This window comes from Vibrio sp. (assembly GCF_984391705.1).
Window position 1 is genome coordinate 1 of the sequence record NZ_CFHWOM010000006.1, and the last position, 115,343, is coordinate 115,343.

The 115,343-nt window shown below is 43.9% G+C and carries 108 protein-coding genes and 1 tRNA gene (1 of these 109 running past the window's edge); 40 read left to right on the forward strand and 69 right to left on the reverse strand.

Annotated features, from left to right (window positions below; genetic code table 11):
- Positions 1–98 precede the first annotated feature (98 nt).
- The 11 genes from AC4MRV_RS06460 to AC4MRV_RS06510 all read right to left on the reverse strand — a co-directional run bounded on the left by AC4MRV_RS06460 (position 99) and on the right by AC4MRV_RS06510 (position 11,268).
- Positions 99–172 (reverse strand) — tRNA-Cys (locus tag AC4MRV_RS06460).
- Between the two features lie 146 nt (positions 173–318).
- Complete coding sequence (locus AC4MRV_RS06465) at positions 319–693, reverse strand: MmcQ/YjbR family DNA-binding protein (RefSeq protein ID WP_491186610.1); 375 nt, start codon at positions 691–693, stop codon at positions 319–321.
- A 30-nt stretch (positions 694–723) separates the two neighbouring features.
- Complete coding sequence (locus AC4MRV_RS06470) at positions 724–1,068, reverse strand: HopJ type III effector protein (RefSeq protein ID WP_491186611.1); 345 nt, start codon at positions 1,066–1,068, stop codon at positions 724–726.
- Between the two features lie 182 nt (positions 1,069–1,250).
- Positions 1,251–3,563 carry a methyl-accepting chemotaxis protein gene (locus tag AC4MRV_RS06475; protein WP_491186612.1) on the reverse strand — a complete coding sequence of 771 codons (2,313 nt, stop codon included), beginning with the start codon at positions 3,561–3,563 and terminating at the stop codon, positions 1,251–1,253.
- 179 nt (positions 3,564–3,742) lie between these two features.
- Positions 3,743–4,501 carry an SDR family oxidoreductase gene (locus AC4MRV_RS06480; RefSeq protein ID WP_491186613.1) on the reverse strand — a complete coding sequence of 253 codons (759 nt, stop codon included), beginning with the start codon at positions 4,499–4,501 and terminating at the stop codon, positions 3,743–3,745.
- Positions 4,502–4,509: 8 nt separating this feature from the next.
- Positions 4,510–5,415, reverse strand: a complete 906-nt coding sequence (mmsB, locus tag AC4MRV_RS06485) for a 3-hydroxyisobutyrate dehydrogenase (protein WP_491186614.1) — start codon at positions 5,413–5,415, stop codon at positions 4,510–4,512.
- Positions 5,416–5,452: 37 nt separating this feature from the next.
- Positions 5,453–6,583 carry an enoyl-CoA hydratase/isomerase family protein gene (locus AC4MRV_RS06490; protein ID WP_491186615.1) on the reverse strand — a complete coding sequence of 377 codons (1,131 nt, stop codon included), beginning with the start codon at positions 6,581–6,583 and terminating at the stop codon, positions 5,453–5,455.
- Between the two features lie 9 nt (positions 6,584–6,592).
- Positions 6,593–7,369, reverse strand: coding sequence for an enoyl-CoA hydratase (locus AC4MRV_RS06495; RefSeq protein ID WP_491186616.1), 777 nt, complete (start codon positions 7,367–7,369; stop codon positions 6,593–6,595).
- 12 nt (positions 7,370–7,381) lie between these two features.
- A complete protein-coding gene (locus AC4MRV_RS06500) occupies positions 7,382–8,536 on the reverse strand; it encodes an acyl-CoA dehydrogenase family protein (RefSeq protein WP_491186617.1) in 1,155 nt (384 codons plus the stop codon).
- Positions 8,537–8,545: 9 nt separating this feature from the next.
- On the reverse strand, positions 8,546–10,039 hold the full coding sequence (locus AC4MRV_RS06505; protein ID WP_491186618.1) for a CoA-acylating methylmalonate-semialdehyde dehydrogenase: 1,494 nt from the start codon (positions 10,037–10,039) through the stop codon (positions 8,546–8,548).
- 14 nt (positions 10,040–10,053) lie between these two features.
- The gene (locus AC4MRV_RS06510; RefSeq protein WP_491186619.1) at positions 10,054–11,268 is read right to left on the reverse strand and encodes a thiolase family protein; all 1,215 of its coding nucleotides are present in this window, start codon (positions 11,266–11,268) and stop codon (positions 10,054–10,056) included.
- 119 nt (positions 11,269–11,387) lie between these two features.
- On the opposite strand from AC4MRV_RS06510, the gene AC4MRV_RS06515 reads away from it, so the two are divergent.
- The 7 genes from AC4MRV_RS06515 to AC4MRV_RS06545 all read left to right on the forward strand — a co-directional run bounded on the left by AC4MRV_RS06515 (position 11,388) and on the right by AC4MRV_RS06545 (position 18,452).
- Complete coding sequence (locus AC4MRV_RS06515) at positions 11,388–11,756, forward strand: MerR family transcriptional regulator (RefSeq protein ID WP_491186620.1); 369 nt, start codon at positions 11,388–11,390, stop codon at positions 11,754–11,756.
- Between the two features lie 68 nt (positions 11,757–11,824).
- The gene (locus tag AC4MRV_RS06520) at positions 11,825–12,994 is read left to right on the forward strand and encodes an isovaleryl-CoA dehydrogenase (protein ID WP_491186621.1); all 1,170 of its coding nucleotides are present in this window, start codon (positions 11,825–11,827) and stop codon (positions 12,992–12,994) included.
- 9 nt (positions 12,995–13,003) lie between these two features.
- Positions 13,004–14,608: a carboxyl transferase domain-containing protein gene (locus AC4MRV_RS06525; protein WP_491186622.1), complete on the forward strand. Its 1,605-nt coding sequence runs from the start codon at positions 13,004–13,006 to the stop codon at positions 14,606–14,608.
- Between the two features lie 17 nt (positions 14,609–14,625).
- On the forward strand, positions 14,626–15,429 hold the full coding sequence (locus AC4MRV_RS06530; protein WP_491186623.1) for an enoyl-CoA hydratase-related protein: 804 nt from the start codon (positions 14,626–14,628) through the stop codon (positions 15,427–15,429).
- 4 nt (positions 15,430–15,433) lie between these two features.
- A complete protein-coding gene (locus tag AC4MRV_RS06535; RefSeq protein ID WP_491186624.1) occupies positions 15,434–16,348 on the forward strand; it encodes a hydroxymethylglutaryl-CoA lyase in 915 nt (304 codons plus the stop codon).
- A gap of 170 nt (positions 16,349–16,518) precedes the next feature.
- Positions 16,519–17,490: a response regulator gene (locus AC4MRV_RS06540; RefSeq protein ID WP_491186625.1), complete on the forward strand. Its 972-nt coding sequence runs from the start codon at positions 16,519–16,521 to the stop codon at positions 17,488–17,490.
- Entirely contained in the window at positions 17,487–18,452 is a 966-nt protein-coding gene (locus AC4MRV_RS06545) for a sensor domain-containing diguanylate cyclase (protein ID WP_491186626.1), read from the forward strand. Before AC4MRV_RS06540 ends, AC4MRV_RS06545 begins: the two co-directional genes overlap by 4 nt.
- A 46-nt stretch (positions 18,453–18,498) precedes the next feature.
- On the opposite strand, the gene AC4MRV_RS06550 is transcribed toward AC4MRV_RS06545, so the two are convergent.
- Positions 18,499–19,389 (reverse strand): EamA family transporter, encoded by an 891-nt coding sequence (locus tag AC4MRV_RS06550; protein ID WP_491186627.1) that lies wholly within the window; start codon positions 19,387–19,389, stop codon positions 18,499–18,501.
- Positions 19,390–19,485: 96 nt separating this feature from the next.
- Here AC4MRV_RS06550 and AC4MRV_RS06555 point away from each other — a divergent pair, with 96 nt between their 5' ends.
- Entirely contained in the window at positions 19,486–20,868 is a 1,383-nt protein-coding gene (locus tag AC4MRV_RS06555) for an aminotransferase-like domain-containing protein (protein ID WP_491186735.1), read from the forward strand.
- A 55-nt stretch (positions 20,869–20,923) separates the two neighbouring features.
- On the opposite strand, the gene AC4MRV_RS06560 is transcribed toward AC4MRV_RS06555, so the two are convergent.
- The 6 genes from AC4MRV_RS06560 to AC4MRV_RS06585 form a co-directional block, all read right to left on the reverse strand.
- Complete coding sequence (locus AC4MRV_RS06560; RefSeq protein WP_491186628.1) at positions 20,924–22,132, reverse strand: acetyl-CoA C-acetyltransferase; 1,209 nt, start codon at positions 22,130–22,132, stop codon at positions 20,924–20,926.
- A gap of 1 nt (position 22,133) precedes the next feature.
- A complete protein-coding gene (locus tag AC4MRV_RS06565; RefSeq protein ID WP_491186629.1) occupies positions 22,134–22,868 on the reverse strand; it encodes a beta-ketoacyl-ACP reductase in 735 nt (244 codons plus the stop codon).
- 57 nt (positions 22,869–22,925) lie between these two features.
- Positions 22,926–24,512: an acyl CoA:acetate/3-ketoacid CoA transferase gene (locus tag AC4MRV_RS06570; protein ID WP_491186736.1), complete on the reverse strand. Its 1,587-nt coding sequence runs from the start codon at positions 24,510–24,512 to the stop codon at positions 22,926–22,928.
- Between the two features lie 170 nt (positions 24,513–24,682).
- Complete coding sequence (locus tag AC4MRV_RS06575) at positions 24,683–25,618, reverse strand: LysR family transcriptional regulator (protein ID WP_491186630.1); 936 nt, start codon at positions 25,616–25,618, stop codon at positions 24,683–24,685.
- Positions 25,618–26,247, reverse strand: a complete 630-nt coding sequence (locus tag AC4MRV_RS06580) for a response regulator (RefSeq protein WP_491186631.1) — start codon at positions 26,245–26,247, stop codon at positions 25,618–25,620. The genes AC4MRV_RS06575 and AC4MRV_RS06580 overlap by 1 nt, the downstream gene beginning before the upstream one ends.
- Positions 26,244–27,629 carry a cache domain-containing protein gene (locus AC4MRV_RS06585; RefSeq protein ID WP_491186632.1) on the reverse strand — a complete coding sequence of 462 codons (1,386 nt, stop codon included), beginning with the start codon at positions 27,627–27,629 and terminating at the stop codon, positions 26,244–26,246. The genes AC4MRV_RS06580 and AC4MRV_RS06585 overlap by 4 nt, the downstream gene beginning before the upstream one ends.
- A gap of 212 nt (positions 27,630–27,841) precedes the next feature.
- Between AC4MRV_RS06585 and AC4MRV_RS06590 the strand changes: the two genes are divergently transcribed.
- From AC4MRV_RS06590 to AC4MRV_RS06600, 3 genes are all read left to right on the forward strand, one after another.
- Positions 27,842–28,915, forward strand: a complete 1,074-nt coding sequence (locus AC4MRV_RS06590; protein ID WP_491186633.1) for a TRAP transporter substrate-binding protein — start codon at positions 27,842–27,844, stop codon at positions 28,913–28,915.
- Positions 28,916–28,977: 62 nt separating this feature from the next.
- Positions 28,978–29,535: a TRAP transporter small permease subunit gene (locus AC4MRV_RS06595; RefSeq protein WP_491186634.1), complete on the forward strand. Its 558-nt coding sequence runs from the start codon at positions 28,978–28,980 to the stop codon at positions 29,533–29,535.
- Positions 29,522–30,907 carry a TRAP transporter large permease gene (locus tag AC4MRV_RS06600; protein ID WP_491186635.1) on the forward strand — a complete coding sequence of 462 codons (1,386 nt, stop codon included), beginning with the start codon at positions 29,522–29,524 and terminating at the stop codon, positions 30,905–30,907. The genes AC4MRV_RS06595 and AC4MRV_RS06600 overlap by 14 nt, the downstream gene beginning before the upstream one ends.
- Positions 30,908–30,968: 61 nt before the next feature.
- Here AC4MRV_RS06600 and AC4MRV_RS06605 read toward each other — a convergent pair whose 3' ends face one another.
- The 22 genes from AC4MRV_RS06605 to AC4MRV_RS06710 form a co-directional block, all read right to left on the reverse strand.
- Entirely contained in the window at positions 30,969–31,706 is a 738-nt protein-coding gene (locus tag AC4MRV_RS06605; RefSeq protein ID WP_491186636.1) for an SDR family NAD(P)-dependent oxidoreductase, read from the reverse strand.
- 18 nt (positions 31,707–31,724) lie between these two features.
- On the reverse strand, positions 31,725–32,225 hold the full coding sequence (locus AC4MRV_RS06610) for a flavodoxin family protein (RefSeq protein ID WP_491186637.1): 501 nt from the start codon (positions 32,223–32,225) through the stop codon (positions 31,725–31,727).
- Positions 32,226–32,245: 20 nt separating this feature from the next.
- Positions 32,246–32,620 carry a nuclear transport factor 2 family protein gene (locus AC4MRV_RS06615; protein ID WP_491186638.1) on the reverse strand — a complete coding sequence of 125 codons (375 nt, stop codon included), beginning with the start codon at positions 32,618–32,620 and terminating at the stop codon, positions 32,246–32,248.
- A 168-nt stretch (positions 32,621–32,788) separates the two neighbouring features.
- Positions 32,789–34,075 carry an ATP-binding protein gene (locus AC4MRV_RS06620; protein ID WP_491186639.1) on the reverse strand — a complete coding sequence of 429 codons (1,287 nt, stop codon included), beginning with the start codon at positions 34,073–34,075 and terminating at the stop codon, positions 32,789–32,791.
- Positions 34,076–34,096: 21 nt separating this feature from the next.
- Positions 34,097–34,798: a response regulator gene (locus AC4MRV_RS06625; RefSeq protein ID WP_491186640.1), complete on the reverse strand. Its 702-nt coding sequence runs from the start codon at positions 34,796–34,798 to the stop codon at positions 34,097–34,099.
- A gap of 217 nt (positions 34,799–35,015) precedes the next feature.
- Complete coding sequence (locus tag AC4MRV_RS06630; protein WP_491186641.1) at positions 35,016–38,963, reverse strand: zinc-dependent metalloprotease; 3,948 nt, start codon at positions 38,961–38,963, stop codon at positions 35,016–35,018.
- Positions 38,964–38,986: 23 nt separating this feature from the next.
- Positions 38,987–39,826 (reverse strand): hypothetical protein, encoded by an 840-nt coding sequence (locus AC4MRV_RS06635; RefSeq protein ID WP_491186642.1) that lies wholly within the window; start codon positions 39,824–39,826, stop codon positions 38,987–38,989.
- 40 nt (positions 39,827–39,866) lie between these two features.
- On the reverse strand, positions 39,867–40,700 hold the full coding sequence (locus AC4MRV_RS06640) for an ABC transporter ATP-binding protein (RefSeq protein WP_491186643.1): 834 nt from the start codon (positions 40,698–40,700) through the stop codon (positions 39,867–39,869).
- Positions 40,701–41,570 carry an ABC transporter ATP-binding protein gene (locus AC4MRV_RS06645; RefSeq protein WP_491186737.1) on the reverse strand — a complete coding sequence of 290 codons (870 nt, stop codon included), beginning with the start codon at positions 41,568–41,570 and terminating at the stop codon, positions 40,701–40,703.
- A gap of 20 nt (positions 41,571–41,590) precedes the next feature.
- On the reverse strand, positions 41,591–43,414 hold the full coding sequence (locus AC4MRV_RS06650; RefSeq protein ID WP_491186644.1) for an extracellular solute-binding protein: 1,824 nt from the start codon (positions 43,412–43,414) through the stop codon (positions 41,591–41,593).
- Between the two features lie 16 nt (positions 43,415–43,430).
- Positions 43,431–44,471 carry an ABC transporter permease gene (locus AC4MRV_RS06655; protein ID WP_491186645.1) on the reverse strand — a complete coding sequence of 347 codons (1,041 nt, stop codon included), beginning with the start codon at positions 44,469–44,471 and terminating at the stop codon, positions 43,431–43,433.
- 4 nt (positions 44,472–44,475) lie between these two features.
- Positions 44,476–45,498: an ABC transporter permease subunit gene (locus AC4MRV_RS06660; protein ID WP_491186646.1), complete on the reverse strand. Its 1,023-nt coding sequence runs from the start codon at positions 45,496–45,498 to the stop codon at positions 44,476–44,478.
- Between the two features lie 344 nt (positions 45,499–45,842).
- The gene (locus AC4MRV_RS06665) at positions 45,843–47,675 is read right to left on the reverse strand and encodes a M48 family metallopeptidase (RefSeq protein ID WP_491186647.1); all 1,833 of its coding nucleotides are present in this window, start codon (positions 47,673–47,675) and stop codon (positions 45,843–45,845) included.
- Positions 47,675–48,265 (reverse strand): LemA family protein, encoded by a 591-nt coding sequence (locus AC4MRV_RS06670; protein ID WP_491186648.1) that lies wholly within the window; start codon positions 48,263–48,265, stop codon positions 47,675–47,677. Before AC4MRV_RS06670 ends, AC4MRV_RS06665 begins: the two co-directional genes overlap by 1 nt.
- Before the next feature lie 111 nt (positions 48,266–48,376).
- A complete protein-coding gene (locus AC4MRV_RS06675) occupies positions 48,377–49,156 on the reverse strand; it encodes a phosphotransferase (protein ID WP_491186649.1) in 780 nt (259 codons plus the stop codon).
- 78 nt (positions 49,157–49,234) lie between these two features.
- On the reverse strand, positions 49,235–50,041 hold the full coding sequence (locus AC4MRV_RS06680; RefSeq protein WP_491186650.1) for a PhzF family phenazine biosynthesis protein: 807 nt from the start codon (positions 50,039–50,041) through the stop codon (positions 49,235–49,237).
- Positions 50,042–50,141: 100 nt separating this feature from the next.
- Entirely contained in the window at positions 50,142–50,648 is a 507-nt protein-coding gene (locus AC4MRV_RS06685) for a P-loop nucleotide/nucleoside kinase family protein (protein WP_491186651.1), read from the reverse strand.
- Between the two features lie 88 nt (positions 50,649–50,736).
- Positions 50,737–51,102, reverse strand: a complete 366-nt coding sequence (locus AC4MRV_RS06690) for a hypothetical protein (RefSeq protein WP_491186652.1) — start codon at positions 51,100–51,102, stop codon at positions 50,737–50,739.
- 221 nt (positions 51,103–51,323) lie between these two features.
- Positions 51,324–52,124 carry a class I SAM-dependent methyltransferase gene (locus AC4MRV_RS06695; protein ID WP_491186653.1) on the reverse strand — a complete coding sequence of 267 codons (801 nt, stop codon included), beginning with the start codon at positions 52,122–52,124 and terminating at the stop codon, positions 51,324–51,326.
- Positions 52,125–52,208: 84 nt separating this feature from the next.
- On the reverse strand, positions 52,209–52,637 hold the full coding sequence (locus tag AC4MRV_RS06700; RefSeq protein ID WP_491186654.1) for a hypothetical protein: 429 nt from the start codon (positions 52,635–52,637) through the stop codon (positions 52,209–52,211).
- A gap of 115 nt (positions 52,638–52,752) precedes the next feature.
- Entirely contained in the window at positions 52,753–53,448 is a 696-nt protein-coding gene (locus tag AC4MRV_RS06705; RefSeq protein ID WP_491186655.1) for an SDR family NAD(P)-dependent oxidoreductase, read from the reverse strand.
- Between the two features lie 325 nt (positions 53,449–53,773).
- Positions 53,774–54,967 (reverse strand): acetate/propionate family kinase, encoded by a 1,194-nt coding sequence (locus tag AC4MRV_RS06710; RefSeq protein WP_491186656.1) that lies wholly within the window; start codon positions 54,965–54,967, stop codon positions 53,774–53,776.
- A gap of 284 nt (positions 54,968–55,251) precedes the next feature.
- On the opposite strand from AC4MRV_RS06710, the gene AC4MRV_RS06715 reads away from it, so the two are divergent.
- On the forward strand, positions 55,252–56,859 hold the full coding sequence (locus tag AC4MRV_RS06715; protein WP_491186657.1) for a putative bifunctional diguanylate cyclase/phosphodiesterase: 1,608 nt from the start codon (positions 55,252–55,254) through the stop codon (positions 56,857–56,859).
- On the opposite strand, the gene AC4MRV_RS06720 is transcribed toward AC4MRV_RS06715, so the two are convergent.
- Positions 56,856–57,137: a DUF2218 domain-containing protein gene (locus AC4MRV_RS06720; RefSeq protein WP_491186658.1), complete on the reverse strand. Its 282-nt coding sequence runs from the start codon at positions 57,135–57,137 to the stop codon at positions 56,856–56,858. The two genes, AC4MRV_RS06715 and AC4MRV_RS06720, sit on opposite strands and share 4 nt — an antisense overlap.
- Positions 57,138–57,237: 100 nt before the next feature.
- Positions 57,238–59,250: a TonB-dependent siderophore receptor gene (locus AC4MRV_RS06725; protein WP_491186659.1), complete on the reverse strand. Its 2,013-nt coding sequence runs from the start codon at positions 59,248–59,250 to the stop codon at positions 57,238–57,240.
- Between the two features lie 117 nt (positions 59,251–59,367).
- Between AC4MRV_RS06725 and AC4MRV_RS06730 the strand changes: the two genes are divergently transcribed.
- Together AC4MRV_RS06730 and cueR are read left to right on the forward strand one after the other, a co-directional pair.
- Positions 59,368–60,339 (forward strand): helix-turn-helix transcriptional regulator, encoded by a 972-nt coding sequence (locus AC4MRV_RS06730; RefSeq protein WP_491186660.1) that lies wholly within the window; start codon positions 59,368–59,370, stop codon positions 60,337–60,339.
- Between the two features lie 48 nt (positions 60,340–60,387).
- Positions 60,388–60,774 (forward strand): Cu(I)-responsive transcriptional regulator, encoded by a 387-nt coding sequence (cueR, locus tag AC4MRV_RS06735; RefSeq protein ID WP_491186661.1) that lies wholly within the window; start codon positions 60,388–60,390, stop codon positions 60,772–60,774.
- A 44-nt stretch (positions 60,775–60,818) separates the two neighbouring features.
- Here the strand turns inward: cueR and vctC are convergent, their stop codons facing one another.
- The 5 genes from vctC to AC4MRV_RS06760 form a co-directional block, all read right to left on the reverse strand.
- Complete coding sequence (gene vctC / locus AC4MRV_RS06740) at positions 60,819–61,574, reverse strand: iron chelate ABC transporter ATP-binding protein VctC (protein ID WP_491186662.1); 756 nt, start codon at positions 61,572–61,574, stop codon at positions 60,819–60,821.
- Positions 61,575–61,581: 7 nt separating this feature from the next.
- On the reverse strand, positions 61,582–62,532 hold the full coding sequence (vctG, locus tag AC4MRV_RS06745; protein ID WP_491186663.1) for an iron chelate uptake ABC transporter permease subunit VctG: 951 nt from the start codon (positions 62,530–62,532) through the stop codon (positions 61,582–61,584).
- Entirely contained in the window at positions 62,519–63,460 is a 942-nt protein-coding gene (vctD, locus tag AC4MRV_RS06750; RefSeq protein WP_491186664.1) for an iron chelate uptake ABC transporter permease subunit VctD, read from the reverse strand. The genes vctG and vctD overlap by 14 nt, the downstream gene beginning before the upstream one ends.
- 68 nt (positions 63,461–63,528) lie before the next feature.
- Positions 63,529–64,440 (reverse strand): siderophore ABC transporter substrate-binding protein, encoded by a 912-nt coding sequence (locus AC4MRV_RS06755; RefSeq protein WP_491186665.1) that lies wholly within the window; start codon positions 64,438–64,440, stop codon positions 63,529–63,531.
- Between the two features lie 190 nt (positions 64,441–64,630).
- A complete protein-coding gene (locus AC4MRV_RS06760) occupies positions 64,631–65,086 on the reverse strand; it encodes an RNA-binding S4 domain-containing protein (protein WP_491186666.1) in 456 nt (151 codons plus the stop codon).
- Positions 65,087–65,178: 92 nt separating this feature from the next.
- Here AC4MRV_RS06760 and AC4MRV_RS06765 point away from each other — a divergent pair, with 92 nt between their 5' ends.
- Positions 65,179–65,991 (forward strand): substrate-binding periplasmic protein, encoded by an 813-nt coding sequence (locus AC4MRV_RS06765; protein ID WP_491186667.1) that lies wholly within the window; start codon positions 65,179–65,181, stop codon positions 65,989–65,991.
- A 149-nt stretch (positions 65,992–66,140) separates the two neighbouring features.
- Positions 66,141–66,770 (forward strand): response regulator, encoded by a 630-nt coding sequence (locus AC4MRV_RS06770; protein ID WP_491186668.1) that lies wholly within the window; start codon positions 66,141–66,143, stop codon positions 66,768–66,770.
- Here AC4MRV_RS06770 and AC4MRV_RS06775 read toward each other — a convergent pair.
- Positions 66,751–67,641, reverse strand: a complete 891-nt coding sequence (locus tag AC4MRV_RS06775; RefSeq protein ID WP_491186669.1) for a LysR family transcriptional regulator — start codon at positions 67,639–67,641, stop codon at positions 66,751–66,753. The two genes, AC4MRV_RS06770 and AC4MRV_RS06775, sit on opposite strands and share 20 nt — an antisense overlap.
- Before the next feature lie 307 nt (positions 67,642–67,948).
- Here AC4MRV_RS06775 and AC4MRV_RS06780 point away from each other — a divergent pair, with 307 nt between their 5' ends.
- Positions 67,949–69,721: an EAL domain-containing protein gene (locus tag AC4MRV_RS06780; RefSeq protein WP_491186670.1), complete on the forward strand. Its 1,773-nt coding sequence runs from the start codon at positions 67,949–67,951 to the stop codon at positions 69,719–69,721.
- A gap of 231 nt (positions 69,722–69,952) precedes the next feature.
- Complete coding sequence (locus AC4MRV_RS06785) at positions 69,953–71,083, forward strand: insulinase family protein (RefSeq protein ID WP_491186671.1); 1,131 nt, start codon at positions 69,953–69,955, stop codon at positions 71,081–71,083.
- Positions 71,084–71,130: 47 nt separating this feature from the next.
- On the opposite strand, the gene AC4MRV_RS06790 is transcribed toward AC4MRV_RS06785, so the two are convergent.
- The 7 genes from AC4MRV_RS06790 to AC4MRV_RS06820 form a co-directional block, all read right to left on the reverse strand.
- Entirely contained in the window at positions 71,131–72,723 is a 1,593-nt protein-coding gene (locus AC4MRV_RS06790) for an ABC transporter ATP-binding protein (RefSeq protein WP_491186672.1), read from the reverse strand.
- A 2-nt stretch (positions 72,724–72,725) separates the two neighbouring features.
- The gene (locus AC4MRV_RS06795) at positions 72,726–73,763 is read right to left on the reverse strand and encodes an ABC transporter permease (RefSeq protein WP_491186673.1); all 1,038 of its coding nucleotides are present in this window, start codon (positions 73,761–73,763) and stop codon (positions 72,726–72,728) included.
- The gene (locus tag AC4MRV_RS06800) at positions 73,763–74,848 is read right to left on the reverse strand and encodes a microcin C ABC transporter permease YejB (protein ID WP_491186674.1); all 1,086 of its coding nucleotides are present in this window, start codon (positions 74,846–74,848) and stop codon (positions 73,763–73,765) included. Before AC4MRV_RS06800 ends, AC4MRV_RS06795 begins: the two co-directional genes overlap by 1 nt.
- 66 nt (positions 74,849–74,914) lie before the next feature.
- Entirely contained in the window at positions 74,915–76,723 is a 1,809-nt protein-coding gene (locus AC4MRV_RS06805; protein ID WP_491186738.1) for an extracellular solute-binding protein, read from the reverse strand.
- Positions 76,724–77,017: 294 nt separating this feature from the next.
- Entirely contained in the window at positions 77,018–77,536 is a 519-nt protein-coding gene (locus AC4MRV_RS06810) for an NUDIX hydrolase (protein ID WP_491186675.1), read from the reverse strand.
- Positions 77,537–77,593: 57 nt separating this feature from the next.
- Positions 77,594–79,231 carry a methyl-accepting chemotaxis protein gene (locus tag AC4MRV_RS06815; protein ID WP_491186676.1) on the reverse strand — a complete coding sequence of 546 codons (1,638 nt, stop codon included), beginning with the start codon at positions 79,229–79,231 and terminating at the stop codon, positions 77,594–77,596.
- A gap of 303 nt (positions 79,232–79,534) precedes the next feature.
- Positions 79,535–81,112: a BCCT family transporter gene (locus AC4MRV_RS06820; protein ID WP_491186677.1), complete on the reverse strand. Its 1,578-nt coding sequence runs from the start codon at positions 81,110–81,112 to the stop codon at positions 79,535–79,537.
- 389 nt (positions 81,113–81,501) lie between these two features.
- Between AC4MRV_RS06820 and AC4MRV_RS06825 the strand changes: the two genes are divergently transcribed.
- Positions 81,502–81,978 carry a MarR family winged helix-turn-helix transcriptional regulator gene (locus AC4MRV_RS06825; RefSeq protein ID WP_491186678.1) on the forward strand — a complete coding sequence of 159 codons (477 nt, stop codon included), beginning with the start codon at positions 81,502–81,504 and terminating at the stop codon, positions 81,976–81,978.
- A gap of 126 nt (positions 81,979–82,104) precedes the next feature.
- Entirely contained in the window at positions 82,105–83,169 is a 1,065-nt protein-coding gene (locus AC4MRV_RS06830) for a GGDEF domain-containing protein (protein WP_491186679.1), read from the forward strand.
- Here AC4MRV_RS06830 and AC4MRV_RS06835 read toward each other — a convergent pair.
- Positions 83,162–83,617 carry an Lrp/AsnC family transcriptional regulator gene (locus AC4MRV_RS06835; protein ID WP_491186680.1) on the reverse strand — a complete coding sequence of 152 codons (456 nt, stop codon included), beginning with the start codon at positions 83,615–83,617 and terminating at the stop codon, positions 83,162–83,164. The genes AC4MRV_RS06830 and AC4MRV_RS06835 overlap by 8 nt on opposite strands.
- Positions 83,618–83,764: 147 nt before the next feature.
- Here AC4MRV_RS06835 and AC4MRV_RS06840 point away from each other — a divergent pair, with 147 nt between their 5' ends.
- The gene (locus tag AC4MRV_RS06840) at positions 83,765–84,688 is read left to right on the forward strand and encodes a DMT family transporter (protein WP_491186681.1); all 924 of its coding nucleotides are present in this window, start codon (positions 83,765–83,767) and stop codon (positions 84,686–84,688) included.
- Here the strand turns inward: AC4MRV_RS06840 and AC4MRV_RS06845 are convergent.
- Entirely contained in the window at positions 84,667–84,927 is a 261-nt protein-coding gene (locus tag AC4MRV_RS06845) for a hypothetical protein (RefSeq protein ID WP_491186682.1), read from the reverse strand. The two genes, AC4MRV_RS06840 and AC4MRV_RS06845, sit on opposite strands and share 22 nt — an antisense overlap.
- A 157-nt stretch (positions 84,928–85,084) precedes the next feature.
- Here AC4MRV_RS06845 and AC4MRV_RS06850 point away from each other — a divergent pair, with 157 nt between their 5' ends.
- The 3 genes from AC4MRV_RS06850 (at position 85,085) to AC4MRV_RS06860 (ending at position 88,002) form a co-directional block, all read left to right on the forward strand.
- The gene (locus AC4MRV_RS06850; RefSeq protein ID WP_491186683.1) at positions 85,085–85,393 is read left to right on the forward strand and encodes a DUF1289 domain-containing protein; all 309 of its coding nucleotides are present in this window, start codon (positions 85,085–85,087) and stop codon (positions 85,391–85,393) included.
- Between the two features lie 212 nt (positions 85,394–85,605).
- Positions 85,606–86,814, forward strand: a complete 1,209-nt coding sequence (gene emrD / locus AC4MRV_RS06855; protein WP_491186684.1) for a multidrug efflux MFS transporter EmrD — start codon at positions 85,606–85,608, stop codon at positions 86,812–86,814.
- Positions 86,815–86,976: 162 nt separating this feature from the next.
- On the forward strand, positions 86,977–88,002 hold the full coding sequence (locus AC4MRV_RS06860; protein ID WP_491186685.1) for a DUF4382 domain-containing protein: 1,026 nt from the start codon (positions 86,977–86,979) through the stop codon (positions 88,000–88,002).
- A gap of 43 nt (positions 88,003–88,045) precedes the next feature.
- Here AC4MRV_RS06860 and viaA read toward each other — a convergent pair whose 3' ends face one another.
- On the reverse strand, positions 88,046–89,491 hold the full coding sequence (gene viaA / locus AC4MRV_RS06865; protein ID WP_491186686.1) for an ATPase RavA stimulator ViaA: 1,446 nt from the start codon (positions 89,489–89,491) through the stop codon (positions 88,046–88,048).
- A gap of 9 nt (positions 89,492–89,500) precedes the next feature.
- A complete protein-coding gene (locus tag AC4MRV_RS06870) occupies positions 89,501–91,165 on the reverse strand; it encodes an ATPase RavA domain-containing protein (RefSeq protein ID WP_491186687.1) in 1,665 nt (554 codons plus the stop codon).
- 259 nt (positions 91,166–91,424) lie between these two features.
- Between AC4MRV_RS06870 and AC4MRV_RS06875 the strand changes: the two genes are divergently transcribed.
- The 4 genes from AC4MRV_RS06875 to AC4MRV_RS06890 all read left to right on the forward strand — a co-directional run bounded on the left by AC4MRV_RS06875 (position 91,425) and on the right by AC4MRV_RS06890 (position 95,678).
- A complete protein-coding gene (locus AC4MRV_RS06875) occupies positions 91,425–91,955 on the forward strand; it encodes an NUDIX hydrolase (RefSeq protein ID WP_491186688.1) in 531 nt (176 codons plus the stop codon).
- An 11-nt stretch (positions 91,956–91,966) separates the two neighbouring features.
- Positions 91,967–92,974, forward strand: a complete 1,008-nt coding sequence (gene ltaE, locus AC4MRV_RS06880) for a low-specificity L-threonine aldolase (protein ID WP_491186689.1) — start codon at positions 91,967–91,969, stop codon at positions 92,972–92,974.
- An 84-nt stretch (positions 92,975–93,058) separates the two neighbouring features.
- Complete coding sequence (locus tag AC4MRV_RS06885; protein ID WP_491186690.1) at positions 93,059–93,373, forward strand: c-type cytochrome; 315 nt, start codon at positions 93,059–93,061, stop codon at positions 93,371–93,373.
- Positions 93,374–93,815: 442 nt separating this feature from the next.
- The gene (locus tag AC4MRV_RS06890; RefSeq protein ID WP_491186691.1) at positions 93,816–95,678 is read left to right on the forward strand and encodes a 5'-nucleotidase C-terminal domain-containing protein; all 1,863 of its coding nucleotides are present in this window, start codon (positions 93,816–93,818) and stop codon (positions 95,676–95,678) included.
- A 67-nt stretch (positions 95,679–95,745) separates the two neighbouring features.
- On the opposite strand, the gene ppiC is transcribed toward AC4MRV_RS06890, so the two are convergent.
- A complete protein-coding gene (gene ppiC / locus AC4MRV_RS06895; protein ID WP_005472248.1) occupies positions 95,746–96,024 on the reverse strand; it encodes a peptidylprolyl isomerase PpiC in 279 nt (92 codons plus the stop codon).
- Positions 96,025–96,223: 199 nt separating this feature from the next.
- Between ppiC and AC4MRV_RS06900 the strand changes: the two genes are divergently transcribed.
- Positions 96,224–97,162 (forward strand): chemotaxis protein, encoded by a 939-nt coding sequence (locus AC4MRV_RS06900; protein ID WP_491186692.1) that lies wholly within the window; start codon positions 96,224–96,226, stop codon positions 97,160–97,162.
- A 204-nt stretch (positions 97,163–97,366) separates the two neighbouring features.
- Positions 97,367–98,383 carry a GGDEF domain-containing protein gene (locus tag AC4MRV_RS06905; protein ID WP_491186693.1) on the forward strand — a complete coding sequence of 339 codons (1,017 nt, stop codon included), beginning with the start codon at positions 97,367–97,369 and terminating at the stop codon, positions 98,381–98,383.
- Positions 98,384–98,443: 60 nt separating this feature from the next.
- Here AC4MRV_RS06905 and AC4MRV_RS06910 read toward each other — a convergent pair whose 3' ends face one another.
- On the reverse strand, positions 98,444–99,376 hold the full coding sequence (locus tag AC4MRV_RS06910) for an exopolyphosphatase (protein ID WP_491186694.1): 933 nt from the start codon (positions 99,374–99,376) through the stop codon (positions 98,444–98,446).
- A 207-nt stretch (positions 99,377–99,583) separates the two neighbouring features.
- Here AC4MRV_RS06910 and AC4MRV_RS06915 point away from each other — a divergent pair, with 207 nt between their 5' ends.
- Positions 99,584–99,844, forward strand: a complete 261-nt coding sequence (locus AC4MRV_RS06915) for a putative hemolysin (protein ID WP_491186695.1) — start codon at positions 99,584–99,586, stop codon at positions 99,842–99,844.
- On the opposite strand, the gene AC4MRV_RS06920 is transcribed toward AC4MRV_RS06915, so the two are convergent.
- Positions 99,841–100,698, reverse strand: a complete 858-nt coding sequence (locus tag AC4MRV_RS06920; RefSeq protein ID WP_491186696.1) for a YdcF family protein — start codon at positions 100,696–100,698, stop codon at positions 99,841–99,843. The two genes, AC4MRV_RS06915 and AC4MRV_RS06920, sit on opposite strands and share 4 nt — an antisense overlap.
- Positions 100,699–100,837: 139 nt before the next feature.
- Between AC4MRV_RS06920 and AC4MRV_RS06925 the strand changes: the two genes are divergently transcribed.
- Entirely contained in the window at positions 100,838–102,208 is a 1,371-nt protein-coding gene (locus AC4MRV_RS06925) for an L-serine ammonia-lyase (RefSeq protein ID WP_491186697.1), read from the forward strand.
- A gap of 53 nt (positions 102,209–102,261) precedes the next feature.
- Here AC4MRV_RS06925 and AC4MRV_RS06930 read toward each other — a convergent pair whose 3' ends face one another.
- Positions 102,262–103,386 (reverse strand): M14 family metallopeptidase, encoded by a 1,125-nt coding sequence (locus AC4MRV_RS06930; protein ID WP_491186698.1) that lies wholly within the window; start codon positions 103,384–103,386, stop codon positions 102,262–102,264.
- Positions 103,387–103,665: 279 nt separating this feature from the next.
- On the opposite strand from AC4MRV_RS06930, the gene AC4MRV_RS06935 reads away from it, so the two are divergent.
- Positions 103,666–105,141: a peptide MFS transporter gene (locus tag AC4MRV_RS06935; protein WP_491186699.1), complete on the forward strand. Its 1,476-nt coding sequence runs from the start codon at positions 103,666–103,668 to the stop codon at positions 105,139–105,141.
- 67 nt (positions 105,142–105,208) lie between these two features.
- Here the strand turns inward: AC4MRV_RS06935 and phnR are convergent, their stop codons facing one another.
- The 3 genes from phnR to AC4MRV_RS06950 form a co-directional block, all read right to left on the reverse strand.
- The gene (gene phnR / locus AC4MRV_RS06940; protein ID WP_491186700.1) at positions 105,209–105,910 is read right to left on the reverse strand and encodes a phosphonate utilization transcriptional regulator PhnR; all 702 of its coding nucleotides are present in this window, start codon (positions 105,908–105,910) and stop codon (positions 105,209–105,211) included.
- Positions 105,911–105,977: 67 nt separating this feature from the next.
- Positions 105,978–106,406, reverse strand: a complete 429-nt coding sequence (locus tag AC4MRV_RS06945) for a GNAT family N-acetyltransferase (RefSeq protein WP_491186701.1) — start codon at positions 106,404–106,406, stop codon at positions 105,978–105,980.
- 133 nt (positions 106,407–106,539) lie between these two features.
- A complete protein-coding gene (locus AC4MRV_RS06950) occupies positions 106,540–107,145 on the reverse strand; it encodes a DUF1294 domain-containing protein (RefSeq protein ID WP_491186702.1) in 606 nt (201 codons plus the stop codon).
- A gap of 237 nt (positions 107,146–107,382) precedes the next feature.
- Here AC4MRV_RS06950 and AC4MRV_RS06955 point away from each other — a divergent pair, with 237 nt between their 5' ends.
- Both AC4MRV_RS06955 and AC4MRV_RS06960 read left to right on the forward strand, forming a co-directional pair.
- A complete protein-coding gene (locus AC4MRV_RS06955; RefSeq protein ID WP_491186703.1) occupies positions 107,383–107,703 on the forward strand; it encodes a hypothetical protein in 321 nt (106 codons plus the stop codon).
- Between the two features lie 55 nt (positions 107,704–107,758).
- Entirely contained in the window at positions 107,759–108,448 is a 690-nt protein-coding gene (locus tag AC4MRV_RS06960) for a helix-turn-helix transcriptional regulator (RefSeq protein WP_491186704.1), read from the forward strand.
- 309 nt (positions 108,449–108,757) lie between these two features.
- On the opposite strand, the gene yjjG is transcribed toward AC4MRV_RS06960, so the two are convergent.
- Positions 108,758–109,432 (reverse strand): pyrimidine 5'-nucleotidase, encoded by a 675-nt coding sequence (gene yjjG, locus AC4MRV_RS06965; RefSeq protein ID WP_491186705.1) that lies wholly within the window; start codon positions 109,430–109,432, stop codon positions 108,758–108,760.
- Positions 109,433–109,527: 95 nt separating this feature from the next.
- Between yjjG and AC4MRV_RS06970 the strand changes: the two genes are divergently transcribed.
- From AC4MRV_RS06970 to AC4MRV_RS06990, 5 genes are all read left to right on the forward strand, one after another.
- The gene (locus AC4MRV_RS06970) at positions 109,528–110,439 is read left to right on the forward strand and encodes a LysR family transcriptional regulator (protein WP_491186706.1); all 912 of its coding nucleotides are present in this window, start codon (positions 109,528–109,530) and stop codon (positions 110,437–110,439) included.
- 132 nt (positions 110,440–110,571) lie between these two features.
- Positions 110,572–110,712, forward strand: coding sequence for a hypothetical protein (locus AC4MRV_RS06975; RefSeq protein WP_491186707.1), 141 nt, complete (start codon positions 110,572–110,574; stop codon positions 110,710–110,712).
- A 104-nt stretch (positions 110,713–110,816) separates the two neighbouring features.
- Positions 110,817–111,467 (forward strand): isoprenoid biosynthesis glyoxalase ElbB, encoded by a 651-nt coding sequence (gene elbB, locus AC4MRV_RS06980; protein ID WP_491186708.1) that lies wholly within the window; start codon positions 110,817–110,819, stop codon positions 111,465–111,467.
- 300 nt (positions 111,468–111,767) lie between these two features.
- Positions 111,768–112,916, forward strand: coding sequence for an L-threonine dehydrogenase (gene yiaY / locus AC4MRV_RS06985; RefSeq protein WP_491186709.1), 1,149 nt, complete (start codon positions 111,768–111,770; stop codon positions 112,914–112,916).
- Between the two features lie 110 nt (positions 112,917–113,026).
- Complete coding sequence (locus AC4MRV_RS06990) at positions 113,027–113,758, forward strand: dienelactone hydrolase family protein (RefSeq protein ID WP_491186710.1); 732 nt, start codon at positions 113,027–113,029, stop codon at positions 113,756–113,758.
- A 64-nt stretch (positions 113,759–113,822) separates the two neighbouring features.
- On the opposite strand, the gene secF is transcribed toward AC4MRV_RS06990, so the two are convergent.
- Positions 113,823–114,725 carry a protein translocase subunit SecF gene (gene secF, locus AC4MRV_RS06995; RefSeq protein ID WP_491186711.1) on the reverse strand — a complete coding sequence of 301 codons (903 nt, stop codon included), beginning with the start codon at positions 114,723–114,725 and terminating at the stop codon, positions 113,823–113,825.
- Between the two features lie 2 nt (positions 114,726–114,727).
- Positions 114,728–115,343, reverse strand: partial view of a protein translocase subunit SecD gene (gene secD, locus AC4MRV_RS07000; RefSeq protein WP_491186712.1) — the 3' end only. 1,226 nt of this gene lie beyond the right edge of the window; 616 of the gene's 1,842 nt are visible here — the last part of the coding sequence; its start codon lies off the right edge, out of view — the gene reads right to left on this strand; it ends in the stop codon at positions 114,728–114,730.

Genomic DNA, 115,343 nt, shown 5'->3' on the forward strand with positions numbered 1-115,343 from the left:
ATCCCTTGTGTCTACCAATTCCACCACCAGGGCACACAAATTTCTTTGTGATGCCGTTTAGAACAATAAACACCATCTAAAATTTTAGCGAAAGAAAATGGAGGCGCCTCCCGGAATCGAACCGAGGTCCACGGATTTGCAATCCGCTGCATAGCCACTCTGCCAAGGCGCCCTTTTCTTTCAACGCTTTAGGTTACCCACCGCTGCGTTCGCTGCATACTTTACGGATTGAGCGATGAGAGTCAAACAAAAATCTAAAATTTATGTTTGTTTGCCGACAATTACATCAAATAGCTGATTGTTTGATCTAATGCGATATTATTTAGTCGCTGTCCCTTCAGCACCTAACAACAATTGACGTTGAGCTTTAGGTAACTTGCTCACTACCAACTCATAAGAGCGCTCACACAAATCGTGTATTAATCCATCTTCAACATCACCTGGATAATACACTGTCACCCAATGACGCTTATTGGTGTGATACCCAGGCGTGATATCAGAAAATTGGGACGTGAGCACTTCACCATCTTCTGGCTTCACTTTTAAAGTAACGTACTCTCGCCCCTCTCTCATCGACAGAATGGCAAACATTTTTCCCTTAACCTTAAACACCAGAGCATCTGGCCCAAAGGGATAACCCGACTCAGCGCACATAAAGGTGTCTAAATAATCTTCGAGTTCATGATTGGTCATTTCTATCTCCTTGAATTCACTTCAACGATCCTATTTTACCGTTAAAGCAACACCTTCAAAGTGAACGCCGTCCCAACCTGACTGCATAAAGTTTCGGATGTTAGCGTGATCATCCCCCTCAGGATTACCCAATACATCCTGATGATAAAAGCGGCCAAAACAAGCTAGCGTGCTCGGTACATCAAGAGCATTCAATTGACCAAACGCGAAGATCTTACATGAACCATTATTTTGACCCGCTTCATTGTGCGTATCACCGTTAGCAAATTCAGTCGGTGCAAAGTGGTAGTTTGCTTCGATAACTGCCATCGTGTCTTCAAATTCGATTAACTCAGGCTGGTTCGTTAGCTGTTCGAGAAAGGCTTTCAATTCCATTTGTTTCACTCATTAATTACTACAGAATGGAACAGTCTATGCGATTGAATAACAGATAAAAAGAGGGAATTACACGTTAGAAAGGAATCAAAACGAGGCTTATAAGAAAAAATCGCTCACTGTGTTTGGCTGCAAATAACAGCCAAACACAGTGAGCGATCCTTAGCGGAGAAATTAATAGGTTAATATTTAAATTGCGCGACTTCTTTATTTAGATCCTCTGCTTGAGTCGAAAGCCCTTGTAGAACATCATCAACATTGTTTACCTGGCCAGAAACTGCAGATGAAGCATCCGCAATCGATGTGATGCTTCCGCTTATCTCATCCGTCACTGCTCGCTGCTCTTCTGTTGCTGCGGCGATTTGAACATTCATCTCATTAAGTTCAGTGAGCATTGTGACGATTTGTTCCAGCATTCCGGTGTTTTCGTCACAAGCTTCAACCCCTTTCGAAACAGTGGCGTTAGCGTTCTCGATACTCTTCGACACATCATTAGTTTCACGTTGAAGAGACTCAATTTTTTCCCGAATTTCTTCCGTCGATGATTGTGTACGTCCAGCCAAGTTTCTTACTTCATCGGCTACAACTGCAAACCCTCGACCTTGTTCGCCAGCCCTTGCCGCCTCTATTGCAGCATTTAGTGCTAACAAGTTCGTCTGCTCAGCGATTCCTTGAATAACGTCTAGCACTTCCGCAATGGAGTTCGTTTCATTATGTAAGCGCCCTATCGCTTCCACCGCGGTTTGCATTTGATCATTAAGCTGGGAAATTTCAATACCCAAGTTTTTGCCTATGTTGACACCTTGGCTACCTGCATCGTTGGCATTTTTCACAAATTCAGCAGCTCTAGTCGCAAACTGCGCAACCTCCGCAATCGACGCGCTCATTTCATTTACCGCCGTTGCGACAGATTCAGAGCGATGGTTTTGATCATCAACGGACGCTCTCGTACTATTCATATTTCCAGCCATGCTATTGGTATTGCTGTTTAAATCTTCGGTCGCAAGTGCAAACTTTCCAATAACCTCCTGAAGGTGAGTAAAGAGCCCATTGAGCGACGTCGCAAGCTCCGTCATCTCGTCTTTACCCGCTACTTCTAAACGTTGGGTTAGGTCATTGTTTTTACTAATCTGCTGGATACGCTCACTCGCAAATTTGATTGGCCAAGCAATGCTGCGGCCCAAGAAATAGGAGATCACCATCGCAACTAACACGATTACCACAATGCTCGTCATAACGGTAAAGATCATTGCATTGATTAGCCCACCTACATCCTTAAGGGCTTCGTGCTTGTCGATTTCCGTCGCTATTCCCCAACTTAATCCCGCCGCGTTGACAGGTGCGTAGGCAGACAGCACGTCCTCGCCCCGATAATCTACAACAACGTCTGATCCACTTTGACCACGCAATGCGAGTTTAGACGTCGAGGTATCCACTGGTTGACGACCTATCGCTGAGCCTTTACCACGAATTTGCTCTAGCGTTGCACTACTGACGCCCGCTTTTTGCATCGCCATCAGGTAGGTATCTGCATCTTCAATAAGGAATCTTGATTCACTTCTTAGTAAACCGTCTGGGCCAATGAGATAACTTTCCCCACTTTCGCCGAGCCCGGCGTTACTCCAATTCCCGTTAAAGGTCATAATGTTATTTATCTCGTCGACAGGCATTTGGAATATGAGTACGCCCAACGTCGCTGAGCCTTGTTTAATTGGCGTAGCAATAAAGGAGGCAGCCGCCTGATAAGAAGGGTAATAAGGAGCAAAATCTTCAAGGTGGAACTGACTTGAGCTCAAATTAAGCGCGTTACTAAACGCCTTGGCGATACCACTCCCTGCGTACGGACCACTATTGAGGTTGGTCGCGTAATCAAGCTCCTTAAAGACCGAATAAATGATGTTACCTTTTGGGTCGACAAGGAAAATATCGTAATAACCAAACTGTTCTAGAAAGCCTTTGATACTGGGATGATATTTTTCGTGAACCTTATCATACGCAGTTCCAAGGCTGTCGGACATCATTTGGTGTTTATCGCCCAACGGATTAGGATTCGTCCCTATATATCGGGCCTGGAGGGCTTGAGCCAAAGGAGATAACATGGAGAGCTTCTGCATTTCGTTAGCGGAATTCCCACCATTAGCATCACGGTAAGTTGCACCAAACTGGCTTTGATAATACTGCTTTAACGCATTGATATCGCTTTGAGATACTCCATCAACGGGATATGCGTCAAAGGCTTGAGAGAAAGCAGATATTGCATCTTGTACCCCTACAGAGTTTGCGGTGGTAATTAGCTGTCCGCGAATTTGCTCGAAGTACAGCTCGATTTCGTTCTTTTTAATTTCACGAACCGAAATCAGTTGTTCTGTTGCTCTTTTATACAGAGCTTCTTCGGACAACGCTGCAGAGCGCCAGCCAACAATTACGCCAGTCGCAATCACCGCTAGAGTGCAAAGAATTGTAGATGCCGTTACTATTTTTGTGGCAATTTTCATAACAATAACCTCTTACGGAAAATCCATATCCGTATGTCGATTTAGAGGAAACTGCCAACTGACGCCACATTTTATTATGCAAGTAGTGATATAATTGTAAGCACGCTTACGGCACTTTACGAAAAAATAGATAAAAAAATTTTTTGATTGGACTGAGCACGTTTTACTGCCAGTCCAAATTACATGGTTATCCCGCCATCCACTTCGATGGCCCGCGCATTAACATATTCATTTTCTAGGATAAATTTCACGGTCGACGCAATTTCGTTGGCATGCCCCAATCGCCCGACAGGAATAGCACGCTCTAATCGTTGCTTTGCTTCTGGTTTCATCTGCCGGGTCATATCCGTTTCGATCACTCCCGGAGCGATCGCAACTGAGCGGATACCATAACGAGCCAACTCTTTGCCCCAAGTTGCGGAAAGCGTCGCTACGGCGGCTTTAGACGCCGCATAATTGCTTTGCCCAATGTTTCCAGCTCGTGCAACGCTGGAAATATTGATGATCACGCCCGATTTTTGCTGTTGTACCATGTGCAAGGCTGCCTCTCGGCCACATAGAAACGTCCCCGTTAAATTAACGTTAATCACAGCGTTAAACTGCTCTAACGACATTTTACTTGTTACGCCATCTTTCACTTTGATTAGCAACCCATCGCGCAGAATCCCAGCATTATTGATAAGGCCATCCAACTGGCCAAAATCAGTGACAATGTCACTAAACGCCTGCTCAACCTCTTGCTCTTTCGTCACATCGATAGGATAAGACAGCGCTTTCACTCCCAGCATATTGCATTGCTGCTTAGTATCTTCAAGTAAGGTTTCGTCTAAATCCAATAAGGCCAATTCAGCACCAGCTTGCGCTAAACTTATCGCCATCATTTGACCAAGGCCTCTTCCCGCTCCGGTAATCGCAATGACACTTTGTCTTAAATCCATCACAAACCTCACTCTTTTTTGGCTTGGTAGAACTCAAATATGCTTGAGAAATCCTTTTCTGCATTGCCATTCGCGTTATGAAACGCATATAGGTTTCTTGCGAGTGATCCCATTGGTACAGATGACTGGCTTTTTGCAGCAGTATCTAATCCTAAACCAAGGTCTTTGAGCATCAGTTTACTCATGAAACCCGGTTGGTAGCCGTTACTGGCCGGCGAAGTGTCCATCACTCCTGGACATGGGTTATAAAGCTCTAATGCCCAATTTCGCCCAGAGCTTTGCAGCATAATTTTCGAAAGTACTGCCGGATCCAATCCGTTTTCGATGCCTAAGTTTAACGCCTCACACGTACCGGACATCAAAATACCCAGCATTAAGTTATTACAGATTTTTCCCATCTGGCCATCTCCCGCTTTTCCAGCATGGAAGATGTTTTTGCCCATGTGTTTGAGGACTTGCTCCGCTTTATCAAACGCTTTATCACTCCCGCCCACAATAAAGGTGAGGGTGCCGGCCGCCGCACCAGCGACACCACCGGACACTGGCGCATCAACGAAATCTAGTCCTTTACTCTCAGCATAAGAGGCAACAATACGTGCAGACTCTGGATCAATGGTCGACGAATCAATCATGAATGTATTGGGCTCGACAAGATCAAGTAACCCCTTATTACCTGCATGGTCCCCCAAATAGACGGAGCGTACGTGCTCACCCGCTGGCAACATCGTGACAACTGCATTAGCGCCTGTAACGGCCTCCTTAATAGAAGTCGTAGCGACCGCGCCTTCAGATTCAAGTTGTTTGACTGATGTCGTCACAAGATCAAACACTTGTACTCGGCACCCTGCATTTATAAGGTTTTTCGCCATGGGCGCACCCATATTGCCTAATCCAATAAAAGCTATGGTAGTCATATTGATTTCCTTGTCCTTTCTAGAATCGTGATGAGCCCTAGTAATGACCCAGTTGTGCCAGTGGATGAGTTTCATCGCTCCATAGCGAAGTAAATATCTCATTAATCAGTTTGCTATCCACGACATCGATACTCTTGAACTTCCAGTTTGGCTCATCATCTTTATCAATCAGCCGTGCTCTTACTCCCTCTTTGAACTCTCCCACCAAACAACAACAAACCGATAGCGTGAGCTCAAGTCGAAAACAGTCGGCAAGTGAAAGATTATGGCAATCGGTAAGCTGCCGATAGCAAATATGAGCACTGATTGGGCTGCCCTGCGTAAGGTTTTGTTTAGCATTTGTTAGCCATTGGCTCTCACCAGGAATTGCAAGAATGCCATCTACAACCTGAAGTAAGCTGTCTCCATGACACGCAGCCTGAATCTGACCGTAGAAAGGCATTAACTGAGGATCAGGTTTGTGGCTTTGTGCCTGTTCAGCGAAATTTTCCAGCAGCTCTGTTACCACTTCGTAGGCGTCGTCTACACAGTCCCAGTCCGCCACTTGTAATTGGTCTACCAGATTCATTTTATGCTCGGGCAAAACCATAAAGTCAGCCAGATGAACGCCAAGCGCGTCAGAGGCATTTATCATCGCCCCCGTTAAACCAAGGAATAGACCGATGCCTTCGTCTAATCGATTGAGAAACCATGTGCCTCCGACATCAGGGTACAGACCAATGCTGATTTCAGGCATTGCAAGCCTAGATGTTGGTGTGACTACTTTATGACTTGAGCCCATAAAGAGCCCCATCCCTCCCCCCATAACAATACCTTCACCCCAAGCGATAATGGGCTTGCAGTAAGTATGGATCAGGTAATCACATTGATATTCGATGGTGAAAAACTCACTACAAAAGTCTTGAGTTTCTTGCACGGTTTTATCTCGCATCACATCGTGCATGGTTCTGATATCACCACCCGCACAAAACGCTCTTTCGCCCTCACCTTCTAACACAACGCAAATGATGTCATCGTCTTCTTGCCACTGCGTGAGTTGATCTGTCAGTAACGTAAGCATTGGGGCAGTTAAAGCATTTAATGACGACGCGTTGTCCAGCGTTGCAACGGCTATCTTGTGTTGACTGTCACTACAGGGCAGCAAGCTAAAATGAACAGTATCCGTCATGTGGCCTCCCTATCTGTTCTTCCATTTAGGAGCCCGTTTGCTAAGAAACGCTTGAACCCCTTCTTGTTGATCTTCGGTATCAAATAGAGACATAAAGAGCTCCCTCTCTTTCACTAGGCCAAATTCACGCGTCTGATAGCGCGTTGTTTGTATGAGAGTCTTACACGCGGCGACCGATGAAGGAGATTGATTCGCAACTTGCTGCGCGAGTTTAATAGCCGAACTTTGCGCATGGCTCGATTCTACTACTTGCTCTACCAGCCCTATTTTTTCTGCTGTCTCGGCATCCAGTTGCTCTCCGCATAAGATCATCCTTTTGGCCCAGCCTTCACCGACGAGGGCAGTTAAATTTTGAGTCCCCCCCGCACATGGCAACAGCCCAACTTTAGCCTCTGGTAATGCAAGCTTAGCCTGAATTTCAGCGATACGAATGTCACACGCCAACGCGACCTCCAAACCTCCCCCCATGGCATAACCATTAATCGCGGCAATGGAAACACCTCGAAAAGCTGACAAGGCCTCAAATGCATCTCCAAATGCTCGAGCCATTGTTAGCGCCATAGTCTTATCACCAGACGCAAATAGATTGAGATCCGCGCCTGCGGAAAAAAACTTGTCACCTTGGCCAACAATGACCAATGCATAAACATCAAGATCCGCGTTTAGCGTCTCAACCAACTGCTTTAATTCATTTAAACTTTCTTCCGTCCAGGTGTTGGCCGGAGGGTTGTTCATGGTAATGACTGCGACATGATTGTTAATCGTATGTTCAATTGCATTAGTCATATTAAAGGTCCTTTATAGTATTTGAGCGCCTTCCATTAACAATCTACGCGAGATAATCAAACGCATGATCTCGTTGCTGCCTTCAAGAATTTGATGAACGCGTACATCCCTAAAGTAACGCTCCATCGGATACTCTTTGATATAGCCGTAACCGCCGTAAAGCTGCAGCGCCTGATCACAAACCTGAAACCCTATGTCGGTAGCATAGCGCTTTGCCATAGCACAGTAGGTAGTTGCTTCAGGGTCACGTTGATCGAGCTTACTCGCTGCAAGTCGAACCAATTGTCTTGCAGCAACGAGCTCTGTCGCCATATCCGCAAGTCGAAATTGAATGGACTGAAAATTCGCCAAACTTTTACCAAATTGCTTGCGCTCTTGAACGTATTGAGTGGCTTTATTAAGTGCTTGTTGTGCGGTTCCAATTGAGCAAGTGGCAATATTGATTCGTCCACCGTCTAACCCCTTCATCGCGAACGTAAAGCCTTCACCTTCCTCCCCAAGAATATGGTCTTCAGGTATCTCAACTTGGTCAAATGTAACGGTTCGAGTCGGTTGGCTATTCCAACCCATTTTGGGTTCCTTTCGGCCGTAGTTAATACCAGCCGCAGTAGCAGGTACTACGAACGCTGAAATGCCCTTCGCTCCATGATCACTGGTTCGCGCCATAACAACCAACACGTCGGTGTCACCTGCACCGGAAATAAAGGCCTTTGCCCCATTTAGTACATAGTGGCCATCTTGTTTCTTGGCACTGGTCGTCAATGACGCGGCATCAGAGCCGGCATTGGGCTCTGTTAAGCAGTAAGAGCCTAACCATTCTCCGCTAACAAGCTTCTCGCAGTATTGGCTCTTCACTGACTCGGATGCAAAGCTCGCGATCATCCAAGACACCATGTTATGAATCGTCATGTAAGCCGTGGTGGACGTGCATCCCATCGCAAGTTGCTCAAACACAATCGACGCGTCTAAACGACTTAGTCCTAAACCGCCTTGCTCCTCAGGGGTATACAAGCTAAGAAACCCAAGCTCCCCGGCTTCTCGTAATACATCCTTCGGGAATATCTGTTGTTCATCCCAGTTTGCAGCACTTGGCGCTAACTTTTGCTGAGAAAATTGAGCAGCTGTTTCTGAAAATGCTCTCTGGTCTTCGTTCAGTTCAAAGTCCATACGCCCTCCCTACTTCAATTGAATCGTTAAGTTAGGGCCAGTGGGGATATCGTCTTCAAACCAACGTGCAGTGACGGTTTTTGTTTCCGTAAAAAAGCGCACCGCTTGTTTCCCATAGGCATGCAGATCGCCATAAAAACTGCCTCTCCAACCAGTAAATGAAAAGAAAGGTAATGGCACAGGAATGGGAACATTGACGCCGACTTGACCGACTTGAATCTCGTGCTGATATTTTCGGGCTGCGCCCCCACTTGCGGTAAAGATAGAAGTACCATTGCCATATGGATTTCGATTAATGAGTTCAATCGCCTCGTCCAAGCTATCTACCTCTAAGCACACTAGAACCGGACCAAAAATCTCTTGTTGATAGATCGACATATCCGTTGAGACGCCACTAAACAGCGTCGGACCAACCCAGTTACCGTTAGGCAGACCAGAGACCACACAATCGCTACCGTCAAGCTCGCAGGTCGCCCCTTGTGACTTGCCTTCATCAATCAGTCTAAGCACGCGTTCTTTTGCCGCTTTACTAATTAATGGCCCATAAGCGGCGGAGTCGTCATCCCAAGCACCTGGAGACATCTTAGCCATTTCATCTTTAAGCTCAGATATCCATTGCTTCGACTCACCAACAAACACTGCAACAGAAATAGCCATGCAACGCTGACCGGCAGCGCCAACTGAGGCGCCAACTAAATTACTGATCACTTGATTTTTATTGGCATCTGGCATGATGACCATGTGGTTCTTTGCACCAGCAAAGGCTTGCACTCGTTTGTTATGTAACGTGCCCGTGTGGTAGATGTATTCAGCAACAGGTACCGAACCAACAAACGACACTGTCTTAATTTCCTGATGCGCGAGTAAATAGTCCACTTGCTCTTTACCACCATGAACTATTTGCAGCACGCCTTTAGGTGCGCCCGCTTGCTCAAACAGCTCTGCCAATCGAATTGACGTTAATGGAACTTGCTCTGAAGGCTTAAGAACAAAGGTATTTCCGGCCGCAATAGCAAGTGGGAACATCCACAAAGGAATCATCGCGGGAAAATTGAACGGCGTGATACCACAGCAAACACCCAACGGTTGAATTAACGAATAGCTATCAATATCGGTCGCTACATTTTCAACGGTTTCCCCCATCATATTGCTGGCGATGTTTGCAGCTTGCTCAACCACTTCAATACCGCGCCAGACATCGCCTTTCGCGTCCAAGATGATTTTTCCAGTCTCTTGTGATAACAGCTCAGCTAAGTCGTCGTGATGCTCTTTCAACAAATGTTGATATCTCAGCATGACTCTTGCCCGCTCAGAGACCGCCACATTTTTCCATTGTTCAAATGCCTGCATTGCACTCTCAACCGCTAACGCCATTTCTTGTTCTGTCGCCTTCGGCAACTTAGCAATTACGTCGTTGGTCGCAGGGTTGGTTACATCAATCCAATCACTGGATGTCGACTGACAAAATTCGCCGCCAATATAAAGAGGAACTGACTGTGTCATAGTGATGTCCTTTCTCACTCAAGTGGAATTTCTATACCCATTGCAGTTGCTTCACCTCCACCGATACACAGAGAGGCAATACCTCGAACCACTTTCCGATTACGTGTGTTTCCTTCGATTCCTAAAGCTTGTAGCTGCCTTAAACTATGGATCAAGGTAACAAGAATCCTTGCTCCGCTGGCACCAATTGGGTGCCCAAGGGCGCACGCTCCGCCTTTTACGTTTACCTTCTCTGCATCAAGACGTAGTTGCTTGACAGCGATTTGAGTAACAACAGCGAAAGCTTCATTTATCTCCCAAAGATCGACTTCATCAACGCTCCAATCCAGATTGGAAAGTAACTGCTCGATGGCATAAACAGGTGCAACGGTAAATTCTTCAGGAGCGCGAGCATGACTCGTGTGCCCCTTAATGACGGCCAAAGGCTTTAATTGATGCTGCTTAGCTAAACTTGGGGCAATCAATACTAACGCTGCTGCACCATCAGAAATGGCGCTCGAATTAGCGGCGGTTATTGTGCCGTTGGCGTCAAAAGCTGGCTTTAATTTGGGGATCTTTTCTGGATCAACGCTATGGGGTTGTTCGTCACAGCGAAACACCTCCCCCGAACCTAGCTCTATTGGACAAAGCTCATCATCAAACAGCCCTTGCTCATGGGCAGACAAGGCGCGGGACACAGAGTTGGCCGCCCAGTTATCCATTTCTTCTCGCGTAAACTTAAGCTTGTCTGCAATTTGCTGTCCAAACACGCCCATTAGATGGCCTTGATAGGCGTCTTGCAGCCCATCTAAAAACATATGATCGTAAGTAGTTTTGTGCCCCATTCTAGCTCCAGAGCGTTGCTCTTTCAGGAGGTATGGAGCATTAGTCATACTTTCCATCCCTCCAGCAACGGCGCATTGAAACGTACCCGCTTTAACTAGGTCATGCGCTAGCATCACGCTTTTCATTCCAGAACCACAGACCTTGTTAACCATGGTCGAAGGGATCGATTTACTCAAGCCAGCACCTAATGCAGCTTGTCTTGCTGGAGCTTGGCCACAGCCTGCTGAAAGCACGCAGCCCATGTACACTTCGTCAATGATTTCACTCTCCAAACCAGACTCTGCCACAGCGGCCTTAATCGCTACGGCGCCAAGAGTGGGGGAAGAGAACTCAGCGAGGGAGCCTTGGAAGCGCCCCATCGGTGTTCGTTTCGCTGCAACAATCCAGATATCATTATCTTGCATTGTGTCCCCCATTGAATGGATTTTCTTGACGTTTACGTAAGCATAGCACTAACATTTACGTAAACGTAAAGAAACGCATTTTTTACAATTAATTCTTAAGCAGTTGGAGAATTTATTAGGTGGAAAGATTTAAGATCAGCGAGTTGGCAAAAGAGTTTGATATTACCACTCGGAGTATTCGCTTTTACGAAGATGTGGGCCTTATTCAGCCTGAGCGTAAAGGCACAATGCGCATCTACCAGCGCAGAGACAAAATCCGCCTAAAATTGATTCTTCGAGGTAAGCGATTGGGCTTCTCTCTTGCAGAAATCAAAGAGTTATTTGCTCTCTATGACACTCACCAAGAAGACACCCAATTGACCCAAATGCTTAAGATCATTGATGAAAAAGAAGCGGTGCTCAAACGTCAACTCGAAGATATTACCGTAGTTCTCGAGGACTTGGGTGCCGCACGTCAACGATGTGAAGAAGCACTAAGTCGAAGCTAACACGCGCAGTTTTTGACTAGATGATTTCTCAAAAGCATCGTTATTCGAAGATGCAATTGGGAGGCTCTATGTTATCTCCATACCACCAGCTCAACTTTGGGCTGGGTGAAACCATCGATATGCTCCGCGATCACGTTAGTGCCTTTGCCGATCAACATATCGCTCCTATCGCCGCCCAAATCGATAAAGACAATCAGTTTCCGAACCAACTCTGGCCACTTTTCGGCGATATGGGACTACTTGGTATTACTGTTTCAGAGTCACTAAATGGCGCTGATATGGGCTATTTGGCGCACGTTGTGGCAATGGAAGAAATAAGTCGAGCTTCTGCATCTGTCGCGTTAAGTTATGGCGCTCACTCCAATCTATGTGTGAACCAAATTTCTCGCAATGGGAGCGATGTTCAAAAGGCGAAGTACCTGCCAAAGCTCCTTGATGGAAGCCATGTTGGCGCACTCGCAATGAGTGAACCCAATGCCGGGTCCGACGTTGTCGGAATGCAGCTTAGCGCAACGTTAAATGGTTCACACTACCTTCTCAATGGCAGCAAAATGTGGATCACCAATGGTCCAGATGCGAACGTTGTCATTGTCTACGCAAAAACAGATTCATCTGCTGGCTCACATGGAATAACCGCTTTTATCGTAGAACGTGATTTTCCAGGGTTCAGTCATGCCCAGAAGCTAGACAAACTTGGTATGAGAGGCTCAAACACATGTGAACTCGTGTTCGATGACTGCCAAGTGCCGGTTGAAAATGTCCTTGGCGAAGTCAATAAGGGCGTTCAAGTCTTAATGAGTGGATTAGACTATGAACGAGTGGTGTTAGCGGGAGGCCCACTTGGTATCATGCAAGCCTGTTTAGATTTAGTCATTCCCTACGTTCACGACCGCAAACAGTTTGGTAAATCGATTGGCGAATTTCAACTCGTGCAAGCTAAGGTCGCTGATATGTATACCCGAACCAATGCAGCACGAAGTTATGTTTATACCGTCGCAGCAGCGTGTGATCGCGGGGAAGCCACACGAAAGGATGCGGCGGGTGTTATTTTATTCAGTGCGGAGCTAGCAACTCAACTCGCTTTGGATGCAATTCAGTTACTGGGTGGTAATGGCTACATCAATGAGTTTCCAGCCGGCCGTTTATTACGTGATGCCAAACTGTACGAAATTGGTGCTGGTACTTCAGAGATTCGCCGCATGCTTATTGGCCGTGAACTGTTTGAAGAATCACGCTAAGGGGCTCAAATGACTATCATAAAAAGTAAAATTAAGCCGGACTCAGCTCTCTATCTCAAAAACCATCAAGCGATGTCTGAGCTTGTGGAAGCTTTAAATCATAACGCTACGCTTGTTAAGCAAGGTGGTGGAAGTAAAGCGATTGAAAGACAAAAAGCAAAAGGCAAACATCCAGTACGAGAGCGTATCGAAATGCTGCTCGACAAAAACAGCGACTTTCTTGAAGTTGGACTATTCGCGGCGTGGCAAGTCTATGATGATCCCATTCCCTGCGCTGGTGCGGTAACTGGTATAGGGAAAGTGAATGGCGTTGATTGCATGATCATCGCGAATGATCCTTCAGTTAAAGGGGGAACTTACTATCCTTTAACCGTCAAAAAACACTTACGCGCGCAAGAAATTGCACAAAGATGCCAGCTACCATGTATCTACCTAGTCGATTCCGGTGGAGCTAACCTCCCTCATCAAGCAGAAGTATTTCCTGACAAAGAACATTTTGGCCGTATCTTCTTTAACCAAGCGCGCATGTCATCTCAGGGCATCCCTCAGATTTCAGTCGTACTCGGTCTTTGTACGGCAGGAGGCGCTTATATTCCTGCAATGGCGGATGTATCAATCATAGTAAAACAGCAAGGAACAATCTTTCTCGCAGGCCCCCCATTGGTCAAAGCCGCTACCGGTGAAGTCGTTACCGATGAGGAGCTAGGTGGTGCCGATGTTCACTGCCGCAAGTCTGGTGTCGCTGACTATTATGCCGAAAGCGAAGAACACGCATTAGGCTTAGCTCGACAAGCAATCAGCAATTGTAATTTGGACGCTAACTCACTTTCTCCATCCCAGCACCCCGGACCACGTTATTCTAGCGATGAACTTTACGGAATTGTGAACGCTGACTTGCGCCTTTCCTTCGACATTCGAGAAGTCATCGCACGAATTGTCGATGACTCTGAATTCGACGAATTTAAAGCCTTATTTGGCGCAACCTTAGTATGTGGATTTGCCCGAATTGAAGGTCAGTTAATCGGTATCGTCGCTAACAATGGCATCTTGTTTTCTGAATCAGCGCAAAAAGGCGCACACTTTATTGAACTATGCGCTAAAAGAAAAATTCCTATTTTGTTTCTGCAAAATGTTACTGGCTTTATGGTGGGGAAAAAGTTCGAAGAAGGTGGAATCGCAAAACATGGGGCTAAATTAGTTATGGCGGTCGCCTGCGCCAATGTCCCTAAGTTTACTATCATTGTCGGAGGTTCATATGGAGCCGGTAACTATGGTATGTGCGGTAGGGCTTATGATCCAACCATGATGTGGATGTGGCCCAATGCACGTATTTCAGTTATGGGTGGAGAGCAAGCGGCAGGAGTGCTCACACAAGTGAAACGAGAAGCCATAAAGCGACAAGGTGCGGAGTGGTCCGAACAAGACGAAACTGATTTCAAACGAACCATTATCGATCAATATGAGGCTGAAGGCTCCCCCTACTATGCAAGTGCTAGACTTTGGGACGATGGCATTATAGATCCCAAGGATAGCCGTCAAGTTCTCGCCCAAGCACTGAGGGCGGCTCTCAACGCACCGATTCAAGAGAGTGAATTTGGTATTTTTAGGATGTAACGCAAAGGATTAGAAACATGGAAGTCACCTTAAGTAACGATCTACTTTATGACATTGATTCACGTGGTGTCGCTACCCTAACCTTAAATCGAACAGATAAATACAACGCGTTTGGTAGCCACCTAATCCAAGAACTGATTATCGCCTTAGACTACCTCGCTAACCACCCTCAAGTCCGTTGTTTGATTTTACGGAGTAACGGCAAGCACTTTTCCGCTGGTGCAGATTTAAATTGGATGAAAGAGATGGCAGAGCAAAATCATGACGCCAATGTCGAAGATGCCCAAGTGCTTGCAAAACTGATGTCGATACTTGATCAATTCCCCCACCCAACCATTACCTATATCCATGGTTGGGCATTTGGCGGGGCGCTTGGTTTAATTTGCTGCAGTGACATTGCCATCGCAGACCAACACGCTCGCTTTTGCCTAAGCGAAGTTAAGTTGGGCTTAGTCCCTGCTACTATCGCTCCATACGTCATTCGTAGTATCGGTGTCCGACAGGCCCGTCGCTATATGCTTACCGCAGAGCCAATTGATGCGAATAAAGCCCTTGAGCTTCATATCATCCATCACCTTACAAAAGAAGAAGAAGCAGAGGCATGTCTGTCACGCTTCGTAGAACAAATTCTACGAAATAGTTCCTCTGCGATACGTCATGCCAAAGAGCTTATTGAGCACTGTGACAATAAGATCATTGATCGTCAGTTGATCCGCTATACCAGCGATATGATAGCTAATGTAAGAGTTTCTAGACACGGCCAAGAAGGACTCGCGGCATTCATAGAAAAACGCCACCCTGTCTGGCCTGAAGAGGAGTGATGCTTTGGAAACCAATGCACTACCTTCTGAAGTGAGAATCGTTGAAGTCGGACCGAGAGATGGGCTTCAGAACGAAAATTTGCTTTCCACACAAGTCAAAGTGGAGCTTATCAATCAACTATCCAAAACAGGCATCAAGCATATAGAAGCTGGTGCGTTTGTCTCACCTAAATGGGTGCCACAAATGGCTGACTCTTATCAGGTATTTGAGCAAATTAATCGAAGTCCTGACATCATATACTCGGCACTCACCCCTAACTTAAAAGGTTTGGAATCTGCCATCAGCGCAAATGCGGATCATATCGCCATTTTTACATCATGCTCCGAGTCGTTTTCGCAACACAATATCAATTGTTCCATCGATAAAAGTATAAGCCGATTCATGCCCGTCATTGACCTTGCTCGTCAACATCAAATCCCTGTCAGAGGTTACCTTTCGTGCGTTATTGACTGCCCTTATGAAGGTAAAACCAGCCCGAATCAAGTTTCGGCAATCTCCCGCCAACTCATCGACATGGGCTGTTACGAAGTCTCACTTGGTGACACGATTGGTACCGGTACGCCGATACGCGTTGCGCGTATGATTGAAGAAGTAACTAACCATGTGCGTACATCTCAGCTTGCCGTTCATTTTCACAATACTTGGGGTCAAGCGCTAGCAAACATTTATCAGTCACTACAAATGGGCGTGAGTGTTATCGATTCAAGTGTGGCAGGTTTAGGAGGGTGCCCCTATGCACCGGGGGCGTCAGGTAACGTCGCGACAGAAGATGTTGTCTACTTGTGTGAAGGATTAGGAATTCAAACAGGTATAGATTTACGGAAAGTCGCAATAAGTGGCTGGAACGTAACACGTTGCCTAAACCGCTGCCCCACATCGAATGTTGCATTAGCACTACAGAACGACCTAAAACTATAATTCTGTGTCGACCCTCTAAAAATCACCCCTAACGTTTAGAAAAACCGTGAAATAACCACATCAAAAGTGTTAACTATGTCTTTGTATTTGGCATGAATATCACATTATCATTGCTTCTTGCTTATACAACTATAAAAATCATCTTCGTTTTAGGCTTAAAAATACATTTCATGAATATACTGGTTTGCGATGACTCTAAAATCGCGCGCAAAGCTATTATTGGGAAAATTGGTCAGTCCGCGACCACTCATATTCTGCAAGCGGAGAATGGCAAAGAAGCATTGGAACAGTTAGTTAACACCAATGTCGATATCCTATTCCTTGATCTAACCATGCCGGTGATGGATGGTTTCGAGGTGTTAGCATCTCTTCCGGTTAGCAATTATCCGACCAAAGTAATTATTGTTTCTGGTGATATCCAAAGTGCGGCTAAACAACGCTGTCGCGCATTAGGAGCATTGGACTTTATTGAGAAACCATTCAACACTTCAGATCTCACTCAGTTATTTGCGAAGTACCAGATTCCGCTGAAAGCCTTTAACATGTTTACCCCCGAGTGCGCCGCAAGCTCTCTCGACTTAATGGGGAGCATTCGCGAAATGAGTAATATCGCGCTTGGCACGAGTGCATCGCTTATTGCAGAACAAGTGGGACATTTCATCGAAATGCCGCTACCAAATGTCGCATCACTTCATCAATCCGAACTCAAGATGACGGTGCAAGACATAGTCAATAATTCCGAATACCGCGCCGTCTCTCAGCGCTTTGTGGGTAACGGTATATACGGCGAAGCTTTGGTCTGCTTACACGGAAGTGGCCTGGAGAGGTTAAGTGATGAAGAGAGCAACGGTACTAACGAGGTCATCCTCGACATTTCTAACCTATTGGTATCTTCCTTTTTAGTATCATTTAGTAAGCAACTCGACATCTCGATTTCATTGCGCCAACCTATCGTTTTGGAAAAAGAACCACTGCAAGTGTCACTTAATTGCAGCCAGTTTTTAGCGGGATATGAAGAAGATATCTTTACCATTGAGTTCGTCTATAAAGCAGAAAATCTAGATATTGCATGCGACGTAATTTTCCTTATGGACAACAACTCTATTGACGCAATCGAACAGATTTTAAAGAGCGTATTATGAAACCATCCGAAATCAGCGACTTCCATTGGACAATGCAGATCATCGGAGATCTCGATGCAGGCCTTATCGTGGTAGATAAAGAGTACAAGGTTTACGCTTGGAACTCTTTTATGCAATCGTATAGTGGTATCAGCGCAGAACAAATCGTAGGTAAAGTTCTATTTGATGTAATCAAAGACCTTCCAGAGGAATGGCTGCGCAAAAAAGTAGACGCATCATTCAAACTCAACAGTCGTGGCTTTTCATGTTGGGAAGACCGCCCTTATTTGTTCAAATTCAAGAACTTTAGCCCAATATCGAATGGCTTAAGGGAGATGCGACAAAACATCACCTTCTCACCACTTACCTCAGTAAACGGCGAAGTCTCACATGTCAGCTTAATTATCAACGACGTAACTGACATTGCTAAAAATAAAATTCATTTGATGGACTCAAATCAGAAGCTATCTGACCTAAGTAGAACCGATGGTTTAACTCAACTTTTCAATCGTCGCTATTGGGAAAGTTGCCTACTAAAAGAGTTTGAAAGTTGTAAAGTGTCCGGCTCTGTTTCCTCATTGGTCATTTTTGATATCGACCATTTTAAAAGGGTAAACGATACCTATGGGCATACGGTTGGCGATCATGTCATTCGTCATACGGCAAATGAACTGCGCAAAGCCTCTCGAACATCAGATGTTTGTGGGCGCTACGGCGGAGAAGAGTTTACAGTTTTGCTGCCCGGAACATGTGCGAACCAAGCGCTGTACTTCACGGAGCGACTACGCAAGAAAATCGAAAACTCGATTGTTGAATGTGAAGGGTATAATGTGAAATACACCATTAGCTTGGGAATTTGCGAAATATCCCACTATCAAAACAATCATTTACACTGGTTAGAACACGCAGATAAAGCACTCTATTTCTCAAAAGAAAGCGGTCGTAACCGTTCTACCGTATTTGATCTCGCTTTTATTAAATAGTCAATTTCAAATAAAGGGGCTATCAGTTAGCCCCTTTTCGTTCACCTTAACTGGTTGCTGGTTTTGAAGTTATTATATTCTTCACCCTTGCTGGCTTAACGATCAATCCAATTCCAACTAAGAACAGTCCACACGCAACCACTTGTGCAACGCTCAGCACTTCTCCATACATGAAGTAACCGGAGATGAGAGCGAAAACGGGCACTAATAACGTGAGCGGTGCTGTCGTACTCAACGGATAACGAATCAATAACCTATTCCATACCCAATAACCAAATAGCGTGGTTGGGTAAGCCTGAAATACAACTGCAATAGTGGTGTTCGTATCCCAGAGTTTAAACGCTTCAGTGACAATCTCAGTTCCGTAAAGGCTAACAGCAAACAACACTAATGGAATAGGCGAAAACAACATACCCCACACATTAAAGGCGAAAGCTTGAGTTGTTTTCGATGCCTTGACGATCATTCCCATCACAGTCCAACTTGTGGCCGCAATCATTATAAACATCAAACCTTGAGCAGTTATGTTGCCATTGGTTGCTGATACTAGTACTAACAATGCAACCAGTGCCGTCGCCGCACCAAAGAATTTACGCTTCGAAGCTGCCTCTTTGTGAACGAACACGCCAACGGCCATGCTAATCAATGCGTTACAAGATAACAGCACTGATGACATACCTGATGACAACCCCGCACTGATCGACCAAGACGCCATCCCCCAAATACCAACACCAAATACAAGGCCGTAACTGAGCAAGTAACGCCACTCTACTGATGGTCTGCGAATAAAGAATATTGCAGGCAATACAGCCAAAGTAAACCGAGCAGCTGTCGCCAACAATGGATGAACGTCCGTTATTCCCATTTTAATCATGGAAAAATTGAAGCCCCAAATAGCCATAACGAAAATGGCCAACAATAAATCGTTTCGTGTCATAACTGTCCTCCCTCTCTGTTGAAAAATAGTATTACTCGGGTACAGTTATCGGTACAGATACAATTTTTGAATAAAAGACAAGTACAGTTTATCGCTATGAGTATGTACAAAACCTTAGCTGGTCAATTTATCCATGATATCGAGTCCGGTAAGCTTATCGAAGGGAATCGGATGCCTTCTCTGCGCCAACTATCGAAGCAACAATCGGTTAGCATGTCGACTGCCGTCAGCTGCTATCAGGAACTAGAATCCCAAGGCTGGATTCACGCTCGCCCACAGGCAGGCTATTTCGTGTCACCGAGGCCCAGCAAACACAATACGCCAAAGTGGGCACGCTTTGTTAGTCAAGTTACAACCGTCAATCAGAGTTTCTCAATTCACTCTCCCCATAATGGACCTCTTGGGGTGTCGAGTACTGACCTAGATGCAACCGCACTGAACGAGCTTGAACGCAGCTTTCGTCGAGCAAGCAAGCGGTTGGGTAACCGGCTAAATCAATATCCGAGCACCCAAGGTGACCCTTCACTGCTCAACGCGTTATGTGTCCACTTTTCAAAGCTGGGGCTACACACTACCCCGGAAGAACTGGTTATTACCTCCGGCTGCATGCCCGCAATAAAAGCATCATTAGAAGCCTGTACAAAAGTTGGCGACGCTATTGCAATTAGCTCCCCTTGTTTTAGCGGGATTTTGGATTTGCTAGGCCAAATGGGACGCAAAATAGTCGAAATTCCGTCCCTAGATGATGGAATAGATCTCACTCAGCTAGAAGAGCATTTGCGTGAAGGAGTGGTTCAAGCGGGTATATTCTGCACCTCACATATGAACCCGCAGGGTATCACCATGTCCGCTCAACAGAAGCAAACATTGGCTCATCTCGCGAATCGCTACCAAATACCTATCATTGAGGATGACGTTTATCTCGAGCTATCCTATTCAGATCACACTCCACTTCCCGCTAAGTCTTACGACCACGGTGGCTACATCCTGTGGTGCGGTTCGGTGTCAAAAAGCTTATCACCTAGTTACCGTCTTGGCTGGTGTCTACCGGGTCGATACATAGACAGCTATCGGCAACACCATACGGCTTCATGCTTTGGCGTGTCACTGCCTATTCAGCTCGCTATAGCGGACTTTATAGAATCGGGACACTACGCCAAACAGGTGAAACGCCGTCGAAATAAATTACTGAAACTTAAGCATGATTATCTTCGCTATTTATCGGATCATTTACCTGAGCAAGTCAATATTAGTGATCCGCAAGGCGGTATGGTGCTTTGGTTGCAAGTTCCTAACTTGAACACCCATAAGTTCAATGAATTCCTTGACGGAAGCAACATCGATATTCGATTAGGGCAACTCTTCAGTACGCTTTCACTCTATAACGACTGCGTTAGGATAAATATTGGCTTTGAACTTAGCGATAGCGTCAAAGAAGAGCTGACTCACTTAATTGATGCCATTCAACAATCAAGCTAGTAAACGCCATAATTACGGCCTTTACTAGCTTGAAAGAAATCAGATAGCGGTTTGTTTACACACTTTGCAAAATCACGGCGGTCCCCATGCCGCCGCCAATACAGAGCGAAGCGAGCCCTAAACGACTTTGAGAACGGATCATTTCGTATATCAAGCTAGTCACGATCCGGCCGCCAGATGCACCAATTGGATGACCAAGAGCAATAGCACCACCATTGACATTTGTTCGTTCACTAAACCATTGGAAAGGAAGGTTATGTTCTTCAGCCAGACCTTTCATTACGCCAATTGCCTGAGCTGCAAATGCTTCGTTTAGCTCTAAACGGTCAATATCGGAAAGCGAAATACCTGAACGCTGTAGCGCCTGTCTTACCGCAGGAACTGGGCCAAGTCCCATCACATTTGGGTCGACACCACCTTGCCCCACTGCAACAACTTCTGCAATTGGTTTTAGCTCATATTGTTCAACCGCTTTTTCGCTTGCGAGTATTAGTGCTACTGCTCCATCATTGATGCCCGAGGCATTGCCTGCTGTTACACTGCCTTGCTTATCAAATGCCGGCTTTAGACTAGCCAGTGCGTCTATCGTCGCATCAAACCTTGGGTGCTCGTCAACGCGAACGTCTCTGACACCTTTACGACTTTTTACGCTCACTGATACAACTTCGTCATCAAAGCGATTCGCCTCAATTCCAGCTTGGGCGCGCTGCTGACTCATCAAAGCAAATTGATCTTGCTCCTCTCTGCTAATGCCATATTGTTTAGCGATGTTTTCTGCCGTAACGCCCATGTGGTAATCACCAAACGCATCGGTCAATCCATCTTTCAGCAAGCAGTCCACTAACGTTATATCACCCATTTTTTTGCCGTTGCGCGCTTGGCCACTCATCACAAACGGAGCATTGCTCATGCTCTCAGTCCCAGCGGCGACCACTACATCGCTATCTCCCGATTTGATTGCATTCACACCATTCAAGAGGACTTTCATACCGCTGCCACAGATCATGTTCAAGGTGTAAGCTGGCACAGAGTTGGGGATTCCAGAATGGATGGAAGCCTGCCTTCCTACACCTTGTCCAAGACCTGCACCAAGCACATTGCCAACAATAACTTCATCAACTAACTCAGGTTTTACTTGCGCTTGATTCAACGCTGCTTTGATCGCGATTGAACCCAACTCAACCGCTGACATCGAGCTTAAGCTACCAAGAAACGACCCTATCGCGGTACGTTTTGCCGCGACAATATACACCTTCTGACTCATGTTATAGCACCAACCCACCATCAATCTTAAGAACCTGTCCTGTAATGAAGCTCGACTTGTCACTGGCAAGAAATTCCACACCGTTAGTAATGTCCTCAGGTGTACCCATTCGACCTAGTGGCGTTTTGGCTTTCATTAGCTCAAGTACTTTTTCTGGTAAGTTCTCAGTCATTGGTGTTGCAACAAAACCAGGAGCCACACAGTTCGCTCTCACTTGAGCGCCTTTTCTAGCAAACTCTTTTGCCCAACCTTTGGTCATTGCAATCACACCGCCCTTTGTTGCGGCATAGTTACTTTGCCCAATGTTACCGTCTGTTCCCACCACGGATGACATAGTCACTATCGAGCCTGAATTGTTCTCCATCATAATTGGCGCAACGGCTTGAGTGAGATTGAACACCCCTTTCAAGTTGACATTGATTACTGCATCCCATTCGTCTTCCGTCATTTTTTCGATTAGTGCGTCACGTGTAATGCCTGCATTATTAACCAAGACATCTACGCGGCTACATTCTGACTGGATCTTCTCGACTAATAGAGACACCGCTTGTCGATCGCAGATATTCAGAACGACCGGCTTAACGTTTTCTACTCCTTCAAATGCAGAGACAAGTGCTTGTTCGTTCATGTCTATTGCATACACCATTTCAGCGTTATGACTCGCGAATCTCTCGACGATAGCTTTACCAATACCTTGGGCTGCGCCTGTTACCAGGCAGATTTTGTTTTCAAACATTTCCTTATCCTTTTGTGGACGACTGCTTCACGGAACTGACTACGTTTAACTGGACACTTAATGTGTATCTCTATTAATAGTAAGTTGAAATTCGGCTTGGAATATGGCGTTATCCATAACCTTTAATGACGGGCTGATGACAGGCTCAAAAGACATTTGAGCAAGTACATCCCTTTCTAAATCTACACCAGGAGCAATCTCGATGAGCTCAAGACCATTTTGCGTCAAGCGAAACACGGCGCGCTCTGTAACATAGAGTACAGGAGTGGCCTTTTGGATAGATAACCAGGCACAAAACGTTATTTGCTCAACTTGGTTGATGAACTTCTGCTGCTTACCCTCCTGAAGAATCGAAAGTTGGCCTGAATCGACTTTTATTTTTAAACCTTGCGCGGTAAACGTTCCGCAAAACACCACATGTTTCGCGTTCTGAGTAATATTAATAAACCCTCCACAACCCGCAATTTTGCTGCCAAAGCGTGAAACGTTAATATCGCCCTTTCTGTCGCATTGAGCCAAACCTAGAAAGGCTTGATCAACCCCGCCTCCATCATAGAAGTCGAACATCTGATCTTGGCCAATAATTGCCTGTGGCAGACGCGAAGCGCCAAAATCAAGTCCACTCTGCGGCGCACCACCGATCGCCCCAGGCTCTACCGTTAGAGTGAATTCATCAAGCACTCCGGCATCACGTGCGACCTGAGCGATATACTCCGGGGCACCGATCCCTAAATTTAGTATCGCACCCGCTTTTAACTCCAATGCTGCTCGACGGGCGATGATCGTTTTAGCATCGAGTTTTGTCGTTATATTAGAGGCTTGTTCTCCGCCAAAATCAGTGACACTGTCACCACAGGATATACCAACAAACTCGGGTTCCATGACGGTGGCGAAGGTTTGCATATGTTCATTGATGTCTAGGCATTCAACGACCGCATCAACAAAGATACCGGGAATTTTGACTGCATGAGGGTCAAGCTGACCTCGCTCAACCACTCGTTTAACTTGGACAATTACCTTACCGCCACTATTTTTTGCTGCCTGCGCAGCCGCTAAGCTCTCTACGATTAAGCACTCATCTTCCATGGTGATATTGCCGTCCTCATCTGCGGTCGTACCCCGTAAAATCGCGACGGTAATTGGCAGCTTTCGGTACAATAGATACTCTTCACCCAGTAGGTTTACCACTTCTACCCACTGTTCAGTGGTAGCCGAATTAATTTTTCCACCTTCAATTCGGGGGTCAACAAAAGTTCCTAGTCCTACTTTGCTGATTGTGCCCAACTTGCCTGCTGCGGTATCTCGAAGTAAATGAGAAATGATCCCTTGGGGTAAGTTATAACCTTGGATGAGATTGTCGTTGGCAAGCTGCTGCAGCTTAGGCACTAAACCCCAATGCCCACCAATGGCCGATTTCACCAATCCTTGGTGAGCGAGATGATTAATGGCTCGCCCTTTGCCATCACCTTGCCCAGCAGCAAAAATTAACGTCAGGTCACGGGGGCTCTGAGTACTTTCAAACCTTTGCCCAATGGCTCTCTCTATCGCTTCCGGCACCACACTGCCAATAAAGCCGCCAAGCAATACACCGTCACCATCTTCTATCCATTCAGCCGCTTCTTGCGGTGTTAACTGCTTTACCACTGCACTCATTCCTTGATTGCTCGTTTGTTAATCCTTAATGCAGCTTAGTCGCTGTTGGGAAAATTGTTAATTTCACAAACAGAGATTATCAATTTCAGATTTGAAATAATCTTGTTACAGATGAGGAATTGTCATTACAACTACAATAGTTCAACGGCTTACATTAACCGTTAGCTGCTTTTCAACTGATCAACCCTTTCAACCAAATACTGCTTAAATCCAACACAACGCTCTGGCATGGGTGACCTTGGTCGGTAAAACATATCAACGTCGAAGCTTGCACATTGATAGTTGGGCATGATTTGGCGTAACTCGCCCGAAGCAAGTTCCTGGAACACAAGTGAATGAGGTAAATACGCGACTCCAGCATGCTCAAGAGCAAGATCAAGCAACATTTCACTGTTGTCACACTCCAAAGTGTCTTGGATGGTCACTATTTCTGGCTCACCACCCTTTTCAAAACACCAACGGTTGCCACTAAGGAGCGTTCTTGCGTAAAGGCATCGATGCTGTTGAAGCTGCTCTGGCGTTTCTGGTTCACCGTGTTGCTCAATATAGGTCGGAGAGGCACATAAATAGAGGGTTTCACGTAGCATTCGCTTTCGTACCAGCAAAGAGTCTACTTCTCTTTCTCCCTCATAACTGGCACTTGCTCGGAAAGCAAAATCTATAGTTAATGGATCGAACTCCCCCGCTTCAATAAAGATTCGAAAGTTGATCTGAGGATGTTTTTCAATGTATTCCGCTACAATCTTAGTTAAATACTGCCGAGCAAACAGTGGGGTCGATGAGATTCGAATTTCTCCCTGTTGCTCTTCAGCAAGGTTTTGAACCTCTTCACATAGACTGTTGATATCTGGCATTAAGGGCGAAAAACGTTCGTACAAAAGCTGGCCCGCTTGAGTGGCGACCAACTGACGAGTGCTGCGCTTAATTAATTCTACTGATAACGCTTCCTCTAACTCTTTAACCCAACGGCTTCCTGCTGCGGGAGAAATGCCTTGCTGAGCAGATGCTTCGCGAAATGACCCTGTACGAACCACCGCACAAAAGAATACGATTTTATCTAATATAGGCTGACGACTAGAGAGTAAGTTATTCGACATTAAGTAACTAGTCCTTTCTGTAACGCCAACTTAACCAGCGCCGCTGTAGAAGTGGCTCCGAGCTTCTTCTTGATACGTAAACGGTGGGTTTCAACGGTACGAACGCTGATATGCAGTGAATCAGCAATCTCTTTATTACATGCACCATTGGCGATCGCCTTAAGGACATCCGATTCACGTTTTGACAGCGTGTCATCTTTCTCTTGTGGCTCATCGTTGATTTGTTCTAATAATCGGTCGGAGGCTTGCGGGCATAAGTAAGAACGACCTTTAGCAACCTGATTGATTGCCATAACGAGTTCTTCCGAACCAACATCTTTTAGTACATACCCTTTCGCTCCGGCTTTAACCGAACGAACAACATAGTCTCGACTATCATGCATCGACAGCATTATAACCGCAGTCGTCGAGTCAGATTTTGCCAGCTCGTGCAGAACTTCAATACCATTGAGCTGCGGCATATTAATATCTAATAAAAGAACGTCAGGCTTGTGATTCAATGTTGCTTTGAGCGCCTCTTTCCCTGTACCAACACAGGCGATTATCTCTAAGTTTTCTTCTCGTTCTAGCCGCGACTTAAGGCCGTCTTGCATCAATCGATGGTCATCCGCTAGCACTAATTTAATCATACAAACTCCATGTTTAAGCTCACTCGCACTTCCGTTCCTTCTCCCTGTTCACTAGTTACATAGAATGAACCGCCAATTGCTTGAATGCGTTCTTTCATGTTTTGTAACCCCATATGATCGAACTGTGCCTTTTTCTTTTTACTCGATTTCAACTGTTTCGCTGGTATGCCGACACCATCATCACTGATGGTAAGGATGAGCATTTGCCCTTCACGCTGCATAATCACGTCTACACCTTGCGCATTCGCGTGTTTTTCAACGTTGTGCAGCGATTCCTGAACCACTCGATATAATGTCGTCTCCACTTGGGGCAGGAACTCTGCTCCATCCAAATCATGCTCAAAAACCAACTCTAATTGAGTACGTTCCCTTAGTTCATTGATATACGCTTCAATACCCGCAATCAAACCTAAGTCGTCAAGTTGCGGCGGACGTAAATCTCTAGATATTCGTCGAAGTTCAACAATGGCATGATCCATTGCGTTTTTGCTGGCGTCTAATTCCAATAGCTTGGTCTGCTCATTCGCCTCTTTGGTCACATTCTCTAAGCGATATTTAGCCGCCACTAAAAGTTGGTTTACGCCATCATGCAACTCTCTCGACACACGACGCCGTTCATTTTCCTGCGAATCGATAATTTGCTGATTCAATACGCTCAACTGCTGATTGGCTAAACGCCTTACATTGAGGTTAAGAGACGCTCCAAGTGCCGCGATTACGGTAACTGCAATAAACATAACGCCAAACAGTGCGGTACTGGTTTTTCCTATATTTTGGTCAAATCCGTTTTCCATATGGGCGACTTGGCGGTCAATGTCATCCAGATAAACCCCCGTTCCCACCATCCATTGCCATCTATCTAATGAAACCGCATAACTTAGCTTAGGCAGTGGCTCTTTTTTTGAAGGCTTGTGCCATAAGTAATCAACAAAGCCACCACCTTTACGACCCGCTTGAATCAACTCTTGGAGAAGTTTTTTGCCTTGTACATCTTCAACATGCCACCAATTTTTGCCAATACGCTCTTTTTGATAAGGCAACACGAGCGCATCACCTTCCCACGTATATGCGAAGAAGTACCCATCACTGCCATACGTGAGCTGGCTCAATTTTTCGATAACTATTTGCTTAGCTAATTCGGGGGTAAGAGCCTCATCTAAGTAGTAAGGCTCGATACTTTTGACTGCCATTTCTACGTACTGTTTCAATTCTTGCTTTTTCACCGCCAGTACGTTGCTTCTGGTCAACGAGACTTGATCTTCAACTAGTTGTTTTGCCTGGCTAAATAGGATGCTCGCAACGATAGCAACAACGATAATCAACGGTACGATCGATAACAAAATGATGTTTATCGTTAGTCTCCGGTTGCTAATAAATCCCATATTCTCATCCATGCATGTACGTAGTTTTACTGAAAGATCCTTCGGAAAACTGCCATTTCTACGGACAAAATTTGCGCAATTTTGCCAATAGAGAGCAATAAATCTCCTCTCTACACTTAGCCTCAAATGTAACATCGCATTAACACAAATAACTACACGGCGTTCACATTTACCAATATCGACATGGAACATAGTCATTCAAGGAGAACACCATGAACCTGAAGAAAGCTGCCATTGCTACGACGCTCGCACTTGCTGCAACGGGTATGTCTGTAACGGCTCACGCCGCTGATAAAAAGATTCTACTGAAAACACCCATTGCGTTTGGTAGCCATCTGCCTGCACTTGGCACTCCAATTCAATGGTATGCGGACCACATCACCAAAACGTCCGGTGGCACGATAAAAATGAAGATCTATGAGCCGGGCAAGCTCGTTAGCCCTGCAGAAATTCTTGATGCGGTATCGACTGGTAAGGTGAACTCTGGTTACTCAACCGCGGGCTACTGGCAAGGTAAGTTACCTGCTTCAGCACTTTTTTCCGCTGTACCATTTGGGCCTGAAGCGGGTGAATACATGGCATGGTTATTCTTTGGCAACGGCCTTAAGCTTTACCAGCAAATGTATGACGATGGTGGCTATAACGTAAAAGTTGTCCCTTGTGCGATTATTTCCCCTGAAACCTCAGGCTGGTTCCGCAAACCAATCGAGAAGCCAGAAGATCTCAAAGGTCTTAACATGCGCTTCTTCGGCTTAGGTGCATCCGTTATGGAAAAACTGGGTGTAGGTACAGTTCAATTGCCTGGCGGCGAAATCTTTGGCGCACTAGAGAAAGGCGCGATTGATGCCTCTGAGTTCTCTCAACCAGCTATCGACCAGCGCTTAGGCTTCCACAAAGTAGCGAAATACAACTATTTCCCTGGTTGGCACCAGCAATCAACGGTATTTGAACTACTCATCAACAAAGATACTTGGGGCAAGATGAGCGACGCCCAGCAAGCTGCTGTTGAAACCACGTGCATGGCAACGATGACTTATTCGATTGCTGAAGGCGAAGCGCTTCAATACTCCGCTATGGAAAAAGCCAAAGAAAATGGAGTGGAAATCCGCTACTGGAACGACGAAATGTTGAACTTATTTGAGACCACCTGGCTTGAAGTGGTTGAAGAGAAGAAAACAGAAGATCCGTTCTTCAACAAAGTTTGGGATGATCTAAGCCAGTTCCGTAAAGGTTATGCGCTCTGGTCAGCGAATGGTTTCTTACCTCGCGAAACCCAAAGCCAATAACCCTGTGTGAATTGGACCTGTTGGCCGACATCACGTCGGCCATTGGTTGTAAGGAGTTGCCAATGAGCAAGGTACTGTATTCTACCCCCACTTTCCCGCTTTACTTTCACATTGAACGAGCCATAACCAGCGTGAGTAAAATCCTCGCATGGACCAATCTCGCACTCGTTCTCGTCATCATCACGCAAGTTGTGCTACGCAAAATATTCTCTAATGGGCAAATCGCTTTAGAAGAGCTGCAATGGCACCTTTATGCGACGGCTGTGATGTTTGGTACGGCTTATGCGCAAATTAGTAACTTGCATGTAAGAGTTGATCTCTTCTATCACACGTTTTCTGAACGTAAAAAAGCCCTCGTCGACTTATTTGGATTATCGTTACTCGCGATCCCTTTCGTCGTCGTGGTTATTTTCCACTCCTACGATTTTGCTTACGAATCGTGGCGAGTAAATGAAAGCTCTGCCTCACCTTCAGGCTTGCCCTATCGCTGGTTAATCAAAAGTGTTATTCCATTGAGTTTCTGCTTACTACTGCTTTCGATGCTAGCAAGAATTCTACGCAATTTAGAGACCTTGTTTAAAGGTGAAACATCACAAGGAGCGCACGATGGAAGCGAATGAGTGGATCGTCATTGCCATGTTTGGCTCGTTTATCCTTTTGCTGTTTACTGGTATTCCAGTTGCCTATGTACTCGGGGGAATTGGCGTCGTATTTGCCGCGGTGGGCTACTATGCCGATATCTACCTAGATACTTTTACTGGCTTGGATTACACCAGTTTAGGGCTGGTGGTAAACCGCATTTACAAAATCATGGATAACTGGATTTTGGTCGCGCTGCCAATGTTTATCTTTATGGGTAACATGTTGGACAAATCTGGTATCGCTGAAAAACTCATGTCTTCGATGCAAGCGTTGTTTGGTAAAGTGCATGGGGGGTTAGCAATCACTGTTATGGCTATTGGCATTATTCTCGCCGCTTCCACCGGCATTATTGGAGCATCAGTCGTTTTGCTTACGGTCATGTCTTTGCCAAGTATGATGCGTCAAGGCTATCACTTACCACTTGCTCTTGGCACGGTTGCTTCAGCCGGGACTCTTGGAATATTGCTCCCCCCTTCTATCATGTTGGTGATCATGGCTGATCAGCTTGGCTTATCCGTCGGAGACCTGTTCATGGGTGCGATTATGCCAGGGTTACTACTAGGCAGTCTCTATATTCTCTACATATTGATTGTCGGCAAATTGAATCCTAGCAAAGCACCTGTGCCTGAAGACGTACAACCCGTTGAATGGGGCCTTATACTGCAAGTGTTCAAAGATATTACGCCTACCGTTATCTTGATCTTTTGTGTACTAGGCTCTATTTTTGCGGGTGTCGCAACGCCAACAGAAGCTTCCGGTATTGGCGCTATGGGAGCCACGTTGCTAGCCGCCTACAATAGAAAACTCAATTTTAAAGTGCTAAAAGAAGTGCTGTTGGCGTCATACGGAACCACTGCGTACATCTTTATGATTTTCCTTGGCGCATCTTGCTTTGCTTTGGTTTTGCGTGAGCTAGGTGGTGACGAGCTGATCGAGTCATTCCTAACTAGCTTGCCATTCGGCCCTTACGGTATCATCGCATTTATCTTGCTTATCGTGTTCTTATTGGGTTTCTTCCTAGACTGGATTGAAATCACCTTGATTGCATTGCCTTTATTGGCACCGGTAATCGCAAGTTTAGGCATCGAACTGGATGGTCATGGCGTGGTGGATAACCCAAGCCTTGTCTGGTTTGTCATGCTAGTTGCTATGGCACTACAAACGAGCTTTTTAACCCCTCCTGTTGGTTTCGCACTGTTCTATTTGAAAGGCGTGTGCCCTGATGGAGTGGCGCTTAAAGACATTTACCGAGGCGTGATCCCATTTATCTTGATTCAGTTGGCTGCGTTAATTTGTCTTGTGATCTGGCCACAACTGGTTCTTTGGTTCCCGAGCGTCGCCTATGGATAACAAAATCTAATACAAGACACCGCATCAAAACAAAAGCCAGCCTAACGCTGGCTTTTTTCGTCTAGGCAAGAGATAACCCACCATCAACGACGAGTGTGTGGCCAACCACATAACGAGACTTAGGTGAAAGCAGAAAATCAATTGCGTCAGCAATCTCTGACGTTTCTGCAAAACGTTTTAAAGGCACAGCTTCATTCACTTTCTCACGAATCCCCGGCTCACTTTGCTCTCGCTCTTGCCAGCGAGGAGTCCATGTCACTCCAGGTGCAACAGCGTTGATACGTATCCCTTTACTGATACTTTCAAGAGCAACAGACCGAGTGAGTCCTTCTAATGCATGTTTGGCTGCACTGTACATCGCCGCATTAGGCGTTGGTCGTAGACCATTCACAGAGCTGACATTCACAATCGCGCCACCTTGAACCATCAGTTTGAGCTCTCGCTTTAAACAATAGGCTTGCGACCAGAAATCGACATCCAACGTGCTTTTCATATCTTCTAATGACACACTATGAAACTCGCCAAGTGAGGCAATCGCTGGAGACGCATTATTTACGGCAACATCTAATTGGCCATATTGCTTCTCAATATAATCAAAGAAATCTTTAAGCTGGGATTCTTCTGCAATATCTAAAGCGAGGTAATCAACCTTGTCGAGATGTGGATGCGCTTGACAGTTTTCTAGCCAATGCGCTTTATCTCTTGAGCAAGTAATGACGTGATAGCCTTGTTCTTGCAATCGCATTACCACTTCTAAACCAATTCCTTTTGATCCTCCGGTCACCAATGCCGTTTTCATATCCATTCCTTGAATTATTTAGTGAATCTTGTGCGATGCCATTTCTGCAACCGCAGCTAGCGATACTAAGTCGGTTTCTTTTTGAATCGCTGCGTAAGTCCAACCTTTAAAGTCCAACTGCATGTATTTGGCCGTTAAAACGAAAGGTTCGATAAAACAATCTGGCAACTCTATATTGTACCCTGTCGCCAACACAGAGATTGACTTGCCCCTTAGCTCTCTGCCAAGGTCTTTTTCTATTGTTAGTAAGTCAGAAAGTCGGTCAAAGAAAACCTTCAATTGGGCTGACATCGAATACCAATACACGGGCGAGGCAAACACGATATGGTCGAACTCACTGAGCTCCACAATTAATGGAAGAAAATCGTCAAATCGATTGTGGTGTTCATAATCGTAGTAAGAAATATCTCTATCTGACAAATCAAACAGCGTCGCCGCGGAGCAACGAACAAACTCATTGACTAACTTTCTGGTGTTACCATCTGACTTAGATGTTCCGAGTACAACCGCAATTTTCATATCGCCTCCTTACAAATCAGTTAAGTGACGAACTCAAACTCTTCACATGGTGTACCTTGATGGTATTTCAGTTGCCAGCTTTCCCCAGTAAACACCCAGATAGAAGAGCGCTTGGCGAAATGAGCCTTCGCCCCCAACCTGTCTACCCAAGCTGTTTTGTAGAGAAGCAGTTGAATTGAAGGTTCGAGTTGGATGGTCTCGAAATCTTGTGAGTGGATGTAACCGGAATTAGGCTTCTCTTCATTCATCATTTGCATGATAGCGGCGAAATCAAAGCTCGTTCCAGACTTTCCCACTTCGCGAAATGAGGGGTGAACTAGCCGAGTAACCTCTTGTTTATTTTGACGTACTTCGTACTTATGTAAGGCGACTTCTTGCTCGATCAAAATATCCATAATTAACCCCATTTCGGTTTAGCCAATATGGAAATAATGCCTTGTTTATTAAGTGCATGCAAATTGTTGAAATAATAACCTTAGCGCTGATAAAAGCGACAAATAGCCATGTAAGCGTTTGTCGTATTGAATGCGTATAGACGTTATGACTGCTCTCGAACTAGCGACTTAAGCTTGCCTTGGAAAACTCAAGGAAAAGCAAGCTCCGTGCAAATAACTGTCTTCAACAGAGACGGCTGCACCATGTCGGTCACATACTTGTTTGACGATCGCAAGGCCTAGACCATGACCAGTTTTGCCTTTATTACGTGCTGCATTAGCGCTGTAAAAAGGATCAAACAAGTAAGGCCAATGTTCTGACTCTACACCTTTACCATCATCATGAATTTCAAATACGACCTCATCTTCATTACTCCAAACCTCTATGACGATTTTAGACTCAGCGAACTTAAACGCATTGCGTACCACATTATCCACCGCACGATTAAAAAGCTTTAAATCGACATACAATGCTGTAGGCAACTGAGTTCCAACACTAAGTAACTCGAGCTTAGTTTCTTTTCGCCATATTGAGCACCGGTCGTCTAACCACTCATTGACATTAATTGGCTGCTTGAGAAGCTCCGCTCCTCCTCTCTCTAATCGAGCGTAGTAAAGCAACTCATCGACCATATCTTCCATTTCTTCGGTATCAGAAATAATTCGAGCTACCGCTTTGCTTTGTGCGGCCGGCAACTCTAGGTCACTCAACACATCCGCTTGCCATTGAATGCGGAAAATGGGTGTTCTTAGCTCATGAGCGACAGCGTTAGTCAGTGACTTATTGCTATTAATAAGGTCACAAATCTTATCGGCCATTACATTGAAGCTCTTGTTGAGCGTACCGAGTTTGATGCTGTTCTTTTCTGATGCACGTTGATGCAAGTCACCGTTAGCAAATGCCACTGTCACCTGCTCTAAGTTGTTCAAACGACGTTTGATTCTCCAGACTAAAAACAAACCGCTGAGAGCAAAACCTGTAAGTGCAAAGACCCAAATTAATCGGTTTTCAAATCTGATTTTCTGGCGCAAAAAAGACTCTTTGTCATCACTTAGCTCAAATAGTTCATTGCTCTCGCTAAGACGAAACCACAAATAGTCTTCATCATGGTAGTAGATACTTGTGTCTTGCTTAATAAACGCATCTTGCACCTCTATTGGCGCCGCACTGTAATCAACAAACCTTAAGTTCTGGCGAGTTTTAGCCGCATACGCTTGTAAAATGTCTTTTGTTTCTTCGTGCGTTTTTACTGACGCAACAATATCAATGAGTTGTTGATACGCCTCCGCTTGGTGATCGCGGAGAATAAACTCATAGTCTGTACTCAGCTTATAAACGATAAAGGCGTAAGAGTAGATGCTGACCAAGAAGATTAAAGTCAGCCCAACTAAGTATTCAAAATAGATACGACGCATAGAATTGATTTAGGTTAGCCACTACCAGCGTTCAGGTACAAATAGGTAACCTTTCCCTCTTACCGTGATGATTTTTTTGGGTGGGATGGTGTTGTCATTCAGTTTCTTCCTCAACACCACAATTTTGTTGTCAATAAAGCGGTCAATCCCATCATAATCGACACCACGCAGCTGTTGAGTAAGATAGTTTCGTGACAACACTTGCTCTGGTGACGAAGCAAGAAGCCAAAGCAGTTCGAACTCGCTTTCAGCAATCGCGATATCTCTTCCGTCCAGCACACATCCTTTGGTTAATTTGTTTAAGGCCAACTTACCAAAATTGAGTTCATTGCTGCTATCGGTGCCCGCTTCAGGTTCTTTTCCTCGGCGTAACAATACTCGCATTCTAGCCAATAAAACCCTTGGCTTGACTGGCTTACTAATAAAATCATCTGCGCCTGTTTCTAGTGCTGCGACATGGTCAAAGTCATCATCACTCGCGGTGAGCATCAATATCTTGCCTGAGAACTTATTTCTAAGTTGGCGGCAAATAGTTAACCCATCGACCTCCGGTAGCATTAGGTCAAGTAGAACAATGTCTGGTTGAATAGTAAGAATCTGCTCTGTAGCCGATGAGCCTTCCGAAATAGTCACCACATCAAACGACTGGCTCTCAAAATATTCTTGCAACATTTCGCTTAATATTGGGTCGTCTTCCACAATGACGAGTACTGGATTGGTCATAGTCCCTTCTTACGCACAAGCTTAAGTGTTATTGCTCGTATTCAGACACGCGCAATTATTATTAGTGTTATAAATTGAGGTCAGTTATGTAACTGATAGATGTATTTGTATATCACATTATTTACATCGGGTGCAGCTTAAAATGGCACTAAGAATTTAATTTTCGCCAATAAAAAACCGGCCATCGAAATCGATAGCCGGTTTGGGTTATTTTCAATTAATCGTCATAGATAGGGAACTGTTCAAATGCACGACGATAATTAGCATATTCGTTCGTACTCCAAAGCCTTAGAACCTCAGGTTCATAGTCGTACACTTCTTTAACTTTTGCATAGCTTGGAATGCTGTTGTTATCGGCAACTTGGTTACCAAACACTTGAGCTAAGTTAAAGATACGCTCATGCTCATCTTCCTCAAATTTGCCAATCGAGCTGTTTTGTACAGTTTCTAAACGTGATTGAGGATTACATTTACGCAGTAAACGTTGCTCTTCTGTCTCTTCATCAACCTTAAAGCGTAAACACGTATTACCATCTTCATCGTATTTAACAAATTGCTTGTCATACATTGTCCAACGTGCAAACCCTGTTGTGTCTCTTAGGGCAACGAGTGCGTCTTTATCACCGATAGCAATAATACGAGCCTCGTTTCTATCACGAGTATCCTTGAATACTGACAGTGCATTTCTCACACGGTAAGGAAGGCTGTTCAGTTGTTCTACTTGTGCTTTTTGCTCTTCTAGGTAAAGCGCTCTAGATGCCATTGCTCTTGCCAAAATATTACGCGAGCTAACTGAGTAACGTGTTCCTTTCCAAGTAAAGTTAATGCCGTCCGGATCACCGTAACTGCTGTTCTCATAGTTAATATGAATCGCATCACGTAGACCTTGTGCCGAATCGCTCAGTCCATACTCTTTTACTCGGCTGAATTTATTCAAATTTTCCAGCAGCGCACTAAAGTAAGGCACTCGAGTATCTTGATACTCTCCTTCAGTCCAGTAAACGAAGGCTTCATCACCGCCAAGACCAAAGTAACGTTTCATTGGCCATAAGTACGATGGCGTTGCTTCTATCGTTGTCGTCATCGAAGGGGTGTAACGCAGCACAGTTTCAACGTAGTCACCGTTCTCATCCACAAAAATCGCTTGGCGAGCTTCTGGACGACCCGCAAGGTCAGACAAGTGAGTATATAGATGCGTCACTTTATCCGACAGATCAATGAGCGCTAAGCTCGAGTTTTCCGTTGCGATAAATGGAGAGTCTCTACGTACCAACATTTGCGCAGCAAGCAGTTTATCAGGCCATGTCCCTAGCAAATCGACTGAAGACGACGACGTTTGATATGGATTGTTTGCTTTCAAGCTTGACCAAATTTTTCCGTCACGAGTTTCAGAACGCACTAACACTTCATTAGACTGCCCTTTTAGCAACGCCACGAGTTCTTCATCGTAACAACTTGTCGGCACATCACGATCTTGTGACATTGCACCTTGGTAGGTTTGCCACAGATCAGAGAGTGTCGCGAATCGGTAACGATTTGGTACACCATCAACACCACTTATCTCTTCGAGTTCACACACCTTGTCCGGAGCTGTTAGTACCTCAATAAAGAAATCCGCCGCTAAATTTGCCGCATTGTAGGTGTCACAAATAGGACGCACTGCAGGAGACAAGCTATCTAAATCAATAGGATTGCCACGCCAATCAACACAATTGTTACCCGCAATTTCTTCAAACACTTGGCCGTTGTTATTCGTTGTGTCTGCACCTATGTAGCGCGCAAACATATGATCAATTTCACCCACGTTCTCCACGATATCGCGAATCTTTTGGAACTGCTCTAAGCGAGTCAAAAAGTACGTGTATTGATGATATTGACTAAACCACTCTCGACCATTTCGGCGGTTCATCGTCTCGTAGCTATCTTCATATCGCTGAATACGGAACTGAGTAACCTCTTCTAGGCTTGTCCCTTCATCGAAACGATCACACAGTAGATTCGACGTTGTGTGTTCGTCGGTACAGAATCGGTAATCAACTAATGGAGATGTAAGCCCTTCTTTGTCTGCATTTGCGCGAAGGTGAGCAACAATACCCGTTGGGTACGCACGATAATCTTTAGTTAGTTCCTCATCGTATTTATCTAATGAGATAACTTTACGCTTTTGAACGCCAGTGTTGTCTAGATCGACGATAGGCTGGCCTGTCTCATCTGTCGCTGCTGGTTCTTGCAACTCTAGCTCTCGGCCATAGGCAAAACGCAATGCAGCTTTGTCATATTTGCCGAAGGTAAGCAGCTCGTCAAAGATAGATGCGCCGTAATCCATAATTGAACTATAAGCAGCCGGTTTATCATGTGAACCGCGCGCTGTTAGCTCATCTGTGGTGTAGAAGTGATTCTTGTCCACTGAACCCATAAAGTTATGACGCAGACCTAAGTTGTGCCCTAGCTCGTGAATAAGGGTAGACTTGAACATGTGCTTCGAGATAGCCAAACTCGCCATCTTTTGCTGGTCCAAGTTTAGCTCATCCCAAGTTTTCATTGTGGTCTGTTCAGCATCAACAAAGAAGTCACCTTCTTCATAATCAATGCCTTTTACCAAACCTTTAGACTGCGTACTTAGCCACATAAAGTCCAAGCTGTAGACATTTTGCTCTGAGAAACGTTTCAGCATGTCTTGACGTTTATAGAACGACTGAATCGCGAGATCAGGATTAGACGTATCAAACCTAAACTCAGTGTTGGACTGCGGCAAGCTATCCGTTAGCTTTCCTGCTGTAACAAAACTGATTTCTTCTTCGGTAATGGCTGGCACATCAATCGCCGGTCCCTTATCTTCCGCAACCATGTCACTGAAGTCGTCAACATCCGTACGAACAGTTACAACGGCACTATCACCTGTTTGTGTGTCAGTGGTTTCGCTAGAAGTTGGTTCAAGCTTTTCAATCTCTTGACGGTTGTAACGCATCGCTAAGTCGTTCCATGTATAACGACTTGCCGCACGAATTACGCCTAAGTATTGGTTCACATGTGCATGGATGATTTCGCCCGTCAGAGGGTTTGTGGCAGAAGGACCATAGCCAAGCAGACCGTTATCAACAGGATCAGAAATCAGGTTGAATACGTTGTAACGTAGATCTCCTGTTTGAACACCAGCTTTCGATGATGGGTTAACAATCTTAATTGTTGGAACACCAGTCCCCTCAAGCGTATCGTTCACTTGACTGATCGTTTCGATAGTGAGATCTAAGAACTCTTCGTTACCCTCATCAAAGTAGCTATCGCTTAGGTAATAATCGATGGTCTCTTTGTTTGGGTTAAAGCGATTAATATAAGAAAAGCGCGAACCTTGGACGTTACTTTCACCAGTGTGGGTTTTTACTTCTTTGCTGTCATTAAAGAAACCAAAGTAAGCACTGTCTTGCCCTTGATAAAATACCGGCTCGTAATCTGCACTGGCAAGCTTATCTAACTTAACAAGTGAATAGAAAAAACGAGTCTTAAAAGAAAGGTCTCTAAAATCGCCACCAAATTGGTACTGGTCTTCAGCCGCAGCGGTAAAAGTACGTTCAACTTCTACGTTGATCACGCCTTCATCTGCATTGTACTCATAAGAAATCAGGCGCGGCTCCGCAGTTTCGCTCACGTTGCTTGCGGTATACCACGCACTTAAAGAGTCTTGAGAAAGTGTTTTGATTTCTTCGTACTTAGGTACAAAGTGAGTCGCTTCAGTCCAGCTTAAGCTTTCGTCATGGTTGATCTCTTCTTTGTTAGTACATTCACCATAGCTGTTTTCAGCACAGCGATACTGGCGAAACTCACCAGGAATTTTTAATACTGGCGCGCGGTTGATTTCAGAATCCCAGCGGCTCGGATCGTCTGGATTGACTTTATCACGGTCAACTTCTTCTACGTAGATACCATTGAACTCGTCGAATCGCAGCGTGACTAGTTTAGGGTCACCTTGGAAAAATCCACGCTGCGTCAATGCATAGCGCGGAGCATCTCCTGTTGAGGGCATGTACATCCATAGTGATTCTGTATCAAGAGAACGAACGGTAATCTCTTGAGATGGTTTTTCGTAAGTGTCGTATGCTCTGTCTTCAGCACCACAACCGCTTAATATCGCGGCGATACTGGCAGCAATTATTGCGTGTTTTAACATTCTATACCTGTATTATTTTTATTTTAAAACTGATAGCTAATTAATGCGTAATAGGTTGTTTTCTTTAAGTCGATAAGATCATTGATCGGGCTAGAGCCTCTCTCAGGATCGTAATAACTTATTCCGTTAGTCATACCCAGTGACAAGGAAATATCTTCGTTAACTTGATAGCCTATTTCTTCACCATGCATCATATTCGGGTCAAACGTATTTCCGTCGTAGTCCCAAGACTGCCTAGGCATGAAGTAAATATTGAAATAGAAATCGTCAGCAAAAGCGTAATCCACTGAAAACTGGTTACTGAGCCTATATTCAATCAGTTGATATCCACCTGCAGTTTTATATTCGTGGAAGTTTTTTCGTAGCAATAGTGTATTGCTTAGCGTCAGTCCCTCTAGCCACTCATCAAAACCTGCACTCCAGCGAAGTTTAAATCTTGTCCCTAGTTTTAAATCGTTCCTCCTTGATGTTTTTGAAGTCGGAAGAATTATCCGAGCCTCGCCACTAATCGTTGAACCTTCCGTTGGATTAAATAAGCCATTTTTCGCGTACGAAATCGACGTATCATTCCAGAACTGGCCTTGGGTGCCGTAGACATCACCATCTTTTTGATGATAACCAGACACCACTAACTGCAAGCGCGACTTGTTCTCAAAAGCGTAACGGATTACGCCTGTTGCTGAAGCCGAGCGATTAGCGTTTGATGTATTGTCCTTATAGCCATTACGCGAGTAATCTGCGCTCACATAACCCGACCAAGGACTTTCGCTTTTTTCATCTTCCCATGCATCTTGCAAATCATTTGCGAGTACGAGCGAAGGCGTTACCAACATGATTGCTGGTAATAAGTATTTAGTGTTCATATTGTCCTTCTGAAATGTAGTTCCGTCTTAACTCAATCTATTACTGGTTCACCACCTTATTGTTCGTTATATATTTCCTTTGCGATGGGTGAGTAATTGGGATAGCTGCCAAAAGCTTCTTTGTATATTCATCTTTCGGATTAGCATATATATCCCTTACGCTCCCCATCTCAACAATTTCGCCTTTTTTCATTACCGCTACTCTATCTGAAATATGTTTCACTACAGAAAGATCGTGAGAAATAAAAATAATGGCCAGATTCATTTCATTTTGTATTTTTAAAAGTAAATTCAATATTTGAGCTTGTACAGATACATCTAATGCAGAAACTGACTCATCACAAATCAACAACTTCGGCTTCAGTGCAATTGCTCGTGCAATACCAATACGTTGGCGCTGACCCCCAGAAAACTCATGCGGATAACGGTTTATAGCGGATTGTGGTAAACCTACTTTAGCCAATAGATCTAGCACCCACTGTTTGCGTTCTTGTCGTGAACCGATGCCATGGATGACGTAAGGCTCTTCCAAAATCATGCCAACAGTATGGCGTTGGTTTAAAGACTCTAAAGGGTCTTGAAAAACTATCTGCATGTCTTTTCGAAGAGGTCTCATCTGCTTAGTGGATAAACCCGTAATGTCTTGCCCTTCAAAAATGATGCGCCCTTCTGTCGGCTCAAATAACTTTAAGATGGTTCGTCCCAACGTACTCTTACCGCAGCCCGACTCACCAACCAGCCCTAACGTTTCACCTTGTGAGACTGAAAAAGAAACGCCATTGACCGCTTTGATTACATAACCTTTACTAAACAAGCCTTTCCCTGAGTAGTAAAACTGTTTTATGTTCTCAATTCTTATCACTTCATTCATCATTCACCCTCCTTGATACTCAGGAAACTTAGTTACATCAATTGGGTTTATTTGAATGATTTTCTTAGGTTCATCGTCTATGTCGGGCACCAGTGCGAGCAGCCTTTTCGTATATGGATGTTGCGGGTTATCAAACAGCTCAAATACATCTGCTGTTTCTACGATTCGTCCACTGTACATGACCGCGACTTTGTCACAGATTTCAGCTACAACGCCAAGATCATGGGTTATGAAGATCATTGCCATTCCGGTTTCTTGCTGTAGCTCTCGCATCAAGTCAAGAATGGAAGCTTGCACAGTAACGTCTAACGCAGTTGTGGGTTCATCACATATCAAAATGTCTGGTTTACAGGCCAACGCAATGGCGATCATCACCCGCTGCCTCATCCCTCCAGACAAATTATGTGGGTATTCATTGAACCGCTTTTCAGGCAATGGGATCCTAACCTTTTCAAGTAGACCCACCGCATAATCCACCTTTTCTTGCTTGGACATTTGCGAGTGGTGTAAATCGAGTACTTCGATAATCTGTCTACCGATTGTTTGCACCGGGTTGAGCGCTGTCATCGGATCTTGGAAAATGATAGAGATACGATTTCCTCGCATCTTATACATATCGGCCTCAGGGATTTGCGTTAGATCCGTACCACGGTACAACACTTGGCCTGATGTCACTTTCCCATAGGGTTTCGGTAACAAGCCCATGATCGACATGGACGTTACACTTTTACCGCTTCCTGACTCTCCCACAAGCCCCAAAGTTTCACCCGCTTTAACATCAAACGAGACACCTTTAATGATCTTTATTGGTCCATCGTCGGTATCAAACTCTACCTCAAGATCGCGCACCTGTAGAATGAGATCGTTTTCCAGCTCAGATACTTCATTCATCATTACAGCTTGTACCTATCATCGATAATCGTTACTGGCTCGAACGACTTGTCTTGCTTGTACGCTTCCAGGGTTTTCTTTTTGGCATCCATATCTAACCAAAAGTTACTGGTGCCCAAGATGTTAAACAGCGCACCTGTTTTCTTTGTCATCGGGTTAGTTGGAAATTTAATCCAACGCCAGTAAGCATCACGCGTATAAGGCACCATATAACCAGGCACTATCACGAACGCATCTGTAATATCTTGCTGAATGTCCCTTGAGAGCTGCTGCTTTTTCTCCACATCAAATTCAGACTTAAACGCTTCAATTTTCTTGTCTAACTCAAGTGAGCTGTAGTTGGTATGATTGTTAGTCTGCGGTTTATTGGCATTGGTCGAATGAAAATACTCTTTGTAAGCTGGGATATCCCCACCGCCCATATTAAGAAATGCGATCTGATGCTTTTTCTCTAAGATGTATTTGAATGCAGCTGACCCATCAACAAGGTTCAAATCTAGCTCTAGGCCAGCCTGCTTCGCTTGCTCTTTCAAGTAGGCGATTCGAGGCGTCCAAATATTGTAGCCATAGGTAATTTTAAAACTTAGCCTTTGTCCAGATGCATTGATGCGAATGCCATCAGGGCCAATTTGGTCAAAACCGGCTTTCTCGAAAAAATGAACCGCTTGTTTGGGATCAAAACTTGGGGGCGTAGCAGATTCTAGATCATACTTTCCATGCCCAAAGCCCATGGCATGAGGTTTGCGAGAGTAATCTCCTCTTAGGACATTTTTTATCATGCCATCAAAGTCAGTAGCGAATGTAATGCCTTTACGAATGTTGATGTCGTCTAACAGTGGCATTGAAGTGTTTAACCATAGGCCACCAGCACCTTGAGGTGTTTGGTTGAATCCCCAGAATTTGTGTATGAAGCCTTTTTCAAATGGTTCTGTATTGGATTTTTCATGCCACAGATGCGGCAGTACCATAGCAAAGGTATCAAGAGAGCCTTTCTCAAAGTGTTTACGAGCAATGTCGCTATCTCTGATTACTTTAAGGCGCAGCTTATCAACATTAAAACGATGTTGATAATACTTGTTGTCATAACCCCACCAATCGTCGCCGACGTGTTTAAAGGTGATACTTTTCCCCTTTTTGGCGCTATCTATGTAGTAAGGAGAGGTGGTTGGCTCCACTTTAAAGTTGTACTTTCGAACAAAGTTGTCATCCATGCCATCACTGTTCTTATCAGTAATTTTTTTGAAGTGATGCTTAGGGCGAGGCTGTACACCATTGCTTGGCATGTTGATTAAAGTCATCAACTCATCTTGGCTTTTAGGCTCAGCCATTTCAATTGCAATAGTGTAGTCATCATATCTGATCACATTGGCAATACTGTTGCGGAAGAAATCGTTATACCAAGGATCCACAATGTCCTTCGAACGATAATAAGTCAGCATAAACAAATAGTCTTCAGCAGTGACTTTTTCACCATCAGACCATTTGGCTAGTGGGTTCAGCTTAAAGTAGACGGTTTTTTGATCCGTTCCAAACGCCCACTCATTGGCAAGCTGCGGTATCCAATTGCCCGTATTAGGATGGCGCTGCGCAAGCTTTGGCGTACCATCCATTAGGTAATATCGGATCCCTGAATTGGCATCTGGTCCAACCGAACGCAACGTCTGCGGAAAACTCAGCATGAAGCTACGTAAAGTACCACCTCTTTTCGCCTCAGAGGAGGCAAACACCGGGTCATCCCAGTTGGTTTGCCAAGCGAGGTTGTCAGGTAATACATCCGCATAAGCAGACGAACTAATCAGTAAAGCGATCAATCCCTTTTTAAACATTGCTGCTTCCTTATTATTATTTATATAACGTGTATTTCTTTGGATCGAATGCGGTACGAATCGCTTCACCAATAAAGGTGACCATGACAAGTACTGAGACAATCGCAAAGACCACTGATGTAACAATCCATGGTGAATCGAGGTTTGATTTTCCTTGTTGGAGTAATTCACCCCAACTTGGAGTTGGAGGCACAAGGCCCAGACCTAGGTAATCCAAAGCGGTCAGCGCGGTAATATTGGCAGCGATAGTAAATGGCGCTAACGTCACTATCATGACCATGGTGTTAGGTAAGATGTGCTTAAAGATGATCCGCGTTGTCGAGGCTCCTAGCGCTTTTACAGCCATCACATACTCTCGGGCGGATTCTTTGTAGGTCATGGTGCGCATGTACCACGTAATCCCCATCCAGCCAAACGTCACATTAATCAAGACAAACAATAAGAATGTCGGCTGGGCTATCGAAACTAAAATCATAATCACGTAAAGAAAGGGAACCATTGACCAAGTTTCGATTACACGTTGGACGATTAAATCGAACTTTCCACCAAAAAAGCCCATTGCACATCCGATTGATACCCCTATCGCATACGAGATAACCATAGTGAGTAACGCAAAGCCCATTGCGGTACGAAATCCATACACTAAGCGGGCGAGAATATCTCTACCAATAACATCCGTGCCAAGGTAATGCTTACTTTCAATACTTGGCTCATTTGGCGGATAATCACCAGAAAAATCTTGCTCGTAAGGGTTCCAAGGTACAATTGGCAAAATGACAAAGTCACCTTGATTACGGTACTCAAACTCCTTCTTGAGCTCACGATAGTTAGCTTCGCTCGCGTAGTTGAGCCCAAATTTAGAGCCTGAGTAGACATCTGAAACGACTGGAAAGTAATAGTTACCTTGATAGCTAACCACTAGAGCCTTACTGTTAATAAGCAGTTCGGCACATAGGGATAAAATCAGCATGAGTGACAATACGACTAACGACCAGTAGCCTCGCTTGATCTCTTTGAAACGTTTGATCTGCTTAAGTGTAAGTGGGTTTAGATTCATCTTTCTAGGCTCCAAACTTCACACGAGGGTCAACGAGTGCAACGCACACGTCTGATAGAATGTTACCCAGTAATAAGATACAAGCGTTGATGGCGACAATACCCATCACCACTGGGTAATCACGTTCAACAATTGATTCGTAGCCCAATAGACCAATTCCGTTAATGTCGAAAATGACTTCAATCAGAAAAGAACCGGTCATGAAAAAGAGCAGTGAATTACCAAAATGGCTAGCTATTGGAATCAAGCTGTTTCGCAGCGCATGCTTACGAATCGCTTCACGAAAAGGCAGACCTTTGGCGATTGCCGTTCGAATATAGTCTGATGAGAGGTTTTCCATCAGGTTGTTTTTCATCGTCATTGTCAAGGTGGCAAAATCACCTATCAAGTAACAAATCAAGGGCAGTACAGCGTGCCATGCAATATCTTTGATTTGGTCATAGACGCTAGTCAAATCATCGAAATCTTCATCAGCAAACCCACCCATTGGGAACCACTCTAAGTGGTAGCTAAACAAGGTAATAAGCAGTACGCCAACAACGTATCCGGGCAGTGCATAGCCAACAAAAATCATGATTGATGATGCTGAGTCAAATACGCTGCCATGCTTCAACGCTTTAAAGTAACCCAAAGGAATTGAGATGAAGTAGCTGACAAAAAAGGTAACGCCACCGTACAGAAGAGAAATTGGTAAACGTTCGAAGATCATATCAGTAACAGGCTCGTAGTAACGGGTAGACTCCCCCAAATCAAAATGAGCAAGTCGAGTCAACCAGTCGATGTAAGCTTCTGTTACAGGCTTATCCAAACCGTAGAATTTATTTAGATCAGCCATCTGATCTTCGGACAACGCCGAGTTCTGACCAACCACACTCACGCCTGCGCCATCGCCTTGCGGTTGCATGTTAGCCAGCATTCTTTCGACAGGTCCGCCAGGTACAAAGCGCGTAATCGCGAATATTAAGATAGTGATCCCGAGAAACGTTGGTACAACTAATGCCAAGCGCTTCAGTAAATATGCAATCATGTTTACTAGCCAAACTCCGTGTAAAGCAATAGCTGGCAAATATAAACAAACATATTAAGTAGTCAAATGGTTACATTTATGTACATTTCCATACAAATAGACCACACAAGCCCGCACATTAACTACATTTCAACAACTAACGTTAAAGCAATCGTTTTCATTTAGTTCAATAAATTGATCGAATAAATATAAAGTTTTTCTGACCGAGTTGATTGCGCTATGGCGACACATCAAGAACATTGCGTTCGGTTTATTTCAACCCTCTAGTCACTTAATCAGTGACAGGCAAATCTCGACACAAAAAAGCCAGCGATATTCGCTGGCTTTCTACATTGCATAATAGCTTAAATAGTTACAGTTAGCGGAGGTTCTGGGACTTCAAGAAAGCACGCTATGACTCGATACAATTCACCCTCTGCGACCGTTATCTTACCATCGGATTCAATCGCTAAACGACAGGCTTTCACAAACTGCCACCGTTGCATTGGTTTAAGCTGAAGTAGCAACTCTAAAGCTGTGCGGCTCAGTCGCCAGTTTTTATTGGCACCTTCCAAGGGAGCTGGATTAAACCCTATAGAGTGTAGCGCTGTATTGAATGCTCGCTGTGCCTCTTCTTGCTCAGAGTGAGTCACCCATGCCAATTCACGGAGCAACCAATGTACACTTTCTTCAAGTTGGTTGAGGTTTTTGTTTTGTCGCGTAGTGCCAAATGGAGCAATAAGCTGCTTTTCGAGCAAGTTAATTACGCACCATTCACTTAACGAGTAATGATTATCGGTTTGAGACAATTCACGTAATACTTCACATAACCTAACCTTCTGCCCTTCACTCAACGACTTTAGCGCTGGCACAGCGAGTTCGAGAAGTGGCAATCTTAAATGCAGAGGTAATTCGTAATCTAGCCACGGCAATAATTTAGCATGAGAAACAGTGGGAATGTGTCCTTTAATCATTTCACGTTGTTCATTACTGCCATCGAAAATCAATAGTAACGCGATGAAGCGGGAACTATATGGTTCGCGTGCTATCTCTAGTAAGTCTTGAGGTAACTGACCAATAAGCTGTTTACCTGTGTCACTCATTTCTTTGGAAGTAGTCACACTAGCTGACGCAAAACCACTCACTTGCTCGTGAGCAAATGCCGAAGTTTCAACATGGCTTTTGCCAGAAAAACAACCATCCCAATTGGGCTCGATACGACGTATTCGCTCTTCGAGTGGCGGATGAGTTGCAAACCATCCACTAAACCCTGATAGATTGCTTTGCCCAAACATCATGTGGCTCATTTGATTACTTGCTCTAGCATTCAAGCTAGAACCAGATGTATGCCCACCGATCTTCTTCAAAGCGCCAGCAATGCCTTGGTCATTACGAGTAAACTGAACGGCACTGGCATCGGCTAAAAACTCTCGTTGACGAGAGATAGCTGCTTTTATCATCGAGCCAAACAAGGTTCCTATCCAACCAAGGACCAAACATACAATCGCAATTAGAATGATGACCATAAAGCCTTTATCAGACTCTGAAGAACTTCTTGATACACGGCTGGTATGATGGGTATTGTCCAAAACTAAATGGCCTAAGTGGGCAATACAAGTAATACCAAACAAGACGCCAATCAACCGCGTATTCAGACGCATGTCACCATTTAAAACATGACTAAACTCATGGGCAATTACGCCTTGCAATTCATCTCGCGTAAAACTATCTAAAGCTCCTTGTGTCACGCCGATAACGGCATCATCTATACTCATGCCCGCAGCAAAAGCATTAATCCCCTGCTCTTTTGGCATCACATAAACGGGAGGAACAGGGATCCCGGACGCGATTGCCATCTCTTCAACGACGTTTAACAACTGCCTATGTTTGGTATCTAACGTATTAGAAGAGATGAGTTTCCCTCCAATACTCTCTGCAACACCTCGCCCACCATTAGACGAAAGCTCAGATAGACGAAACATTGAGCTTACTGCGACGACTAAAACCACTCCTGCAAAACAGAGAAGTAAATATTGGAGCGCGATTTGCTCATCAAAAGGCTCTCCAGTCACCCCGTAATAGATGGCTATCGACAGTACACTTACCAACGCGGTAATACTTAATACGGCCAATGCAAATAAAAACACCAAAAGCCCCGTACGTTGACGTGCGGTATCTTGATGAACAAAGAAATCCATTAGAATTCAACCTTTGGTGCTTCCTGGATTGCTTCACTGTCGGCAAACTCCAATAACTTGCCATCTTGAAAGCTAAACATGTTGGCAAATAGCACTGGTGGAAAGGTTTGCTTGTAAGTGTTGTAGCTGGTTACAGAGTCATTAAATGCTTGACGAGCGAAGGCTACTTTATTTTCTGTACTGGTTAGCTCTTCTTGGAGTTGACTCATCGTTTCGTTTGCCTTTAATTCTGGGTAAGCTTCAACAACGACATTCAATTTCCCTAATGCGTTTTGCAACATACTCTCTGCTTGCGCCAATTGGCTAATCGCGGAATCGCTATCTGGGGCATCACTCGCTGCCTTCAAGCCAGAAATCGCTTGGTTACGTGCTTGAATCACTCGTTCAAAGGTTTCTTTTTCATGCTCCATGTACCCTTTTGCTGTGCTAACAAGGTTTGGAATGAGATCGTAACGACGTTTTAACTGCACCTCGATTTGAGCGAAACTGTTTTTAAAACGATTTCGCAAAGTCACGAGTTTGTTGTAAATGCTAACGGCGAACGCAGCGATAAGTAAGATGAAGACAATAAAAACAATAAGTGAAGTCATAATAGATTCCGTTTTATAGATTTATTTAGGCTTTATATAAGCTATTGAGATAATTAGCAAATTAGACTAATCGACTTTATTAAGAACGCTGGGCACTTCATGCCATTTCTTTTACGCGTCAGTTACAAGTGCTTGTTGAATTTTATCCTTGTTTCTAGATAAGTAGTCTATGTCATTAAGATAAGCTTGAAGGTGGCCTTGCTCGATATTCTGAGCAAAAGAGACATTCCCATTCTCCGCTTCTTCACGCATAAAAGAGACTAACGCGTTTAACCGCATAACCATGGCTTCGGCCAAATGTACTCTTTCCGACTGAGTAGCCCCATAGCCATCACAAAAAATTCTTGCCCGAGAAATCTGTTCTGGAAGATCACCCAGTTTATCGTTGCTGTCGGTTTTAAAAGGTGCCCAGCAATATACTGAATACGCTAGGTCCCACCACCTCGGAGCTGGATGGGCAGTGTCGAAGTCAAACACACCAACCACAGAGTTGCCTGAAAGAGCGACATTGTATGGCGTGAAATCACCATGGCAAACAACCTCGAACGGCTCTTTTGGTTCCAGCATCCAACGATGAGATGCCACATCAATTTGATCGAGAAAAGCAACACTAGAGTCGTGAATGATTCGGAGCATTTTCGCGGCAGAAACAATCGCATCAGTAGAGGCGATCGCTCCAACTAAGGGGTAATTGTATGTATCACCTGAAACGAAGCTCAAGACTTCTTGTTGTTCTCTAGTACCTACAAACCTTGGACATCCGTGTACATTGGACTGTTCAAAATGCTTTAACAGCTTATGGACAGTAGGACTCCAAGAGTGAAGAGGCCGATAAACGACATCGCCTTCTTGGTAAATTGCAGCATCTCTTCCACCAGATAGTTCTTTCATACATCTCCTTGTTCTAGTCGCTCTGTTCTCGGGCACACCTACTTTCTAGAAGCGCATGATCATGTAGATGGTTAGCCCTCAAAGTGGTACCTGCATAATCCCCTTAATAAGGGTTACCGCGGAGCCGGTTAACTTAGTGCGGCCATTTGGCAAGAGCTCCGTTACTACATAGCCGCCGCGCTCAGATGCTTGATAGCCGTGTAGCTTTTGCTTGCCTAATTTTTCCGACCAATAAATAGATAAAGCACAATGGGCGGAACCTGTAACAGGGTCTTCATTAACACCAACCCAAGGTGCAAAGTACCTGGAAACAAAATCGACATCTTGACGTTCTGAGCGAGCCGTAATAAGAACACCACGACCTTTAGATTGCTTCATCGCATCAAAATTGGGGTTAAGGTTAAGTAGCGTTCCTTCGTGATCCACTTCGATAAACACCTTTGAATCAAATTGCCCAATAGAAACAACTGAACTTGTTTCAATACCTAAGTGTTTAAATAAATCAATTGGAGCCGGTGTATCGAGTTCGATAATAGGAGAAGGAAAGTCCAACTCGACGGTCGATTCGTTTACGTCAGCGGTTAACGTCCCTGATAATGTTTCGAAAGCGACACGATCACCTGATTCCACCAAGCCTTTTTCTCTAAGTACATGAGCAACGGCTAACGTACCGTGACCACAGAGTTTGACCTCTGATTTCGGCGTGAACCACCTCAACCTCATATCCGCAAGAGAGAGAAATGCAGTTTCAGAAACCGCCATTTCTTGAGCAATTGATAGCATTAGGCTTTCACTTAAACCGTGTGTTGTTATACAGGCTCCTGCAGGATTACCTTTGAATGGTTCTGTTGTAAACGAATCAACCTGATAGATTTCTAGTTCCATTAATAAATCTCATTTAAATACTGTCTGAGTTCACAAGCTCTCGACCCTACGAATTAATCATTCAAAGCCGATTTGATTCATTGTGCTTTCTTAAAAGCTGTTAAATACCCAGCTTTTCAATCAGCTCTAAAAATGATGTTTCGATGGCCTTTCCTGATGTGTCTATTTTTATTATGTCAGCTTGCCAAGGCTCGTAATGGCGATTCTGAACTTGTTTCCAGTCAGGTAGCCTTAAGTTTGTGATTTCACTTACGCGAGTGCTCACCCTTTGTTCATGCTCACTAGCATCAGAGCAGCATACCTCTATATTAACGAACCTAGCGCCAACACTTTCCGCTACCTCTTGCCATTCAACTCGTGTGATCTCGATAGGGTTACACGAGTCAGAAATACAATTGATGCCTAGACCTAAATTGTCTTTAATAATCCGGTAGCTTAATCGATAGCCTTCACCTTCAACTTGGACATTGCAGAGGTCCCTAAGGCCTTGTTCCACTGTATCGACGCGAACGTACATCGCACCAGTTTTAGCGGCTAATAGCTTCGCTAACGTTGACTTCCCAGAAGCTGGGAGACCAGAAAATATGTATAAAATTGGATGATTCACTCGACCTCCATTGCGTAAGCAATAAAGCTCACACCACAAACCCAAGGTTGCCTATCTGTAGGTCGCCCTATAGGGAAACAACCCGTTACTAAGCGCCTAATTTTAAGTACACACCTTTCTCTCGAAGCTGTGCTCGTAAATCTAACATTTGAATATTCGTTGATATGACCGAGAATAGATTTCCAATGGCTACAGCAAACATTAGACCTGCAGCATACCCATTCCATATGCCAAGGTTTGCTTGATAAAGCGTGTTAAATGCCATACAAAAGAAGATGATACTGGATACAAACATCCTCAACTCCCCACAGCTAAACTTGTATGCGTTGGTCGCATAGTCATACTTAATTTTGACTCTTGAGCTAAGCCCACCAAGCTTTACGTACATGGTGCTTTTACTGCTTTCGTAGGCAATATCATTAAGATCTAGTACTTTTTCTATGCGCTCTAACATGGCGTGACACTCGCTTAGGTTGACTAGGCAAAAGAGTATTATTCATCGCAATCAATTTCATAATCGAGTTAACAATTCCCAGCTCAAATCACGCATTGAGTAATGCGAGTGTTGCAGCTAACCTAACCACCACAACGAGCCTACTCAGGACACTACGCCGTATAGACTTAAAATGCCTTGAACTAAAATGACAATTGTCATGAGTCCATTATTATTCAGTATTAACTCAACTTTTTCGCAATGACCAAGCCATGATTACTACTACCGAGCAATGAGGACTCTTCACAGTTAGCAAGGTGATACGCGAGCCAAGCTTGGTATTGCTGCTCGGTCAGTTGATTTATCTCTTGACCAATAAAACGTACATAACCATCTGTTGCAACGTGTTTTTCTATACGAAAGCCAGAACGAGATGCTAACGATTCTATTTCGGACGGTTTGGCAAAGTAACCCGTTCTGAAAAATGGATCCACATCAGGAGAGGTCACTAAACCACTTTCATGTAACTCACTTAAAACCATTGGCGACACCAGTTCACTAGACATTTTTGCAAGCAAACCAGCAACAAAGAAGCGACTGATATAGGCGATAGCCACAACGCCATTAGGCTTTAAGATTCGATTTGCTTCTTTCATAACAGCCTCGCGATCTGATTTTGACTGTATGTGATAAAGCGGACCTAAAATCAATACGACATCTTGGCTATGGTTGGCTATAAAACTGACATCGTTTGCGTTTGCTTCGTGAACGGATAAAGTTAAAGACTGACGTTTAGCGTTATCTTTGAGCTGCTTAACTAACTCAGGAACCAGCTCAACTGCGGTCACTTCCATACCTTTTTTCGCATAATGAAGTGAGTATCGACCAGTTGCAGCCCCGAGCTCTGTTAAGTTCATTGCTGAAGTAACATAGGCCTCCAGCACACTCAATGTTGTATCAAACTCAATACGCGTAATGTTTTGAGAAACGAGTCGCTTCTCTTCATCAAACTTAGCGTAGTAATCCATATATTCATCTTGCACGACTGCCTCCTGTGCGAATTACGCCCGGTGAGTACTCTTGTTATCAATCACCGGTTATCTACCTAAAATAGCTCGTTGCACCTTTTATTCGCATTCGATGTTGCCAAATACTCCACGGCCTACCAACTGATCTTCACCTGCCAGATTTGAGCTGAACTCTGCTATTTGTGAACACGAATACTTTGAACTTACTTCCATTCGGAGGTCGAGTTTTCCATCGCCATCAATGTCGCCAGCCCATAATAGTTCAAAACGTGGATCGTCAATTTCGTAATCAGTCTGCTCTTCATTCCACAACAATTGCTCTATACCGTTACAAGTGAAAATTATCGAGAATTTCTGTTGTTCGATATTCCCTAAAGAATATAGAGTGCACTTGTGTCCGTTGAATTCAATGTCGATGGTAGAATCAGGTACTCCCAGATATGGCATGCCAACTATCGTTGCTTCTTTACCAGGCTCTGCAAAAGCCGTAGGTTGCAAAAATAGGAGGCATAAAAGTAGTCTCCACATTTTGAATCCCCTTCAATAAGTACACGACCAAAATATAACCAAATGTTTTATAAGAACTGATTCCATATCAGAACGCTGAGCATTGAATAATTCTTACAACCGTTTGGTGAGCACATCACCAAGGCAACAAACCAGTTTCTATACTTATATAATCGCGATTGTTTAATTGCTTGCTCTCTACTAGGTGACAAATCTTACTAGCAGAAGTTTTTGGTGACATATGCGCATCACTAGACCCCATTTCGGTAAGTAGCCTACCGGGGTGTATTGCTACTATTTTAATACCCAAGTCTTCGAGATCATCAGCAAGACAGAGCGTCAGCATGTTTTGTGCGGCTTTGCTTATTCGATACGAATATGAACACCCAGTACCCTTCGCTGCCAATTCAGATTGCATTTTGAGAGAACCTCTACGCGAGCTTATGTTAATGATTAATGGCTCAGCTGAGCGCTGTAATGAATCTAAACTCCCTTTCACTGTGGACAAGACACCAATACAGTTAATCTCAAATTCCTTCCGAAGATGCTCTGCAGAAGTAGATTCAAGCGTTGGAGCTTTTGTACCCGATCCAGCGTTGTTTATAACTAAATCGATGTTCACTGATCCCAACCACTCACTTAGCTTTGTCTCATACCGTTCGCAAGTCACGTCGCTAACCAAGATTTCCGCTTCTGGAAAGGCTTTAATAAGTTCCAACTTAGCGGTATTCGTGCGAACAACCAAGTACAGGCAATAGTCATTTTTATCAAACTCATGAGCTAGGGCTAATCCTAATCCACGATTTGCACCTGTAATAAGTACGTTTTTCATATCATTCCATTGCAATTTACACTTATTCGGAGCTCACCCTTGTATATTGCAATCTTATGCACATTGGTTCAATGAATCATCAATAACTTAAAGTGATGAAAGAAGGCTTATTTAGAAGATATTGCCGATTTCACGAAAAAACGGACATTTCCCCTATCTCAATCAGGTGGTAACGAGGATGTGGAGTGAACAATGACAAAAGAAAAGAGAGTTGATAATTCCCATAGATGAAATGGGCAATTGGCTAAACGATTTATTTACTGTATTTCAAAACACAAAAAACGAGCCATTTAGGCTCGCTTTACGTATCTGATTTCAGATTCTATTACAGTAGTTCTACCGACTGCTGAGCAATCACGAATTCTTCATTGGTTGGAATCACCATCGCTACTGCGCCCAGTATTTCTGACTTAGCGATTACGCCAGCGTTTCCGAAACGTGCTGCTTCATTGCCAGCTTCATCTTCAACAAAACCTAGAAGTTTTAGGTTGTTTAGGATTTCACGACGAATTGGCAGTGAGTTTTCACCAATACCGCCAGTAAAGATGACCGCGTCTAGGCTAGAAAGTGGTATAAGGTAAGATCCGATGTATTTAGCAACTCGGTATGTGAATACTTCAAAGGCTAGCTTAGCGCCCTCGTGACCATCTTCCATTGCTTCTAAAATGCCACGCGCATCAGACGTTAGGCCAGAAACACCTAGGAAGCCTGACTTCTTGTTTAGGGTGTCGAATACTTTCTCTGTCGTCCAACCTTTTTTGATTAAGAACTCAATCACACCTGGGTCTAGGTCACCAGAACGAGTACCCATCATTAAGCCAGCAAGTGGAGTAAAGCCCATAGATGTATCAACTGATTGACCGTTTTCAATCGCACATACTGATGCACCGTTACCTAAGTGAACAGAAATGAAGCTAGATTCTTCGATTGGCTTATTAATCATCTTCGCAGCTTCACGGCTTACGAAGTAATGGCTAGTGCCGTGGAAACCGTATCGGCGGATACCGTATTCTTTGTACAGCTCATTTGAAATTGCACCAGTAAATGCTTTTTGAGGCATTGTTTGGTGGAAAGCAGTATCGAACACAGCAAACTGAGGCAAGCTTGGGAAAGCTTGCATTGCAGCTTGAATACCTTTCGCGCCTGCTGGGTTGTGGAGCGGAGCCAAGTCAGACAGGTTTTCAATCTCTGCAAGCACTTCATCGTTAATACGAACTGTTGAAGTGAACTTCTCGCCACCATGTACGATACGGTGACCCACGGCAACTAAATCTTTCGTGAAACCTAATGTTTCCATCAAGGCAACAATGCGGTTAATAGCGTGTTGGTGATGATTGTCTGGCGCTGTGATCGCTTCTTCGGTTTTGTCACCATTGTATTTCCAGCTGATGACCGCTTCTGGTAAACCAAAGCATTCACCAAGACCAGATACGATTGCGTCACCAGACTTAGAGTCGATTACCGCAAACTTTAGTGATGAGCTACCTGAGTTGATAACCAGAACAAACGAATTAGACATGAGGGAGGTATCCTGTTTCAGACCGTGTATTGAAAGCACTATGCTTGTATCGTTATAGACTACATTATTCAATTTTTTTTGAAACTTTCAACTTTCTTTAGCTAGTTTAAACAAAACAAATAACTTTTGTTGATCTACAGCAACAGAATGTTTAATTCGACCACTAAATTTAATGTTAATTTTATAAATACCAAGTTCGCTCCTACACTGTTAGTACTGCATTCGTGTTCACTTAATCATCAACTAACACATTAACAATACTTCGTATTTTAAATGGTGGAAATTTGTTTACACTAGCCGTCATACTTATCACCGCAGGTATCTTGCTGCTGTTTCTCGGCCTTCTGCCTGCGAAGAAAATATGCGCCAAAACCAAGCACAAAAGTTGGTGGGCTCTGAGCATTCTTATTGGTTGTTTTATCTTTGGATACAGTTTTGTATTGGCTTCCTTACTCATATCTCAAACCATTGATAACATCCTTTTTGGCCTATCAATCATACTCTTCTCAGGCAGTATTTTTGTCTATATGGTGACAACGTTTAGTCTTACGACGATCAACAAACTGCACAACCTTGCTGAAGTAGAAAAGTACAATGCCCTTCATGATCCGCTCACATCCCTACCCAATCGAAAGCATTGCATTGAAACCATAAACTTCTTGATTGAAGGGAAAATCCCCTTCCAGCTAATGATTTTGGATATAGTCAACTTCAAGCAAGTAAACGATGGTATGGGTCATTTTTGCGGAGACCAACTATTGATCCAAATTGGCCAGCGAATTGCTTCAAACATTAGAACGGGAGATTTCGTTGCCCGTATAGGTGGGGATGAGTTTATCGTTATCTGCCCTAAACTAGACGAAGTAACGGCGCAATCAATCGCTAAAGCTATTAATCTCGAGTTAAAAAGTGCTTTCTCTATAGACGGGTTTGAGCTAACAAGTAGTGCGGTTGTCGGCATCAGCAGTTATCCCGAGCAAGGTGGTGATGCTGAGCAAATCATTAATGCCGCCGATGTCGCGATGTATTGGGCGAAGAAAAGTGGTTTAGAGAGCGCTAAGTATGATAGTTCAATGAAGCTAGGAGCACGCAAAAAGCTTGAAATATCCCGCGCCATTGACAATGCGCTTGAACAGAAACAGTTCCAAGTCTTCTATCAGCCGATTGTATGTGGAAAGCTTGATATCGTCCGAGGTTACGAGGCTCTTATACGTTGGGTAACTCCAGATGGTACAACGATCAGCCCTATCGACTTCATACCTATAGCCGAGCAAAGCAACAAGATAACGTCAATAACCGAGTGGTTGCTTGAAAAGGTCGTTCAGGATATTAGTAAATTTCATCGAAACGGAATCTACAGCCCAGTCCATGTAAACTTATCAGCCAAAGACCTGATGGGAAAAAACCTCGAAAACCAACTGACAAAATTAACCAGCCAATTTCCAACACTGACGAGCTCACTGGTACTAGAGATCACGGAAAGTACAGCGATAAACCGACTACGCAGCCCTGAAAAGCTGCTGGCCAAATTAAAGAAACTTGGCTTTAAAATTAGTCTTGACGACTTTGGAACTGGCTACTCCTCACTATCCTTACTTCGTGACCTGCCAGTGGATCAAATAAAGATAGATCGTTCATTTCTCTATCGTTTGAACGAGAACCAACGCAACCGCTCTATTATTGCAAACGCAATATCTCTTGCTCATGGACTGGGATACACAGTCGTTGCAGAAGGAGTTGAACAACGTGAGATGCTAGAGATCCTAAAAGATTACGGCTGCGACTATATTCAAGGTTTTTACTATAGCCCTGCCGTTCCTATAGAAGAAGCCATTCGTTGGACTCAACTCCACAATCCTCCTCAAATTGGAGAGCTTGCCTTAAACCGTTAGGCAGAGTGCCACTGTAAAGTGATTGTTTCACGGCGAGAAAACAAGTGCACATGCGATTCAATTATAGCAATCACTCCCTTGAGCTTGTGTTCATCTTCAGCCTTACATTGAATCAATAAATTATCCTCCTCGACTCGCATTGTAGCTTCCCCCATAGGGAAATTGACATGTCCATTCAGATCGTCCCATTTCGCTTCTACCTTTCTTGAAAAGTGACGGCATAACACAGTGAGGTACTTGCTTGCGTGCTCAGATTGAATCGTTGTAGTTTGAATCATTGATATTGCTCCATGTAAAAAAGCTGCCCATACGGGCAGCAAAGCGTTTAAAGCTAAAGGATTGAAACGAATTATTCGGTTTCTGTTTGTATAAAGAGAGTCAGAATTGGTAAGCCGCTGACAGCTTAAAGTTACGCCCTGGCTCATAATCATCAGCTTTGATATCACCTACTACACCAGTTTTCGATGCATGTGAGGCGTATTCAGCATCGAATACATTATCAATACCAAAGGTAATCGAGAGGTCTTCTACACCTGAAGGTATCCACTGCGCATAAAGGTTATGGACATTGTAAGCCTCCTTCACTGGAGCACCTTCAAGAACGTTATCTTCTTCAAGTACAACAATAGACGTCCAACCGAAAATGGTGTCAATAGAATCTGCTTGGTAATCTAACGTTAAGGCAATACTGTCACCCACATCTGTACTTCGCGCTGAGCGTCCCAACGTGTTTAGAACAGGCCCGCCATTAGTTTTGTCTCTGTTATCCGAGCGTGAATATGAGAGCTTGGATGTGAAGTTTTCATAGCCATAGCTCGTACTTAGCTCAAAGCCTTTGATCTCCATATCGCCATGATTGAAGATTCGGTAACCGCCAGTAGCGCCGTTGTAAGCCGCTATGATGTAATCATCGATTTCCGTTTTAAAAAGCGTCAAATTCGCACTAACGTGATGTTCTTGGATTTGTTTGTTAAAACGCACGCCGCCTTGAGTATTCAGACCAGTTTCTGCTTTGATATCATCGTCTAAGATCGCGACTTCTTGGTACTTAACAAAAGACTCCAATAGTTCAGGACCTTTAAATAGACTTCTCGCACTAGCAAATAGCAACCAGTCTGGATGGATTTGCCACTCAGACGCTAAAGCCCATGTCACCCCATCAAAGTTATCTGTACCTACTTCTGCGTCACGCTTGTAGTCGTCATAACGCAAACCAGCCGTAATGCTTAAGGTGTCTAAAATAAACCATTGATTCTCAGCAAAAACAGCAGAGCTCGTGGCGTTCTCATCTGCGTATTTTTCACTGCCATAAGTACTGGTGCTGTTCTTATTCATGTAGTCGACACCGTAGGTAAGTGTACTTTCCACATCAGCAAATGAATGGTCCGTTTGAAATTGAGCATTCAGTCCAGTGTTTCGATTTTCCGCACTGTTAACAGAAAGGCGATCAGCAGGCCAGCGGCTCTTGACTTGTGACTCATCGCGAATGATTTCTGTTCGTGTGTTATACAGAGACACTTTGCCTCGATTACCTTCTCCTTTAAGTTCATAGGATAAAGTAATTGTGTCACGGTTATAGTCTGTCGGGATAAGTTCATCGTTGGATCGTGATTTAATGGCATCGACCGACCAATCTGGGCGAGGGCTATAATCGCCACTATCGCGATATAGGTCATAAGCTAACTCAAAACGATGCTTTGCCGAAGGTTCAAAGCCTATTTTACCCAACACGTTATAGGTATCACCTTCGACACCGATTGAATCAACCCCGCGGCCATCTTCAAAGTTGTCTCGCCTAACGTAATGACCATATAGCATTGTGTCAAAGCGTTCGCCAATAAGCCCATAAGCGGTGAGAGAGCCTTGTTGGCTCGCATTACTAGCGTACCCACCATACACACGCACCCCAAAACTTTCATCATAACGAAGCAAGTCTTTTGCATCCTTGGTTTCAAAATACACAGAACCACCGATACCGTTTTGAGTAACTGAATTGTTGCCCACCTGGATATCTGCACTTTTTAGAATGTCAGGGTTGAGTGTCAAGTTGCCTATATGGTGGAACATGTTTGCGTGCTGTGACGCGCCATCAAGACGAATATCCAAGTCAGTTTCATCTAACCCGCGGATGTTAATACGTTGATTGACAGAATGTGTGCCACCAACATCAACACCAGGAATATCGCGGAGTAAGTCCGACATATGATCCGCCTGTTTTAGTGACATGTCCTGTGCACCGACTGACTCTGTGTTACTCGATACTTTCGTTCCCCAAACCAACACTTCATCAAAATAGCTTGTTTCTTCTGCACACACCGGTGCACTTATCGCCACACTAACAGCACAACAGATAATGGTTTTGTTTAGTGGTATGCGATTGACCCTTCCCATGAGACATATTCCTAGTTGGTAATGATAACAATTCGCATGTATGATAAATGTCAATTTTATTAACGAGAAGAATTTGTCGTTATGCAAAAACGCATAACTGTTATGAGGAATCGAGAAATGGTGTCTGCTTCGCCCTCCCCAGCACATCTCCCTAAAGTTGTGTTGACTAAAACTGTGGTTGAAAATGAGCGCAGCATCATTGTCAGTCAAAATAAATACAACAGCACCCCAGTGATTGAAGGCGCGTTAATCAACTATAATGCCCCTGAAGCGTTTATTTTATATAGTGGCACAAGCCATGAGCTGATCGACTCACATGTGGTTTCCTCCGTAAAACCTGCTGTTATTATCACCATTGTCATCGATGGTAAGCTCACTTTTGGCTACGATGACGTCGAATTCACACTCGATGGTTCAAAGCGTATAGAGGTCGTAATGATTAACTTAACGCAACCTGTACGCTTCTACCGGAGTATTGAAAAAGATAACCGTCTAACCAAGGTAAATATCGTTGTATCGCCCAGTTGGCTCAATTCTAGGCTAAGCAAAAACGACCGACGCCATCACTTTACATTGAGCCACTTAAATAATATCAAAGTACCGATCACCGATGAGATACACACCGTTGTACGCGAAATCCTTAGTAGCGTTCAGCCCGCTGACTTCTTGCAAAAACTTCGGCTAGAATCACTTGCACTAAGTGTTATCCAACAAATGTTTACCTTAGTCTACAACGCGCCAAGGATACAAAGTGCCCCCCAAGAGCCTAATCAATCAACGCGCATTAAAAGTATCCTCTACTTCATCGAAACACATTTAGATGCGCCGCTAGATCTCGAAAGCCTTGCGACCAAGCTCTCGATGAGTAGTTCAAATCTTCAGAGAATATTCAAAGAAGAGCTAGGCATCACAGTCAAAAAGTACATTCGTCAACGTAGGCTCTATTTAGCCAAAGCGAACTTAGAGAGAGGGATAGTCACAATCACTGAAGCGGCCTATGAAGCGGGATACACACACCCAGCCAACTTTACCATTGCATTCAAAAAAGAATTTGGCATTCCCCCAGCAAAAGTAGTACAACAAAGTTAATCATCACTTAGTGAAGCAAAGCTTTACCGCGCGATTAACGAGGTACACATGAATATTGGCGCCGTCTCTAAGCTCACAGGCCTGTCTAGCAAATCTATACGTCTCTATGAAGAAAAAGGCCTCATCACCTCCCCCTCTCGAAGTGAATCAGGGTACCGAGAGTACAGTGATCAGCACGTACAGGAACTCAATTTAATTTCAAGGGCCAAAAACGCGGGCTTCTCACTGCATGAATGCAAAGAGTTTGTTGAATTGGCTCATAACCCTAACCGCAAAAGCAGCGAAGTGAAGGCTAAAGCTCAAGAGAAGCTCCTAGAAGTGGAAATTAAAATCCGAGAATTGAGAGAGATAGAGAAGCAGTTAAAACAATGGGTTTCTACTTGCCCAGGAGATTCAGGCAGCAAGTGCCCAATCATCGAGGACTTAACTAAGTAGTCAGCAGATGACAAACGCCCGGACTGGCTGTCCGGGCGTTTAATTTAGTAGTAGGTGCACATCCGCTTGCCATCTACTTCCACAATGTTAAATGGAGTTTCGTAGATGCTTTGAAGGATATCCGCTTGAATCACTTCATCGACACTCCCTTGAGCGACGATCTTGCCTTTTTTGAGCGCAATGATTTTATCTGAGTAGCACGCAGCAAAATTGATATCGTGAATAACGACAACCACAGCCTTGTCCATTTCATGCGCTAGCCGACCAACGTTACGCATAATTTGCAGTGAGTGCTTAATATCCAAATTGTTTAATGGTTCATCTAAAAACACGTAATCAGTATCTTGCGCCATCACCATCGCTATAAACGAGAGCTGCCTTTGCCCTCCACTAAGTTCGTCTAAATACTTATCTTCAATGTCGCCTAGATCGAGGTACTGAATTGCTTTATCTATAACTTGCTTGTCCTCGTCTGTCAGTTTTCCTTGCGAGTAAGGGAATCGACCAAAGGAAACCATTTCTCTCACTGTAAAACGCATTGTGATATTGTTAGCTTGGCGTAAAACTGCAAGACGTTTGGCAAGCTCTTTGTTATCCCACTCTGAGAGTTCTTTACAATCAATGTAAACCTCTCCAGCATCTTTACTAACCAGTCGACTTGCCATAGACAGCAAAGTACTCTTACCCGCACCATTTGGACCAATAATGGAGGTAACCTTACCTTTTTCGAACTCGGCACTTGCGTCATCAACGACTGCAAAATCACCAAATACCTTTCTCAGACTTTTTAAGCTAATCATATCTAACCTAAACAATTTTGTTGCGAAGCAGCATGTACATAAAGTACAAGCCACCGATAAAGTTGATCACCACACTCAGTGTCGTTGTGAAACCGAACAAGTTTTCTACGATCCATTGGCCGCTCAGTAATGAGGCTACCGATAACAATGACACCGCTGTAAATAACACTTTATGTTGGTAGCTAGTGAACAACTCACGAGTCAGGTTGGTGACCAGTAAACCGAAGAAAAGGAGTGGACCAATAAGTGCTGTTGAAATCGAAATCAATAACGCGGACAACAATAAAATCTGCAGTGTCACTTTTTTTACATCTACGCCAAGACTAATCGCATTATCCTTGTCGAGCCAAAATACGTCGAGCAAGCGATGCAGCCTATACAAACGCCAAGATACGAACAGTAGCAAGGGGGCACTCAAATAAACCAAATCAACGCTGATGTTATTAAAGCTCGCAAACATGTTTGCCTGTACATTGGCGAAATCACTTGGGTCCATCAACATAATGAGAAAGGACGAAGTACTATCAAATACTTGGCCGAGTATTACCCCGAGAAGCAGCAGTACCATTAAGTTTTGACGTTCACCACGGAAATAAAAACCAAACAACAATGCTGAAAAAACCAACATCGACAGAGTCGAAATAGCAAAGTTAAAGTAGCTATTCATGGCGATACCACTAAGACCACCAAACAGAACTACCATCAATACCTTAGAAAACAAGTACAGCGAATCAAACCCCATAATACTTGGCGTTAATATACGGTTGTGGGTAATGGTTTGGAAAGCCAGAGAAGATTGGCCTATGGCAACGCCGGCTATGATCATCGCCACCACTTTAGGCACACGACGAGACAAAAAGTACTGGTAATTATCTGCGTTCAATCCGATACCAATAAAGAGACTTGCAAACAGTAGAGCGATGAAAGCAAGGATAAGAAGCTTACTACGATCTTGCATTCTTCTCCCCTTGTAAGATGAAGAAGATAAACACTCCACCACCAATCAAGCTGATTATATTGGTAATAGGAAGCTCGTAAGGGAAAATGATCAACCTACCCAGTAAGTCGCACCCCAAGACAATTAACGCGCCAAGTAAGGCAGTCAGCGGAATATTACGTTTTAAATTGTCCCCATAGAATCGGCTAACCAAATTGGGAACAATTAGACCAAGGAAAGGGAGTTTACCCACGATCATAACGACCGATGCAGCCATAACCGAAACCAGTAAAACGCCAATGATTAAAACTTGTTGGTAGTTGAGCCCCAAATTGACAGCAAAATCCTTCCCTAAACCCACAGCCGAAATACGAGTCGCGTATAGGTAACTGAAAATGGCGAAAGGAATCGCGACATACAACAGTTCGTAATCACCCTGAAGTAAATTGGCAAAGTTAGCCACCGCCCAAGATGACAGGTTTTGAATCGCATCGTATTTGTAGGCAAAAAACGTAGCGACTGATTCAACAACGTTACCAAAAATGATCCCAACTAAAGGCACAAATACAGCATTTTTAAACTGAATACGGTTGATGAACTGTACAAAAACGAGTGTACCTAAAATAGCCGTCGCGAAAATAAGCCACAGCTGATTACCATTACCAAATAGGACTAAACTCAATATGTAGCCCAGCATTGCACACTCTATCGTTCCAGATGTTGACGGCGATGCAAAACGGTTTTGGCTGATCTGCTGCATGATTAAACCTGCAATGCTAAGACCTGCGCCTGCGAGTAACACCGCAGCCAAGCGAGGAATTCGGCTAGTCAATAACAACTGCCAACTTTGAGGATCGCCATTTATGAGGCTGGAGAGGCTAAGATGACCAATACCGACAAAAAGAGACAAGACACTAAGTACCACAAGTGTCCACGATAAGATTTTCAAAAAATTATAACCTCATGAACCGAAAAAACCTCAAGTAACAACTTGAGGTTTTTCTTGATAAGAAACGACTAATTTAGGCCAGAAGCTGACTTAACATCGCTTAGCATTTGTTCTGTTGCACGCATTCCCGCAATAGATAGGTACCAAGCATTAATATCTAGGTAAGCCATTTTCTTGTTTTGGTATGCATTTGTCGCCTTAACAAGATCATTCTCGAAATCACGCTTAACGTTACTACTCTTACCTTTATTGATAAGGATATCTTTATCTACAATCAGTAAAGTCGTTGGATTGTGTTCACGAATAAATTCGTATGAGATCAGATCACCATGACGACTTTCTTTAATGCCCTCAACGGTCTCTGAGAAGCCGAAATCTTTGTAAATAGCGCCAAAGCGAGACTTAGCACCAAACGTTGTGATGTTTCCACCAGCACTCATTACAGTAAGAGCATCAACATTGTTTGCTTGGTTGTAGTCTTGGACTTGTTTAAAGCCCTTATCCACTTGAGCAATTTTATCTTCAACAAAAGACTCTTTTTCAAATACTTTACCGAGTTTACGCCATTCTTGTTGAGTCGCTTCCCAGTACCCTTTTTCTTTATCTAGGGCGTAAACAATGGTCGGAGCAATTTCAGACAACTCTTTGTATTTGCCCGCACCACGTGGGCCAACAACGATCAGATCCGGCTTTTGGCTGTAAATCGTCTCAAAGTCTGGTTCAAATAAACTACCAGCAGAAACAAAGTCTCCACTACGATATTGCGATAAATAATCTGGGAACATGCTCACGCTAGATACAGCAACAGGCTCTACACCTAATGCTTTTATGGTATCTAATGGACCAAGGCCAATAACCACAACACGCTCAGGTTTTGATTCCAGCTTGGTTGTTCCCTGTGCATGCTCGATTTCTACCGTTTTTGCGTTTGCAACCAACGAAGTCATCGCTAGAGCAAGAGCCACTGCCTTAAGTTTCATCTTATTTACCTTTGTTCATATCGAATGCAACGCATTATCATTTAGATTTTTATTAATGTCACTATTCAATCTGTGATTTTGTGGTTAATTGACGAATCAGTAAGCAAGTGGAATGGTTTTCTGCGTTAAGCGGATTAAGAAGATTGGAGGCGTGAATGAATGCTGGAAGTAAAGAGCTTCCAGCAATGACTTAGAAGAAATCGATAGATGAGCGACCGTTTTTCTTACCGCCTTTCGGCTGGTTTGATTTTTTCTCCTGATGACCAGAAGAAGGCTTGCCGCAATTTTTCTTAGAGCTGGACGATTTAGATTTGCTCGATGACTTGTTTTTCTTCGCCGGATTTGGCGATTCAGCGCGTTTCACTGGCTTCTCTTCTGGCTCAGTGACAGGCGCATCACAAACTACAACATAGTATTCTTGGTTAAACTCGAAGAAGTCACCATCATACATTTTTCGTCTTTTACGGGTTTCAAGTTCACCGTTTACGGCTACATACCCTTCAGAAATTAAGTGCTTAGCTTCGCCTCCACCACCAACCAAGTTGGCAATTTTAAACACTTTGTAGAGCTCTATTGGGTGTGAAGATACTTCAATACCAATCGCTTCGATCTCTATCTCTTCGCCTTGTTCATACTCTTCGGTCATAACTTACTCAAGAAGGAATACTGTTGAATCTCAGAGTCTAATGCCAATACCGTGAGAAATAAACTAAAGTTACTATTAAGGTTACTAACTGTATGGATATCAGCGTGCCCTATTGGCTTTTAACTTTGCTTGCTCTCTTACCATTCTATTCGACCGCCAACGCCACACCTACAAAGGTAGTGGTATATGCTGATGATGCCTATCCACCATACAGTTATGCCGTCGTGGGAGAGCCCAAAGGGGTATATACCGAAATCTTAAAACTCATCTTTTCGAAAATGAAATCCTACGACGTGACGATAAAGCCCATTCCTTGGAAACGAGGACTAAAATTGCTTCAGCTTGGTAAAGGCTTTGCTCTGTATCCCCCTTATTACTACTCTGACAAGCGTTTGTATATCTCTCCCTACTCCGATCCAATCTTACCCGAGGAAGTCGTTGTTTATTGTAATCCTGAGACGGCCGATAAAAGAACGTTAGAGAACTGGCCTGAAGATTTTTATGGGTTAACCATTGGCATCAACGAAGCATTTGCACTTGGTGGTGATGAGTTTTGGGCTGCCGTCGATCAACAAAAAATTTTCACACTGAGTGCGAAAGGAAACAAAGCTTCTCTAGTTAACCTATACGAGCGTCAAACTGATTGCTATATCAACGACAGGTTATCCATTTTGTGGGATATCAAAAACCTCAAGATGGATGGTACGTTCCCCAACGATTGGATGGTCACATTGTCCACTGTCGTGAGTCGTGAACACGGTCACCTAGGGTTCACAAACCAATATCCAGAACAATACCCTTACAAAGACGATTTCGTAACGCAGTTTAACCAACAGTTAAAGCAACTTCAGCAAGACGGCACCATTGACCAAGTATTGTCACGCTATTTTCAGCCCTACCGTTAGCCCCATTTCCTGACAGCCGTCTGACAGAGATTCCTTATTGGAAAGTCTCCCTTTCCACACCTTCCATCAGTTTTGTCCTACATTAGCCTCATCGGAACAGCGACGCATGGATAAGCGAGACAACAACCAAAGAAGAGAAAGAAAAAATGATGTCAGTAACTAAAACTCTCATAATCGACAGCCAGCCAATTATGCGTAATGCAGTGGAGCAATTGGTTTATGAACTACTACCGCGAGCTCAAGTTTTCCAAGCAAACTCCGCTTCTTTTGGAGTGCAAATGGTTAAAAACCACAGTATCGATTTAGTTATCTTAGATGTAGACCTCGAAAACTCAGACGGTTTTGAGTTCGTCCGTCGAGCGAGAGCGCACGGTTACAAAGGGAAGATTTTATTTTTGTCTGGCAATAAACACCCTATGTATTCTGATACCGCGTATAAACTAGGCGCTAACGGATACGTGGCTAAGTATGAATCTACTCCGGTTCTAAAAGAGGCCATCATTAGCGTCACACGTGGCTATAATGTTTTTAAACGCGAAGCAGCAACACGTCGCCGTAACACGACTCTTTCAAACCGAGAAACTGTTGTTTTCAACTATCTGGTGAAAGGTTATACCAACAAGAAGATTTCAGAGCTACTGTCACTGAGCTCAAAAACCATCAGCACTTACAAGTCACGTATACTCGATAAATACAACGTTGATTCAATTGTTGAGCTGATGAATCTACAAGAGCACTTAAGTGTATCTGTCTCTGACGTCAGAACAGATGCTGCTTAATCTTGTTAACCAAAATCTGATGTAGCGGGCTATTTTGGTTAACCAACTTATAATTAGCGACAACCGACGGAGGGTGCTCCAACTGTAAATGTTGAGGCAACTCCGATACACAATAGTCTTCGCACTCTTCCAAGTGGCGTGTAACTGGCAGCAAAGTAGCAGACTCGGTAGCCTCAAGTAGTTGAAACAAACATGTTATGTTGTCTACCGTGGCAACCTTATTGATATGGATTCCATGCTCTTCTAATGCATGTTTTGTTACGGCTTTGGAATGCTGCCAGCCCTTCATTTCCATCAGGATATAAGGCATTGCCAGCTTTTCTTCGAGCGTTTTTGAACAATACTGACGCGAACAAATGATGCCCCCTAAATACCTTCCAATGTGTTTTTGGTAGATCGTTTTGGTCATATCCGGATTAAAGTATTGAACTCCAACGTCAATTTTATCATCAAGTACATCCTGAATAGACGCATCAGACCAGGTCGTAATGTGAATAAATGCCTGTGGGAAGGTTTGCATTAAATCGACCATTAGGTCTTTTCCAACTAGATACTGACCTAAGCTAGGTAATGCAATTGTAATCGGTTTATCGTAAGTTTTCGGGTCGAACTCATCCTTTTGTACAGCATCGGCAATTAAATCGAGCCCTTTTTCTACTTGCGGTAGAAGCTGAATAGTAAACTCTGTCGGTTCATATTCAAAAGCACCACGCACAAACAATGGGTCACCAAGTTGCTCTCTAAGCTTGGAAAGATGCTTGCTGACAGCACTTTCCGTTTTACCAATTGCTTTAGCCACTGGCTTGAGTTGTCGATGCTTATTTAATAACGATAATACCTTGAGTAAATTAAGGTCTAGTTGTGACTTCATACCCTTCCTGCAAATAGAACGTCAAAACAATAATGTTTTTCCTAGCTCACTAGCCTATTACAAACTTAAACCTCTCACCAAATTAGATATTCGTATTTTTGCACAAGCTTGGTTTTATGGGTCGAGAAATGGCCAACTATTGACGCTGGTTTAACGACAAGCTTCACAATAAGGGTTAATGGGGTTTGAAATGTCTTAGATAATTTCGTTTAGTAATCGTCATTAATAAAAGGCTTACTCGACCGTTAGTAACAATTGAGCAGAATAATAGACACTCCTACCTAGAATGTTGGGATGTCAAAATCTTATGTCGCAAACAATAAATAGTATCGTTCCACGCCCAAAAATTACTTTGGTGTCTGAATGTGGAGTTACGGTAGAAGCAAAAGCAGACGAACCATCCAACTCACTGACAGGCGCTGAGTTGGATGAACTCATGGACCATCATTTCAAGCACATGGTAGATGTACTTAATGATGGTATTTTTTACATGTCTGATACCCAACACGTTTGCTTCTATAATCCGTCGTTTTATCAGCGTTTTGGGGTGAAGTCTGGTCATTCATGCTTGCAAACATGGCTCGATCTCGTCCACCCAATGGATCGCGTGATGTTGCAAGGCAGAGTCGATGAGCATATTACTGAAGATGAATCAAAGGTAGCGACTCAATACCGCGTGCGTTGTACTAACGGCCAGTACGTGTGGCTTGAAGGAACGGCTATTACTAAAACAGTAAATGGCAAACGCTTTATGATTGGGTGTCACAAAGACATCTCCGACAAAAAACTAATGGAAGCTTACGTTCATCAAACTTCCTATAAAGATGGGGCTTCTGGATTATCTAACGATCATAAACTCGCAATGGATATCGATAATATTGATCCGTTGAGAGAATCACATAGTCTACTTTATATCCAAGTCGCTAATATACGCTCATACCTATCTTTATACGGTGCGCAAATAATGCGCGATGTTCTAAACCACCTAATACAAGCCTTAAATCACTTCCCTGACCAATTTGTTGACCTCTACCGAATTCGTTCTGATGACTTCGCTATATTGGTTAAAGGTGAATACGATTCGCAACAATTAACCGAATTAGGTGAGCGCATTGCTGATAAATACAATGAAGCCGTGAGAGCAAACGGTTATTTGTATGGCACTGAGATGAGCATTGGCATCTATCCCGACATTCCGACGGAACTCGAGGCCGAAGAAGCAATTAAGATTGCATGCCGCACAAGCCAATTCGCCAGTGAGCAAAAGCAAAGTCACATCAGTGTTTACACCGGAGCGACTAAATCCAAAGTCGATCGTCATTTTCATATTGAGCGCGAGCTAGGCAACGCAATTAAAGAAGACACACTCTCTGTCAAGTTTCAGCCCATTATTTGTACCAAACGAAACGCTATAGCGAGCTTCGAAGCTCTGGTACGATGGAAGTGTCAAGAAATGGGAGAAATATTCCCTGACGAGTTTATATCCGTTGCTGAAAAGAAAGGTCTTATCGTTGATCTTGGCTATTTAGTACTCTCTAAAGCGTGTTACTTTATTCAACAATACCAAGCTACCCATAACACCTCGGTTAGAGTCAATGTTAACGTTTCGGTGTTACAACTCTTGAATCACTCATTCCCAGAAACCGTTAAACGTGTCGTGGATGAGTACATGATTGATCCAAAAAACATCGTCTTGGAGCTGACCGAAACGATGATCCTAGACGGGAACAAAAGCGCCATCGACCAGTTAAACAAGCTTAGCGAACTTGGGTTCCAGCTATCATTAGATGATTTTGGTGCTGGCTACAGTTCTTTAAATAGCTTTTTCGACCTTCCTCTCCAGCAAATTAAAATAGATAAGTCGATTGCCTGGCGCTCTTTTACCAATCCCGCCACTTTTGAATATCTCTCTTTTGTAATCAAGCTGTGCCAAGCCTATGATGTTGATATCGTTATAGAAGGTATCGAGAATGCTCAAATGGCTCAAGCCTTTACTGACCTCGGTGCATCCTATTTGCAAGGGTATTGGTATTCCAAACCACTTTCATTTGCCAGTGCAAGTCACTACACCTTAATCTAGAAATCTCAAACTTGAGACGCATTACTTTTCTGAATATTTATTTATTGACTAATTAACTTAAGTTGTAGAAAATTTGCACAGTTTTGCGACGAACAACAAACTTTATAAATATACTCTCGCATTAGCATACGTGATCAAGGATTCGATCCGTTTATAGCTTTTAGTTGAATCAAAGTTATATACCGCGCTTAAGACAAGGACGTAGAAATAAACTTGTTTTAGGAGATCTTTGTGTCTAAACCTCTACGCCAATTTATCGCTGCCACCATCTCAGCTAGCTTACTGCTTACTCCTTTTTATTCTCTCTCTGTAAGTGCAAAACAGAATGAGGCAAATTGGTTCGAACAAAGTGATATCTCTCTTCCTAAAGGCACTAAAGTAGCGCAGCTTGGCAATGAGATGCATTACATTCTGCTGCCGACTAGCCGCAACAGCAAAACGCTGTCGATCCGCTTACGACTGGCTGCACCATCATCGCAAAGCCACACAGTTGCAGAGAAGCTATTTAAAGGCAGTGAGTGGACTTTAGAGGAATTTAAAGGCCAGAGTGTGATTAAGCGCGACTTCGATAAAAACGATACTGACACTTTATCTCGCGCTATTGAAGAACTTGCGTCATTGGTCAAGAGTGATAGCGCAACCGGAACCTTTACTCCAGGACTTAGCTCTGTCATCGTTGCTGGCAACTTTAGACTGCGCACAACTCAAGAACTAATTGAGAAGAATTTTTCAGATTGGAAACCTAACTTAGCGTTTAACTTAGTCGCTAACGACGGTTTAACACCAAATACTGATGTCGCTCAAAGTACAGAAAAGCCGACTGTAGCTTATACTGCGCATACAAAAATCAACGATGACCCAAACAGCAAGCTACAACGTAAAAAGCTGCTCGTGGTTACAATCGCCAACAAGATCTTAGAGAAGCGCCTAAAAGAAGCGTTGGCAGAACAGAAAGTAACTGTCGAAGTATCAAACCAAGTTCTTGCGCAGTCAAACCTAGTGTCGCAAGTGTCTGTCACAAGTGATGACAGCGAACAAGCTAAAGCTGCACAGAAAATCATTCAGCAAGAAATCAACCGCGCACGCACAAGTGGTTTCAAACAAGCAGAGTATGAAATGGTGGTTTCTCAGCTAAGAGAGCATCTAGAAAAGCAAACTCGCCGTTATGATGACGCCTACACTGCGCACCAGGCAGATCAACTGGTTAAGGCTATTGATGAAGGTCGAGTGTATACGTCACCATCTTACGATCTAGATTTGATGAACTTCCACGTAGCTCACCTAAATGAATTCGATATTAGCAACGAGTTTGAGAGAGTCTGGCAGAACCCAATGGAACTCGTCATCATTCCAAATAGCTAATCACTAAATAAACGCCGCCAAACTTGGCGGCGTTTTCATCGTGTTGGTTAGAAGCTCGATAGCGATACCAATTCTTGAGTATATGGGTGACTGGGCTGTGAAAATAACTGTGCGGTCGCACCTTGTTCAACAATTTCCCCTTGCTTCATCACAATCGTATAGTGACAGAGTGATTTCACCACGTTTAAATCATGGCTTATAAACAAATAACTCAAGCCATACTTAGTTTGCAACGACTTCAATAAATCAAGAACTTGCGCCTGAACCGTTCTGTCAAGCGATGAGGTAGGCTCATCCAATAGGATAAACTCTGGTTTAAGTACTAGAGCACGTGCAATGGCGATTCGTTGGCGCTGGCCGCCAGAAAACTCATTGGGGTAGCGATGTCTTGACTCTGGATCAAGGTCCACCTCTTTCATCACCTGAACAATCATCTCGTCAATTTGTTCTTCATCCAGTTGTTGATGAACTCTTAATCCTTCGCCGATAACCTGAGCAACAGACATACGTGGATTAAGTGCCGAGAATGGGTCTTGAAACACTACTTGCATGCGACTTCGATATGGCAGCATCTCTTTTCTCTCTAGCCCTTGAATCTCTTCTCCGTCGTAGCGGATTGAACCTTCTGAATGGACCAGTTTCAAAATGGCCATACCCGTCGTCGACTTACCTGAACCGCTTTCTCCTACTAGGCCAATAGACTGACCTCGCGGGAGTGAAAAACGCATATCTGTGACGGCTTTAATATGCGATACGACCCGTTTGAAGAGTCCACCAGTTAGCGGGAACCAAACTCTGAGCTGATCGACATCGAGTATGGTCGTTTGGTCACCGGAAACAGTAACTGGCTCTCCTCTAGGATCAGAGTCAATCAACAGTTTGGTGTATGGGTGCTGCGGCTGATGAAAAACGTTATGACAATCCCCCACTTCAACCAAACGCCCCTCTTGCATGACTGCAACTCGATCAGCGATACGTCGTACAATACTCAAATCATGGGTGATAAAGAGCATTGCCATACCCAGTTCCTGCTGAAGCTCTTTTAGAAGATCAAGTATCTGAGCTTGCACCGATACGTCAAGTGCAGTGGTAGGTTCATCAGCGATCAGTAACTCTGGTTCATTGATGAGCGCCATTGCAATCATTACTCTCTGCCTTTCGCCACCCGATAACTCATGGGGGTACGCATTGATCTTTACATCCGCATGGCGAATACCCACTTTTTCAAGCCAAGTTATCGCCATTGATTCAGCCTTCTTCTGCCTCACACCACGGTGAATTGACAGTATCTCTACCAATTGTTTACCAATTTTATGCAGAGGATTTAAAGAGACCATTGGCTCTTGAAAAATCATCCCTATACGAGCACCACGAATACCTCGCAATTGCCGTTCTGAGCATTGCATAATATCGATATCATCGAACGTAATCTTTCCTTCCAAATAGTGGGCAGAACCTTTAGGTAGAAGCTTTAAGATCGAGTTGGCGGTAACGGATTTTCCTGAGCCACTTTCGCCGACTAGGGCAAGGGTTTCTCCTTTGTTAATTGAGAGTGAAACCTGATGCGTCACTGTTTCTATGTTCGAGTTTCGGCCAAATCCAACCGATAGGTTCTCTATGCTTAATACCTGTTTACTCATAGCTACCTCCCTTGATGGTGTGGATCAAATGCATCACGAACCGCCTCACCGATAAAGACCAGTAAAGTTAGCATCAGTGACAAGACAATAAACGCAGAAAAACCTAACCAAGGAGCTTGAAGGTTCGCCTTACCTTGAGCAAGCAACTCTCCCAAAGAGGGAGAACCAGCTGGCAGACCAAAGCCTAGGAAATCAAGTGAGGTGAGCGTCGTTACCGAACCCGATAAAATAAAGGGCATCATGGTTAATGAGGCTACCATCGCATTGGGTAACATGTGGCGCAACATGATTCGATTATCACTAACCCCCATAGCAAGCGCGGCCCTTACGTAATCAAAATTACGACAACGAAGAAACTCAGCCCGCACGACCCCGACTAAACTCATCCAACTAAAGGCAACCATAATGCCAAGTAGCCACCAAAAATTTGGCTCAACAAAACTCGATAGAATAATGAGCAAAAACAGTGTCGGCATCCCAGACCAAACCTCTATAAAACGCTGGCCGAATAGATCTAACCAGCCGCCATAGTATCCTTGTGTCGCACCAACAATGACTCCAATAACACTTGAAACTATCGTGAGAACAAATCCAAACAATACGGAAATTCGAAAACCATAAATGATACGTGCCAGCACATCCCGGCCTTTGTCATCGGTACCCAGCACGTTGACTGAATCCGGAGCAGAAGGTACAGAGCCCTCAATATCAAAGTTAATCGTATCGTAACTGAACGGAATCAGAGGCCAAACAATGTAGCCTTGTTCTTCAATCAACTCGATCACATAGGGGTCTTTATAATCTGCTTCTGTTTCAAATTCACCACCAAACTCAGTTTCAGAGTACTGCTCTACAATTGGGAAATACCATTGGTTGTCGTATTCAATGAGCAAAGGTTTATCGTTGGCAATCAACTCAGCAAATAAGCTGACAATAAACAAGAGAGCAAAAACCCACAAAGACAAAAATCCTCGTCGGTTAGCTTTAAATCTTAACCAACGAGCTTCATTTAGTGGGTTACGTCGTTTACTTTTCAACATTAACGCGCCTCAAAATCAATACGCGGGTCAACCCAGGTATAGGTTAAATCAGAAATAATGCTGAGCAATAGCCCAAGCAAAGTCATAATGTAAAGCGAACTAAACACCACAGGGTAATCTCGCTGAATTGTAGACTCAAAACCAAGTAGCCCAATACCTTCCAACGAGAACATCACTTCTATAAGCATCGAGCCAGTAAAGAAAATGCTAATAAAGGCAGCAGGAAAACCGGCGATGATGATTAACATTGCATTGCGAAACACATGTTTATAGAGGATGCTTCGCTCATCAAGCCCTTTTGCTCTGGCTGTAACGACATACTGTTTATTGATTTCATCGAGAAAGGAGTTTTTGGTAAGCATACTCAGGGTTGCAAAACCGCCAATTACCATAGCAAAGATAGGTAACGCCAAGTGCCAAAAGTAATCTATCACTTGTTCATACCAATTGAGCTGTTCAAAGTTACTCGACACTAAGCCTCGCAGCGGAAACCAGCTAAAGTAGTTACCACTCGCAAACAAGATAATTAGAATGATGGCGAATAAGAACCCAGGAATCGCATAACCAACGATCACCACTGCGCTTGACCAAACATCAAAGCGTGAGCCATGGTGAATCGCTTTTAAGATCCCCAAAGGAATGGAGATTAAATAGATAATAAGCGTACTCCATAGCCCCAAAGAGATAGAGACAGGTAGGCGCTCAACAATCAAGTCAATTACGTTTCCGCCCTTAAACAGGCTTTCACCAAAGTTGAAGGTCGCGTAATTTTTTAGCATCTCGAAATAGCGCTCGAGCATGGGTTTATCAAAACCAAATTGCTTCTTGATTGCTTCCACAACTTCTGGGTCTAGCCCTCTCGAACCTTTATAGCCGGAAGCAGATTCTTGATCATTACTGACATCAACTTCAGCACCACCGCCCGTAAAGCGCTCCATAATGCCAGAAGTATGCCCTTCCATTTGGGCAATCGCCTGTTCTACTGGCCCACCAGGTGCAATCTGTATGATAAAGAAGTTAATGGTGATGATGGCCCATAAAGTAGGAATCACCAAAAGTAAGCGGCGAAAGATATAGGCTGCCATATTTGCCCTCAGTTAATCTAAGAGCCCCCTAACTTAAAGGGGGCTCAAAACAACCAGAATGAATGGTTATTGACGCTTCTCAGGAAGTTTTTTGGATTTATCTTGCGATACCCACCATGTGTCCCGCCCTAAATCATATTTTGGCATGACATCTGGTCGCTCAAACTTATCCCACATCGCCACTCGATATTTACTAAGGTGCCACTGAGGGATGATGTAGTAGTTCCATTGCAACACTCGGTCGAGCGCTTTACCCAGTGTTAACAAGGCTTCAGGGTTCTGCTGGCTTTTTGCAATCTCTTCGGTGAGTTCATCCACAACGGGGTCCATTACACCAGCCGTATTGTAAGTTGAATCGATATAGTTTGAGTTCCAAACAATCAACAAGTTAGGACCTGGGTATGGGTTTGCAGAATAAGAAGAAGAGACCATATCAAAATCTCGGTCACGAAGACGTTTGATGTACTGAGTGGTATCAACTGTGCGAATTTTCATCTCAATACCCATGCGCTTAAGGTTCTTCTGTACTGGAATCGCGATACGCTCTGTGGTCGGGCTATAGATCAGTAATTCAAAGCTGAGTGATTGCCCCGTCTCTTTATTGGTCATTACTTTGTCTTTTAGTTCCCAGCCGGCTTCTTTCAAGAGTTTGAAAGCCGTTCGCATTTGGGTGCGAATACGGCCAGATCCGTCAGTGACGGGAGGCTGAAACTCACCAGTAAACAAATTCGGTGGCAATTTATCTTTATACTGATTTAGAACTTTAAGCTCAGCATCGGTAGGTAAGCCTGTCGCTTCATATTCTGTATTTTGGAAATAGCTACGAGTGCGAGTGTATTGGTTATAGAACAGATTCTTGTTCATCCATTCAAAGTCCATAGCGTATGTTAATGCTTGGCGCACTTTAGGATCTTTGAACATCGCCTGTTGAGTGTTAAATACAAAGGCTTGCGTATTTGCTGGTCGCTCATGGGCAATTTCTTCTTTTACAATATACCCTTTATCAAAGTTCACACCGGTGTATGAGTTAGCCCAAAACTTAGCCACATTTTCAATACGGAAATCAAATTCTCCCGCCTTGAATGCTTCCAGCATAACTGTGTCATCACGATAGTAGTCATAAGTCACGGTTTTAAAGTTATCGCGGCCAACATTTACAGGTAAATTCTTTGCCCAATAATCCTCAACAAGTTGGTAGGTGATACTTTGCCCTGATTTGTAATCAACAACTTTGTAAGCGGAGCTCCCAACTGGAGGGGTTGAAAGTGGCTCTGCTAGGCTTTTATCTTGCCAATAGTGTTTTGGTAACACCTGTGTAGTTTGAGCGAAACGGAACATTTTCTCCCTGTTTGGTTTACCCATTTCCACTTTTACTGTTAGATCACTTTTCGCTGTTACTGATTTAATGTCTTGGTAGTAAACCTTGTATTGAGGAACCCCTTCGTCAACAAACTTTTTGTAGGTAAAAGCCACATCATGGGCGGTAATCGGTTTACCATCATGGAAGCGAGCATTTGGGTTAATATCAATTTCGATCCATTTATAATCATCAGAATATCGAACGCGCTCAGCGATTAACGGGTAATAGGCATCGATCTCGTCACTTGGTGAAAACATCAGTGAATCATAGATTTCTCCGATCCCCGCAGCAGACACTCCACGAGAACCAAAGCGGTTGAAGCTGTCGTAAGTTCCTACTTGACCATAAGTGACTGAACCATACTTGGGCGCATTAGGATTTACATAATCGAAGTGAGTGAAGTCATCTTTATACTTTGCTTGCCCAAACCCTACTAGAACTTGGGTTTCTACCACTTCAGCCACACTAAACTGAGCCGCTAGCGATAATGTGCAACCCAATACGAACTTACGCATCTTCCCCATAAACTAATCCTTTAATTACCTGGTCTATACGTTTTTGAACACGATTAATTAATATTAATAATTCAATTACTTGGATAAGTATAGAAGCCAAACAAGTGATATGTAAACGATTTCGTTATGAATGTAAGTGCTCTAGTTCACTGCCCCTCAGAGAGGTATTTGCGATAGCGCCTTGATGTCATCATCTATGACACTCGGGAAAATCGGCAGTGTTACCGAAACTTAAGTGATGGTGGCAGGAGGGAAGTCAAAAGCCCACAAAGCGCAGGCTTTTCGGTTGTATGATTAAAGCATTTCTTTGGCGATGAGATGAAGCAAAAAGGTTTCACGCTCGATACTCATTCCCTTTTTAGGGCTTTCAGCAATTGTTTTCTCATTGTGCGCAATAGCATCATGAATATTCATCCACACCGCTTTCATACCATTTTTGATTTCATAATCTTCGTAAGAGGTTTCCCCCAGTTCGCGGTCAATCTTACACGTATAGCAGTAGGAAATCATATGGACAATATCTGCGTTGTCTTTATGCGAAGGGCGAAACTCTTCATAAATACCATAAGGCTTTATGCCATGGATGTTTTGCGCACCCGTCTCTTCTTCAAGTTCACGCACCATACCAGCTATAACGTCTTCCCCCTCATCTATGCCCCCACCAGGAATGGTGTAGTCATGATAACGCTCAGTGTATAGAAGGAGGATGTCTTCTCCATCAACAACAATGGCTCGTGCAGCATTGCGTTGAAAAACAACTTTGCCATCAAGATGGTCGATATCAGGGTGAATGGTAGTTTTTAAATGTCTCATTTACGGCTTTGATTGAAAATTTGCCGAGATTCTACCATATCACCCTCGCGCCTCAAGTTAAGCGAGTTTGAAGCGGTTGATCATCGTCATTAAGTTCTCTGACACGTTTCGAAGCTCCTTACTGGCACTCGCCATTTGCGCAGACTCTTCCGATACGCTGGATGCCATATCATTCAAGCTCACTACGTTTCGGTTAATATCGTTCACCGTTACTGTTTGCTGCTCTGCTGCCGTCGCAATATGCTGATTCATCTCCTCTATTGTGTGCACTTCCTTGTTTATCCGTGTTAATGCTTCGCCGGCTTGAGTCGATAGTGCAGAAGCATTCGTTGCCTTGACGGTACCTTGATTCATCACCGTCACAATGTTGCCAGCCCCTAGTTGAAGCTTCTCGACTATATTTTGAATCTCTATGGTTGATTCGTGAGTGCGTAATGACAAGCTTCTCACTTCATCTGCTACAACAGCAAACCCGCGCCCTTGCTCACCTGCTCGTGCTGCTTCAATTGCTGCATTTAGCGCCAACAAGTTAGTTTGCTCTGCGACACCACGAATGACTTCTAATACGGTATCGACATTTTTCGCATCACTAGCAAGCTGCTCAACCACCTGACTAGCCGACTCAATTTGCTCAGCCAGCTGGTTCGATTCATCGACATTTTTACCAATGATTTGGTGGCTACTATTGGTTTCATTTGCCGCTTGTCGGCTAGCATCATTTGCTTCTACAGTACGGCTGGCTACCTCTTCTACCGTCGCTAACATCTCTGTCATTGCCGTTGCAAGCATATCGACATCGGATTGTTGCTGATTCAAGCTATCATCAATATGATGCACTGACGTCGATAACTGCCCTGCCGCACTTGAAACTTGGCTACCCGCGTCACTGATGTTCAGCATAATCCCTTGAACCGAAGCAACAAATTGATTGAAGTAACGTGCCAAATGAATCAATTCTGAACTGCCCTCTTCCGGCAACCGTTGCGTAAGGTCTCCTTCTCCTTTGGAGAGCGCTTGCATGGCCTTGACGCTTCGCTTCAATGGAGACGTAATGGTTTTAATGAAGAAACCGATCATTAACGAAAGCACAACCAGAATACCCAACGCATAACTGATCGACGCAAGCTCAGAGCGCTCTGTTGCTGCTTGCAACGCCACCATGTTCATTCCGGAGCCAATCATCCATTGCCAAGGTTGGAACGTTAGTGCGTAACTCGTTTTCGGATCTGTTGTCCCCTTATCAGGGTTGCGCCATGTGTAATCGACAAACCCTCCGCCGCTTCGTGCAGTTTGATATAGTTTCTCAACGAAGTACTCACCAGAGCTATCTTGTAATGCCATGATGTTTTTGCCAAGAAGTGACAGTACTCCTGTCGCTAATTGAACACCGTCTTTGTCGCCGATGAAGATATAATTATCTCCATCAAAACGCATTGCTGATACAGCTTGAAGAGCTTGCCCTTTGGCTTCGCCTTCAGTGAGTTGTCCTGAGCGATACAGCTGGTAATAATGATCGACAACACCATGTGCAGATTCGACTAAAGTCATGACACCACGCTCATAGTTTTCGCGCATATGCTCACGTGACTTGTCGATATTGAGATACGTATTGAGTAATAATCCGACCGCAAAGAGCCCCAAAATTGACCACGCCCTAGCCGCGATGGACACTTCCGATATCCACTTTTTGTTCATAATCCAATTCCCTAGCCATGAGTAATTTATTACGAGATGCGAGACGTATGATTCTCACTCTCAGTATTTATTAGTTGAATAAATATAAATGTAGCAGCTAGTTGTGGGGATTCAGGCGAAATCAATGGTGATTATCACTACTTTTTTCTTAATAATAAAAAGGATATTTTAACTACTTGAAGAAACACTCATCATAAAGAGAGGTCACTTTGACGGGTTGTATAAAAGTGGCGGCCAATCACGTTTTGCGCGGATTAAAAAAGGGGCGAACAACGCCCCTTTATTGACAAACTATAACTTATATTAGTCTTGGTACTTCTCTGTACGCATACCCATTAGTAAGCTCACGCACATCAATAGCAGCACAATAGTGAATGGTAGTGCTGTTGAAATTGCACCAGCTTGGAGGGCTTGAATTGCTTCCGTACCACCAATCCAAAGAAGCGCCACCGCAATTGCACCTTCCATGAATGCCCAGAACACACGTTGTAGTACAGGCGCATCAACTTTACCACCAGCGGTAATACTATCGATTACTAAAGAGCCTGAATCCGATGATGTAATAAAGAACACCAATACTAATACCACCGCAATCACAGAGAGCGTCGTACCCATCGGAAGTACATCAAACATCTGGAACATCGCTAGCGATACGTCAGTTAGACCATTTGCGCCAAGTTGACCAATGTTATTCACCACCTGGTCAATCGCAATACCCCCGAATACAGACATCCAAAGAAGCGTTACAGCTGTAGGTACAAGTAACACTGCTGTGATGAACTCACGCACTGTACGGCCCTTAGAAACACGAGCGATAAACATACCTACAAATGGCGACCAAGAGATCCACCAAGCCCAGTAGAATACAGTCCAACCTTGGAACCATGCTTCATCTTCACGGCCATGTGGGTTACTTAGCGGAATAATATTCTCAGCATACGCCATCAAGGTTGTACCAATGTTGCCAAACGCAACAGCGTAGCCAATCAACGCAACAAGAATAAGCAGGACAAACGCAACAATCATGTTGATGTTACTTATTACTTTAACCCCGCCGTCGATACCACGAATCACTGAAACCACAGCTAACAGTGTCACCACAGTGATTACAACAATCTGTAGGCCTAACCCTGCTTCAATTCCGAACACATGGTGAATACCACTTGCAGCTTGCTGTGCACCTAAACCTAGAGAGGTAGCCAAACCGAATAATGTCGCTAGTACAGCTAGAATATCAACAACATGTCCAGCCCATCCCCAAGCGCGATCGCCAAGCAATGGGTAAAAGATTGAACGAATAGATAATGGCAAACCTTTGTTATAGGCAAAAAACGCAAGAGACAGTGCAACTACACCATAAATTGCCCACGGATGAAGTCCCCAGTGGAACATTGTTGCTCCCATCGCTAACTTAGCCGCTTCAGGGGTATTTGCTTCAACGCCAAGTGGCGTTTCATACCAACCGGTAAAGTAAGCAACGGGCTCTGCAACACTCCAGAACATCAATCCGATACCCATACCAGCAGCAAACAGCATAGAAAGCCATGAGATAAACGAATAGTCCGCTGTGGCATCTTGTCCGCCAAGGCGAATTTTACCTAGAGGTGAAACGATGAGTGCTAAACAGAAAACAACGAAAATGTTACCAGACCAGATAAATAGCCAATCGAAGCTACCAATGATCTGCCATTTCAAACCGTCTAGAGCCGCTTTTGCAGATTCAGCGTCCATAATCAATGCCGCGACTAGAAACAACGCGATGAATCCCGCACTGACTCCAAATACGGGGTTATGCACATCAAAACCCCATTTCTGTACATTATCTTGACCGATTGTATAGTCGGTACTGTCGATACTGTACTTATCGATACCTTTAGTCATTTTTCCTCTCTCGACAAATATCTTTCCCTAATCAAAGCCTAAAACCAAAAATCATTAGTGATGAAAGTAATTTTATCTTATTAAAGACTTGATCGAATCCGCATCATTGTACGCTCTCAGTCACAAGTTGCCAGTAAATTGCGCTCAAATGGTTATTTTTACGTCACTTCTGACGTTTTTAGTCACGTAAATCTAAGTAAGTTGGCCACATAAAACCACTCAGACATTTCGAATACTAAACATTAGTAGTGCAATCATTTACCTCTATCCCGACCTTAAATAACTACCAGCCTCTCTAAATTCGGTTGTGATTGTTTTTTTGCTCTTCAATTAGGGGTAAATTTCATGTATTTTCACGCCTCCCAACGCTTGCTGACTAAGGATTAACATTGGAAAAGCACGAAGAAGTCCTAATCTCAATTCGCCAAATTATTCGCGCTATCGATCTACACTCTAAGCGCTTGAGTAAAGAATCCGGCTTGACTGGGCCTCAACTAATCTTGATGCGCTCGATTAAGGAGCTCGGCGAAGTCACTATTCGCGAGTTGTCGAACCACACCAATATGAGCCAAGCTACTGCAACAACGATACTCGATCGTTTAGAAAGAAATGATCTAGTTAAGCGCGTACGCAGCAATCAAGACAAACGTAAAGTCCATGCTCACCTAACGGAAAAAGGCCTCGACGTCTTGAGCCAAGCGCCAATGCCCTTACAACAGAACTTCATAAATAAGTTCCAACGACTAGAAGAATGGGAACAGTCTTTACTTCTCTCTTCAGTCCAACGTATTTCATCAATGATGAATGCTGAAGATATCGAAGTAGCACCAGTCCTAGAGCTTGGAAGCATTACTAAACCTGAGTAACCCCGCCAGTTTGAACTATTGCGAGTATGGTCTAAAGTTTACTTAGGCTTAAGCAATTAATCTCAACAATAAGACGTCCATTATTGCATCGGATTTATTGTTGAGGCTAACTGGCGAAGGGAACTAATGAATAATAAAACAGGCTTAGATCTCGATACAAATGACGCCATTCTCAATATTCACCAGCAAAAAGAAGTACTGAAAACTGTTTCAATTCTCACGCTCGTCATTTTTGTCCCTCTTGCGATAAAAAATGTCTTAATTGGTGAGACGGTGCTCGCAATTGTATTGCTCGCCTTTGAAATATCCTTACTACTTGAAGTTGCAGCAATTATTTACAATGATCATAGGCTCATTGGTAACTTTATTCCTTTGAGCTTACTTGGGCTATCGGTAATCATGGCCATTGATATCTTTGGCGCCCTTGCGACTTACTGGGTATTTCCGATCCTAATTGCGCTGGTTTTCCTATTCCCTCAGCGAACTGCTACCGTAACCAATTCCCTTCTCATCATAGGAGTGACGGCGACCATCTACCCACAAGAAGGCGCAGAAGTCACAGCAAGGTACGCATTTTCTCTGGTTGCTACGGTTGTTATCGTTCATGTTGTAGTAAAAGAGGTACGCAAACTTCAATCTGAGCTTCGCCATCTCTTGGAGAGAGATTCAATGACGGGGGCTCTCAACCGCCATCAGCTTCACTCAAGCTTAGATAACGCTATCGAGAAGTATGGTCACTCAACGATTGTGATGGTAGACATTGACGACTTTAAATCCATCAATGATAACTATGGACACGATGTTGGCGATAAGGTCATCATGCAAATTGTGGACTCAATTGCTCACAATACTCGACCTGAAGATTTGCTCTTCCGGTTAGGTGGAGATGAGTTTTTGCTGCTGTTCCATGGCATCGACCAGTATGCAGTTGAAGCAATAATGAACTTGGTAAGTCAAAACGTGGCAGAGCAACCTTACCCATTTAATGTAAAGGTCACATTGAGCTGCGGGGTCGCTGAGTCAATTCCTTTTGAAACCAGCCATGCATGGATGAAAAGAGCCGACCTAGCACTCTATCAATCGAAATCTCTCGGCAAAAACCGCGTGTCTATCTACTGCGATTCAACCCAATCTCAACTGGCAGAGTATCTCGAAACGACATCAGATAAACACAGCAACTTGGTTAGGTGAATACAGGTAATTCACTCGACTCTTTCACTTGCCTGATAGCAAGGTGAGTATGAATATCTTTTACGTTGTCCAAGCGTTGTAACTTACGAGTAAATGATTCGTAACCACTGAGGTCCTTACTTACGACTTCCAACAAGTAATCGTAAGCGCCTGAGACAACATGGCAGCTCGTGACTTCTTCCATTTCGAGAACGGCTTGCTCAAAAGCATCAATTGAGCTTGCTTGGTGGTTGTTTAGACTGACTTCCACAAACACCGTCATTCCAACGCCGACTGATTTCTTATCCAGTTTTGCTTGGTAGCCTGCAATGATCCCATCTTCTTCTAATTTTTTTATTCTGCGCGCACATGGAGAAGCAGAGAGCCCAACCTTATCGGCAATGTCCGCTGTCGATTGTCGTGCATCCTTTTGTAAGAGGGACAATATATGCCTATCAATTCTATCCATAGTAGACCTTACTAATTTATCGCGTCATATTAAGACTTTTTAGCGATTACACGCTCATAAAGTGAAATGTTTAGTTAAGTTTGCCATACAACACCAAAGCTTACGATTCATAATTAGTGATAGATTAAACAAATCGATAACATAATTATGATTTCTGGATACTTGGCAATGATTGCCACTTTGCTGCTTTGGTCTGGCTTCTTTCTCTCATTAAGAAGTGGGGCTCACTCTGACCTCACCACTGCCGATATCGCCATTACGCGCTTTCTTATACCTTGCTTAATACTATTGCCCCTTGTACTCCGTTCGATTACCTCAATCAAAATCGTACCTAAACGCTACATTACTGGGATGTTTGTAGGTTGCGGCCTTCCCTACCTACTGGTAGCAGGCACTGGTATGCAGTTAGCGCCAGTGTCAGATGGAAGCGCACTCATTCCCGGCACTCTACCATTGTTTGTTTCAGGTATTGCTGTATTGCTGTTTAAGCAGCCATTAAGTCAGCATAGAATATTTGGTTTGATATTCGTTGTTGTCGGCATTATTGCTTTCCTTTCCCAGAGTCTAACCCTGCTCGACAATCAACTCCTTCAAGGGCACATGCTGTTTTTGCTTGGTAGTCTTATGTGGGCAACTTTTACGATTTGTGCACGTGTATCGAGCTTAAACCCTCTGGTAACGGCTGGGTTTATCTCCTTACTTTCGACACTACTCCTTACGGTGTGTATTAGTTTTGGGTGGTTGGATAGTCACCTAGCGACCACATCATTTGTCCACTGGCCTTGGAAGGAGCTATTTGGACATGCGATGCTGCAAGGGGTGGGAGCAGGCGTTATCGCTGCCTTTACTTATCTACACGCAATCTCTGTGCTTGGCGCAGAGAGAACGGCAGCATTTGGAGCTGCAACACCTGCTATCGCAACATTACTGGCTATTCCCGTCTTTAATGAACAACCTACCGTTCTAGGTTGGTCAGCTCTGATCTTGGTTTGCTTCGGTAGTTTGGTGGCAAGTAATATTTTCATGAAGCAAGACAACTCCATGTTATATCAACCGCCTAAATTCAAGTAGATAGCGCAGACTGAACCGATGATAATCGATGCTCTAAATAACATCTGAGCATAGCGTTTGATATTAATAACAAACGGGGAAACCACCAGCAGCGCCAACAATACATATATTGCGCTGTTGGTGCTGTTGACGTCTAAAGCGACTATAAGAACTAGCCACACAATGACTTCAAGGTTTTTTAGGTGGATCTTTTTACCCAGAGCGGTAAGAAAGAGACCAGCAGCAAGCGAAGGAATCATTAAGAATATTAGTTTTCTTTGTTAGTCTGTAATCAATATTAATGATAATGATTTTCATTTGCAAATATAATTTACCTGTTACCGCTTACATGCGAATTGGAGAATCGTTTAAAAAGCGTTTATAGTCTCCACCACATTTGTAGATAAGGATTAAGCTGTGAAGACTCCATGTATTGCCGCATGTAAAAATGAAGGTGGCATTTGTAGCGGATGCAATCGCACTGTTGAAGAAATCACAACATGGAGATATATGACAGACGCAAAGCGTGAAGAAGTAATGAGTGCGCTAAGTGGTAAATCTTCTACTCACGATTGCCCTCAATGTGGGGAGCGAGCTACTTGCGATATCAGCTTAGGTAAAAGTACCTGCTGGTGTTTTGAACTGGAACAACGAGATACTTCATCGCTAAGCAATACCGACTCATGCTTGTGCAGAAAATGCTTAACAACACTACCCATCGCATAAATATCCTCAATTTCCTGCATCAAAATTTGGATTAGTTTTTCTAATCCAAATCATAGATTTTTATCTTGCTCAAGATCACACTTTTTCATTGCCAGAGTTTCTAACTCACTCTAATATCTCGCGCCTGAAAGTTCCCTTTCTCTTCTACTAAATTAGCTCTGTTACGGCAAAGCTATCGGTTTTTTGCGTTTTGAATTTAGGTGTAATTGGAAATGTCCGCGTCTTCTCAAGTGATTAAATTAACTTTCTTGATTGCTATTTTGACCGCTGTTGGCCAAATGACTCAAACCATGTATGTCCCGTCTATCGGTCACATGGCGAACGAGTTTTTGGTCTCCCCAGCCGCTTTGCAAGCAGTTATGGCGTGTTACCTAATTCCTTACGGTCTATCTCAGTTTGTATATGGGCCTTTATCAGATCGCCTCGGCCGTAAACCGATCATCATTGTTGGCTTAGTTATCTATATATTAGGTACTGTTTTGGCGTTATTCGCTCACCAATACGAATGGTTCTTGGCTGGTAGCTTCATTCAAGGCTTAGGTATCGGCTGTGGTGGTGCAATGTCTCGCACGTTAACACGCGATATTTTTTCTGGTGCTGAGTTGCACAAAGTTAACAGCCTAATCAGTATGTGTGTGATTTTTTCGCCATTGATCGCCCCGGTGTTAGGTGGGTATTTAACTGAATCGTTCGGTTGGCGCTCAAGCTATATGTTCCTAGCCCTCTTCGGCCTAGCGGTTGTTATCACTATGATGACAAGTTTTATTGAAACGCTACCGAAGGAAAAACGCCGCTATGAGAAAGTAACTGACAGCTATCGCTATGTGCTGTCTGATCGCCGCTTTCAAGGCTACCTTATTTGCCTTGTCGCTACCTTTTCAGGTGTGGCAATTTTCGAAGCTGCGGCCGGTGTACTACTAGGTGGTGTATTACAATTGCCGGCGACTACAGTCAGCATATTATTTGTGTTACCTATTCCAGGTTACCTTGTGGGTGCAGGTTTATCGAGCATTATTGCCGCTAAAAAGAATGAGAAAAGCGCCCTAATGTTTGGTTTGTTCGCGATCATGGCTGGTTCACTCATCGTTTTGATACCAGGGCTACTTGGTCAAACAACAGCATTAACATTAGTAGGTGGCGCGACGATCTACTTCTTAGGTGCAGGTATTTTGTTCCCGGCCGCCACTACTGGTGCACTATCACCACTTCCATATCATGCAGGAACAGGTGGTGCTGTTTTGGGTGGAATGCAAAACTTGGGTGCAGGCTTAGCCACTCTAGCTGCATCTATGATACCGACAACAAACCAAATGCCATTAGGGGCTCTGATGCTACTAATGTCTTTACTTGCTTTAATTGGCCTGATCCGCGTTTACCGTAAACACGACCAGTCTAATGATCAAATGCCGCTAGCTGTTTAACTCACAACTCGTTCCAGCCGCTTCTGGCTGGAACGAATATCATAGTTTTCTAATAAACCACCATTCTCTGACAATACCCACCCAATTACTGATATTAATAACAGTAAAAAATCATCCTTCTGAACTAAAATCAAATCTAAAGACTTAGTTAGGATGTAGAGTATGAATATCAGGAAACTTGGCGCTCTAAGCGCCTCAATCACCTTAATCCTTACCGGTTGTAACTCTGGTGGGAGCTCTTCGACATCAACAACTCCGGTTACACTATCTGTTTCTGACGCCCCTTTAGACGATGTGTCAGAAGTTGTTGTTACTTATAGTAAAGTTGCTTTTCTTCCCCTTGATGGTAGCTCGCCGTTGCTGTTTGATGTTTATAAAACAGATGACGAAGGCAATTATGTCGATGAGAATGGCGATCCTCTACCAGAAGGAGATGACCCACTGCCTCTTAGTGTGAATCTGCTTGATTTCCAGGGCGGTGACTCAAAATCTCTTGTTGAGAATCAAGCGATCCCAACAGGCAACTACAAGCTGTGTGTCTTTGCCCATGACGGAGACCACCCTACTTCTCCTTCTTATGTGGTCGAAAATTTGAACGACACCCAAGTTCCATTGACTGTAAAAGGCAACGGTAAATGTCCACAAGGCGTTGGTGAATTTGAGAATACCGGTACCTTGTATTTCAACGATACGTTCGTCGTAAACGAGCAAAACAATGATTACGTTGCCGAATTTGATTTACGGCGAGGGCTGAAAGAGGACTCAGGGGAATACACCATCCAGCGCACTTCAGTCATGCTAGTTAACACAGTTACAACTGGCGAAATAGAAGGCTCGATATCACTGGCAACCTATAGTGGGTGTGAAACAGATACAACTAGCGGTAATGGTTATTCACATGCAGTCTACTTATATGAAGGCAATGTCGCTCAAGCAGACATGGGACCGTTCGCGGGCACTGGTATAGCGACACCAGTAACTGCTGCAAATGTCATCACTGAGGATGATGGGCTAACCTATCGATATGAGTTTGGTTTTGTTGAACCAGGCACCTATTCACTTGGTTACACTTGTACTGCGAATGATGATTCTGAGGAAGGAATCGTCGATGGTGAAACGTTCTCTGTATATACTTCACAAAGCGATCTGTCGGTATCCGCAGGTTCAGAAGTAAACGCAGATCTCTAAATTAGAAAAGGAGCTCTCTGATCTCCTTTTTCACAACTAATGACTACCACTTTTTCATGATTCGTCCCATTAGATTGGGGTGATAAGACCAGCAATGATCAAACATGGTCATCAATTCTGGGTTGCCATATTTCGATAAACTGATCGCATGAAAACGGTTCTTATGCTCTTTAAGTTCATCAACTTTGGCCATCATCTCTTCTGACTGTTTAGGTGCAATAAAATCAGAAATAACCACCATGTCGGCGTTTCGATATTTATCACCAGTCATAAGATCGATCGATTTCATTAGCACCGGCTCTAAATCGGTTCCACCATGAAAACTGTAAGTTAAAAAGTCACTGGCTTCTCTTAAGCCATCTTGTCTGGTCAACTCATAAGTAATTTGCTCTGAAGAGAACAGGATAACGTAACAATCTCTGTCTTCAGCCAGTGCAATTTGCATCAAAGCGTATGCCATTGCTTTGGCGCATTGCTCGGGAAAACCACTCATAGAACCAGACGCATCGACACATATGATAAACGGCCCTTTTTCAATATCCACTTGGGCATTATCTGGCTTTTGAGCGCGTACTTTTCTGAGCGTACGAGATTTACCCTGCATCTTGTAGTTCATCAAGCGCTTATCGACCAGGTGCTTATAGAACACTACTTCCAGTTCTGGGTAAGCAAGGAACATAGTTTCATTAGGTAACAGCTTGTTGAGATCGTCTCCTTCATGAATCCCCACAATGTCATCGGTCGCTTTATCAGACTTCTCTTCAACGATCTGCGGCTCTTCTAATGGCGCTTTGTTCAAATCAGGGTCATCGACCTGGCTTGCCATACGCCCTAGTTTTTCTGCGATCTCTTGCAATCCCTGGTTCTTTTTCAGAAACTCTGCATGGCGCTTCATTACAGTCAAATCAGTCTTACTTAAACGGGCGGAGGCCATGTCCCACAAACGGCCAACACTACTCTCATCCCCTTCTTCAGTCACTTTATCCATGTTTTTCATGGTTTCCATGCGCTGATAAAGATCTTTAAGCACCTTTTCTTTATTCGCTTCCAACTCGGTTAGTTGGGCTTGGCGAATAGCATCTGATAGACTTTGATACCATTGGTCGCAAAAGTAATGTGGGAACATCGGGTTGTTTACCCCTTTGTTCTTTTCCATCAAACGCCGAGCTTGTAAGTAAAACGCTGAATGCCACTCTAACTTTTTAATCACTTCTGGAATCTGCTCAAAAAACTGGGCTTCATTCCAATAGATAACTTCTTGGTAAAGCGCCAACTCTTGCTGAAAACGCTCAGTCTCGCATACCTTAGTGATACGTTTTTTAACGCTACCACGCCACTTAAGTAGGTGGTTTTTAACCGAGGACTTAACCCCACGGTTTTCAGCAACAGCCATCACCTGCGAGCGGGCCATCAAGTCATTGACAGCGGTATCAATAATACCTGAGTCAGCTATCATGAGTGCGAGGTTTAATCCATCAGCGCCTAACATTCATTTCTCCTATTCAAAGAATTGATTTAAGGTCTTAAAGCGGAAAACCGTACGTTCACACTCGGTTTTGGTCGATTCCAACACTTGTTGGAGGTGTTGTAAGCTCGCTTCCATTGCGCGAGGTATCTCTTGCTCTACAAAACTGTGAGGCAATGCACCATGGAAGTTAGAGCGTACTCTCAGTAGATGATGTTCTGCATGTTCTAGTTGCGCCATCGCTTGCTCAGCTTTTGCAAACCACTCTTGGTAAAGTTCTTGGTCTAAGCCTTTATTGGTCACAATAGAAACCAACACCGCGCGGTTTGCGATATCTTTAATCACTAGGTTGTTTGCGCCATCAACATCAAAGCGCAAACGGACAAGATTGGTATTGGTGTTTACGTAACCGTAAACATCACCATGCCCTTCTTTAATCACACGTTCTAATTCATTCTTAGGCACATAAACCCAACGGCTGTCGCCCTTTTCTGACTCTGTTACCGACATATTGCTTTGTAGCAACACGAGTTTTACCAAGTCGTAAGCGCTACCCACTTTGTAGCTCTTTGCATCCGAGATATCGTAACTGTGAATTTGCTTTTTAAGTAAACCTGTTGTCGATTCCATCGAAAGCATGACACCAAATTCAGATTCCAACTCTTCTTGAATTTCAGCGAGTTCTTCACGACACAAGGTAATTTGCTGCTCGACGTCTTGTTGATCAAAAGCTCGCATCAACGCAAACTCTTTGATTACCTTACGGACGACTTCTCGTGATTCAGGGCTGTTCCACAAACAATCTTGTAATAGCAGTAGGTCTAGCGGGTTAATTTCATCACGACCATTAAAGAATGCGCTGGCCTTAAGCAATCGAACCGCTTTCTTCCAACGACGGTCAGATACGTACATATCAGTATCTGCAATATCGACACCCGTAGACTCTTCAGCGGCAGTCTCTAACATGGTTTTCAGCTCAAAAAGCTTTTCAAACACAGAATCAGACAGTTCTAGCTTATCCAATTCACTTTGCCACTGGTGGTATTCTTCATCAGTAATCGCCAAACCTTCAGGTAACTTCGCCTCTTGAGGGGTACCAACCGTCAGCATCGATTTGAAATTCTGTTTATTTTGAATACGGTTAACGAATACTCGAACCAACATACGGTCGTAAAGCGCTTCTAAGCCGCTGTCTTCATCTGGCAATTCATTTGATGCTGAGACAAGCAGACGCATTGGAACACGTTCAATGTCGCTGCCATTTTTAAAGGTTTTTTCGTTAACCACCGTCAAAAGTGTATTTAAGATCGCTGGGCCGGCTTTCCAAATCTCATCTAGAAAAACCACTTGAGCCGTTGGCAAGTAGCCCTCAGTTAATCGAACGTAACGACCGTTATCTTTTAACTCTTGGATACTAAGCGGGCCAAACACTTCTTCTGGCGTAGAAAAGCGCGTCATCAGATATTCGAAATAAGAGGAATTGTCAAACGCTTGGATAAGACGCTTTGCTATCAAACTTTTCGCAATTCCCGGAGGGCCAAGCAGGAATACGCTCTCTCCAGAAAGTGCTGCTAATAGGCAAAGTTTAATGGTTTCTTCTCGCTCATAAACACCATCCGATAAGGCTTGAGCAAGTTTATTGATCCTTTCAGAGAGTAATGCTTTTTGTGAGTGAGATACTCGAGTCGGATTTATCATGCTTACCTCTGATTATGAGCAGACTTATGTATAAGTTTATACATTTGTTATCACTTTGTTACAAGTGCATTTTTTAGATAGGGCAAATCTTTATATCAGATGCAGATACAATGTAAGCCGTTGAAATCAATGTTTGCAATAATGCAACCGACATCACTAAATGTGTGACTCATCCTACATGGTAGTTGGGGTTATTTCTTTCATTAGTTAGGAGAAGCAGATAAGGTATTGGCAGCGTTAGTTGTAAAGTAAAATAATCATGATTCCTTCCGATACAGGCAAGACCATTCATACATGGAAACGTATCTCTTTAGTAGAAGAGCCGATTTCACTCCCTAATGGCAAAGAGATCATTCACACCACGATTGTGCACCCAGGTGCCACTGTCATATTGCCGCTGACCCAAGATGGTCACATCATTCTTATCAATCAATTTCGACCATCACTTAAAAAATGGTTATTGGAACTTCCCGCTGGAACCATCGAAAATGCGGAAGAGATTGAGCAGTGCGCGAAACGAGAGTTAGAAGAAGAAACTGGCTATAGTGCAAAGCAGATGATTTCGTTGGGCCAAGTCACTCCGCTTGCGGGGTTTTGTGACGAAATCCAATACCTTTTTGTAGCAAAAGGACTAGATAAAACCTGCCGCTATGAATGTGATGATGACGAGGTAATTGAAGTCATTACCCTCAGCATCGAAGAATTAGAGCAAAAAATTATTAGCGGCGAAGTAACCGACGCTAAGACCATAGCTTGTCTGAGTAAAGCTAAGCTATGCGGATACCTATAGGAGTAATTTCAATGGATTTTCGTTCAGATACCGTAACCAAGCCTACCTCTGCAATGCGCAAAGCAATAGCGGAAGCACCTGTAGGCGACGATGTTTATGGTGATGACCCAACGGTGAACGAACTTGAGCAGTGGGCGGCACAGCGCCATGGCTTTGAGGCTGCTTTATTCACCACTTCTGGCACACAGGCTAACTTGTTGGGGTTAATGGCACATTGTCAGCGTGGGGATGAATACTTGTGTGGGCAACAAGCACACAATTACAAGTACGAAGCTGGCGGTGCTGCTGTTCTTGGCTCAATACAGCCTCAGCCTATTGAAAATAACCCTGATGGGACATTAGATTTTGACAAACTAAAAGCCGCGATTAAGCCTGACGACTCGCACTTTGCGCGCACTAAGCTACTTAGTTTAGAGAACACTATCAATGGCAAAGTGCTACCAATGTCTTACCTCGAGCAAGCGAGAGAGTTTGTCAATGAACACGGGTTGTTGCTGCACCTAGATGGTGCCCGTGTTTACAATGCAGCTGTCGCTTTGGACATTGATGTCAAAGAGATTGCGAAGCACTTTGATTCAATGACGATCTGTTTATCCAAAGGTCTCTGCGCACCCATTGGCTCATTACTACTTGGTGATAAAGCGTTTATAGATAGAGCACGCCGCCTACGTAAGATGGTTGGTGGCGGTATGCGCCAAGCGGGAATTCTTGCTGCTGCAGGTAAACTTGCGCTGACAGAGCAAGTTGAACAACTGAAAGTTGACCATGCGAATGCCAAGCTACTCGCTGAGCGCCTAGATCAACTACCCGGTGTGAAGGTTAATAGCGAGTTTGTTCAGACGAACATTGTATTTGCTAAACTCGACAGCAACATTGATATCCATACGATTGCTGAAAAACTTAGCCAAGATGGCATCACCATCAGCCCAGGAAACCCGATTCGCTTTGTGACTCACAAAGACATCAGCGAGCAAGATGTGCTTTGCTTCACAGAGAAGTTTTCTTCACACCTCTCTTAAATCATTTCTTGATCTGACACCATTGAGCTTCCCCTAAGGGGAAGCTTTATTATTTTTCCTGTTAATAGTAAACAGGTACTTTCAATGATTCGTGTGCTCGTTCTCGCTTCTTTCACACTCTTTTCTAGCATCTCGCTCGCTAGCCCTAACTTTGGTGATGCTAAGCTTGGTAAGGTAAAAGCGCCAAGCTGTATTTTCTGTCACGGCCAAGACGGCATCGCTTCGAATCCGGCTTACCCTCATATAAAAGGGCAGAATGCGCAGTACCTGTTCCAGTCGATGAAGGATTATCAAGACGGCAATCGTACCGGCCCACTTGCTGAAATGATGAAAGCGCAGCTCTCTCAACTCAACGACCAAGATCTCAAAGATATTGCAGCGTATTTCTCTAGCCAGTAGTGAAGAATAGAACGACGAATAATGATGAATATCACGAATATTGATATGTTATAACATAACCAAACGATATCATTCGCATTATTGCATGCAAGATAAGAGGAATTTCATACAAATCCTATAATGGTAAGCTTAGGGCGTGTTGACCTTTCGCGGTTAAATTTTGTTCGAGATAAAAGCGTTTTAATCGCGGCGAGAGGTTTGTCGCCTAGTCATTCTAAGCAAAACACCTCTCAACAAAGAGTAAAACGCTTTTAGCCGAACCCTTCGGGCAGCGTTTGTGGCTTATTTCTGCTGCGTTATCGGCTTATCAGGTAGAGCAACTACGATTCAAAGCCTCTGCCTTGCATAAACAACCCACAAACTGCTGCAAAAATCAGCTCGAAAGGTCAACACTCCCTTGGATCAAGTTTTCTTCTTATGCACTCATTTATAGGGACAAACAATGAAATATAGCCCATTGGCATTAGCCTTCCTGTCAGCAGTGGTTGCTTCAGGGTGTACAACACAAACTTCGAATGAAACACCATTCGATCTTACTATTTTACATATCAATGACCATCACTCTCACTTAGAGCCTTCAACCCAGAAACTCAAACTAGCAGGCCAATCGACATACACTGAAGTAGGTGGATTCCCAGCACTGATTACAGCTTTAAATCAACGCACAGAAGCGAACGAAAACGTATTAAAGCTTCATGCTGGTGATGCTATCTCAGGCACACTTTACTACGCTCTATTCAAAGGCGAAGCCGATGCCGCAATGATGAATCATGCTTGCTTTGATGCTTTTGCACTGGGCAACCACGAGTTTGATGACGGTGATGCGGGTTTAGCACAATTCTTAGATTGGATGAATGAGGGAGAGTGTTCGAAAGAGACCGAAGTTCTAGCGGCTAACGTTATCCCGAAACAAGGCGTTTCCCCTCTTGCAATGAAGTCAGCCAACGATTATTTCAAGCCATACACGATAAAGCAGTATGGTGAGCACCAGATTGGTATTGTCGGTATTGATATTGCGGACAAGACAATGAATTCATCAAACCCAGATGAAACCACTCAGTTCTTGAACGAAGTTGAAACGGCGCAAAAGTACATTGATGAACTGGTTGCTAAAGGGATCCCTAATATCGTTTTACTGACTCACTACCAATACTCGAATGATCTGCAACTTGCACAAGCTCTTACTGATGTGGACGTCATCATTGGAGGTGATTCACATACTCTCTTGGGCGATTTCGCTGATGTAGGCTTAAAGAGTGAAGGCGCTTACCCGACATTAATGAAGAACAAAGATGGTGACCAAGTATGTGTTGCTCAAGCTTGGCAATACTCACAAATTCTTGGTGAGTTGTCCGTATCTTTTGACGGTAAAGGCAAAGTCTCGGCTTGTAATGGTACGCCACATCTATTGATTGGTTCCGAGTTCAAACGCAAAGACGAAAACGGTAAAAAACAGAAACTTGAAGGTGCAGAGTTGGCCGCTGTTTTAGCTGATGTAGAAGCACAACCTAACCTTATTCAAGTTAAACCGGACGCTGCAACACAACAAACCTTATCAGCGTTTACGCAAAAGCTTGATGTCATGAAGGATCAAGAGATTGCGCAATCTTCCGAACTCCTGTGTTACGAGCGAGTTCCTGGTCAACAAAAACACAACGGTGCAGACGGCTGTGATACGCACACGAACCTTCACGGTTCTCAAGTTGCCGACCTTGTTGCACAAGCGTTCTTAGCACAGACCAAACGTGCTGATGTTGCGATTCAAAACGGTGGTGGTGCTCGAGCAAACATTCCGCAAGGTAAGTTCACCGTTGCGGGTGCTACGAAAGTGCTGCCATTTAGCAACACTATGGTGAATCTTCAAATGACAGGGGCGCAAGTTAAGAAGGTGCTTAACCAAGCGGTAGACAAAGCTTACGCAGAGTATGTCGATAACAGCGCTAAAGGTTCAGACGGTGCCTACCCTTACGCCGCTGGTATTCGATATGACGTTGACTTTAACCGACCTGAAGGACAACGCATTCACAATGTAGAGGTTAAAGCTAAAGGTGATGGTACTTGGTCTAGTTTGAGCGACGATAGAGAATTAATTGTCGTCACCAATGACTACATCGCAGGTGGTAAAGATGGCTATCTTGCCTTTGGTGAAGTCTCTGCCGATAAGTCGAAATACGAAAACACGTTAAAGCTCTACACAGAGACCTTTATCGACTACGTCCGTAACCTAGCAGCAAACGGTAAGAAGATTGAAGCCGTTGCAGAGGAAGACCGCAGTACCCAAACGTTTACACCAAAAGCGAACTAAGCGCGAACAAAATGGCCAAGGTAATTACCTTGGCCATTTTTCCAATCTCTATATCAGCACAAACTGATTAAGTACGATAAAGCACTTTCACAACATGCCAACCAAATTTGGTTTTGACTAGATGCGGTACCAATGTTTCGCCAGAGAAGCACACTTTGTCGAACTGAGGAACCATCTGACCGCGGCGAAACTCGCCCAAATCACCACCCTTTTTGCCTGACGGGCACGTAGAGTATTTCTTCGCTAATGTCTGAAATTTAGCGCCTTTTTTAAGCTGCTTGATGATGTCTTCTGCTTGCTCTTTATGTTTGACCAAAATGTGCAGAGCAGCTGCTGTGTTTGCCATTATGTTGCCCTTGAAACTTTATTACGGGCCAGATTGTATCCTAATCACTTCACTTCTTCATCCTGACAATTGATCTATTCGACATTGAGTGGTGATTATCTAGGCTGTTAGCAACACATTTTATATATCTAGATTGAACAACTAGCGAATTTAGTTACTATAAAAATAACCCTTTAGTTTATGTGCAGTTGGAATTCCCATGGCAAAAGTCGCGAGCAAAGCAAATCAGTCGCAAGGTATGTTAATGTTCACATTAACTTCTAACCAGCAGCTATTTGCGATCGGTACATTAAAGGTACGTGAGATCGTACCATTTATGCCAACCACGCAAATTCCTTATTCGCACCATCACGTTGTGGGTACTGTGACCATCCGGAACATGACGATTCCAGTAATCAATATGCCTGCGGCAATCGGCTTTAGGCCGATACAGCCTGAAGAATATGAATCGTGTTATCTCATCGTAACGGATTGTTTGCGCACTGTAGTCGCATTTATGGTTCGATCTATTGAAAAAATCATTGAATGTGATTGGAAAGCAATTGAATCAGCACCACAGTCAGCAGGAAACAATGTATTCGTTACCGGGATTACCCGCTTTGAAGATAAAATTGTTCAGATGCTGGACGTTGAACTGCTTCTCTCAAAAATCTATCCGCAATATGAATCCACCAACATTCCGATGCTAACAGATATTGAGCGCGAGCGACTTAAGGCATTGAATATCCTTTTGGTTGACGACTCATCCATTGCTCGAAAGCAGCTTTCAGACGCGCTAGACAGTATCAATATCCCATATCAAATTCGCAATAATGGTATTGATGCCTTAGAAGCAATGCGTGAAGAAGCTGAGAAAAACACACCAATCGATTTACTGGTTAGTGATATTGAGATGCCTGGCTTAGATGGTTACGAGCTGGCCTTTGAAACGCAGAGTGATTCGAGATTAAGTAACGCCTACATCATTTTACACACTTCTCTTTCAAGTGAAATTTGTGTCGACCGAGCACAACAAGTAGGCGCCCATGAAGCTCTAGAAAAGTTTAATGCCGGAGACTTAATCAAAGCGATGTTGCGCGGAGCCTCGATGCTGGAATCCGGCAACTCAGTGACCGAACACATCGAAGTAGACGTATAAGTTTAAACAACGCCTTGTATTTATTCGCTCTATATCTGCTAGCAAATACAAGTTGAAACACATTTGTGTTACTTGAAGGTAACACTAACACTTTACAACATTATTACTTTAAATAATTGGCGCCAAATTGATATTAATTCAAGCATCTATCAACCAAATCCGCTAAAGTTAAAGTAATTGGTAAGTACAATAAGATCCATAAGAATGACCGACGACGATTACAAGAGATCGACAGCAAATTTAAAAAAAGCAGTCCCTCTTATGATGAAAAATCACGTACCGGCCACGCCAGCTAACTATGCGCTTTGGTACACCTACGTAGATAATGCAATTCCACAGCTCAATCGAGAGCTTGACACGGTTCTTGAAAACTACGGTATATGCCCTCCTGCGACAGGAGAGCAACTGTATAAAAACTTCGTCGCTTCTCGTGCTGAGACCGACATGCATGACTTGAGAGCGAATATCGAACTGCTAATTGGCCAAGTAGCCTCTTCCATGACGGACACACTTGCTGATACGTCAAACTTTTCCGCAATGATCGATAAGAGCTTTGAAAACCTTGAGAAAGTAAAAGACGACAATATGTCTCTTGAAGAGGTAATGACTGTCGTTCGCCAACTTGTCGATGAGTCCAAAGAGATTCGCCACTCCACCAAATTTCTCAACAACCAGCTTGAGTCTGCGAGTGAAGAAATTCAACGTTTGAAAAGTGAACTTGCTGAAGTTCAACAAGATGCGCTATTTGATAGCCTTACGAGCTTGTATAACCGTCGCTCTTTCGACAACGACCTTCATACACTGTGCCAAGCAGGCCAAAACCTGTGCTTAATTTTGGCGGATATTGACCACTTCAAAGGCTACAATGATAACTTTGGCCATTTGTTTGGTGACGCGGTAATTAAAGGCATTGCGAAACGTTTACATATTAATGCACGCGACGGTGTTCATGCCTATCGCTTTGGTGGAGAAGAGTTCGCATTAGTCGTGCCAAACAAACAGCTTCGAATTGCTCGACAATACGCTGAGAGCCTTCGACGCTCTATTGAGAAACTGTCCATTAAAGACAAACGCACTGGAAAACAAGTAGGTAACATTACTGCTTCATTTGGTGTTGCTGAGTTGCAAGTCGATGAAAGTGCCGAATCTCTCATTGAACGTGCAGATAAGCTGCTATACGAAGCGAAGCAACTGGGTAGAAACCGAGTGATGCCACTTTAGACGTTAGAAAAAAGCCCTTGAGATTCTCAAGGGCTTTTACTTTGTGTTCTGCGTATTTACCTACCCATCTGCGGTGATAGTCTCAATTAGCTCACTTAGCACCTGTTCAGCTCTATCATTATCTATTTGACATGTTCCCGCCGCTTTGTGTCCGCCCCCACCATACTTGAGCATCAATTCCCCAACGTTGGTCTTGGAGCTGCGGTCAAAAATCGACTTACCTGTCGCAAACACGGTGTTTTGTTTCTGGAATCCCCAAAGCTTATGGATTGAGATATTACATTGTGGAAACAGCGCATAAATCATAAACCGATTACCGGCATAAATGGTCTCTTCGCCAGTCAAATCCAGTAGCACCAAATTCCTATGAACAGTCGCGCATCGCTGTATTTGCTCTTTGAACAACACTTCATGTTCGCGATACAAGTCTATACGTTCTTTCACATCCGGCAGCTGCAATATCTCATCAATAGAATGATTCTTGCAGTACTCAATCAAATCCATCATCAAATTATAATTGGAGATACGGAAGTTGCGGAAACGGCCAAGCCCTGTCCTTGCATCCATGAGAAAATTAAGTAAATTCCACCCCGTTGAATCGAGCACTTCATCACGAGTGAACTGAGCCGAGTCCCCTTTATCTACGGCTTCCATCATATCGATCCATGAAGAAGGAAATGTCTCTTCTCCTCCATAATGCTCCCAAACGACGCGAGCAGCAGAGGGAGCTTCTGCATCAATGATATGGTTCTCTTGATTATCTTGATTTCTAAGTGTTTCCGATAGATGGTGGTCAAACACTAAGTGCGCTTCTGCGACATATGGGAGGTTAGTCACTATATCTCGAGAGTTGATTTCAATGACACCATCTTGCATATCTTTGGGATGGACGAACTTAATGTCATCGATCAAGTTCAATTGTTTCAGTAAAACGGCACAAACTAGGCCATCAAAGTCACTGCGAGTTACAAGACGATATTTCTGCTCAGACATCATGCACGTCCTATGCTTAAACGATTTAAATAGTATTGAGTACCATATTAGAACCAGTACGATTGTTTTAACAATAAAACGACCGGTTAGTATGATCAGTCTCTTATTATTTTAGTATTAGTCTTCCTTTTAACAAACTTAAGACAATGTTTTTTCTCGCATATCCTATACTGGCATGCGAGTTGTTGATCCAATTGGAGAAATAAAATGAACAGAGCACCTTTAGTACTGGCTCTCGCTGGTACCTTAGCATTAGCGGGCTGCGCTAATGAGCCGGATGAATACGAAGTAAAAGAGTATACTTCAATGGCAAACCCAGCCGCGGTTTACTGTGTACAGCAAGGTGGAGAGTTAGAGACAGTTAACGAAAATGACCAACGTCTTACTTACTGCGTTTTCTCAGAAGACAATCGCGTCGAACAGTGGGAATACTATCGTAATAACCACAACAAAGACCAAGACTCTTAAGCCTCCTGTTGGCCGCTTTCAGGATCTAATAGCCTGTTTAAAGCGGTCAGCTCCTTATGAAACGTGCTTAACTTTGCGTTTAACTCCTCTTTAGATACCTGTTCATCAGTTGACGTGACAATATCATCCAATAAGGTAATTTGAGCGCGACTTGCCATATCTTCTGTAGTCGTGAGAAGAAATTCCAACGCTCGCTTTGCTATTTTGTAAGGCTCTTGGCGGACAGAACCAAGCGGCTGAGTTAACTTTCCACTTACAGCTCCCTCAAGATAAACACGATAAACGGTCAGTTCATCAAGCGCTAAGAATTGCGCCGCTTTCCGCCCTTGATGAGGATATGTCACTGAGCAATGCTCAGACTCATCGAGTTCTACTCTCAACAAGAGCCCTGCAGCTTGACACCGATCGACTAAGACTTTTATTAGGCCTTGTTCATTCATCAACCTCTGTATCTGAAAGAGCCGCTTTAGGTGATAGTCATTACTGACTAAACAAACCTTCACTTCACTATTTGCGGTGCACACTCCAGATTCTATCAATTTAATTGCTGCGTTCTGTACATTCTCAATCGTGTTCGTCGATTCATTTTCAATAATTAACGCTCTTGGCCGCGCGCCATCGACAACATTAAGCTGCTCATAACGTTCAAACATCGCCTCGGCTTCTGAAACAGTTTGCCCTTCAGTCACCCCACCACAAAACACTAAGGCTGTTTTATCGGCATCAAATCGTTCAAGAAGTTCAGGTAAAGCATCGACTCGACTTATCCCTTCCTCAGTCAACTGATCACATACCAATCTTTTACCTAGAACGATGATCACATTGCTAATACACTCAATTTGCTGAGTTCTCACTTATTTACCTCTGTTTGAACGATATCTGTACAAAACTAAATTTTGTCTGTAGTTTACTGAGTTAACATTATGTTAACTATTATTAAGAGAGCCTTACCTAAAGGCCTAGTCAGTCAAGATAAGTACAGGAATCAAGTTTATGCTGTCGATTTTCGATATATTTAAAGTGGGCGTGGGGCCTTCAAGCTCCCACACAAACGGCCCAATGCTCGCAGGTTACCACTTTACAAGACTTCTTGCGCAATCAATCACTAAAACCCATCGCGTACAAGTCGATTTATTCGGATCATTATCACTCACTGGTAAAGGCCACCACACAGATCGAGCGGTTGTCCTAGGACTGTTAGGCAATAAACCCGACACGATTAAAATGACCAGCGCTAAAGCGGCTCTAAAACAGGCCATCGAGGGCGGCACCCTTAGTCTTGCATCAGCTCACACCATCAGCTTTAGCTATGAAAATGATATCCTATTTCACAGTGACAACCTTCCGCTGCATGAAAACGGCATGTCGATCACAGCCTATGACGCATTAGGAAATCAACTCGCTACAGAAACTTACTACTCTATTGGCGGAGGATTCATTGCTACTGCTGATGAACTAGAAAACGGCAAAAGCGAAGCTGACGTCGAAGTGCCTTTCCCTTTCTCCAGTGCAGACGAAATGCTGGAAAAAGCTGAAGAAAACGGCTTAAGCCTTGGCGGAATGATCCTACAAAACGAACTCAGTTTTTGGCGAGAAGATGAAATTGAAAATAAAGCTGATCAAATCTGGAAAGTCATGACGCTGTGTATGCAGCGAGGTTTTGAAACGGAAGGAATATTAGAAGGCGGATTGAATGTCACTCGTCGCGCACCGAATTTATTGAAGAAACTCGAAGCCAACGCGGCCATTGAGAATGATCCGATGGAAATAATGGACTGGATTAATCTGTTTGCGTTTGCCGTCAGTGAAGAAAATGCGGCAGGAGGACAGGTTGTCACCTCCCCTACCAACGGAGCAGCAGGTGTTATTCCAGCCGTACTTATGTATTACCATCGTTTTATCAAAGAACTAGACTTAAAACAGCTTAAAGACTTTATCGCTGTCGCCGGTGCTATCGGCATTTTATATAAAACTAATGCTTCTATTTCAGGAGCAGAAGTAGGCTGTCAAGGTGAGGTCGGCGTGTCGTCCTCGATGGCGGCAGCAGGACTTACAGCGCTTAGAGGCGGTAGTAACGAGCAGATTTGTATCGCGGCAGAAATCGCCATGGAGCATTCATTAGGTATGACATGTGACCCGATTGGCGGGCTAGTTCAAGTGCCATGCATCGAGCGTAATGCGATGGGTGCGATGAAAGCGATCAATGCTTCTCGTATGGCTCTGAAGAGAACGAGCAAATGTTTGATATCGTTAGATAAGGTTATTGCCACTATGTATCAAACTGGTAAAGACATGAACCGAAAATATCGAGAAACATCATTAGGTGGATTAGCAGTCATCCATGTTTCTCCACCGTGCGAGTAAACGACCTAGACCACAAAGCCCCCGCCATTATGACGAGGGCTTTTATTTATCAACTAAACCTTATCGCTCATAGCCCAAACTGCTGTCAGCATATCTTGTCCAAATTTAATGCTGCGCTCAGGAGACCAACCATATAAAGGATCAGGATAATCGTTGTTGTCTTTAAACGGCATTTCAACTGTATATGAAAGACACTTAAACTGTTCTCCCACCCAGTTAGACCCAACAGTTAGGTTGGCTTTTCCTGGCTCATCTTTGTCGTACCCATGTTGGTCTTGAAACTCTGGAGTGACGTTAAACAAAGCTTGCTTGAATCCATCCTCCAAGCCAGCTAAGCGCTCATCGTAAGAAGGGATACCTTCAGAGCCTGCAACAAAGTTGTAAGGGATCGCCTCATCACCGTGAATATCCAAGAACATGTCTACGCCAGTCGCTAGCATACGCTCACGTACTAAATAGACTTCAGGGCTTCGCTCCATTGAAGGAGTTTGCCATTCACGATTAAGGTTCACACCGATAGCGTTACAACGTAAATGACCTCGAATCGCGCCGTCAGGGTTCATGTTAGGCACCACATATAACACGGCTTTTTCTAGTAAAGCGCGAGCAGTGGTATCATCGTCATCAAGTAAGCGCTGAATGAGCCCTTCCATGAACCATTCTGCCATCGTCTCACCTGGATGCTGACGTGCGATCAACCAAATTTTCTTCTTACCTTCGGCAGGTTCGCCGAAAGTGAGTAAACTCATGTCGTTACCATCTAAAGTATGACCAAGGGTCTCTAGCTGACAATGGTGAGCGCTTTGCGCCATATGAAGTAAATCCAAATGACGATCGTAGCTGTAAGGCGCAAAGTACGCGAAATAAACTGAGCTTCGTTCGGGGTATATTGAAAACGTTAGTGAATCTCCATCAAATTCGGCAGGAACTCTAAACCACTCTTCTCTATCATACGACGCAACAACATCGTACCCTTCCCAACCTTCAGGGTAAGCCGACCCTTTTAGGTCCAATAACTTGATCGTATGCTTCTGCTCAGCTTCACTTTCCAAGCGAAAATGGAACCATTGATAGAATTCGGACTGGTTATCATTAGGAATTTTAAGCTGAATGTCTTCCATATGGTCAGCTTTAACGACTTCAATACTACCACTATCAAAGTTACTGAAGATCTTCATAGAGTTACGTTCCTTTTACATTTGAAGTAATCGACCGCAGGCTAACACAAAGATAGCTGACGAAAAACCAATTTCAAGCTGAATCAATGAGAGTCATAGATAGACAAATATCCAACGCAAACGTTTTAGATCAATAACATTATAAAAATTTATGCGAAATTGAGAAAAAATCGTGCATCAATGACAATTTCTGCGATAATTGTTTCAATTTATAACATACCACAGATGATAACATGTACAGGTGTTAATACTGTGTTATACCAATAAAAAGAGATTATTATGTGGAATAAACTGAACAAATCAATGATGTTCTGCCAAGCTATGTTTGGCTTATCATTCTACGGTGTGATGGTCATTCTGACTCGCTTTTTTCTGGAAGATCTAGGCTACAGTGAGGCAGACACCATGATGGTCGTAGGTGCATTTTCCTCAATCGGCCCTCTATTCGCAATTGCTGGTGGTTTTATCGTCGATAAGTTTCTCGGCTCTTATCGCTCATTGACTATTGCGTATGGTTCTTTCGCAACTGGATACGTATTACTCGTTTTAGGCGCATCGACTACAAACATCCCAATGAGTCTAGTCGGTATTGCATTAGCGAGTTACGCCCGTGGTTTGATGTCTCCTTCATACCCAAGTTTATACAAACGTACCTTTGCCACTGAAGAAGAGTTCGAAAACGGCTACCCAGTCAACTACTCAGTAAACAACGTTGGTGCATTGTTAGGTCAATACCTATTCCCAATGTTTGTTCTTGTAATTGGCTTCCATGGCAGCTTTACACTTTCAGCGGTGATGGCTGCGTTTGCTTTCGCTACTTTAATCATCTTTAACAAACAACTTGTCACCGTTGGAGCAGAGATCGACCAACAACCAGTGAGTGCTAAAAAATGGGCGGCGTTTTTAACTCTGTCAGCAGCAATGATCGGCTTGGTATTTTTCATGTTCTCTAATATGGATGTCGGCAAAAACATTGTGTATGCGATCGGTGCCGCTGCAATTTTGTACTTCATTTCACTCATGTTCAAAGCAAGTAAATCTGACGCATTAAAAATGGGCACAATTTTGATTATGACCGTGCTCACAACTTGTTTCTTTGTGTACTACGGTCAAATGATGACTTCCATGACAATGGTTACGATCAACACAATGCGCGGTGATCTATTCAACATTATTCCAATTGCACCAGAAGCATCAATGGCGATGAACCCTCTATGGTGTATCGTTGCAGGTCCAGTGATTGCAATGACATTCTCTTCATTAGAGAAAAAAGGCATTAACTTCTCTACAGCAACAAAGATTGGCTTTGCATTCATCTTTACTGCGATTGCATTTGGAATCTTAACTATGGCAGTGATGAACATTGGTGAAGATGTCATTATTCGTCCAGAAGTATTCCTAGCTATCCACTTCTTCCAAGCATTCGCAGAAGTGATCGTTGGCGCTCTGGTTGTTGCATTTATCCTTTCTGTCGCTCCGAAGCATATTGAGGGCTTCTCAGTATCACTATTCTCTGTCGCGATGGCATTAAGTGGTATCGTGGGTGCTGTGTTCTCAACATCTATCGCACTAGAGAAAGGTCAAGAGATCACCCAAGAAATCGTACAAACTGTGTATGGTGAATACTTCCAACTACTGACAATTCTTGCTGTCGTCATGGTCGCGATCGCCCTAGTCTCTTCGGTAGTCATCCGTAAAATGCTTGAAGCAGCGCGCGCTGAACAGCCGCCTGAGATGGTTGAAGCTGAAAGCTAATCAAGTTCATAAAAACAAAGCCCCGGCATAAAACCGGGGCTTTTTGTTTGATTACGTAAACGTGGAGCTAGAGAAGAGTGATTTCCGTTTCAATACAAATCGCATCGTGGCGCCAATACTCGATTGAACAATCAATCAACTCTCCATTTTCACCGTAGTTGATACTCTCAATCATCAAGGCTGGTGTACCTACTGCGCAGTGAAGTGCTTGAGCAATGTCACCTTGCAAACTCGTTGTTACGATTCGTTGTCGGGTTTTGGCGTAAGAAATTGCAAAGTGTTCACGGTACGTTTCAGTTAGTGACGCTGATATGTCCAAATCAAGCAAATTAGGCATTAAGTCGGGGCGAACGTAATGTGTCACATAGCCTATAGGTCGATTTTCGAGGAGGCGGATACGTTCAACTTGGTAAACATCAGAAAAAGGGGGCAACGACAACATACTTGCAGCTTGCTTGTTAGCCAAAACACTTTTCGCTAAAACAACAACAGTATTAGGTTGACGATTTTGCTCCGTTGCACGCGCACGAAAGCTAAGCAGCTTAGCAGGGTTAAGTTTTAGTGGAGCGCTAGAGATAAACCAACCTCGGCGATCCTCTCGATAAATCTTACCTTCAGATTCTAGTAATGAAAGTGCCTCACGCAGTGTCACTCTCGTGGTGTCAAACGACTCAGCGAGTTTACGCTCAGATGGGAGTTTTTGTCTTGATGCGAGCAAGCCCGATTCGATTTGCTCGACGATCGCATCCTTAATCTTAATATACTGCAACTTATAATCCACCAACGCTAATCTTCACTCGTTAGCGCATTATACCAATAACTTGGGGTACGGTCTGTTATTCACACTCGTTACTCTGTGAACATAAACGAACTGACATCTTGAAGTATGGAACGTCAGACTTATAAAAGCGGTCTCCCTCACTTCTAAAGCCGAATTTTTTATATATCTCCATTGCGCTCTCACGCGCATCGCACCAAAATTCCTGAGTATCTTCTTTCTTCAACTCACCGATGATATGCGTTAACAATGCACTGCCAATACCTTGATTTTGATGGCTCTCTTTTGTGGCAAACTTACGTAAACGACTGACTCGACCCGCGGTAAAAATGGACGCAACGCTCACCAATTCATCATCTACATAGACCCCGTAATGAAGCCCAGTTTCATCCTCATCGACACGACAAAATTCGATGCTTCGGTGTGGCCAAAGTACCTCAAAACGAATGGGTAATGTGTCTGTTGCTGTGATTCTTCGAATATCCATTGCCACTCCTTTACAGTTAGGAGTCCACTTTGCCTACAAACTACAGCCTTTGTAAAGCAATTGGTCCGAGTGTCAGCGCTGGTAAGTGATACTACCCACCTCAATACCATCTAGGAAATAAAGATATCGAACTTTATAAACCCGCTACAAACACTTGGAATTGGCTAATTACACTTGCGAGAGCCAAGCTACCTTCATAGGTTAAAGTCCAACAATAGAAACCAACGTTGATAAGTGTCGATAACCAAAACAGTAGGCGGAAGTCTAGATTGGTATATTTGTGATGCATTATGGATTGAGCGAATAGCGCCCCTGGCCAACCTCCACAGAGATTTAACACATAGAAAGCGATATTGGGGATTTGCACTCCCCCGGTATGCTGCGCTTGCTTGTCAACAGCGTAAACCAAGTAAGTAATGGTGGAAAATGTAATAGCGGTGACTAACGCTATTGGCGGAAAATTGAGTAAAAAAACGCTAGCAACCATAGTTGAAACAAACCAAATTGCCACCGCAAGAGGAAAGCTAAATACAAACTGTCGTTCGACATGTACTGCTTTTATCTCTCCCTGATCGTCTTTAGCTAAACGAAATTGAACTCGATCTCTTAAGCGAGGTGGATGCCCAAACGCTTCAAAATCAAAGAGATCAAACCTAACCTGAGCTTCCTGATCATCAACTGCTATATAGCCATAACCTTTATGATGATTCCACTCACTTATCGTTCCTTGAATTGCCATTTTTATCTTCCTGAAGCCTCGATATGACTACTCGAAGCGCTTTAAGCCTAACGTAACGTTTTAGAATTTATAAATATGCCTATTAACTATAGTCAAATAGGAAACCACAGGCATAACAACGCTCACACAAATTAACCGAAATGAAAATATTTCCATCAATAATCGCTACTGACAGGTTCTGACAAGAGCACGTTTTACTATTGCTCCTGAACTCAAACAAAACGAAGGAGAAGTTACATGGACAACGTCATTGAAATCGTCACATTTAAGTTATTGCCTAACTCTAGCCATGAAGCACTTGTAGAAGCTGCCAAGCAGAGCCAAAATTTTATCGCTGACCTTCCAGGGTTTCAGTATCGCTCGACGAGTTACAATTCTGAGCAAGATGTTTGGACAGACGTGGTTTACTGGGATTCGCTCGATGAAGCCAAATCTGCCAGTGAGAAGTTTATGCAGTGTGAAGACTGCGCTCCACTTCTTGCACTGATTGACCCAGAGAGCGTTAACATGCAACATCAAACAATCAAGATGAGTGATCTGGCTAAAAAGTATCAGTAATCTTAGCTACTTGGAGGGCTGTCGCCCTCCTTGATTTGAAACTTTAAGGACCAATATGAGCAAGTCTGAACGGCTATTTGAATTACTGACACTGTTGCGTGCAAAGCGCTATGCGGTGACAGCATCAGATCTCGCCCAAAGCATGGAGGTAAGTGAGCGAACCATTTATAGAGATATCCAATCTCTTGTGAATTCTGGCGTCCCCATTCAAGGAGAAGCTGGTATCGGGTATTTGCTGCAGCCAGGCTCCCATCTACCCCCTCTCATGTTTACCGAGAAAGAGATGGTTGCTATTGAGTTGGGAATGCGAATGGTACGCGCTTGGTCAGATAACGAACTTGCTGCTGCATCTCATTCCGCATCAAACAAAATTCTGTCGGTCCTCCCAGATGCGCTCAAACGCCAAGTGGAAGCATTTCCACTACTCGTTCCGGATATACATACTTCAACCACTGCTTCGCACAGAGGACAATTGCTAAGACATGCCACTGATTTAAAACTCAAAATAGTCGTTGAGTATACTGATGAAAAAGGAGCGAAGAGCAAGCGAATCCTCCAACCCCTTGGTCAGCTATTCTGGGGAAAAATCTGGACGCTTGTTGCTTGGTGTGAATTAAGACAGGATTATCGTCACTTCAGGCTCGATAGGATTGATACCCTATCGGTAACAGAAGATGTGTTTGAAACAAGTGAAGGAAAGAGCTTCGAGCACTATGTTTCCCTCCACTCGCCGAAAAGTAAGTAGTCTGTTCACACTATTGGCATAATGTGTAAAGCAAACCCGCAACCACTCATGTCCGTCTCTGTGTCAAACGCAACCCTTTCTGTGAGATACGGCGGCAGCGCCTCGATGTCCATATCCCTTACATGAAAGAAAATTGTTTCCGCTGAGGAGTCAGCCCTGATCAGGCCGATTCCATGTTTTTCATCCCAACTTACCACTCTGCCCGACATCGCCATAACTGCTCTCCTATCGATACTAGTCACTTGTACTGCAACACAGGGAAAGTGGATCACTGACAAGAGTGAGGTTTCCATTGCATGAGGTTAACGACTACGCCAGCAGAATCTCTTTGAGCTCAAAAAGAGTTTCGACTTTATAGCTCGGACCAATTCCTGGGATATCTGCAGCGCCAGATGTGTTCAACCAACACGTTTCAATTCCGAAATTGATGCCACCCAAGATATCTGAATGTGGGTTATCCCCTACCATTAATATTTTCGTTTTACATGGTAAGCCCATTTTCTGGTGCGCATAATTGAATATACCAGCATCAGGTTTTGCCACCCCAACTTGCTCAGAAATGATCACCTGATCGAAATAGTGACTCATCCCAGTTCTTTCCAAACGAACAGCTTGAAGCTCGGTAAAGCCGTTGGTAATAATCCCCAATTTTGCTTTACCGTGGATGGATTCAATCAGCTCCTTTGCACCAGGAAGTAGAGTACAGATATCCGCCATCGCATCCAAGAATGAACTATTGAGTTCGCTTGTCGTGGTTTCTAGCTTCTTCGCCCATTCAGTAAAACGGGTATGTTTAAGTTCATCCGCTGTGATTTTTCCATCTTGATAGTCGACCCAAAGAGGCTTATTCACAGTTTGATAATGTGCAAAGTCTTGTTCGGTAAAATCTATACCTTTGCGAGAGAACATCAATTGCATGCCTTTGAAGGCATCAAAGTGGAATAGTGTTTCGTCTGCATCAAAAAGAATCCAATCGTACTTCATTTTTCTCTCCTCAAATTGGCGCAGCCAGTGTAAATTGTTTTCCTTAGGATGATAATCCTTAAATATAGAAACTAATTGTTTACCTAAGGTTGACTATGCAAGCTTTTTCTTCAATACCCGTCTTTGTCGCAGTCGTCGAGAGTGGTGGCTTCTCCGCTGCAGCTGACAAGCTACACATTACCAAGTCTGCAGTCAGTAAACGCATCAACCAGCTAGAAGATGAGCTTGGGATTAGACTCTTAAACCGTACCACTCGCAAACTCAGCCTTACGGAAGCTGGACAACGTTACTATGAGTACGTGTCGCAATCACTGAGTTTGGCTCAGCAAGGCATTGATGCGGTAACAGAGTTGCAAGGCAAACCACGTGGAAAGCTAAAACTCACCGCTCCAATGTCATTTGGCGTGCTTCATATTGCTCCGCTTGTTGCGGAGTTTTTAAAACAATTCCCTGATGTCGAAATAGATCTTCAACTTGAAGATCAGATGGTGGACCTAATTCAAGAAGGCTTTGATCTAGGAATCCGTATTGGCCACTTGCCTGATTCAAACTTGATCGCCAAACGTCTTTCCCCTTGCCACAGCGTGCTATGCGCGTCACCAAGTTATATTGAGAAGCACGGCTCCCCCACCAAACCAAGTGAGCTTTCACTGCATAACTGCTTGCAATACTCCTATTTTCGCGGGGGTACAGAATGGAGTTTCTTTTCCCAAGGAAACGAATATAAGGTTGTACCTAAAGGTCGTTTGAATGTGAACAATAGTGAGGCGATCAGACGCGCATTACTCGAAGGCTTAGGGATTGGTCAACTTCCGACCTTCATCGTTGCTAAAGACATATCTGCAAATAGCTTACGCATCGTGATGCCAGAATACCAACTTCCAACGCATGCAGTTTATGCCGTATTCCCTCAACGCAAACATATGCCACTCAAGGTACGCGTTTTTCTCGATTTTATCAGTGAACGACTTGATCAAAATAATGCCTACTGGGATACCTGTCTTTAATGACTTAATGTGACCCTGTACTCATATTCACTGATTAGTCGCGCTAGTCTATCAATCAGTGACTCAAAGCAATTTTATAAACGGCTATAGACTGCACAATGAAGCTAAGAATCACAGCAGTTGGAGTCTGATATGAAACGTTTTTTTCCATCAAGTGTCATGCTTATTCCCTTCGTCGTTAAACACTACTCTGAGCCAGATTCTGACGAACAGCCTACATCAGAAGAACAGCAAGATACCATCAAGGAAGTGGAGCCTGAGCCAATAAGCTAGTGAGAACTTGCTTACTTTATACTGGCCAAACTGAGAGGAACCACTCAACAGAAACACATCATCTAAGCTAGCCTAGTTATATTCCATGTATAAGGAGGACGACGATGAAAAAAGTCGCGGTCATATTGAGTGGCGCAGGCGTATTTGATGGTGCAGAGATACATGAATCAGTTCTCGCACTGCATGCTATCGAAAAAGAAGGGGCGAGCTGGCACTGCTTTGCACCCAATATAGAGCAGCTTCATGTAGTGAACCATAAAACCGGTGAAGAAATGCAAGAGAGCCGCAATGTTCTAGTGGAGTCAGCTAGGATTGCTCGCGGTAACATTGAGGATGTCGCAAAGCTCAGTGTCGATGATTTTGATGCGTTACTCCTGCCCGGAGGTTTTGGCGCAGCAAAAAACCTCACCGACTTTGCCGTCAAAGGTGCAGAATGCAGCATCAATACCCACGTTGCCACGGCATGCCGGGCTTTTGCTACGGCAGGTAAGCCTGCAGGATATTTATGTATTGCTCCAGTGATTATACCCATGATCTATAAAGATCAGGTTCAAGGGACAATAGGAAATGATGAGGCAACCGCAGCCGCTTTCAACGCCCTTGCAGGAGAGCATATCGATTGTCCGGTTGATGATTTTATTATTGATGAACAGCATAAGGTTCTTTCCACTCCCGCTTACATGTTAGCCGGGTCTATCTCAGAAGCGGCCACAGGTATCGAGAAATTGGTCAGCAAGCTGATCGAGCTGGCATAAAACCGCCTTATTTCAAAACGCCCATTGAGACTGGTTCTCAATGGGCATTTTTATTTTGGATGCTTTATAACCAACTGTATTCATTGATAAAAATACAATTTCTGTTGAAAAAACGATTGCGCCAACCCACGAATATTTAACAATATTATTAACGATAAATATGCAACAAGAGTTACATCACACTTTTAGCTCAACACTACCACTTATGGATTAGAGAATTGCTCAAGATCAAATATGGCTCATGAAATATTATGCGAATCTAAATGCAGTTTTTAAATCCGATAATAATGGAGCAATCCAATGACAAGTGCATTTTTCATCCCTACAGTTAACCTTATGGGTGCTGGCTGTCTAAAAGACGCAACTGACAGCATTCAATCTCAAGGCTTCAAAAAAGGTCTTATCGTTACTGACAAAATCTTGAACCAAATTGGTGTTGTAAAACAGGTTCAAGATCTTTTGAACGAGCGAGCAGTTGAGACTGTAGTATTTGACGGCACACAACCTAACCCTACTATCGGCAATGTGAACGATGGCTTAGCATTACTAAAAGAGAATGACTGTGACTTCGTTATTTCTCTTGGTGGTGGCTCTCCACATGACTGTGCTAAAGGTATTGCTCTGGTAGCATCTAACGGTGGCCAAATCGCTGACTACGAAGGTGTTGATCAATCAGCGAAGCCAATGCTACCTCTTATCGCAATCAATACAACAGCAGGTACTGCATCTGAAATGACTCGCTTCTGTATCATCACTGATGAAGAGCGTCATATTAAGATGGCTATCGTAGACAAGCATACAACGCCACTCATTTCGGTCAACGATCCAGAACTTATGCTTGCTAAACCAGCATCACTGACTGCTGCAACAGGTATGGATGCGCTAACTCACGCGGTTGAGGCTTACGTTTCTATTGCTGCAACACCAATCACTGACGCTGTCGCTATCAAAGCAATTGAGTTGATTCAAGCTCACCTACGCACAGCAGTAGAGAATGGCGAAGATATCGAAGCACGTGAGCAAATGGCTTACGCTCAGTTCATGGCAGGTATGGCATTCAACAACGCTTCGCTGGGCTACGTACATGCAATGGCACACCAGCTAGGTGGTTTCTACGACCTACCACACGGTGTATGTAACGCGATTCTTCTACCACACGTACAACGCTACAACGCGCAAGTGTGTCCAGAGCGTCTACGTGACGTTGCTAAAGCAATGGGCGTGAATGTAGAAGAAATGACTGCAGAGCAAGGTGCTGAAGCAGCTATTGATGCTATCGTTGCACTTGCGAAGGATGTAGGCATTCCTGCTGGTATTCAGCAACTTGGCGCAAAAGCAGAAGATATCCCAACTCTTGCGGACAACGCACTAAAAGATGCTTGTGGCTTTACTAACCCTAAACAAGCAACGCACGAAGAAATCTCTGCAATCTTTACTGCAGCGATGTAATGTAATAATTCTTTCCTTTACTTTAACGAAACCTCCCTTCGGGGAGGTTTTTTTGTACCTCTAACCTATCTATTGCGTACTACACTTTCTGAAACCGCAGGAGGTGAACCATGAAATATCTGCTCTACACTTTTCTTGTGCTAATTGGCTTTAACAGCTTTGCTGGCGAAAACAAAATTTACAATGTAAATGGTAATGAGTACGAAGGCTACTGGTCTAAAGCGTCTGATACTTCTCCACTTGTGTTGCTTGTCCACGACTGGGATGGCCTAACTGAGTACGAAGCGAGAAGAGCTGAGATGCTTACAGAGCTGGGCTATAACGTTTTCGCGGTCGACCTATTTGGTAAAGGTGTACGACCCACAGAAATGAAAGATAAAAAACAGCACACAGGCGAGCTATACAAAGACAGAAAAAAGCTTAGGGCGTTGATGCAAGGCAGCCTAGATTACGCCGCATCACTTAATGGTGGAAATGATCATGTCGTCGTCATGGGCTACTGCTTTGGTGGAGCGGCCGTTCTTGAATCAGCGCGAGCAGGAATGAAAGCGAACGGCTTCGTCACCTTCCATGGCGGATTGAAAACACCAGATGGTCAAAATTACCAAGCTGCAAGTGCCCCTATTCTTGTCTTGCATGGCACTGCAGATTCTGCGATTCCTATGTCTCAATTTGCGGCACTTGCCAGTGAGCTAGAAGCCCAAAACGTTTCCCATGAGATGATTACCTACAGTGGAGCACCACACGCATTTACGGTTTTCGACAGCTCACGTTACCACAAACTAGCCGATGGAAAATCGTGGCAGCGATTCACTGAGTTTCTCACTACACACACCCGCTAAAACAAAAGGCTAGAGAACACTCCCTAGCCTTTACTTACGCAACTTACCTTATTTTAATGCATACCTAAGGTGCAGAGTCTATTTCTACTGGTAGGTAATGTTTAGGCTCCAATTTGAGCCACTCAGGCAGTACAGTACCGATAGAAATCGATGACCATGTACCAGATAGAATCCCTATAAACATAGCCGTTGCGAACCCTTCTAGGGCATTACCACCCATAATCCACAGTGCAGACACAGTTAACAACGTTGTGCCTGATGTCACCATAGTACGAGAGAAGGTCGCGATCACCGCTTGGTCGTTGATCTCTTCTGTTGGAGTTGATTGTTTAGCAACCAGCAGCTCACGAATACGGTCGGCGATAATGATTGAGTCATTCAGTGAGTAGCCCAGTATGGCAAGGATTGCAGCAAATACAGTTAGGTTGAACTCCATTTGGGTCGCAGCGAAGAAACCCAAAACGAGCACAACATCGTGAATTAGCGCCAGCAGAGAACCACTCGCCAAACGCCATTCAAATCGGAAACATAGGTAACCCAAAATACACATCATCGAAATAAGCAGCGCTAAGCCACCTTGGTCGACTAGGTCTTCTCCTACCTGAGAACCAACCATACTGTTGCTTACCACAGTGACCTGATGAGAAACCTTCCCTAACACACTCTCAACGTCTGGTGCTGCTGTCCCCTGCTCTGGGATTGGGTAGCGAATAACCCAGCGTCCAGCTTCGTCAGAGTGAGTAACAGACGTAAACTCACCTAATTCAGGCTGAAGCGCCTCAAGTAGATCATTGGTCGTTAAACTGTTATCGACCTGAACTTCGGTCACCATACCACCGGTAAAGTCTAAGCCCATATTCAGACCGCGCGCACCCAGTGCAACCAGTGAAATCACCATTAACGCCACCGAAACAACGCTCGTAATGTAGCGAATTTTACGGATGTTTTGTTTTAGATATTCGACCATGATTAAACCCTTACATCACGACGACTGTCGCGTCCCCAAACCAAGTTAATAATTGCGCGAGAAGCGAACACACCACTAAACATACTGGTCAATAGACCAAGACCTAAGGTCAAAGCAAAGCCCTGGATCGGGCCATTACCAATGGAGTACAAAACAACCGCGGTAATCATGGTCGTGATGTTGGCATCAAGAATGGTGCTCAATGCGCTGCCAAAACCCAAGTCGATGGATTGGGCAAATGTCCGCCCTTCAGCTAACTTGTCTTTAATACGCTCAAAGATGAGAACGTTAGTATCAACAGCCATACCGACCGTTAAAACAAGACCCGCGATACCCGGCAAGGTCAGAACCGCTCCAGGTAGCAGAGCAATCAAGCCCAGTAAGCTCACCATGTTGACCAACAGCGCTACGTTGGCAACCCAACCAAGACGGCGGTACCAAAGCGCCATAAAGGTCAATGTCATTGCAAGGCCAAGACCTAGGGCTGCAAAACCATTTTGAATGTTTTCAGCGCCTAAGGAGGCGCCAATAGTACGCTCTTCTACTATGGTCACAGGGGCGGTCAATGAGCCAGCGCGCAGTAGTAACGCTAAGTTTTGCGCATCTTCCATAGAACCT

What these genes read in the sequence shown, in the direction of transcription:
- cueR (WP_491186661.1), top strand. Translation starts at nt 60,388, where the DNA reads ATGAATATTGGCGCCGTCTCTAAGCTCACAGGCCTGTCTAGCAAATCT.
- AC4MRV_RS06620 (WP_491186639.1), bottom strand. Translation starts at nt 34,075, where the DNA reads ATGCGTCGTATCTATTTTGAATACTTAGTTGGGCTGACTTTAATCTTC.
- AC4MRV_RS06710 (WP_491186656.1), bottom strand. Translation starts at nt 54,967, where the DNA reads ATGTCTAATTCGTTTGTTCTGGTTATCAACTCAGGTAGCTCATCACTA.
- AC4MRV_RS06650 (WP_491186644.1), bottom strand. Translation starts at nt 43,414, where the DNA reads ATGTTTAAAAAGGGATTGATCGCTTTACTGATTAGTTCGTCTGCTTAT.
- AC4MRV_RS06760 (WP_491186666.1), bottom strand. Translation starts at nt 65,086, where the DNA reads ATGACCGAAGAGTATGAACAAGGCGAAGAGATAGAGATCGAAGCGATT.
- ppiC (WP_005472248.1), bottom strand. Translation starts at nt 96,024, where the DNA reads ATGGCAAACACAGCAGCTGCTCTGCACATTTTGGTCAAACATAAAGAG.
- AC4MRV_RS06705 (WP_491186655.1), bottom strand. Translation starts at nt 53,448, where the DNA reads ATGAAAAACGTACTTATTACAGGTGCAAATCGTGGATTAGGATTAGCC.
- AC4MRV_RS06480 (WP_491186613.1), bottom strand. Translation starts at nt 4,501, where the DNA reads ATGGATTTAAGACAAAGTGTCATTGCGATTACCGGAGCGGGAAGAGGC.
- AC4MRV_RS06875 (WP_491186688.1), top strand. Translation starts at nt 91,425, where the DNA reads ATGATTCCTTCCGATACAGGCAAGACCATTCATACATGGAAACGTATC.
- AC4MRV_RS06830 (WP_491186679.1), top strand. Translation starts at nt 82,105, where the DNA reads ATGAATAATAAAACAGGCTTAGATCTCGATACAAATGACGCCATTCTC.
- AC4MRV_RS06525 (WP_491186622.1), top strand. Translation starts at nt 13,004, where the DNA reads ATGACTATCATAAAAAGTAAAATTAAGCCGGACTCAGCTCTCTATCTC.
- AC4MRV_RS06530 (WP_491186623.1), top strand. Translation starts at nt 14,626, where the DNA reads ATGGAAGTCACCTTAAGTAACGATCTACTTTATGACATTGATTCACGT.
- AC4MRV_RS06795 (WP_491186673.1), bottom strand. Translation starts at nt 73,763, where the DNA reads ATGTTGAAAAGTAAACGACGTAACCCACTAAATGAAGCTCGTTGGTTA.
- AC4MRV_RS06470 (WP_491186611.1), bottom strand. Translation starts at nt 1,068, where the DNA reads ATGGAATTGAAAGCCTTTCTCGAACAGCTAACGAACCAGCCTGAGTTA.
- AC4MRV_RS06610 (WP_491186637.1), bottom strand. Translation starts at nt 32,225, where the DNA reads ATGAAAATTGCGGTTGTACTCGGAACATCTAAGTCAGATGGTAACACC.
- AC4MRV_RS06885 (WP_491186690.1), top strand. Translation starts at nt 93,059, where the DNA reads ATGATTCGTGTGCTCGTTCTCGCTTCTTTCACACTCTTTTCTAGCATC.
- AC4MRV_RS06565 (WP_491186629.1), bottom strand. Translation starts at nt 22,868, where the DNA reads ATGTTTGAAAACAAAATCTGCCTGGTAACAGGCGCAGCCCAAGGTATT.
- AC4MRV_RS06790 (WP_491186672.1), bottom strand. Translation starts at nt 72,723, where the DNA reads ATGAGTAAACAGGTATTAAGCATAGAGAACCTATCGGTTGGATTTGGC.
- yiaY (WP_491186709.1), top strand. Translation starts at nt 111,768, where the DNA reads ATGACAAGTGCATTTTTCATCCCTACAGTTAACCTTATGGGTGCTGGC.
- AC4MRV_RS06870 (WP_491186687.1), bottom strand. Translation starts at nt 91,165, where the DNA reads ATGATAAATCCGACTCGAGTATCTCACTCACAAAAAGCATTACTCTCT.
- AC4MRV_RS06555 (WP_491186735.1), top strand. Translation starts at nt 19,486, where the DNA reads ATGAGTATGTACAAAACCTTAGCTGGTCAATTTATCCATGATATCGAG.
- AC4MRV_RS06845 (WP_491186682.1), bottom strand. Translation starts at nt 84,927, where the DNA reads ATGATTCCTTCGCTTGCTGCTGGTCTCTTTCTTACCGCTCTGGGTAAA.
- AC4MRV_RS06675 (WP_491186649.1), bottom strand. Translation starts at nt 49,156, where the DNA reads ATGAAAGAACTATCTGGTGGAAGAGATGCTGCAATTTACCAAGAAGGC.
- AC4MRV_RS06970 (WP_491186706.1), top strand. Translation starts at nt 109,528, where the DNA reads ATGCAAGCTTTTTCTTCAATACCCGTCTTTGTCGCAGTCGTCGAGAGT.
- AC4MRV_RS06600 (WP_491186635.1), top strand. Translation starts at nt 29,522, where the DNA reads ATGGAAGCGAATGAGTGGATCGTCATTGCCATGTTTGGCTCGTTTATC.
- AC4MRV_RS06915 (WP_491186695.1), top strand. Translation starts at nt 99,584, where the DNA reads ATGAACAGAGCACCTTTAGTACTGGCTCTCGCTGGTACCTTAGCATTA.
- AC4MRV_RS06655 (WP_491186645.1), bottom strand. Translation starts at nt 44,471, where the DNA reads ATGAATCTAAACCCACTTACACTTAAGCAGATCAAACGTTTCAAAGAG.
- AC4MRV_RS06575 (WP_491186630.1), bottom strand. Translation starts at nt 25,618, where the DNA reads ATGTCGAATAACTTACTCTCTAGTCGTCAGCCTATATTAGATAAAATC.
- vctG (WP_491186663.1), bottom strand. Translation starts at nt 62,532, where the DNA reads ATGCAAGATCGTAGTAAGCTTCTTATCCTTGCTTTCATCGCTCTACTG.
- AC4MRV_RS06800 (WP_491186674.1), bottom strand. Translation starts at nt 74,848, where the DNA reads ATGGCAGCCTATATCTTTCGCCGCTTACTTTTGGTGATTCCTACTTTA.
- AC4MRV_RS06725 (WP_491186659.1), bottom strand. Translation starts at nt 59,250, where the DNA reads ATGGGAAGGGTCAATCGCATACCACTAAACAAAACCATTATCTGTTGT.
- AC4MRV_RS06860 (WP_491186685.1), top strand. Translation starts at nt 86,977, where the DNA reads ATGAATATCAGGAAACTTGGCGCTCTAAGCGCCTCAATCACCTTAATC.
- AC4MRV_RS06475 (WP_491186612.1), bottom strand. Translation starts at nt 3,563, where the DNA reads ATGAAAATTGCCACAAAAATAGTAACGGCATCTACAATTCTTTGCACT.
- AC4MRV_RS06730 (WP_491186660.1), top strand. Translation starts at nt 59,368, where the DNA reads ATGGTGTCTGCTTCGCCCTCCCCAGCACATCTCCCTAAAGTTGTGTTG.
- AC4MRV_RS06615 (WP_491186638.1), bottom strand. Translation starts at nt 32,620, where the DNA reads ATGGATATTTTGATCGAGCAAGAAGTCGCCTTACATAAGTACGAAGTA.
- yjjG (WP_491186705.1), bottom strand. Translation starts at nt 109,432, where the DNA reads ATGAAGTACGATTGGATTCTTTTTGATGCAGACGAAACACTATTCCAC.
- AC4MRV_RS06890 (WP_491186691.1), top strand. Translation starts at nt 93,816, where the DNA reads ATGAAATATAGCCCATTGGCATTAGCCTTCCTGTCAGCAGTGGTTGCT.
- AC4MRV_RS06810 (WP_491186675.1), bottom strand. Translation starts at nt 77,536, where the DNA reads ATGAGACATTTAAAAACTACCATTCACCCTGATATCGACCATCTTGAT.
- AC4MRV_RS06585 (WP_491186632.1), bottom strand. Translation starts at nt 27,629, where the DNA reads ATGGGATTTATTAGCAACCGGAGACTAACGATAAACATCATTTTGTTA.
- AC4MRV_RS06605 (WP_491186636.1), bottom strand. Translation starts at nt 31,706, where the DNA reads ATGAAAACGGCATTGGTGACCGGAGGATCAAAAGGAATTGGTTTAGAA.
- AC4MRV_RS06835 (WP_491186680.1), bottom strand. Translation starts at nt 83,617, where the DNA reads ATGGATAGAATTGATAGGCATATATTGTCCCTCTTACAAAAGGATGCA.
- AC4MRV_RS06765 (WP_491186667.1), top strand. Translation starts at nt 65,179, where the DNA reads ATGGATATCAGCGTGCCCTATTGGCTTTTAACTTTGCTTGCTCTCTTA.
- AC4MRV_RS06700 (WP_491186654.1), bottom strand. Translation starts at nt 52,637, where the DNA reads ATGTGGAGACTACTTTTATGCCTCCTATTTTTGCAACCTACGGCTTTT.
- AC4MRV_RS06975 (WP_491186707.1), top strand. Translation starts at nt 110,572, where the DNA reads ATGAAACGTTTTTTTCCATCAAGTGTCATGCTTATTCCCTTCGTCGTT.
- AC4MRV_RS06900 (WP_491186692.1), top strand. Translation starts at nt 96,224, where the DNA reads ATGGCAAAAGTCGCGAGCAAAGCAAATCAGTCGCAAGGTATGTTAATG.
- AC4MRV_RS06805 (WP_491186738.1), bottom strand. Translation starts at nt 76,723, where the DNA reads ATGCGTAAGTTCGTATTGGGTTGCACATTATCGCTAGCGGCTCAGTTT.
- viaA (WP_491186686.1), bottom strand. Translation starts at nt 89,491, where the DNA reads ATGTTAGGCGCTGATGGATTAAACCTCGCACTCATGATAGCTGACTCA.
- AC4MRV_RS06680 (WP_491186650.1), bottom strand. Translation starts at nt 50,041, where the DNA reads ATGGAACTAGAAATCTATCAGGTTGATTCGTTTACAACAGAACCATTC.
- ltaE (WP_491186689.1), top strand. Translation starts at nt 91,967, where the DNA reads ATGGATTTTCGTTCAGATACCGTAACCAAGCCTACCTCTGCAATGCGC.
- AC4MRV_RS06720 (WP_491186658.1), bottom strand. Translation starts at nt 57,137, where the DNA reads ATGATTCAAACTACAACGATTCAATCTGAGCACGCAAGCAAGTACCTC.
- AC4MRV_RS06625 (WP_491186640.1), bottom strand. Translation starts at nt 34,798, where the DNA reads ATGACCAATCCAGTACTCGTCATTGTGGAAGACGACCCAATATTAAGC.
- AC4MRV_RS06910 (WP_491186694.1), bottom strand. Translation starts at nt 99,376, where the DNA reads ATGTCTGAGCAGAAATATCGTCTTGTAACTCGCAGTGACTTTGATGGC.
- AC4MRV_RS06925 (WP_491186697.1), top strand. Translation starts at nt 100,838, where the DNA reads ATGCTGTCGATTTTCGATATATTTAAAGTGGGCGTGGGGCCTTCAAGC.
- AC4MRV_RS06495 (WP_491186616.1), bottom strand. Translation starts at nt 7,369, where the DNA reads ATGACTAATGCAATTGAACATACGATTAACAATCATGTCGCAGTCATT.
- AC4MRV_RS06590 (WP_491186633.1), top strand. Translation starts at nt 27,842, where the DNA reads ATGAACCTGAAGAAAGCTGCCATTGCTACGACGCTCGCACTTGCTGCA.
- AC4MRV_RS06955 (WP_491186703.1), top strand. Translation starts at nt 107,383, where the DNA reads ATGGACAACGTCATTGAAATCGTCACATTTAAGTTATTGCCTAACTCT.
- mmsB (WP_491186614.1), bottom strand. Translation starts at nt 5,415, where the DNA reads ATGACTACCATAGCTTTTATTGGATTAGGCAATATGGGTGCGCCCATG.
- AC4MRV_RS06660 (WP_491186646.1), bottom strand. Translation starts at nt 45,498, where the DNA reads ATGATTGCATATTTACTGAAGCGCTTGGCATTAGTTGTACCAACGTTT.
- AC4MRV_RS06770 (WP_491186668.1), top strand. Translation starts at nt 66,141, where the DNA reads ATGTCAGTAACTAAAACTCTCATAATCGACAGCCAGCCAATTATGCGT.
- AC4MRV_RS06510 (WP_491186619.1), bottom strand. Translation starts at nt 11,268, where the DNA reads ATGCAAGATAATGATATCTGGATTGTTGCAGCGAAACGAACACCGATG.
- AC4MRV_RS06550 (WP_491186627.1), bottom strand. Translation starts at nt 19,389, where the DNA reads ATGACACGAAACGATTTATTGTTGGCCATTTTCGTTATGGCTATTTGG.
- AC4MRV_RS06490 (WP_491186615.1), bottom strand. Translation starts at nt 6,583, where the DNA reads ATGACGGATACTGTTCATTTTAGCTTGCTGCCCTGTAGTGACAGTCAA.
- AC4MRV_RS06595 (WP_491186634.1), top strand. Translation starts at nt 28,978, where the DNA reads ATGAGCAAGGTACTGTATTCTACCCCCACTTTCCCGCTTTACTTTCAC.
- AC4MRV_RS06775 (WP_491186669.1), bottom strand. Translation starts at nt 67,641, where the DNA reads ATGAAGTCACAACTAGACCTTAATTTACTCAAGGTATTATCGTTATTA.
- AC4MRV_RS06540 (WP_491186625.1), top strand. Translation starts at nt 16,519, where the DNA reads ATGAATATACTGGTTTGCGATGACTCTAAAATCGCGCGCAAAGCTATT.
- AC4MRV_RS06950 (WP_491186702.1), bottom strand. Translation starts at nt 107,145, where the DNA reads ATGGCAATTCAAGGAACGATAAGTGAGTGGAATCATCATAAAGGTTAT.
- AC4MRV_RS06840 (WP_491186681.1), top strand. Translation starts at nt 83,765, where the DNA reads ATGATTTCTGGATACTTGGCAATGATTGCCACTTTGCTGCTTTGGTCT.
- AC4MRV_RS06930 (WP_491186698.1), bottom strand. Translation starts at nt 103,386, where the DNA reads ATGAAGATCTTCAGTAACTTTGATAGTGGTAGTATTGAAGTCGTTAAA.
- AC4MRV_RS06960 (WP_491186704.1), top strand. Translation starts at nt 107,759, where the DNA reads ATGAGCAAGTCTGAACGGCTATTTGAATTACTGACACTGTTGCGTGCA.
- vctC (WP_491186662.1), bottom strand. Translation starts at nt 61,574, where the DNA reads ATGATTAGCTTAAAAAGTCTGAGAAAGGTATTTGGTGATTTTGCAGTC.
- AC4MRV_RS06465 (WP_491186610.1), bottom strand. Translation starts at nt 693, where the DNA reads ATGACCAATCATGAACTCGAAGATTATTTAGACACCTTTATGTGCGCT.
- AC4MRV_RS06690 (WP_491186652.1), bottom strand. Translation starts at nt 51,102, where the DNA reads ATGTTAGAGCGCATAGAAAAAGTACTAGATCTTAATGATATTGCCTAC.
- AC4MRV_RS06545 (WP_491186626.1), top strand. Translation starts at nt 17,487, where the DNA reads ATGAAACCATCCGAAATCAGCGACTTCCATTGGACAATGCAGATCATC.
- AC4MRV_RS06505 (WP_491186618.1), bottom strand. Translation starts at nt 10,039, where the DNA reads ATGACACAGTCAGTTCCTCTTTATATTGGCGGCGAATTTTGTCAGTCG.
- AC4MRV_RS06990 (WP_491186710.1), top strand. Translation starts at nt 113,027, where the DNA reads ATGAAATATCTGCTCTACACTTTTCTTGTGCTAATTGGCTTTAACAGC.
- AC4MRV_RS06820 (WP_491186677.1), bottom strand. Translation starts at nt 81,112, where the DNA reads ATGACTAAAGGTATCGATAAGTACAGTATCGACAGTACCGACTATACA.
- AC4MRV_RS06755 (WP_491186665.1), bottom strand. Translation starts at nt 64,440, where the DNA reads ATGAAACTTAAGGCAGTGGCTCTTGCTCTAGCGATGACTTCGTTGGTT.
- AC4MRV_RS06500 (WP_491186617.1), bottom strand. Translation starts at nt 8,536, where the DNA reads ATGGACTTTGAACTGAACGAAGACCAGAGAGCATTTTCAGAAACAGCT.
- AC4MRV_RS06635 (WP_491186642.1), bottom strand. Translation starts at nt 39,826, where the DNA reads ATGAACACTAAATACTTATTACCAGCAATCATGTTGGTAACGCCTTCG.
- AC4MRV_RS06665 (WP_491186647.1), bottom strand. Translation starts at nt 47,675, where the DNA reads ATGGATTTCTTTGTTCATCAAGATACCGCACGTCAACGTACGGGGCTT.
- AC4MRV_RS06815 (WP_491186676.1), bottom strand. Translation starts at nt 79,231, where the DNA reads ATGAACAAAAAGTGGATATCGGAAGTGTCCATCGCGGCTAGGGCGTGG.
- emrD (WP_491186684.1), top strand. Translation starts at nt 85,606, where the DNA reads ATGTCCGCGTCTTCTCAAGTGATTAAATTAACTTTCTTGATTGCTATT.
- AC4MRV_RS06580 (WP_491186631.1), bottom strand. Translation starts at nt 26,247, where the DNA reads ATGATTAAATTAGTGCTAGCGGATGACCATCGATTGATGCAAGACGGC.
- AC4MRV_RS06640 (WP_491186643.1), bottom strand. Translation starts at nt 40,700, where the DNA reads ATGATGAATGAAGTGATAAGAATTGAGAACATAAAACAGTTTTACTAC.
- elbB (WP_491186708.1), top strand. Translation starts at nt 110,817, where the DNA reads ATGAAAAAAGTCGCGGTCATATTGAGTGGCGCAGGCGTATTTGATGGT.
- AC4MRV_RS06560 (WP_491186628.1), bottom strand. Translation starts at nt 22,132, where the DNA reads ATGAGTCAGAAGGTGTATATTGTCGCGGCAAAACGTACCGCGATAGGG.
- AC4MRV_RS06670 (WP_491186648.1), bottom strand. Translation starts at nt 48,265, where the DNA reads ATGACTTCACTTATTGTTTTTATTGTCTTCATCTTACTTATCGCTGCG.
- AC4MRV_RS06780 (WP_491186670.1), top strand. Translation starts at nt 67,949, where the DNA reads ATGTCGCAAACAATAAATAGTATCGTTCCACGCCCAAAAATTACTTTG.
- AC4MRV_RS06630 (WP_491186641.1), bottom strand. Translation starts at nt 38,963, where the DNA reads ATGTTAAAACACGCAATAATTGCTGCCAGTATCGCCGCGATATTAAGC.
- AC4MRV_RS06945 (WP_491186701.1), bottom strand. Translation starts at nt 106,406, where the DNA reads ATGGATATTCGAAGAATCACAGCAACAGACACATTACCCATTCGTTTT.
- secF (WP_491186711.1), bottom strand. Translation starts at nt 114,725, where the DNA reads ATGGTCGAATATCTAAAACAAAACATCCGTAAAATTCGCTACATTACG.
- AC4MRV_RS06935 (WP_491186699.1), top strand. Translation starts at nt 103,666, where the DNA reads ATGTGGAATAAACTGAACAAATCAATGATGTTCTGCCAAGCTATGTTT.
- AC4MRV_RS06520 (WP_491186621.1), top strand. Translation starts at nt 11,825, where the DNA reads ATGTTATCTCCATACCACCAGCTCAACTTTGGGCTGGGTGAAACCATC.
- AC4MRV_RS06905 (WP_491186693.1), top strand. Translation starts at nt 97,367, where the DNA reads ATGACCGACGACGATTACAAGAGATCGACAGCAAATTTAAAAAAAGCA.